87 protein-coding genes, 1 pseudogene and 1 riboswitch (1 of these 89 running past the window's edge) are annotated in these 100,522 nt (G+C 69.5%); of the genes and pseudogenes, 49 read left to right on the top strand and 39 right to left on the bottom strand.

Annotated features, from left to right (window positions below; genetic code table 11):
* The first annotated feature begins 196 nt into the window (after positions 1-196).
* The 8 genes from rpmH (at position 197) to ACAV_RS23720 (ending at position 7,954) form a co-directional block, all read left to right on the top strand.
* Positions 197-331, top strand: coding sequence for a 50S ribosomal protein L34 (gene rpmH / locus ACAV_RS23755; protein ID WP_005798102.1), 135 nt, complete (start codon positions 197-199; stop codon positions 329-331).
* Positions 332-439: 108 nt separating this feature from the next.
* A complete protein-coding gene (locus tag ACAV_RS23750) occupies positions 440-958 on the top strand; it encodes a ribonuclease P protein component (protein WP_013597125.1) in 519 nt (172 codons plus the stop codon).
* The gene (gene yidD, locus ACAV_RS23745; protein ID WP_013597124.1) at positions 955-1,272 is read left to right on the top strand and encodes a membrane protein insertion efficiency factor YidD; all 318 of its coding nucleotides are present in this window, start codon (positions 955-957) and stop codon (positions 1,270-1,272) included. Before ACAV_RS23750 ends, yidD begins: the two co-directional genes overlap by 4 nt.
* The gene (yidC, locus tag ACAV_RS23740; protein WP_013597123.1) at positions 1,269-2,969 is read left to right on the top strand and encodes a membrane protein insertase YidC; all 1,701 of its coding nucleotides are present in this window, start codon (positions 1,269-1,271) and stop codon (positions 2,967-2,969) included. Before yidD ends, yidC begins: the two co-directional genes overlap by 4 nt.
* Positions 2,970-3,129: 160 nt before the next feature.
* Positions 3,130-4,716: an ABC transporter substrate-binding protein gene (locus ACAV_RS23735; RefSeq protein ID WP_013597122.1), complete on the top strand. Its 1,587-nt coding sequence runs from the start codon at positions 3,130-3,132 to the stop codon at positions 4,714-4,716.
* A gap of 136 nt (positions 4,717-4,852) precedes the next feature.
* A complete protein-coding gene (mnmE, locus tag ACAV_RS23730; protein ID WP_013597121.1) occupies positions 4,853-6,283 on the top strand; it encodes a tRNA uridine-5-carboxymethylaminomethyl(34) synthesis GTPase MnmE in 1,431 nt (476 codons plus the stop codon).
* A gap of 98 nt (positions 6,284-6,381) precedes the next feature.
* Positions 6,382-6,894 (top strand): Crp/Fnr family transcriptional regulator, encoded by a 513-nt coding sequence (locus ACAV_RS23725; RefSeq protein ID WP_013597120.1) that lies wholly within the window; start codon positions 6,382-6,384, stop codon positions 6,892-6,894.
* Between the two features lie 118 nt (positions 6,895-7,012).
* The gene (locus ACAV_RS23720) at positions 7,013-7,954 is read left to right on the top strand and encodes a hypothetical protein (protein WP_013597119.1); all 942 of its coding nucleotides are present in this window, start codon (positions 7,013-7,015) and stop codon (positions 7,952-7,954) included.
* Between the two features lie 36 nt (positions 7,955-7,990).
* Here ACAV_RS23720 and ACAV_RS23715 read toward each other — a convergent pair whose 3' ends face one another.
* The 3 genes from ACAV_RS23715 to ACAV_RS23705 form a co-directional block, all read right to left on the bottom strand.
* Positions 7,991-10,711 (bottom strand): PepSY domain-containing protein, encoded by a 2,721-nt coding sequence (locus tag ACAV_RS23715; RefSeq protein ID WP_013597118.1) that lies wholly within the window; start codon positions 10,709-10,711, stop codon positions 7,991-7,993.
* A 126-nt stretch (positions 10,712-10,837) separates the two neighbouring features.
* Positions 10,838-11,392, bottom strand: coding sequence for an adenine phosphoribosyltransferase (locus ACAV_RS23710; protein ID WP_013597117.1), 555 nt, complete (start codon positions 11,390-11,392; stop codon positions 10,838-10,840).
* Between the two features lie 112 nt (positions 11,393-11,504).
* Entirely contained in the window at positions 11,505-13,490 is a 1,986-nt protein-coding gene (locus ACAV_RS23705; protein WP_013597116.1) for a monovalent cation:proton antiporter family protein, read from the bottom strand.
* Positions 13,491-13,627: 137 nt separating this feature from the next.
* On the opposite strand from ACAV_RS23705, the gene ACAV_RS23700 reads away from it, so the two are divergent.
* From ACAV_RS23700 to ACAV_RS23685, 4 genes are read left to right on the top strand one after another with little or no spacing between them, the layout of a single operon-like run.
* Positions 13,628-14,647, top strand: a complete 1,020-nt coding sequence (locus ACAV_RS23700) for a KpsF/GutQ family sugar-phosphate isomerase (RefSeq protein ID WP_013597115.1) — start codon at positions 13,628-13,630, stop codon at positions 14,645-14,647.
* Positions 14,647-15,261: a KdsC family phosphatase gene (locus tag ACAV_RS23695; protein WP_013597114.1), complete on the top strand. Its 615-nt coding sequence runs from the start codon at positions 14,647-14,649 to the stop codon at positions 15,259-15,261. Before ACAV_RS23700 ends, ACAV_RS23695 begins: the two co-directional genes overlap by 1 nt.
* On the top strand, positions 15,258-15,875 hold the full coding sequence (lptC, locus tag ACAV_RS23690) for an LPS export ABC transporter periplasmic protein LptC (protein WP_013597113.1): 618 nt from the start codon (positions 15,258-15,260) through the stop codon (positions 15,873-15,875). The genes ACAV_RS23695 and lptC overlap by 4 nt, the downstream gene beginning before the upstream one ends.
* A 33-nt stretch (positions 15,876-15,908) precedes the next feature.
* Positions 15,909-16,703: an SDR family oxidoreductase gene (locus ACAV_RS23685; RefSeq protein WP_013597112.1), complete on the top strand. Its 795-nt coding sequence runs from the start codon at positions 15,909-15,911 to the stop codon at positions 16,701-16,703.
* A 106-nt stretch (positions 16,704-16,809) separates the two neighbouring features.
* On the opposite strand, the gene rbp (ACAV_RS23680) is transcribed toward ACAV_RS23685, so the two are convergent.
* A complete protein-coding gene (rbp, locus tag ACAV_RS23680) occupies positions 16,810-17,328 on the bottom strand; it encodes an RNA-binding regulator (protein WP_013597111.1) in 519 nt (172 codons plus the stop codon).
* A 262-nt stretch (positions 17,329-17,590) separates the two neighbouring features.
* Positions 17,591-17,965, bottom strand: coding sequence for an RNA-binding regulator (rbp, locus tag ACAV_RS23675; RefSeq protein ID WP_013597110.1), 375 nt, complete (start codon positions 17,963-17,965; stop codon positions 17,591-17,593).
* Between the two features lie 260 nt (positions 17,966-18,225).
* Positions 18,226-18,410, top strand: a riboswitch (yybP-ykoY riboswitch).
* Positions 18,411-18,431: 21 nt separating this feature from the next.
* On the opposite strand from rbp (ACAV_RS23675), the gene ACAV_RS23670 reads away from it, so the two are divergent.
* From ACAV_RS23670 to ACAV_RS23655, 4 genes are all read left to right on the top strand, one after another.
* Positions 18,432-19,010: a TMEM165/GDT1 family protein gene (locus ACAV_RS23670; RefSeq protein WP_013597109.1), complete on the top strand. Its 579-nt coding sequence runs from the start codon at positions 18,432-18,434 to the stop codon at positions 19,008-19,010.
* Between the two features lie 122 nt (positions 19,011-19,132).
* Complete coding sequence (gene metX, locus ACAV_RS23665) at positions 19,133-20,263, top strand: homoserine O-succinyltransferase MetX (RefSeq protein ID WP_013597108.1); 1,131 nt, start codon at positions 19,133-19,135, stop codon at positions 20,261-20,263.
* On the top strand, positions 20,260-20,844 hold the full coding sequence (gene metW, locus ACAV_RS23660; protein ID WP_013597107.1) for a methionine biosynthesis protein MetW: 585 nt from the start codon (positions 20,260-20,262) through the stop codon (positions 20,842-20,844). The genes metX and metW overlap by 4 nt, the downstream gene beginning before the upstream one ends.
* Positions 20,845-20,964: 120 nt before the next feature.
* On the top strand, positions 20,965-22,173 hold the full coding sequence (locus ACAV_RS23655; protein WP_013597106.1) for a GGDEF domain-containing protein: 1,209 nt from the start codon (positions 20,965-20,967) through the stop codon (positions 22,171-22,173).
* Here ACAV_RS23655 and eutC read toward each other — a convergent pair.
* Genes eutC through eat form a run of 3 tightly spaced genes read right to left on the bottom strand, consistent with a single transcriptional unit; the run spans position 22,150 to position 25,874 of the window.
* Positions 22,150-23,019, bottom strand: coding sequence for an ethanolamine ammonia-lyase subunit EutC (gene eutC, locus ACAV_RS23650; RefSeq protein ID WP_013597105.1), 870 nt, complete (start codon positions 23,017-23,019; stop codon positions 22,150-22,152). The two genes, ACAV_RS23655 and eutC, sit on opposite strands and share 24 nt — an antisense overlap.
* Positions 23,020-23,060: 41 nt before the next feature.
* On the bottom strand, positions 23,061-24,449 hold the full coding sequence (locus ACAV_RS23645; protein WP_013597104.1) for an ethanolamine ammonia-lyase subunit EutB: 1,389 nt from the start codon (positions 24,447-24,449) through the stop codon (positions 23,061-23,063).
* A 15-nt stretch (positions 24,450-24,464) separates the two neighbouring features.
* Complete coding sequence (gene eat, locus ACAV_RS23640; protein WP_013597103.1) at positions 24,465-25,874, bottom strand: ethanolamine permease; 1,410 nt, start codon at positions 25,872-25,874, stop codon at positions 24,465-24,467.
* Between the two features lie 274 nt (positions 25,875-26,148).
* Between eat and ACAV_RS23635 the strand changes: the two genes are divergently transcribed.
* Positions 26,149-27,021, top strand: coding sequence for a helix-turn-helix domain-containing protein (locus ACAV_RS23635; RefSeq protein WP_244875507.1), 873 nt, complete (start codon positions 26,149-26,151; stop codon positions 27,019-27,021).
* Between the two features lie 48 nt (positions 27,022-27,069).
* The gene (locus tag ACAV_RS23630) at positions 27,070-28,548 is read left to right on the top strand and encodes a M20 family metallopeptidase (RefSeq protein ID WP_013597102.1); all 1,479 of its coding nucleotides are present in this window, start codon (positions 27,070-27,072) and stop codon (positions 28,546-28,548) included.
* On the opposite strand, the gene ACAV_RS23625 is transcribed toward ACAV_RS23630, so the two are convergent.
* The 9 genes from ACAV_RS23625 to ACAV_RS23585 all read right to left on the bottom strand — a co-directional run bounded on the left by ACAV_RS23625 (position 28,517) and on the right by ACAV_RS23585 (position 39,782).
* Complete coding sequence (locus tag ACAV_RS23625; protein WP_013597101.1) at positions 28,517-29,092, bottom strand: hypothetical protein; 576 nt, start codon at positions 29,090-29,092, stop codon at positions 28,517-28,519. The genes ACAV_RS23630 and ACAV_RS23625 overlap by 32 nt on opposite strands.
* Positions 29,089-30,276, bottom strand: a complete 1,188-nt coding sequence (locus ACAV_RS23620) for an MFS transporter (protein WP_013597100.1) — start codon at positions 30,274-30,276, stop codon at positions 29,089-29,091. Before ACAV_RS23620 ends, ACAV_RS23625 begins: the two co-directional genes overlap by 4 nt.
* Complete coding sequence (locus ACAV_RS23615; protein ID WP_013597099.1) at positions 30,273-31,496, bottom strand: GGDEF domain-containing protein; 1,224 nt, start codon at positions 31,494-31,496, stop codon at positions 30,273-30,275. Before ACAV_RS23615 ends, ACAV_RS23620 begins: the two co-directional genes overlap by 4 nt.
* Positions 31,497-31,618: 122 nt before the next feature.
* On the bottom strand, positions 31,619-32,788 hold the full coding sequence (locus ACAV_RS23610; RefSeq protein WP_013597098.1) for a hypothetical protein: 1,170 nt from the start codon (positions 32,786-32,788) through the stop codon (positions 31,619-31,621).
* A 31-nt stretch (positions 32,789-32,819) separates the two neighbouring features.
* Entirely contained in the window at positions 32,820-35,654 is a 2,835-nt protein-coding gene (locus tag ACAV_RS23605) for an ATP-binding protein (protein WP_013597097.1), read from the bottom strand.
* A gap of 20 nt (positions 35,655-35,674) precedes the next feature.
* Positions 35,675-36,373 carry a hypothetical protein gene (locus tag ACAV_RS23600; protein WP_013597096.1) on the bottom strand — a complete coding sequence of 233 codons (699 nt, stop codon included), beginning with the start codon at positions 36,371-36,373 and terminating at the stop codon, positions 35,675-35,677.
* Positions 36,374-36,454: 81 nt separating this feature from the next.
* Positions 36,455-37,882 (bottom strand): hypothetical protein, encoded by a 1,428-nt coding sequence (locus ACAV_RS23595; protein WP_013597095.1) that lies wholly within the window; start codon positions 37,880-37,882, stop codon positions 36,455-36,457.
* Positions 37,879-38,595 carry a 16S rRNA (uracil(1498)-N(3))-methyltransferase gene (locus ACAV_RS23590; protein WP_041829468.1) on the bottom strand — a complete coding sequence of 239 codons (717 nt, stop codon included), beginning with the start codon at positions 38,593-38,595 and terminating at the stop codon, positions 37,879-37,881. Before ACAV_RS23590 ends, ACAV_RS23595 begins: the two co-directional genes overlap by 4 nt.
* Before the next feature lie 68 nt (positions 38,596-38,663).
* Entirely contained in the window at positions 38,664-39,782 is a 1,119-nt protein-coding gene (locus ACAV_RS23585) for an aminoglycoside phosphotransferase family protein (RefSeq protein ID WP_013597093.1), read from the bottom strand.
* A 90-nt stretch (positions 39,783-39,872) separates the two neighbouring features.
* Between ACAV_RS23585 and ACAV_RS23580 the strand changes: the two genes are divergently transcribed.
* Genes ACAV_RS23580 through rsmA form a run of 3 tightly spaced genes read left to right on the top strand, consistent with a single transcriptional unit; the run spans position 39,873 to position 44,573 of the window.
* Entirely contained in the window at positions 39,873-42,335 is a 2,463-nt protein-coding gene (locus ACAV_RS23580; RefSeq protein WP_013597092.1) for an LPS-assembly protein LptD, read from the top strand.
* A 49-nt stretch (positions 42,336-42,384) separates the two neighbouring features.
* Complete coding sequence (locus tag ACAV_RS23575) at positions 42,385-43,815, top strand: peptidylprolyl isomerase (RefSeq protein WP_013597091.1); 1,431 nt, start codon at positions 42,385-42,387, stop codon at positions 43,813-43,815.
* Complete coding sequence (rsmA, locus tag ACAV_RS23570) at positions 43,812-44,573, top strand: 16S rRNA (adenine(1518)-N(6)/adenine(1519)-N(6))-dimethyltransferase RsmA (RefSeq protein ID WP_013597090.1); 762 nt, start codon at positions 43,812-43,814, stop codon at positions 44,571-44,573. The genes ACAV_RS23575 and rsmA overlap by 4 nt, the downstream gene beginning before the upstream one ends.
* Before the next feature lie 369 nt (positions 44,574-44,942).
* Here rsmA and ACAV_RS23565 read toward each other — a convergent pair whose 3' ends face one another.
* The 3 genes from ACAV_RS23565 to ACAV_RS23560 all read right to left on the bottom strand — a co-directional run bounded on the left by ACAV_RS23565 (position 44,943) and on the right by ACAV_RS23560 (position 48,383).
* Complete coding sequence (locus ACAV_RS23565) at positions 44,943-45,368, bottom strand: barstar family protein (RefSeq protein WP_019703941.1); 426 nt, start codon at positions 45,366-45,368, stop codon at positions 44,943-44,945.
* Positions 45,369-45,510: 142 nt separating this feature from the next.
* On the bottom strand, positions 45,511-45,915 hold the full coding sequence (locus tag ACAV_RS24310; protein ID WP_013597088.1) for a guanyl-specific ribonuclease: 405 nt from the start codon (positions 45,913-45,915) through the stop codon (positions 45,511-45,513).
* 155 nt (positions 45,916-46,070) lie between these two features.
* Positions 46,071-48,383 carry an NADP-dependent malic enzyme gene (locus ACAV_RS23560; RefSeq protein ID WP_013597087.1) on the bottom strand — a complete coding sequence of 771 codons (2,313 nt, stop codon included), beginning with the start codon at positions 48,381-48,383 and terminating at the stop codon, positions 46,071-46,073.
* Positions 48,384-48,766: 383 nt separating this feature from the next.
* On the opposite strand from ACAV_RS23560, the gene ACAV_RS23555 reads away from it, so the two are divergent.
* Positions 48,767-49,336, top strand: a complete 570-nt coding sequence (locus ACAV_RS23555) for a hypothetical protein (protein WP_013597086.1) — start codon at positions 48,767-48,769, stop codon at positions 49,334-49,336.
* On the top strand, positions 49,327-49,815 hold the full coding sequence (locus ACAV_RS23550) for a hypothetical protein (protein ID WP_013597085.1): 489 nt from the start codon (positions 49,327-49,329) through the stop codon (positions 49,813-49,815). The genes ACAV_RS23555 and ACAV_RS23550 overlap by 10 nt, the downstream gene beginning before the upstream one ends.
* A 66-nt stretch (positions 49,816-49,881) precedes the next feature.
* Here the strand turns inward: ACAV_RS23550 and ACAV_RS23545 are convergent, their stop codons facing one another.
* From ACAV_RS23545 to ACAV_RS23515, 7 genes are all read right to left on the bottom strand, one after another.
* Positions 49,882-51,351 (bottom strand): M81 family metallopeptidase, encoded by a 1,470-nt coding sequence (locus ACAV_RS23545; protein ID WP_041828865.1) that lies wholly within the window; start codon positions 51,349-51,351, stop codon positions 49,882-49,884.
* A gap of 2 nt (positions 51,352-51,353) precedes the next feature.
* Positions 51,354-52,607: a Zn-dependent hydrolase gene (locus ACAV_RS23540; RefSeq protein ID WP_013597083.1), complete on the bottom strand. Its 1,254-nt coding sequence runs from the start codon at positions 52,605-52,607 to the stop codon at positions 51,354-51,356.
* Between the two features lie 35 nt (positions 52,608-52,642).
* Positions 52,643-53,347: an ABC transporter ATP-binding protein gene (locus tag ACAV_RS23535; RefSeq protein WP_013597082.1), complete on the bottom strand. Its 705-nt coding sequence runs from the start codon at positions 53,345-53,347 to the stop codon at positions 52,643-52,645.
* Positions 53,344-54,117, bottom strand: a complete 774-nt coding sequence (locus ACAV_RS23530) for an ABC transporter ATP-binding protein (RefSeq protein WP_013597081.1) — start codon at positions 54,115-54,117, stop codon at positions 53,344-53,346. Before ACAV_RS23530 ends, ACAV_RS23535 begins: the two co-directional genes overlap by 4 nt.
* Positions 54,114-55,109 (bottom strand): branched-chain amino acid ABC transporter permease, encoded by a 996-nt coding sequence (locus tag ACAV_RS23525; RefSeq protein ID WP_013597080.1) that lies wholly within the window; start codon positions 55,107-55,109, stop codon positions 54,114-54,116. The genes ACAV_RS23530 and ACAV_RS23525 overlap by 4 nt, the downstream gene beginning before the upstream one ends.
* A gap of 8 nt (positions 55,110-55,117) precedes the next feature.
* The gene (locus ACAV_RS23520) at positions 55,118-55,978 is read right to left on the bottom strand and encodes a branched-chain amino acid ABC transporter permease (RefSeq protein WP_013597079.1); all 861 of its coding nucleotides are present in this window, start codon (positions 55,976-55,978) and stop codon (positions 55,118-55,120) included.
* A gap of 76 nt (positions 55,979-56,054) precedes the next feature.
* Entirely contained in the window at positions 56,055-57,260 is a 1,206-nt protein-coding gene (locus tag ACAV_RS23515; RefSeq protein WP_013597078.1) for an ABC transporter substrate-binding protein, read from the bottom strand.
* A gap of 243 nt (positions 57,261-57,503) precedes the next feature.
* Here ACAV_RS23515 and ACAV_RS23510 point away from each other — a divergent pair, with 243 nt between their 5' ends.
* Positions 57,504-58,316, top strand: coding sequence for a FadR/GntR family transcriptional regulator (locus ACAV_RS23510; RefSeq protein ID WP_013597077.1), 813 nt, complete (start codon positions 57,504-57,506; stop codon positions 58,314-58,316).
* A 5-nt stretch (positions 58,317-58,321) separates the two neighbouring features.
* Here the strand turns inward: ACAV_RS23510 and ACAV_RS23505 are convergent, their stop codons facing one another.
* Entirely contained in the window at positions 58,322-59,458 is a 1,137-nt protein-coding gene (locus ACAV_RS23505; RefSeq protein WP_049791205.1) for a sensor domain-containing diguanylate cyclase, read from the bottom strand.
* 289 nt (positions 59,459-59,747) lie between these two features.
* Between ACAV_RS23505 and ACAV_RS23500 the strand changes: the two genes are divergently transcribed.
* On the top strand, positions 59,748-60,212 hold the full coding sequence (locus tag ACAV_RS23500) for an OmpA family protein (protein ID WP_244875506.1): 465 nt from the start codon (positions 59,748-59,750) through the stop codon (positions 60,210-60,212).
* Positions 60,213-60,270: 58 nt separating this feature from the next.
* Here the strand turns inward: ACAV_RS23500 and ACAV_RS23495 are convergent, their stop codons facing one another.
* Genes ACAV_RS23495 through aptA form a run of 3 tightly spaced genes read right to left on the bottom strand, consistent with a single transcriptional unit; the run spans position 60,271 to position 63,819 of the window.
* Positions 60,271-61,788 carry a CoA-acylating methylmalonate-semialdehyde dehydrogenase gene (locus ACAV_RS23495; protein ID WP_013597074.1) on the bottom strand — a complete coding sequence of 506 codons (1,518 nt, stop codon included), beginning with the start codon at positions 61,786-61,788 and terminating at the stop codon, positions 60,271-60,273.
* A 28-nt stretch (positions 61,789-61,816) separates the two neighbouring features.
* Entirely contained in the window at positions 61,817-62,446 is a 630-nt protein-coding gene (locus tag ACAV_RS23490; protein ID WP_013597073.1) for a DJ-1/PfpI family protein, read from the bottom strand.
* Between the two features lie 5 nt (positions 62,447-62,451).
* Positions 62,452-63,819 carry an omega-aminotransferase AptA gene (aptA, locus tag ACAV_RS23485; RefSeq protein ID WP_013597072.1) on the bottom strand — a complete coding sequence of 456 codons (1,368 nt, stop codon included), beginning with the start codon at positions 63,817-63,819 and terminating at the stop codon, positions 62,452-62,454.
* Positions 63,820-63,994: 175 nt separating this feature from the next.
* Between aptA and ACAV_RS23480 the strand changes: the two genes are divergently transcribed.
* The 3 genes from ACAV_RS23480 to ACAV_RS23470 all read left to right on the top strand — a co-directional run bounded on the left by ACAV_RS23480 (position 63,995) and on the right by ACAV_RS23470 (position 66,449).
* Positions 63,995-64,978, top strand: a complete 984-nt coding sequence (locus ACAV_RS23480; protein WP_013597071.1) for a LysR family transcriptional regulator — start codon at positions 63,995-63,997, stop codon at positions 64,976-64,978.
* Positions 64,979-65,157: 179 nt separating this feature from the next.
* Positions 65,158-66,039 carry a DUF6402 family protein gene (locus ACAV_RS23475; protein WP_013597070.1) on the top strand — a complete coding sequence of 294 codons (882 nt, stop codon included), beginning with the start codon at positions 65,158-65,160 and terminating at the stop codon, positions 66,037-66,039.
* Positions 66,039-66,449, top strand: a complete 411-nt coding sequence (locus ACAV_RS23470) for a hypothetical protein (protein ID WP_013597069.1) — start codon at positions 66,039-66,041, stop codon at positions 66,447-66,449. The genes ACAV_RS23475 and ACAV_RS23470 overlap by 1 nt, the downstream gene beginning before the upstream one ends.
* A gap of 164 nt (positions 66,450-66,613) precedes the next feature.
* Here the strand turns inward: ACAV_RS23470 and ACAV_RS24855 are convergent, their stop codons facing one another.
* The gene (locus ACAV_RS24855) at positions 66,614-66,979 is read right to left on the bottom strand and encodes a hypothetical protein (protein ID WP_013597068.1); all 366 of its coding nucleotides are present in this window, start codon (positions 66,977-66,979) and stop codon (positions 66,614-66,616) included.
* A gap of 169 nt (positions 66,980-67,148) precedes the next feature.
* Between ACAV_RS24855 and ACAV_RS23465 the strand changes: the two genes are divergently transcribed.
* On the top strand, positions 67,149-67,451 hold the full coding sequence (locus tag ACAV_RS23465; protein ID WP_013597067.1) for a flagellar basal body protein: 303 nt from the start codon (positions 67,149-67,151) through the stop codon (positions 67,449-67,451).
* Between the two features lie 162 nt (positions 67,452-67,613).
* Here ACAV_RS23465 and ACAV_RS23460 read toward each other — a convergent pair whose 3' ends face one another.
* Positions 67,614-67,871, bottom strand: coding sequence for a DUF2061 domain-containing protein (locus ACAV_RS23460; RefSeq protein WP_013597065.1), 258 nt, complete (start codon positions 67,869-67,871; stop codon positions 67,614-67,616).
* Between the two features lie 196 nt (positions 67,872-68,067).
* Here ACAV_RS23460 and ACAV_RS23455 point away from each other — a divergent pair, with 196 nt between their 5' ends.
* The 3 genes from ACAV_RS23455 (at position 68,068) to ACAV_RS23445 (ending at position 71,050) form a co-directional block, all read left to right on the top strand.
* A complete protein-coding gene (locus ACAV_RS23455; RefSeq protein WP_013597064.1) occupies positions 68,068-69,117 on the top strand; it encodes an SPFH domain-containing protein in 1,050 nt (349 codons plus the stop codon).
* Positions 69,118-69,233: 116 nt separating this feature from the next.
* Positions 69,234-70,766, top strand: coding sequence for a DUF4178 domain-containing protein (locus ACAV_RS23450; RefSeq protein ID WP_013597063.1), 1,533 nt, complete (start codon positions 69,234-69,236; stop codon positions 70,764-70,766).
* 59 nt (positions 70,767-70,825) lie between these two features.
* A complete protein-coding gene (locus ACAV_RS23445; RefSeq protein WP_013597062.1) occupies positions 70,826-71,050 on the top strand; it encodes a DUF350 domain-containing protein in 225 nt (74 codons plus the stop codon).
* A 49-nt stretch (positions 71,051-71,099) separates the two neighbouring features.
* Here ACAV_RS23445 and ACAV_RS23900 read toward each other — a convergent pair whose 3' ends face one another.
* Positions 71,100-71,870, bottom strand: coding sequence for an energy transducer TonB (locus tag ACAV_RS23900; RefSeq protein ID WP_013597061.1), 771 nt, complete (start codon positions 71,868-71,870; stop codon positions 71,100-71,102).
* 11 nt (positions 71,871-71,881) lie between these two features.
* Positions 71,882-72,499 (bottom strand): CC0125/CC1285 family lipoprotein, encoded by a 618-nt coding sequence (locus ACAV_RS23895; RefSeq protein ID WP_013597060.1) that lies wholly within the window; start codon positions 72,497-72,499, stop codon positions 71,882-71,884.
* A 267-nt stretch (positions 72,500-72,766) separates the two neighbouring features.
* On the opposite strand from ACAV_RS23895, the gene ACAV_RS23430 reads away from it, so the two are divergent.
* Entirely contained in the window at positions 72,767-74,899 is a 2,133-nt protein-coding gene (locus tag ACAV_RS23430; protein WP_041829464.1) for a TonB-dependent receptor, read from the top strand.
* A 13-nt stretch (positions 74,900-74,912) separates the two neighbouring features.
* Here ACAV_RS23430 and ACAV_RS23425 read toward each other — a convergent pair.
* Positions 74,913-75,901: pseudogene (locus ACAV_RS23425) on the bottom strand (2-dehydropantoate 2-reductase).
* Positions 75,902-76,012: 111 nt separating this feature from the next.
* Here ACAV_RS23425 and ACAV_RS23420 point away from each other — a divergent pair.
* The 8 genes from ACAV_RS23420 (at position 76,013) to ACAV_RS23385 (ending at position 86,250) form a co-directional block, all read left to right on the top strand.
* Entirely contained in the window at positions 76,013-77,668 is a 1,656-nt protein-coding gene (locus tag ACAV_RS23420; protein WP_041828863.1) for a polyamine aminopropyltransferase, read from the top strand.
* Positions 77,669-77,711: 43 nt separating this feature from the next.
* Positions 77,712-79,424, top strand: coding sequence for an FAD-dependent oxidoreductase (locus ACAV_RS23415; protein ID WP_013597057.1), 1,713 nt, complete (start codon positions 77,712-77,714; stop codon positions 79,422-79,424).
* Between the two features lie 129 nt (positions 79,425-79,553).
* Complete coding sequence (locus ACAV_RS23410) at positions 79,554-80,069, top strand: PadR family transcriptional regulator (protein ID WP_013597056.1); 516 nt, start codon at positions 79,554-79,556, stop codon at positions 80,067-80,069.
* Between the two features lie 14 nt (positions 80,070-80,083).
* Positions 80,084-80,938, top strand: a complete 855-nt coding sequence (locus ACAV_RS23405; protein WP_013597055.1) for a siderophore-interacting protein — start codon at positions 80,084-80,086, stop codon at positions 80,936-80,938.
* A 126-nt stretch (positions 80,939-81,064) separates the two neighbouring features.
* A complete protein-coding gene (locus ACAV_RS23400) occupies positions 81,065-81,616 on the top strand; it encodes a DUF2127 domain-containing protein (protein WP_225981627.1) in 552 nt (183 codons plus the stop codon).
* A 52-nt stretch (positions 81,617-81,668) separates the two neighbouring features.
* Positions 81,669-83,033 carry an esterase-like activity of phytase family protein gene (locus ACAV_RS23395; RefSeq protein WP_013597053.1) on the top strand — a complete coding sequence of 455 codons (1,365 nt, stop codon included), beginning with the start codon at positions 81,669-81,671 and terminating at the stop codon, positions 83,031-83,033.
* Between the two features lie 160 nt (positions 83,034-83,193).
* The gene (locus ACAV_RS23390; protein WP_013597052.1) at positions 83,194-85,440 is read left to right on the top strand and encodes a response regulator; all 2,247 of its coding nucleotides are present in this window, start codon (positions 83,194-83,196) and stop codon (positions 85,438-85,440) included.
* A gap of 102 nt (positions 85,441-85,542) precedes the next feature.
* Entirely contained in the window at positions 85,543-86,250 is a 708-nt protein-coding gene (locus ACAV_RS23385; protein WP_013597051.1) for a riboflavin synthase, read from the top strand.
* 26 nt (positions 86,251-86,276) lie between these two features.
* Here the strand turns inward: ACAV_RS23385 and ACAV_RS23380 are convergent, their stop codons facing one another.
* Positions 86,277-88,016, bottom strand: a complete 1,740-nt coding sequence (locus ACAV_RS23380) for a GGDEF domain-containing protein (RefSeq protein ID WP_013597050.1) — start codon at positions 88,014-88,016, stop codon at positions 86,277-86,279.
* Positions 88,017-88,160: 144 nt separating this feature from the next.
* On the opposite strand from ACAV_RS23380, the gene ACAV_RS23375 reads away from it, so the two are divergent.
* Positions 88,161-88,712 carry a GNAT family N-acetyltransferase gene (locus tag ACAV_RS23375; RefSeq protein WP_013597049.1) on the top strand — a complete coding sequence of 184 codons (552 nt, stop codon included), beginning with the start codon at positions 88,161-88,163 and terminating at the stop codon, positions 88,710-88,712.
* A 21-nt stretch (positions 88,713-88,733) separates the two neighbouring features.
* Here ACAV_RS23375 and ACAV_RS23370 read toward each other — a convergent pair whose 3' ends face one another.
* Together ACAV_RS23370 and ACAV_RS23365 are read right to left on the bottom strand one after the other, a co-directional pair.
* Complete coding sequence (locus tag ACAV_RS23370; RefSeq protein WP_041828861.1) at positions 88,734-90,635, bottom strand: hypothetical protein; 1,902 nt, start codon at positions 90,633-90,635, stop codon at positions 88,734-88,736.
* Between the two features lie 133 nt (positions 90,636-90,768).
* Positions 90,769-91,647 (bottom strand): LysR substrate-binding domain-containing protein, encoded by an 879-nt coding sequence (locus ACAV_RS23365; protein WP_013597047.1) that lies wholly within the window; start codon positions 91,645-91,647, stop codon positions 90,769-90,771.
* A 137-nt stretch (positions 91,648-91,784) separates the two neighbouring features.
* Between ACAV_RS23365 and ACAV_RS23360 the strand changes: the two genes are divergently transcribed.
* The 7 genes from ACAV_RS23360 to ACAV_RS23335 all read left to right on the top strand — a co-directional run.
* Positions 91,785-92,687, top strand: coding sequence for a DMT family transporter (locus ACAV_RS23360; protein ID WP_013597046.1), 903 nt, complete (start codon positions 91,785-91,787; stop codon positions 92,685-92,687).
* 43 nt (positions 92,688-92,730) lie between these two features.
* Complete coding sequence (locus ACAV_RS23355; protein WP_041829460.1) at positions 92,731-93,213, top strand: NUDIX hydrolase; 483 nt, start codon at positions 92,731-92,733, stop codon at positions 93,211-93,213.
* 91 nt (positions 93,214-93,304) lie between these two features.
* Entirely contained in the window at positions 93,305-94,516 is a 1,212-nt protein-coding gene (mnmA, locus tag ACAV_RS23350) for a tRNA 2-thiouridine(34) synthase MnmA (RefSeq protein WP_013597044.1), read from the top strand.
* A gap of 147 nt (positions 94,517-94,663) precedes the next feature.
* Positions 94,664-95,137, top strand: coding sequence for a hypothetical protein (locus ACAV_RS25005; protein ID WP_013597043.1), 474 nt, complete (start codon positions 94,664-94,666; stop codon positions 95,135-95,137).
* 45 nt (positions 95,138-95,182) lie between these two features.
* A complete protein-coding gene (locus tag ACAV_RS23340) occupies positions 95,183-95,830 on the top strand; it encodes a hypothetical protein (protein ID WP_041829459.1) in 648 nt (215 codons plus the stop codon).
* A gap of 97 nt (positions 95,831-95,927) precedes the next feature.
* Positions 95,928-96,899, top strand: a complete 972-nt coding sequence (locus ACAV_RS24850) for a hypothetical protein (RefSeq protein WP_013597041.1) — start codon at positions 95,928-95,930, stop codon at positions 96,897-96,899.
* 269 nt (positions 96,900-97,168) lie between these two features.
* Positions 97,169-100,522, top strand: partial view of a putative Ig domain-containing protein gene (locus tag ACAV_RS23335; RefSeq protein ID WP_013597040.1) — the start only. 5,709 nt of this gene lie beyond the right edge of the window; 3,354 of the gene's 9,063 nt are visible here — the first part of the coding sequence; the start codon lies at positions 97,169-97,171; its stop codon lies beyond the right edge, outside the window.

Raw genomic sequence — 100,522 nt, 5'->3', positions numbered from 1 at the left:
TCGCCGGTTTCCCTGAATGCGTTCAGGGCGATGAAGCCCGGGCGGCTTCCTGCCTTGCTGCTTTGCTTTGCGATGCAGCGGTTTCGAGGCGGGCGGCGCGTGCGGCTCGCGCGGCACTTTTGATGGGTGGTCCGCGCAACGGGTCCGGCCGATCGAAGCCGGGCCTGCAAACCCAAGAACCTTCGAGGAATCGATCATGAAACGTACCTACCAGCCTTCCAAGACGCGCCGCGCGCGCACCCACGGTTTCCTCGTGCGCATGAAGACGCGCGGCGGCCGTGCCGTCATCAACGCACGCCGCGCCAAGGGCCGCAAGCGCCTGGCCGTCTGATACGGCTTCGCGCTCAGGGAGGCCGCGTTGCTCCGTTCGCTTCCCTGATTGCCGATCCGTATGAGGCCGCCACGGCGTCCCGCCCGTGATGCGGGCGAGGATGGTTCCATGCACCGGCTCAAGACCCGTCCGCAGTTCCAGGCCGCCATGGCCGGGGGAACCATTTCCCGGACGGCGCACTTCGCCCTGCACCGCCTGCGTCTCGACGCGGGCCCTGCCACCCTTTCCGATTCCCATCCAGGGCCCGGAGCCCCGCCGCAACGGCAGGCTCCGCAGGCCCTGTTTGCCGTGGACGACTCCGCAGGACCGTGGCTGGGCGCTATGGTGCCCAAGCGCTGGGCGCGGCGCGCGGTGACACGCAACACCATCAAGCGGCAGATCTACGCCGTGGCGCCGGACTTCGCGCCGCAGCTGGGCCATGCCGCGCACGTGGTGCGCCTGCGCGCCGGGTTCGACCGCAAGCAGTTTCCGAGCGCGACCTCCGACGCGCTGCGGCGTGCCGTGCGCGAGGAGCTGCTGCAGCTCTTCGGGCAGGCCGTCCGCCCGCAGCGCGGCGGCAAGCCCGCTCCGTCGGCACGGCCACCGGCACCGGCTGCCGTGCCCGTGCCAGAGGCTGCGCGGCCATGATGCGCTCGCTGCTCATGGCGCTGGTGCGCGGCTACCGCTTCTTCCTGAGCCCGTGGCTCGGGTCGGCGTGCCGGTTCGAGCCCACCTGCTCCGCCTATGCGCTGCAGGCGCTGGAGCGGCACGGCGCGGGCGCAGGCTCCTACCTCACCCTGCGGCGCCTCGCGCGCTGCCATCCGTGGTGCGATGGCGGCCATGATCCGGTGCCAGCCGAAGCGCCGCGCGCGACACGCCTGTTTTCCCGGCTGGCCGGGCGGCCGGCAACGGCCGCCGCGGCCGCGACCCCCACCCCTTCCTCTCCAAAGAAGTCTTCATGAACGACATTCGCCGTACCATCCTGTGGGTGATATTTGGCTTTTCCATGGTTCTGCTGTGGGACAAGTGGCAAGTACACAACGGCCACAAGGCCACGTTCTTCCCGGAGCCGGTGCCGGCCCAGGTGGCGTCCGCGCCGGCCGGCGGCGGTGCCAGCGCCCCGGGCAGCGTGCCCACGCCGAGCGCCGCGCCCGCTGCGGGCGCGCAGCAGGTGCCGCCGGGCGGCACCGCGGCCGCGGCTCCTGCCGCGCCGCGCGAGCGCGTCACCGTCACCACGGACGTGCTGCGCCTGACCTTCGACAGCGAAGGCGGCACCCTCACGCACGGCGAACTGCTGGGCTATCCCGACATGGCGGACAAGTCCCGCCCGTTCACGCTGCTGGACGACAGCGCCCAGCGCGTCTACGTGGCGCAGACCGGCCTGATCGGGGGGGCCGGCTATCCCACGCACAAGACGCCCATGGCCGTGGTGCCGGGCAACCGCACCCTGCAGGACGGGCAGAACGACATCAGCATCCGCTTCGAGTCGCCGGACCTGGGCGGCGTGAAGCTGGTCAAGACCTGGACGCTCAAGCGCGGTGCGTATGACATCGCCGTGAAGCACGAGGTGGTGAACACGGGCACGACGCCGGTGTCTCCGCAGCTGTACATGCAGCTGGTGCGCGACGGCAACAAGCCGCCGGGAGAGTCGTCGTTCTACTCCACCTTCACCGGCCCGGCCGTCTATACCGAGGCCAAGAAGTACCACAAGGTCGAGTTCAAGGACATCGAGAGCGGCAAGGCCGAGATCGACAAGTCGTCCACCAACGGCTACGTGGCCATGGTGCAGCACTATTTCGCCACCGCCTGGCTGCTGGCCGACGGCATCCAGCGCGACCTGTTCGTGCGCAAGGTGGACACCAACCTCTATTCGGTGGGCATGATCACCTCGGTGGGCGAGATCGCCCCGGGCCAGTCGAAGACGCTGGACGCGCGCCTGTTCGCCGGCCCGCAGATCGAGACGATGCTGGAGAAGCTGTCGCCCGGCCTGGAACTGGTGAAGGACTACGGCTGGCTCACGATCCTGGCCAAGCCGCTCTACTGGCTGCTGGAACAGCTGCACAAGATCCTGAACAACTGGGGCTGGTCCATCGTGGGCCTGGTGCTGCTGCTCAAGATCGCGTTCTACTGGCTCAACGCCAAGGCGTACGCCTCCATGGCCAAGATGAAGGCCATCAACCCGAAGATCATGGAGATGCGCGAGCGCCTGAAGGACAAGCCGCAGCAGATGCAGCAGGAGATGATGCGCATCTACCGCGAGGAGAAGGTCAACCCGATGGGCGGCTGCTTCCCCATCGTGATCCAGATCCCGGTGTTCATCGCGCTGTACTGGGTGCTGCTGTCGAGCGTGGAAATGCGCAATGCGCCCTGGATCGGCTGGATCCACGACCTGTCCTCGCCCGACCCGTACTTCATCCTGCCCCTGCTGATGACGGCCAGCTCGCTGCTGCAGACCGCGCTCAACCCCGCGCCGCCGGACCCGATGCAGGCCAAGATGATGTGGTTCATGCCGCTGATCTTCAGCGTGATGTTCTTCTTCTTCCCGGCCGGCCTGGTGATGTACTGGCTGACGAACAACATCCTGTCGATCGCCCAGCAGTGGATCATCAACAAGCGCATGGGCGTGCCGCCGCAGTTCAACCTGCCGAAGTTCCGCTGACGTGAACTGATCCGCTTCGCTGCGTGACCCGGACGCCGTTTTTCGGCGCGCCATCCGGGCAATCCCCAACGGCCACCTGCGTGTGGCCGTTGTCTTTTGGGTACGAGGATTGCTAGGCTAGTGGTCTTTCCATCGACCCCCTTTGACTGGAGGCTTGCAGATGAAGCAGCGTTTGAATTTATCCCTCGGAACGATCGCCCTCGCCGTGCTCCTCGGCGCCGGGGCCGCGCATGCGGCCACCCTGCGCTGGGCCGGCGCGAACGACATCCTGACCGTGGACCCGCACGCGCAGAACCACCAGACCACGCATGCCTTCCTGCAGCAGGTGTACGAGAGCCTCGTGCGCTATGACAAGAACTACCAGGTCGAGCCCGCGCTGGCCACGAAATGGACGCAGGTCTCGCCCACGCAGGTGCGCTTCGAACTGCGCAAGGGGGTCAAGTTCCACGACGGCGCCCCGTTCACGGCGGACGACGTGGTGTTCTCGCTCACGCGGGCGATGACGCCGCCGTCCAACATGCAGTCGTCGGTGCAGAGCGTGAAGGAAGTGAAGAAGGTGGACGACTTCACCGTGGACCTGATCCTCAAGGGTCCCAGCCCGGTGCTGCTGCGCGAGCTGACCGAGGCGCGCATCATGAACAAGGCCTGGGCCGAGAAGAACAACTCGGTGAAGGCTCAGGACTACGCGGGCAAGGAAGAGAACTACGCATCGCGCAACGCCAACGGGACCGGTCCCTTCATCATGGTGGGCTGGCAGCCCGACGTGAAGGTCACGCTCAAGAAGAACCCGAACTGGTGGGACAAGCCCACGGGCAACATCGACGAGGTGGTATTCACGCCGATCAAGTCGGCCGCCACGCGCTCGGCCGCGCTCATCTCGGGCCAGGTGGACTTCGTGCCCGATCCGCCGCCGCAGGATCTGGCGCGCATGAAGTCCAGCCCCGACATCAAGCTGATCGAGGGTGCCGAGAACCGCACCATCTACCTGGGCCTGGACCAGTTCCGCGATGAGCTGCCCGGCGCGGGCACCCCGGGCAAGAACCCGCTCAAGGACAAGCGCGTGCGCCAGGCGCTCTACCAGGCGATCGATTCCGCGACCATCCACAGCCGCACCATGCGCAACCTCTCGGTGCCCACCGGCACCATGGTGGCGCCCATGGTGCATGGCTGGAGCAAGAGCCTGGAGGAGCGCGCCTCCAAGTACGACGTCGAGGCCGCGAAGAAGCTGCTGGCCGATGCCGGCTACCCCAGCGGCTTCGCGATCAAGCTCGACTGCCCGAACGACCGCTACGTGAACGACGAGGCGATCTGCCAGGCCGTGACGGCCATGTGGACGCGCATCGGCGTGAAGACCACGCTGCAGACGGCGCCGATGTCGCAGTTCGTCACCCGCGTGATGAACAACGACGTGAATGCCTACCTGTTCGGCTGGGGCGTGGCCACGTTCGACGCGCTCTATTCGCTGGATTCGCTGATGTCCACGAAGGACGGCAAGACCGCGGCGGGCGTGTACAACGGCGGCCGGTTCAGCGATGCCAAGCTCGACGGCATGATCGGCCAGATCAAGGTGGAGATGGACCCGGCCAAGCGCGATGCGCTCATCGCCGATGCCCTGAAGCTGGTCAAGGACGAGTACTACTACCTCCCGCTGCACCACCAGATCCGGCCCTGGGCGATGCGCAAGGGCATGGACACGCCGCACCGCGCGGACGACCGCCCGATGCCGGCCTGGACCACCATCAAGTAAGCCCGTCTGGCGGACCCGGCTCCAGTCCCCGTGCCCTGGCCCGGGGGGGAGGGCGGCAGGCAACCGGGGCAGGGGGCGGGCTTATCATGCGCGCCTTCCCCTCATCGCCTGCCGCCGCCCCGCGGCCGTTCCGCCCATGCTGCCCCGCCACACCGATCCCATCGCCGCCATCGCCACCGCACCGGGGCGGGGCGCCGTGGGCATCGTGCGCGTGTCGGGCCGCGGGGTCGGCCCGCTGGTGGAAGCGCTGTGCGGGCGTACGCTGCGCCCGCGCGAGGCCACCTACCTGCCGTTCCGTGATGCCGCGGGGCAGTCCATCGACCAGGGGCTGGCGCTGTACTTTCCCGCGCCCCACAGCTACACCGGCGAGGATGTGCTCGAACTGCAGGCCCACGGCGGCCCCGTGGTGCTGCAGCTGCTGCTGGCCCGCTGCCTGCAGGCTGCCAGCGAGCCGGACCGTGCCACGGGCCGGCCGCGTTTGCCGGGCCTGCGGCTGGCGCGTCCCGGCGAGTTCACCGAGCGCGCGTTCCTGAACGACAAGATCGACCTCGCGCAGGCCGAGGCGATCGCCGACCTGATCGACGCCAGCACCGAGGCTGCCGCGCGCAGCGCGAGCCGGTCGCTGGCGGGCGCATTCTCCGATGAGATCCACCGGCTGCGTGACGCGCTGGTGCACCTGCGCATGCTGGTGGAGGCCACGCTCGACTTTCCCGAGGAGGAGATCGACTTCCTGCGCAAGGCGGATGCCCATGGCCAGCTGGCGGCGCTGCAGCGCACGCTGGCGGAGGTGATGGGCCGCACGCGCCAGGGCGCGCTGCTGCGCGAGGGCATCAAGGTGGTGATCGCGGGCCAGCCCAATGCGGGCAAGAGTTCGCTGCTGAACGCGCTCGCGGGCGCCGAACTGGCCATCGTGACGCCGATCGCCGGCACCACGCGCGACAAGGTGCAGCAGACCATCCAGATCGAGGGCGTGCCGCTGCACGTGATCGACACGGCGGGCCTGCGCGAGAGCGACGACGAGGTGGAGCGGATCGGCATCGAGCGTGCCTGGCAGGAGATCGCGGCGGCCGACGCGGTGCTGTTCCTGCACGACCTCACGCGCGCGGGCCAGCCGGATTACGAAGCCGCGGATGCGGAGATCGCGGCTCGCCTCGCCGGCATGGCGCCGGCCCAGGTGCCCGTGGTCGATGTGTGGAACAAGAGCGATCGCGCAGAAGGCTCCTCAGGGGCCGCGCCGGATGCCCCCGGCCGCGCCGCCGCCGTGCGCCTGTCCGCGCGCACGGGCGAGGGCCTGGACGGGCTGCGGCGCGTGCTGCTGGACATCGCCGGCTGGCAGTCCGCCCCGGAGGGCATCTACACCGCCCGTGCCCGACACCTGGAAGCACTGCAGGCAGTGGATGCGCACCTGATGGAAGCGGCGGCGCAACTGGAATCCGACGGCCCCGCGCTCGACCTGCTGGCCGAGGAACTGCGGCTGGCCCAGCAGGCGCTCAACGCGATCACCGGGGAGTTCACGTCCGACGATCTGCTGGGGGTGATCTTCTCGAGCTTCTGCATCGGGAAGTAGCGCGCGCGGAGGCCGGTTTCCGCGGGGTGGATCGCGTGTGTAAAAAGACGTAATCCTGCCTTGTGTGCCGGGGCGCGGGGGGATACCGTCCCGCCACCATGAATGCCGTGCTGTCTTCCACCCCTCCCGCCTCCCCGACCGTGCTGCAGGCCGACCTCGGTGGCCTCGTGCAGGCCGTTTCCCAGTCCACGGCGGAGGACGGGCTGCACAACCCATTCACGCCGGAGCAGTGGGACCTGCTGGCCGGCTATCTGCTGCCCATGCAGGTGGAGGCGGGCCACACGCTGTTCACCCAGGGGGTGCAGGACCGGACGCTGTATTTCATCGAGAGTGGCAACTGCAGCGTGCATTACGAGGACGAGAAGGGCCGCCTGCGGCTGGCCATCGTGGGCGCGGGGTCCGTGGTGGGCGAGGGGGCTTTCTTCTCGCACCGGCCGCGCAGCGCCACGGTGCAGGCGGGTTCGCCCAGCAAGCTGTGGACGCTCACGGCGCTGCGGTTTTCCGAACTGTCGAACCGGCAGCCGGCCGTGGCCCTGGCGCTCGCGATGGCGGCGGGCTCGGTGCTGGCGCGGCGCCTGGGCAACCGGCGCCGCCGTGTTGCGGCAACCTGACACCCGGGCGCCGGGAGCATGATGGCGCCGACAGGTTCCCGCACGGAGGCCTGGCGGGCCGGAGAGCCGCAGCTACACTCGCGCCATTCGCCCGCATCCTGACAAGAAGGCCCTCCGCATGTCGCTGTTCAGCTGGTTTTCCCGCAAAAAGCCCTCGTCCCGGCCACGCCCTGCGGTGGAGCCGGCCGGGCTGCTGAACGCGGATGCCACGGTGCCGCTCATGCCCGGACGCAGCGGCCGGCCGGCCGTGCCGCCGGCTCCGGCCGATCACGCCGCCAACCGCAAGAACGAGCGCATGGAGCGGCGCGAGCTGCTCTACACGGTGGTGCGCGACGCCATGGTGCGCGCCAGCGTGCTGTCGGCGGGCTACAAGTTCAAGGTGCTGTCGCTCGACCAGCGGGGCCGGCAGTTCCTGGTGATGATCGACCTGGGACGTGAATACGGCGGAGAGACCGCGCGCCTGAGCGAGATCGAGGCCCTGATCGCGCAGACCGCGAAGTCGCGCTTCGACATCCTCGTCACGGCCGTCTATTGGCGCATCAACGACCATGTGGCGGTAGGGGTGCCGGGGCATGGCACGCCGCATCCCTCGCTCGCGCCGGCGCACGCCGGCCCCGTTCCGGGACACGCGCATCCGAAGCAGGGCCCGGCTTCTGCCCCGGCGCCCCTGCTGCCGCCCCGTCCCGCGTCCGTTCCCGCCCCTGCTCCCGTGCCTGCGCCTGCGATCGCCGAACCGGTGTCGCTGCTGGCTCCGCGCGAAATACCTCCTTCCCTGGCGCCGTCCGTGCCGGCGGAAGGCGCCCGGCCGGGTGCAGCGCCGGGCAAGGGCTACGAACCGATCGATGCGGACGAAGTCGCGGCCTTTCGCCGTGCGCTGGGCAGTGCCGCCGCCACGGGCCGCGCCCAGCCTGCGGCGGCCAGCATGCCGGGCACCACGGTGCGATCCGGGCCGCTGCTGCCGCCCGCACCTTCGGCACCTGGTTTCGAGGACACGGAGATGCCTGGCCATGACCGGGCGGCCCCGGACCTGAGCAACACCCAGTACGGCGAGCTGCGCTGAAAAGGCGGCTGCGGGGAGGAACCGCGCCGCCGTCCGTCAATAGACGTCGCGCCGGTAGCGGCCCGCGTCGATGAGCGCGTCCATGCCTTCGGCGCCCAGCGCGTCGGAGAGCACATGGTCCACGCCGGCGCCCATGCCCTCGGCGCTGCCGCACACGAACACCACGGCCCCCTCGTCCAGCCACCGCCGCAGTTCCGGCATGGCCGCCCGCAGGGCATCCTGCACATAGCGGTGCGGGACATCGGCATCCCGGGAGAACACCCGGTCCAGGCGCGGCAGGCAGCCCCGGTCCTGCCAGTGCGCGATTTCCTCGGCGCACAGGGTATCGGCCGCGCGCTGCCGCTCGCCGAAGAGCAGCCAGTTGCGCTGCTGCCCGGCACGCACGCGGGCGCGCAGCAGCGATCGCAGGCCCGCCAGCCCGGAGCCGTTGCCGATGAAGAGGCAGGGGCGCCCTTCGGTGCCCTCGAGGCCGAAGCACGGGTTTTCGACGAAGCGCAGCGTCTGGATGCTGCCCAGCGGGGCATGCGCGGTCAGCCAGCCGGACGCGATGCCCAGGCCCTGCGCATGCCGCTCCTGGCGCACCAGCAGCTGCAGTGCTCCGTCTTCGGGCAGGGACGCGATGGAATAGGTGCGCGGCGCGAGGGGAATGAGCGCATCCGCGCAGGCCTGTGGATGAAGGCGCACCGGTAGCGGCAGGGCGGGCAGCACGCTGCGCGCCAGCACATCGGCCAACGGCTCGGGCGCTCCGCCGGCCTGCACGGGGACCTGGCCGTCGAGGCCTGCCTCGTGCAGCCAGCGCTCGACCGCATCCGCGGGCTGGCGGGGCAGCAGGTCCACGAGGGCTCCGGCCGGCCAGTGGAGCGCGGTGCCGGCCACCGCGGGCTTGAACGTGATCTCCACCAGAGGGTTGCCCAGGCTGCCGGGGTTGAGCGTCTCACGGCTTTCGAGCCGCCAGGACTGCAGGTCCGCCGAAGGGGGCAGGGCCTGCAGGGCGGGGGCGTCGGCCGCCCAGGCCCGCGCTCCGTCCAGCGCCGTGAGCGCTTCGCGCCAGCGGGCCAGCGCGCCGGCATCGCCGCCGTCCACCTCGATCAGCGGGAACAGGGGCTGCGCTCCCCAACGGCGCAGCTCCCCGTCCAGTGCATGGCCGAAGCCACAGAAGTGCGCATAGTGCCGGTCGCCGAGCGCCAGCAGCGCGTAACGCACGGATGCGAGCGGACGGGCGCCCTGCACCGGTCCGCGCTGCAGGAGGCGCATGAAGCGCCGCGCCGCGTCCGGCGGCTCGCCTTCGCCGAAGCTGCTGGCCACGATCAGGATGCGCGCATGGTCCGCGAGGTCTTCCGGCGCGAGATGCTGCAGCGCGCCGACCTGCGAAGGCAGGCCGGACTGGTGCAGGGCCGCTGCCGTCTGCTGGGCGATGCGCTCGGCCGTGCCGGACTGGCTGGCGTAGGCCACCAGGACGGTGTCCGCTGCGTTCGCGGAGTTGCTGGCGGTGAGCGGGCCGGCCGGTGCCGCCACGGCCTGCCGGGCGGCTTCGGCCTCCCTGCGCTGGCGGCGCCGGCCGAGGTAGAGCATCCAGCCCGTCACGGCGAAAAGCGGCAGGGCCAGGGCCGCGGCGGTGACCGCGATACGGCCGGGCAGGCCGAAGTACGTGCCCATGTGCAGCGGGTAGAAGGTGGAAAGCGCGCGCGCCGCGACGCTGCGCTGGCTGTATCGGTCGTCCGTGGCGACCACGCCGGTCGCCGTGTCGATCACCATGCGGTGGCGGGCCCGGTCGTGCGGCGCGTTGCGGTCCAGCCAGAGGATCTGCAGAGGCTGGTCCGCGCGCTGGGGCATCCGCAGCACGGCCGTCTGCCAGTCCGGGGCCCGCTGCGAGAACGCTCGCCAGGCAGCGGTGAGATCCATGGTGCGGGCCGGAGCGGACTGGGCCGGAGCCTTGTCGGTGCGCGGTGACGCGGCCATGGCCTGGCGGGGCGGGCGCGGCTGTCCGGCCCATGCGTCCACGGTGTCGCGGACGGTGTCGAAGGCCCAGTACAGCCCGGTGGCGGTGAGCCCCACATAGACGGCCAGGACCCAGGTGCCGGCGACCGCGTGCAGGCTCCAGAGGAAGGGGCGGCCCTTGCGGTGCGTGTCGAGTGCGAACCAGGTGCGCCAGCGCAGCGGGTGGCGGGGCCAGCGCAAATACAGCCCGGACAGCGACAGGCCCAGCAGGCACAGGGCCAGCACGCCGGAGGCCACGCGGCCCGGCTCGCGCGGCAGCAGCAGCCAGCGGTGCAGTGCTTCGACCCATTCGAAGAAGTCGTCCCCGCGCAGTGCGGGCTGCGCGGCGCCGGTGTAGGGATGCAGGTATTCCGTCTCGCCGCGGCGCTCGCCGGGCAGGGCGGCGAAACCCACCCGCGCAGCCACGCCCGACGTGGATTGCACGGTGAGCACATTCACGCGGCGCCCGGCGGCGCCGTCGCGGGCCAGGGCTTCCAGCAGCTGGGGCGGCGTCAGTGCCGGGCCGGCCTGGGGCGCGACATGCCGCACGCCCGGATTGAACAGGTCGAGGATTTCTTCGCGGAACGCCAGCAGCGCGCCCGACAGGCCGATGACCACGAGCAGGGTGCCGGCCGTGATGCCGACGAACCAGTGCAGCTGGACGATGGCGGCCCGCAGTCCGGGCCATGCGAAAGCCCTGCGTCGATGGCCCGGCGCGGCCGGGGCGGGAGAGGGCACGCGGATGGGCGCTGCCTGGGGATGCGCGGGATCGAGGGCCATGGGGTGGAGGGCGGAAAGCACGGGCGGCCCGGCGGAGGACTCCGCCAGGCCGCTGCCGTGAGAATGATTGTCATTCTATCGCCGGGCGTGCAGGGGCTCCCTGGCCCGCACCGGCGCAAGCCGCCTTCAGTGGCCCGCGAAGTCCACCAGGGTGTAGAGCGACAGCCCGGATTCGCGCAGCCGCGAGGAGCCGCCCAGTTCGGGCAGATCGACGATGGCCGCACCTTCGGTCACCGTGGCGCCCAGCCGCTCCAGCAGCCTGCGCCCGGCCATCATGGTGCCGCCCGTGGCGATGAGGTCGTCGATCAGCAGCACCCGGTCGCCGGGCTTGACCGCGTCGGCATGCAACTCGACCGTGGCGCTGCCGTATTCCAGTTCGTAGGTTTCCTCGACCGTGGTGAAAGGCAGCTTGCCCTTCTTGCGAATGGGTACGAAGCCCACGTTGAGCTCGTAGGCCACGACGGCGCCGAGGATGAAGCCGCGCGCATCCAGGCCCGCGACCACGTCGGGGCGCAGGGCCCGGTCCATGTAGCGGTGCACGAAGGCATCGATGAGCACGCGGAACACCTTCGGGTCCTGCAGCAGCGGGGTGATGTCGCGGAACTGCACGCCCGCCGCGGGCCAGTCGGGCACGGTGCGGATGTACTGGCGGAGGTATTCGTTGACGCTGAGGTCTTGCATGGCGGGGGCGGGAAAAGGGATGGGCCGCGGCGCGGGCGCGGCGGGAAAAAGGGCGGCAGTTTAGAGCCTGCAACTGCGCCGGGCGTTCCCGGGCGCGCCGGCGCAGGTGGCTTCAGCCGCGCAGCAGCGCGTCTTCCGCCAGCGCCAGGGCCGTGGGGTGACCGGAGATCACCAGCGTATCGCCTTCGGAGAGCACGCTGTCGTCGGTAGGGGTGGAGCTGCGCCCGTCCTTGTGGCGCAGGTTGACCGCCCGCACGCCCATGGCGTGCAGCGGCAGCTCGGACAGCGGCCGGCCTACGGTGCCGGCGCCGGGCGGCAGGGTGACCGTGGCGAGGCGCTCCTGGTCGCGCTCCGAGGCCGTGTCGTCGTCGGCGCCGTGGAAGTAGCCGCGCAGCAGGTTGTAGCGGGCTTCGCGCTGGTCCTGCACCAGCCGCAGCACCCTGCGCATGGGCACGCCCACCAGGGCCAGCGCATGGCCCGCGAGCATGAGCGAGCCTTCGATGGCCTCGGGCACGACTTCGGTGGCGCCGGCCGCCTGCAGCTTGTCGAGATGCAGGTCGTCCTGCGTGCGGACCACGACAGGCACCTGGGGCGCGTGCGAGCGGGTGTTGGCCAGCACCTTGAGGGTGGCGGGAATGTCGAGGTAAGTCACCGCCACGGCGCTGGCACGCACCAGGCCGGCGGCCATCAGCGCCTGCAGCCGCGTGGCGTCCCCATAGACCACGGAGTCGCCCGCGGCGGCGGCCTGCCGGACGCGGTCGGGATCGAGGTCCAGCGCCATGTAGGGAATGTGCTCGCGTTCCAGCATGCGGGCCAGGTTCTGGCCGCAGCGGCCGTAGCCGCAGATGAGCACGTGGCCGCTGGTGTTGATCGCCTTGCGCGCGATGGAGGTCATCTGCAGCGACTGCTGCAGCCAGTCGCTGGCGACCAGCTTCATCACGATCGGGTTGCTGTACTGGATCAGGAAAGGCGTGGCCAGCATGGACAGCACCATCGCGGCCAGCACGGGGTTCATGAGCGCCGGCTCGACCAGGCCGTGCTCCTGCGTGAGCGACAGCAGCACGAAGCCGAACTCGCCGGCCTGCGCGAGGTAGAGGCCGGTGCGCAGCGATACGCCGGTGGTGGCGCCCATGCCGCGCGCCAGCAGCAGGATGACGCCGGCCTTGAGCAGCAGCGGCACGGTCAGCAGCACGAAGACCAGCGCCCAGCGCTCCAGCAGGATGTGCCAGTCGAGCATCATGCCCACGGTGATGAAGAAGAGCCCCAGCAGCACGTCGTGGAATGGGCGGATGTCCGTGCCCACCTGGTGCCGGTATTCCGTCTCGGACACCAGCACGCCCGCGATGAAGGCGCCCAGCGCGAGGGACAACCCGGCCGCTTCGGTCAGCCAGGCGAGGCCCAGCGTGATGAGCAGCAGGTTCAGCATGAACAGCTCGTCGCTCTTGCGCCGCGCCACCAGGGTGAGCCACCAGCGCATCACGCGCTGGCCGCCCACCAGCAGGACGCCCACGAGCACGGTGGCCTTCAGCAGGGCGAGCCCGAGCGCCACCAGCAGCCGCTCGGGAGAGGAGCCCAGGGCGGGGATGAGCACCAGCAGGGGCACCACCGCCAGATCCTGGAACAGCAGCACGCCCAGCACGCGGCGGCCGTGCTCGCTCTCCAGTTCGGCGCGCTCGCTCATCAGCTTGACCACGATGGCCGTGCTGCTCATGACCAGGGTGCCGCCGAGCGCCAGCGCGGTCTGCCAACCCATGCGCCACAGCCCGCCCACGAAGTGCGACAGCAGCAGCATGCCCACCATGCCGGCGGTGAGGGTGAGCGCCACCTGCAGCAACCCCAGCCCGAACACGAACTGCCGCATGGCGCGGAGCTTGGACAGGCTGAACTCCAGGCCGATGGAGAACATGAGGAACACTACCCCGAATTCCCCCAGGTGGCGCACCCCCTCGGAATTCTGGGTGAGCGCGAGCGCATGGGGGCCGATCAGGATGCCGGCGGCCAGGTAGCCGAGCATCGGCGGCAGCTTGAGGCTGCGGCAGGCGACCACGCCCAGCACGGCGGCCAGCAGGTACAGCAGCGTCAGGGCGAGGGAAGACATGCCCGATGCTAGCCGAGCCCGTAGGGGTTTTCGCGTGTTTTCCTGCATCGCGCCCCGGCGGCACCGTGATGCGGGCCACGTGGGGCTTTCGGTCCGGCGGGCTCACGGGCGGCGGGGCCGCCGCATAGAATCCGCGGATGCTTTCCGCCCCCCCCGCGCAGGGGCCGGCCCTGCCGCCCGCGCCTTTCTCCGCCGAACGGGCCGTGCGCCTGGCCCGCGAAACCTTCGATACCGAAGCTGCCGCCCTCTCGGCGCTCGCCGCCCGCGTGGGCGGTGCCTTTGCGGACGTGGTGCACCGCGTGCTGGCCACCTCCGGCCGCGTGGTGGTCATGGGCATGGGCAAGAGCGGCCACGTGGGCCGCAAGATCGCGGCGACGCTGGCTTCCACCGGCACGCCGGCCTTCTTCGTGCATCCGGCCGAGGCCAGCCATGGCGACCTCGGCATGGTGACGCCCGGCGACCTGGTGCTGGCCATCTCCAACAGCGGCGAGAGCGGCGAGCTGACCGTGCTGCTGCCGGTGCTCCGGCGCCTGGGCGTGCCGCTGGTGGCGATGACGGGCGGACTGGAGTCCACCCTGGCCCGCCATGCCGACCTGGTGCTCGATTGCGGCGTGGAGCGCGAAGCCTGCCCGCTCAACCTGGCGCCCACGACCAGCACCACGGCCCAGCTGGCCATGGGCGACGCCCTGGCGGTGGCGCTGCTGGATGCCCGGGGCTTTCGCTCCGAGGATTTCGCGCGCTCCCATCCTGGCGGCGCTCTGGGCCGCAAGCTGCTCACGCACGTGAGCGACGTGATGCGCTCGGGCACCGACGTGCCGCGCGTGCTGCCGGAGGCCTCGTTCAGCGAACTGATGCGCGAGATGAGCGCCAAGCGCCTCGGCGCGTCGGCCATCGCGGACGCGCAGGGCCGCATCCTGGGCATCTTCACCGATGGCGACCTGCGCCGCCGCATCGAGGCCGGCGCGGACCTGCGCAGCGTCACGGCCGGCGAGGTGATGCATGCCGCGCCGCGGACCATCGCCCCCGACGCGCTCGCGGCGGATGCGGCCGAGATGATGGAGCGCCATGCCATCACCAGCGTGCTCGTCGCCTCGGAAGGCGGCGTGCTGGCGGGCGTGGTCCATATCGGCGACCTCATGCGGGCGAAGGTCATCTGATGGACGGCCGGATCGCTTCCACGCCCGCGGCGGGCAGCCCCGTGCCGGACACGGCCGCGCTGCCGGCCCTGCGGCCCGTGCTGCAGTTCGACCCCGCACTTTTGCTACGCGCGCAAGATGTGCGCGTCGCGTTTTTCGACGTCGATGGCGTGCTGACCGACGGCGGGCTCTACATCTCCGAAGCGGGCGAGACCCTCAAGCGCTTCCATACCCTGGACGGGCACGGCCTCAAGCTGCTGCAGAAGGCCGGCATCGTGCCGGCCGTGGTGACCGGGCGGGACTCGCCCGCGCTGCGCCTGCGGCTGCAGGCGCTGGGCGTGGTGCATGCCCGCTTCGGCACCGAGGACAAGCGTCCCGCTGCCGAGGCCATCCTGGCCGAGCTGGGGCTGGGCTGGCACCAGGCCGCGGCCATCGGCGACGACTGGCCCGACCTGCCCGTGATGCGGCGCTGCGCGCTGGCCTGCGCGCCGTTCCACGCCCATGCCGAAGCGCGTGCCGTGGCCCACCATGTCACCGCGGCCCCCGGCGGTGGCGGCGCTGCGCGCGAGTTCTGCGACCTGCTGCTGGTGGCCACCGGCCGCTATGCGGCGTTGCTGGAGGCGCACGCCGCATGATGGGCCGCCTGCGCCAGGCATGGGAGCGCATGTCCCTCTACCTGCCCGTGGTGCTCATGGGCGTGATGGCTTTGGGCACCTGGTGGCTGGTGCGCAATGCCCCCAAGCCGGTGCGCCCCGCGCAGACGGTGGCGCCCACGCACGAGCCCGACTATTTCATGCGCGGCTTCTCGGTCAAGAACTTCGATGCGAACGGCCGGCTGCAGAGCGAGATCCGCGGCGACGTCGCTCGGCACTACCCGGACACCGACACGCTGGAAATCGACAACGCCCACATGCGCTCCGTGGCCCTGGACGGGCGCGTGACGGTGGCCACAGCGAAGCGGGCGCTCACCAACGCCGATGCCTCCGAAGTGCAGTTGTTCGGCAACGCGGTCGTCACCCGCGAACCGCTCAACCGGCCGGGCCGCGAACCCCTGCCGCGGCTGCAGTTCCGCGGGGAGTTCCTGCACGCCTGGCTCAACAGCGAGCGCGTCCGCTCGAACCAGCCGGTCACGCTGGTCCGCGGTTCCGACCAGTTCACCGCGGACAACATGGATTACGACAACCTGGACCAGATCATGCAGCTGCGCGGCCGCGTGCGCGGGATGCTCATTCCCCCGCAGGCACGCTGAGACCAGGCAAGCCATCCACCCCAAGAGGCCTCCATGCACCCACGTCCCCTGGCCTTCATCACCGGCGCTTCCAGCGGCATCGGGCAAGCCCTGGCCCTGCGCTACCGGCAGGCCGGGTTCCGCCTGGCGCTGGTCGCGCGGCGCACCGCGGACATCCAGGCCTGGGCGGCCGCCAGCGGGCTCGGGCCGGACGACTTTCGCGTGTATGGCGCCGATGTGGCGCAGGCCGACAGCATCATCGCGGCTGGCAAGGCCTGCATTGCGGAACTGGGGCTGCCCGACGTGGTGATCGCGAATGCCGGCATCAGCGTGGGCATGGACACCGCGGAGCGCGAGGACCTCGATGTCATGGCGCAGACCTTCGCGACCAACAACCTCGGAATGGCGGCCACCTTCCATCCGTTCGTGGCCGGCATGGTCGAGCGCGGCAGCGGCGCGCTGGTGGGCATCGGCAGCGTGGCGGGCATCCGCGGACTGCCCGGGCACGGCGCCTACTGCTCCAGCAAGGCCGCCGTGATCAGCTATTGCGAGAGCCTGCGGGGCGAGTTGCGGGCCAGCGGCGTGCGGGTGGTCACTCTGTGCCCTGGATACATCGACACGCCGCTCACCCGCCAGAACCGCTACGCCATGCCGTTCCTCATGCAGCCCGGGGACTTCGCGGACAAGGCCTATGCGGCCATCGCGGCGGGCGCGCGCTACCGCGTGATTCCCTGGCAGATGGGCGTGGTGGCCAAGCTGCTGCGCATGCTGCCGGACAGCCTGTTCGACCGGTTGCTGGCCGGGCGGCCACGCAAGCACCGGCGCGGCGCGACCGGCCCCGCCTCCTGATCGCCTGCCACCGGGGAAAGAAAAAGGCCCCTGTGACAGGGGCCTGGAAAACCTTGGAGTGGCTGGCCGGCAAGGACCCCGTGGGAGGTCCAGGCCGGCAGGGGGCTCAATAGCCGCCGTTGTTGCCGCCGCCGTAGCCGCCGCGGCCACCACCGCCGCCGCCATTGCGAGCGCCCGAGCCGTACGGACTGCGGAAGCCGCCGTCGCCGCGGCCACCGTAGCCGCCGCCGCTGTCGCCGCCACGGCCACCGCCGTAACCGCCGCCGCCGTCACCACGGCCACCGCCATAGCCGCCGCCACCGCCGCTGCGGCCACCACCGTAGCCGCCGCCACCACCACCACCGCCGAACCCGCCACCGCTACGGGGCGGGCGCGGCTCCATGGGGCGCGCCTCGTTCACGACGATGCTGCGGCCGCCCAGGGCCTGGCCGTTCATGCCATTGATGGCGGCCTGCGCTTCGGCGTCGCTGCCCATCTCCACGAAGCCGAAGCCCTTGGAGCGGCCGGTGTCGCGTTCCATCATGACCTTGGCGCTGGTCACGGCGCCGAACTGGCCGAACGCCTGCTCGAGATCGTTGTCGCGAACGGAGTACGGCAGGTTGCCGACGTACAGTTTGTTGCCCATCACGGGACTCCTCAAAAACACATGGAAAAAGCGATGGAGTCCCGAAAACGCAGCCGGTCGGTCACAAAGAGCCCCTACGCGCGAAACTGACGGATCCCCGCAATGCAACGCGAAAAAACATTTTTCGCCGAAGCATTATGGGCCATAAAGCCCCGAAAAGATCAAGCCTTACCACACTCTTGCCACAGCTGCGCATCAATAAAAAAAGGGCCCGGAGAGGCCCTTTTTTGTATCCGTTTGCAACCCGGAGGTTGCTGGTGGATCAGTAGCCGCGGCCGCCGCCGTAGCCACCGCCATTGCCGCCACCGTAGCCACCGCCGCCGCTGCGGCCACCGCCGAAGCCGCCGCCATTGCCGCCACCGAAGCCACCGCTGCGGGGGGGACGGGGTTCCATCGGACGGGCTTCGTTGACCACGAGGTCGCGGCCGCCGAAGTTCTGGCCGTGCGCGCCCTGGATGGCGGCTTGCGCCTCGGCATCGCTGCCCATCTCGACGAAGCCGAAGCCCTTGGAGCGGCCGGTGTCGCGTTCCATCATGACCTTGGCGCTGTTGACATTGCCGTACTGGCTGAACGTCTGTTGCAGGTCTTCATCGCGGAAGGAATAGGGCAGGTTGCCCACGTAGAGTTTGTTGCCCATGAAGGACTCCTTAAAGAAACATGAAAACGCGATGGAGCCCGACGCAACCAGCAAACCTGTGACGAATTTCAGAGACGCGAAACCGACCAATCACCGCAATTTGCTTCCTGCAAGCAGAAAGACCGGACCATTATCAACCAATTGTTCTGATCCGGCCCGTGGAAATTGGCGCGCCTGCAACGTTCATCATGGGTATTTACCCGAACTTTGCGCCAGCTGACGGGCTGAACGCCCTGCGGAGCGGCTGCCCTGGTTGCACTACAATCGCGGCAGTCTCTGGGGAGTAGCCCGCCCGGCGCCATGCGCGCACGGGGGCATGCGTCAACAAACTTGGGCCCTCGCGGCCCATGGCGCACGCGGTTCAGCCGGACTGGGCGAGACCATTGACTGTGCACCGATCCCAAGGCCGGAGTCGGGGCGCAGTCAATGCTGTCTGTCCACCTATCCGGCCGGATAACCCCACCCCATGGAAGCTTTCCTCGTATCCACGTCCATCGTCGCGCTCGCGGAGATGGGCGACAAGACCCAACTCCTCTCCCTCGTCCTGGCGGCCCGGTTCCGCAAGCCCTGGCCCATCGTGCTGGGCATCCTGGTGGCCACCACCGCCAACCACGCGCTCGCCGGCGCCGTGGGCGCCTGGGTGACCACGGTCATCGGGCCGCAGGTGCTGCGCTGGATCCTCGGCCTGTCCTTCATCGCCATGGCGGTGTGGATGCTCATTCCCGACAAGCTGGACGACGACGAGACGGGCGGCACCCCTCGCTTCGGCGTGTTCGGCACCACGGTGGTGGCGTTCTTCCTCGCCGAGATGGGCGACAAGACGCAGGTGGCCACCGTCATGCTGGCCGCCCAGTACAGCGCCTATTTCTGGGTCGTGGCGGGCACGACGCTGGGCATGATGCTCGCCAACGCGCCGGTGGTGTGGCTGGGCGAGCGCATCACCCGGCGCGTGCCGATCCGCGCGGTGCACGTGGTGTCGGCCGTCATCTTCGTGGTGCTGGGGCTCGTCGCGCTGTTCGCACCGGCGCCCGGTCCTTTGGCATAATTGCCGGACACGCGCCGATTTGCCACCGCTTGCGGGCGCTCTATAAATCCAGCTAAAGACCCGACCGTTGGTGCAGTGCGACGACCCGGCCTCGTTTTTAGCGATGCCGGGTTTTTTCATCCATGTCGTTCATCGCCACACCGCAATCCATGCACTTCGCGGAGCCGCTGCCCCTGCAGGGGGGCGCATCGATCCGCGACTACACGCTGGCCTACGAAACCTACGGCACCCTGAACGCCGACCGCTCCAACGCGGTGCTGGTGTGCCATGCCCTCAATGCCTCGCACCACGTGGCCGGCGTGTACGAAGGGCAGCCCCGCAGCGAGGGCTGGTGGGACAACATGATCGGCCCGGGCAAGCCGGTGGACACGGACCGCTTCTTCGTGGTCGGCATCAACAACCTGGGCTCGTGCTTCGGCTCCACGGGGCCGATGCACACGCACCCGGATACCGGCGAGGTGTACGGCGCCGACTTTCCCGTGGTGACGGTGGAGGACTGGGTGGATGCCCAGGCGCGGCTGCTGGACCGCCTGGGTGTGCAGCAACTCGCCGCCGTGCTGGGCGGCAGCCTGGGCGGCATGCAGGCGCTGTCGTGGGCGCTGCAGTACCCCGAGCGCATGCGCCATGCGGTGGTGGTGGCGAGCGCGCCCAACCTCACCGCGGAGAACATCGCTTTCAACGAGGTGGCGCGCCGCGCGATCGTCACCGACCCGGACTTCCACGGCGGGCACTTCTACCGCCACGGCACCATCCCGAAGCGGGGGCTGCGCATCGCGCGCATGATCGGCCACATCACGTACCTGTCGGACGACGTCATGAACGAGAAGTTCGGGCGGCAACTGCGCGAAGGACTGGCACCCCGCTACAGCACGCAGGACATCGAGTTCCAGATCGAGAGCTATTTGCGCTACCAGGGCGACAAGTTCAGCGATTACTTCGACGCCAACACCTACCTGCTCATCACGCGGGCGCTGGACTACTTCGATCCGGCGCTCGCCTTCGGCGGCAACCTCACGCTGGCGCTCGCCCGCGCCCAGGCGAGGTTCCTGCTGGTGAGCTTCACCACCGACTGGCGCTTCTCGCCCGCGCGCAGCCGGGAGATCGTCAAGGCCCTGCTGGAGAACCGGCGCGACGTGAGCTACGCCGAGATCGATGCCCCCCACGGCCACGATGCCTTCCTGCTCGACGATGCGCGCTACATGGGCGTGATGCGTTCCTACTTCGACGGCATTGCCAGGGAGACCGCCGCATGAGCGATCCATCCACCATGCACGCGATTGCGCGCCTCGTGCCCCATGGCGCGCGCGTGCTCGACCTGGGCTGTGGCGACGGCGCGCTGCTCGACATGCTGCGGCGCGAGCGCGGCTGCACGGGCTACGGCGTCGAGATCGACGACGCGAACGTGCTGGCGTGCGTGCGCCGCGGGGTGAACGTGGTGCAGCTCAACCTGGACGAGGGCCTCGCGATGTTCGGCGACAACGCGTTCGACATGGTCCTGCAGATCGACACGCTGCAGCACCTGCGCAACGCGGAGGTGATGCTGCGCGAGACGGCGCGGGTGGGGCGGGCCGGCATCGTCGCGTTCCCGAATTTCGCGCACTGGCCCAACCGGCTGTCTGTCCTGCGCGGGCGCATGCCCGTGACGCGGCGGCTGCCCTACCAGTGGTACGACACGCCCAACATCCGTGTCGGCACGTTCAAGGATTTCGAGGTGCTCGCGCACAAGAACCGCCTGCGCGTGCTCGACGCGTTCGGCCTGCAGAACGGGCGTGAGGTGCGCTGGATGCCCAACGCGATGGCCGGCACGGCCGTGTTCCATTTCGAACACGATTGAGGTGCTCCGGCGCACTGCACGCCGGAATTCCTGCAGCCGGCGGCCATGGCGGTAGCATGCAGCGGCGCGTTCGCGTATTCTCCTGCGCCCGCACGACCGTTCTTTTTTCGTTCCACGCCCATGTCCGAGTCCTTGCTGCACCTGCCGACCATGCTGGTGATGACCGTCGTGGGCTCGCTGGTGATGGCGGCCGGGCTGCTGCTGGTGGCAGCCCGCCGCCGCCGCGAGGGGCTGGGCCTGTGGGCGGCGGCCCTGCTGATGCAGTCGCTGGCCTACGTGCTGCTTGCGCTGCGCGGCCGCATTCCTGATGTGCTGTCGGTCGTGGTGGCCAACGGCCTGCTCGCCGGAGTGTTCGCGAGCCTGCTGGCGGCCGTGTACCAGTTCCTGCGGCGGCCGGTGCCGTGGTTGCACACCGTGCCGCCGGTCCTGCTGACGATCGTCCTGTTCGTGGCCTTCCTGGGGGACTACACGGCCCGGCTGGTGCTGGCGGGCCTCATCTATCCGGCCCAGCTGGGGCTGGTGCTGTGGACGCTCGGCCGGCACCCCTCCGAAGGTTATGGCGCGCGCATGGTGGCGGCGGGCATCTGGCTGCAGGCCGCCGTGCTGGTGGTGAGGGCGCTGGCGGCGATCACGGGGCACATGCCGGCTTCCGGCCTGCTGGCGGCGAATTTCTGGCAGCACGCGACTTTCCTCGCCACCTTCGTCACGGTCCAGGCCTCGTCCTTCGGTTTCATTTTCATGGCCCGTGACCGCGCCGATGCCGCCAACGAGCGCATGGCCGCGCGGGATCCGCTCACGGACGTGCCCAACCGCCGGGCGACCATCGCGGCGCTGGACCGCTGCGTGGCGCAGGCCGTGCGCTCGGGCGAGCCGCTGTCGGTGATGATGCTGGACATCGACCATTTCAAGCGCATCAATGACGGCCTGGGCCACCTGGCGGGGGACCAGGTGCTGTGCGGCGTCGTCGATGTGCTGGGCGAGCGGCTGCGATCGCAGGACCTCATCGGCCGTTATGGCGGCGAGGAGTTCCTGGTGCTGCTGCCGCGCACTCCGCTGGCTGGCGCGCTGGTGCTGGCGGGCGAGTTGCGCGCCGCGGTGGAGCAGGCGCATTTCGAATTCGTGGGCCGCACCGTGCCCGTCACCCTCAGCATTGGCGTGGCCGGCGGCGTGCTCGAGCCCGGCGATCGCTGGGACGGGCTGGTCGCGGCTGCGGACGAGGCCATGTACCGCGCCAAGCGCGCGGGACGCAACCAGGTGGCCGCGGCCGAGGCACCGCGGCCTGCGGCAGGCGGCCCGGGGGCGGATTCAGCCACCGCCCAGCCGCGCTGACGCCCGCTGTGCCTGCAGGGCCCACTCGGCGTCGCTGTCGTCCTTGAGCGCCACGCCCGTGGCGCCCAGCCGCCGGGCCTGGCGCATCAGCCAGTCGAGCTTGAAGGCGGCGGCGGCATGGCCCAGGCCCTCGGCCCGCACGTTGGAGATGCAGTTGCGCTCCGCGTCGCTGCGCCCGCGCCGGGGGGCGTGCGTGAGGTAGATGCCCAGGCTGTCGGGCGAACTCAGGCCCGGCCGCTCGCCGATCAGCATGGCGCTCATGTCCGCGCCCAGCAACTCGCCCACCTCGTCGGCCACCGCCACGCGGGCCTGGCGCACGACCACGACGGGCGCGATGGTGGCCTCCGGCGGCAGCAGCGGCACCAGCGCCTGCAGCAGCGGCACGGCGTGGCGCTGCACGGCGAGCGACGAAAGGCCGTCGCCCACCACCACGCACAGCGTGGGCTTCGGCGCCCCGGCCTGCGCGGCATGCGCCTGCAGGGCCATGGCGTCTTCCGGATGCAGCTGGCGGCCCAGGTCGGGGCGGCGCAGGTAGGTGGCGCGGTCTTCGGCGCGGCTGCGGGCCTGCAGCACCTCATGCCCGGCGTCGCGCAGTGCTGCGGCCAGGGCCTCGGTGTCCAGTGGCGCATGGATGGCGTCGCGGGCCATGGCGTGCGCCCAGCCGAAGCGCAGCGCCTCGTCGGTGGGGACCGCCACGCCGGCGCGGCCCAGGGCGATGCGCGCGGGCGTGGCCTGGCGCCAGTGGTGCCAGGGCATGGCAGTCACGCCGGGCTGCGAATCCGTGGCCGCCGGCAGGGGCGCTGGCATGGCGTCGGCGGCTTGATCGTCGCGGGAAGAGTCGTCCATGTCGATCCGTGCGGAAGGGGCATTGGGGGCAGTGGGGCTCTTCAGTGGGCCTGCGTGTCCAGCACTTGCGCCAGCGCCAGCGGTGCGGCGCCGTCGCGCAGCCGGCCCTGGGCCGTGGTCAGGCCCTGGCGCTGCAGCCAGGCCTCGAATTCAGGGGCGCGCTGCAGGCCCAGCGTGTCGCGCAGGAAGAGCGCGTCGTGGAAGGAGGTGCTCTGGTAGTTGAGCATGATGTCGTCCGCCCCCGGCACGCCGATGAGGAAGTTGAGCCCGGCCGTGGCCAGGAGCACCAGCAGCGTGTCCATGTCGTCCTGGTCGGCCTCGGCATGGTTGGTGTAGCAGATGTCGCAGCCCATGGGCAGGCCCATCAGCTTGCCGCAGAAGTGGTCCTCCAGCCCGGCGCGGATGATCTGCTTGCCGTCGTAGAGGTATTCGGGGCCGATGAAGCCCACCACCGTGTTCACCAGCAGCGGGTGGTAGCGGCGCGCCAGCGCATAGGCGCGCACCTCGCAGGTCTGCTGGTCCACGCCGTGGTGGCCTCCGGCCGACAGGGCGCTGCCCTGGCCGGTTTCGAAGTACATGACGTTGTCGCCCACGGTGCCGCGCCGCAGCTGCAGGGCGGCGTCGTAGGCCTCGTCGAGCACGGAGATGCTCACGCCGAAGCCGCTGTTGGTCTTCTCGGTTCCGCCGATGGACTGGAACACCAGGTCCACCGGCACGCCCGCGTTCATCAACTGCAGCGTGTTGGTGACGTGGGTCAGCACGCAGGCCTGGGTGGGAATCTCCAGGCCCTGGATCAGCGTGTCGAACATGCGGCACAGGCCCTCCAGCGTGGCCATGCTGTCGGACACCGGGTTGATGCCGATCACCGCGTCGCCCGCGCCCAGCATCAGCCCGTCCAGCACCGAGGCGGCCACGCCGCGCAGGTCGTCGGTGGGGTGGTTGGGCTGCAGCCGCACGGCGGTGCGGCCAGCCAGGCCCAGCGTGTTGCGGAAACGCGTGACCACGCGGCACTTGCGGGCCACGGCGATCAGGTCCTGGTTGCGCATGATCTTGCTCACGGCCGACACCATCTCGGGCGTGAGCCCGGGCGCGAGGGCGGCCAGTGCCTCTGGCGTGGCCTCGTCGCCCAGCAGCCAGTTGCGCCAGTCGCCCACCGTCATATGGCGGATGGGCGCGAAGGCGGCGGCATCGTGGCCGTCGATGACGAGGCGGGTGATGGCATCGTCCTCGTAGGGCACCAAGGCCTCGTTCAGGAAGGTGGCGAGCGGCAGGTCGGCCAGCACGTGGCGCGCGGCCATGCGCTGCTGCGCGGTGGCCGCGCCCACGCCGGCCAGGTAGTCGCCCGAGCGCGCCGGGCTGGCGTGGGCCATCACCTGGCGGAGGTCGTCGAAGGCATGGCCCTGGCCGCCCAGGGTCGCGTGGTAGCGCATGGCGGAATCCCTTCGTTACCGTGAGGAGGCATCCAGCAGGGCGTCGGGCGTGGCCTGCGCGCGGCGGCTGGCAGTGCCAGCGTAATACAACCACGACAGGGCCATGAGTGCAAGAAACACCCCTGCCAGCACGGTGTTGAACCACACCATGGCGATCAGGCACACCACGCCCAGGGCCAGCGCCAGCATGGGAAAGAAGGGGTAGAGCGGCGCCCGGTAGGGGCGGTGCATGCCGGGCTCGGTGCGGCGCAGGCGCAGCAGCGCGGCCATGGAGACGATGTACATCACGATGGCGCCGAAGACCGCCATGGTCACGATGTTGGCCGTGAGCGTCTGGCCGCCGAACTGGATCCATTCGTCGCTGAAGATCGCGGCCACCCCCACGGCGCCGCCCGCCAGCAGGGCGCGGTGCGGCGTGTTGAAGCGCGGGCTGAGCCGGGCGAAGGCGCGGGGCAGGTAGCCGGCGCGGGCCAGCGCGAAGATCTGGCGCGAATAGCCCATGATGATCCCGTGGAACGAGGCCACCAGCCCGAAGAGGCCGATCCACACCATCATGTGCAGCCAGCCGCTGTTGGCGCCCAGCAGCGCCTTCATGGCCTGGGGTAGCGGGTCGTTGATGTTGGCCAACGTGCGCCAGTCGGTCACGCCGCCGGCCATGACCATCACGCCGAAGGCCAGCGCCACCAGCGTGAGGATGCCGGCGATGTAGGCGCGCGGAATGGTGCGCTGCGGGTCGCGTGCCTCTTCGGCCGCCATGGCCGCGCCTTCGATCGCCAGGAAGAACCAGATCGCGAACGGGATGGATGCGAAGATGCCCGCCACGGTGGCGCTGCTGAAGGTGTCGCTGCCGGCCCAGCCCAGGTGGGCGAAGTTCGCCCACGACCAGCCGGGGCTGACCACGCCCATGAACACCAGCAACTCGAAGATGGCCAGCAGCGTGACGATCAGCTCGAACGTGGCCGCGATGCCCACGCCCAACCAGTTCAGGCCGATGAAGACCGCATAGGCGCCCAGCGCGATGGTCTTGGGGTTGATGGCCGGGAACTGCACGTTCAGGTAGGCGCCGATGGCCAGCGCGATGGCTGGCGGCGCGAAGACGAATTCCACCAGCGTGGCGTAGCCCGCCACGAAGCCGCCCGCCGGCCCGAAGGCACGGCGCGCATAGGCGAAGGGGCCGCCCGCGTGCGGGATGGCCGTGGTCAGCTCGGTGAAGCTGAAGATGAAGCTGGTGTACATGGTGGCCACCAGCACGGTGGCGGCCAGGAAGCCCAGCGTGCCGGCGCTGGCCCAGCCGTAGCTCCAGCCGAAGTATTCGCCGGAGATCACCAGCCCGACGGCGATGCCCCAGAGCTGGAAGGTGCCCAGCACCTTCTTCAGGTGCGGTGCGTGGGCCGGATCGGAAGGGGTGGGGGCGGAGGTGTGCATGGAGTGCCTTGCTGCGTTCGAAAGCCGATGGGCGACGTGCCGCCATTGCACCCATTCCGGGCCGCCGGCGTCTATCCGGATTCGGAAAAACCGGGCCGTGCCGGTTTTTTTTTCCGATCCGGGATAGCGGTGTCGGGGTTTTCTCGCAGGGGCTGGCGCTTTTCTTGCATCACATTCCCTACTCCAACGCCCGAACGCTCCACGACATGGCTGCCGCGCTTTCCTCCCGCACTGCCCTGGTGCCTTCCACGGGGGCGGCCGCTTCGCCGGCCGGGTGCGTGAGCTGTGGATGGGCGGCCCGCGGCTGCAGGTCTTCCACGAGTACACCTCCCCGCCCACCAGCCAGCAGTGCGCGCCCTGGCAGGGCTCGGTGTGGTTCGGAGTGCCCAACGCCCGGTGCGCGCGGCCCCTGCACTTCTGCGGCGGCGAGCGGCGCACCGATGCACAGCGCTTCGTGCTGCGCGCCCGCGCCAGCGACGGCTTCACGCTGCGCACGCCGGAAGACTTCGGCATCTACGGCGTGGTCATGGACCAGGAATGGCTGCGTGCCGAGGCCGATGCCATGGGCCTGCACGGCGCGGCCATCCTGTTGTCCGGCCCGGCGCACGCGGTGCCCGTGGACGCTGCAGCGCATGCCGCGCTGTGCGCCACCATCGAATCGCTGCTGCGCATCGGCGAGGCGGCCCGGGAGCCTGCGGGCACCGGCCGGCAGCAGGCGCTGGCGCGGCGGCTGCTGCGCCAGTTGTGCGGCGATCCCGCCGCAGCAGCGCCCGCCGCGGCGCCTTCGCAAGGCGCCGCCCAGCGCCGCTTCGCGCTGGTGATGGCGGCGCGTGCGTGGGCCGGCCAGCCGTGCTGCGGCGACGCCCGGGACGTGGACGCCCTGTGCCGGCACCTGCACGTGACCCGGCGCACGCTGCAGAACCACTTCCATGCCGTGCTGGGCCAGTCGCCCGCCGAGTTCCTGAAGGCGGTGCGCCTGAATGCCTGCCGCCGCGCGCTGCGCACGGCCGCGCCGGGCGAGACGGTGCAGGAGATCGCCGAGCGCTGGGGGTTCTTCCACATGGGCCATTTCTCCCAGGACTACAAGACCCTCTTCGGGGAGGCGCCTTCGCAGACCCTGCGCCGGCCGGCCCTGCAGGCCCTGTAGCACAATCATCGGCTCGTCGCGGCACGTTCCGCGCAGCAGGAGAGCCCCATGAACGCCCGTGTACCCGCCACCGCCTTCCAGCCCGACCAGGCCCTGTCCCAGCTCAGCGAGCGCTGGGACGGCGATATCCTGAAGCAGCTGACCGAATACATCGCCATTCCCGCCAAATCGCCCGGCTTCGCGCCCGACTGGGAGCAGCAGGGCCTGCTCGACCGCGTGCTGCGCAATGCTGCCGATTGGGTGGAGGCCCAGAAAGTCCCGGGGCTGCGCCTGGAGATCCTGCGCATGCCGGGCCGCACGCCGGTGCTGTTCTTCGAGGTGGAGGCGACGCGGCCGGCTTCGCAGCAGACGGTGCTGATGTACGGCCACCTCGACAAGCAGCCCGAGTTCGATGGCTGGCGCAAGGACCTGGGACCATGGTCCCCGAAGTACGAGGACGGAAAGCTCTACGGCCGTGGCGGCGCGGACGACGGCTATGCCGTCTATGCCAGCATCGCCGCCGTGCAGGAAATCCAGCGCCAGGGCGTTCCGCACCCGTGCATCGTGGGGCTGATCGAGACCTGCGAGGAAAGCGGCTCGCGCGACCTGCTGCCCTACATCGACCTGCTGCGCCCGCGCCTGGGCGACGTCACGCTCGTGATCTGCCTGGACTCCGGCGCAGGCAACTACGACCAGCTCTGGCTCACCACCAGCCTGCGCGGCATGGTGAGCGGCACGCTCAAGGTGCAGATCCTGACCGAGGGCGTGCATTCAGGCGATGCGTCGGGCCTGGTGCCCTCGTCGTTCCGCATCATGCGGCAGGTGCTCGACCGGCTGGAGGACAGTGCCACCGGCCGCCTGCTGCCCGCCAGCTTCCATTGCGAGGTGCCGCCCGACCGCCTCGCGCAGGCGCGCGCCACGGCCGCGATCCTGGGCGACGAGGTGACGAAGCGTTTCCCCTGGGCGCACTACGACTGCGGCGGCTCGACCACGTTCGCGCTGCCGACCACCACCGACCCGGTGCAGGCGCTCATCAACCGCACCTGGACGCCCACGCTCAGCGTCACCGGCGCGGAAGGGCTGCCTGCGCTGCAGGACGCGGGCAACGTGCTGCGCCCCTACACCGCCTTCAAGCTCAGCCTGCGCCTGCCGCCCGTGGTGGATGCCGCCGAAAGCGTGCAGAAGCTCAAGGCCCTGCTGGAGGACAACGCGCCCTACCAGGCCCGCGTGACCTTCGAGCCCGGCAGCGCGGCCAGTGGATGGAACGCGCCGGCCATCACGCCGTGGTTCGAGAAGGCGCTGAACGCCGCGAGCCAGGCGCATTTCGGCGCGCCCTGCGGCTACATCGGCCAGGGCGGGACCATTCCGCTCATGAACATGCTGAGCCAGGGCTTTCCCACGGCGCAGATGATGGTCTGCGGGGTGCTCGGGCCCAAGAGCAATGCGCACGGCCCGAACGAGTTCCTCCACGTGCCCTACGCCAAGAAGCTCACGGCCGCCGTGGCGCAGGTGGTGGTCAGCCTGCCGGAGCCGGGCGCGGAAGGCTGAGGGCCGGCCGCCGGTCCGGCACGATCCATACCTGCACGCCGGTGCGCCGGCACTGCCGGGTGATGCGGTTCGCCCAGGTGCGGGTGACCAGGAAGCTGCTGCCGAACAGCTCGGCATCGGTGTCCACGACGCCGTCCTTGAGATCCGCGGAGCGCATCCAGGCCAGGGCCTGCCCCGCGAAGAGGGGGTTCTCGTCCCGGTCTCCGATGCGGGACGGCCACGGCAGGGTGTAGAGGCGCGATCCCGTGGTCCACACCATGCGCAGCAGCTGTTGCCGCTCCGGCGTGGCCGGGTCGGCGGGCAGGCGCTCGACCACGAAGCAGAAGCGCTGCGTGCCCTGTGGCCGCCCCAGGGTGGCGAGGAAGGACTGCAGCACGGCGACTCCCGGGAGCTGCCGCCGGTCCGGGGTGGAGAACGCGGGGTCCGCGCCTGCGGATGGCATTGCCGTGGGCGGGCGTGCCAGGGCGGGAAGGGCCCCGCCGGCCACGCAGACCGCCAGTGCCATGACCGCGCGGCGTTTGGTCTTTCCTGCGGCCGCCTTCATGCGGCCTGCCGGGGCCGGTGCCGCAGCGCCAGCCATGCGAGCCCCGCGCCGGTGAGCCCGATGGGCAGAAGGGAGCCGTAGTTCAGCAGTGTCCAGCCCTGGGTGGTGACCAGTGCGCCGGATGCGAAGGATGTGAGCGCCATGGTGGCGAAGACGCCGAAATTGATCGCGGCCTGGGCCCGGTCCTTCTCTTCGGGCCGGTAGGCGCGCATCGCCAGGGCGGTGCTGCCCGTGAAGAGGAAGTTCCAACCCACGCCCAGCAGGAAGAGCGCGGCCAAGAAATGCCCGAGCTCCACGCCGGAGAGCGCGATCGCCACGCAGGCGGCGTTGAGCGCCACGCCGGCCGCCATGACGTGCAGCACGCCGAAGCGCCGGATCAGGTGGCCCGTGAAGAAGCCCGGCGCGAACATGCCGATCACATGCCATTCGAGCACGAAGGCCGCGTCGCCGAAGGCGTGCCCGCACACCTGCATGGCCAGCGGCGTGGCCGCCATCAGCAGGTTCATCACCCCGTAGCCCAGCGCTGCCCCCAGCAGCGCGACCGCGAATACCGGATCGCGCAGCAGTTGCGCCACCGGGCGGCCCGTGGCGGCGCCGGCCGCTGGCGCCGGTGGAACGGCCGGAAAGCGGATGCATGCCATGCAGGCCATGGATACCAGGGCCACCACGAACAGTGCCAGGTAGGCCCCGGTGAAGGGAACGGAGAACAGGTCGCGCGTGTGGTTGGCCAGGTTGGGGCCGGCCACCGCGCCCAGCAGGCCGCCGGCCATCACCAGCGACATGGCCGTGTCCCGCTGCGGCGCGGGCGCGATCTCGGCCGCGGCGAAGCGGTAGAGCTGGCCGTTGGCACTGTAGTAGCCCGCTGCCAGCGTGGCGGCGCACAGCAGCCAGAACGCGTGCATCCACACGGCCAGCGCGCAGAGCAAGGCCGACGCCGCCGCCACTGCCAGCCCGATCTGGAAGGAGGCCTGCCGCCCCCAGCGCCTCTGGGCCCGGGCCACGGGACCGGTGGACAGCGCTCCGCCCACCACGTAGCCCATCACCGGCAGGGTGGCCATCCAGCCGCGCGGCGCGAGCTGCAGGCCCACCAGCCCGTTGATGGCGATGAAGACGACGTTGTTGGTGAGGAACAGCCCCTGGCAGAGGGCGAGCAGGCCCAGCGGGCGGCGGTGGGAGGAGGTCATGGCCGGATCTTGCAGGCTTCCATGGTGTCAGGGTCAAGCGCTTCTTCCACGGTCCGGTTGCGGCCGCCCAGCTTGGCAGCATAGAGCGCCCGGTCGGCGCGCTCCAGCGTTTCCTCGATGGGGTGCCGGGGGCGGTGCAGCGCGAACCCGATGGACACGGTGATGCGCAGATGTCCGGCGCTGGCTCCGGCTCCGTCGCCGCGGTCCGCCGGCACCGAGAGTGCCGCCACGGCCTCCCGCACCCGCTCCAGCAGCGCGCGGGCGGCCTCGGGCGGCGTGTTGCAGAGCATGAGCACGAATTCCTCGCCGCCCCACCGGGAAATCACATCCCCGTCGCGTACGCAGCGGCGAACTGCCTGGGCGAATGCCTGCAGCACGCGGTCGCCCGCGGCGTGGCCATGGGTGTCGTTGACCGCCTTGAAATGGTCCACGTCCAGCAGCGCGATCACCAGCGGGAAGTCCGACCGGGACACGCGCCGCTGCTCCAGCCGCATCAGCTCCAGCATGTGGCGGCGGTTGAGCAGCCCGGTGAGTTCGTCGTGCGTGGCCAGTTCACGGATGTGCTCCAGCGCGCGTGCCAGGTCGTGCTTCTGGCGGCGCAGGTCCTCGCGCGTGGCCTGCAGGCGCGTGGTGAGGAAGGTGCTGCCCAGCAGCACCACGGCCGTCATGATGCCGTAGGCCACCGACAGGCCGGAGGAGTGTCCCGGTTCGTCGCGCAGCTCCACCGACACCGTAGCCAGGCCGAACGCGGCCATGGCGTAGAGCATCACGCCGAACATCTGGCGCGTGGACAGCCCGAACATGCCGAACATCAGGATCACCGCCAGGATCGGCAGGGCGATGCCGCGGGCCTGGCCGCCGATGGCGTAGGCCGCGGCATTGCAGGCGATGGCATAGACGATCTGCGGCAGCGTCAAGGACGGGTCCGACCAGCGCTGCGAGATGCCGCTGCGGATCAGGGCATACACCACCAGCAGTCCGCCGGCCGACAGGGCCGTCCAGATCCGGACCGGCCCCGGCTGCGCCAGCCCCGCGCCCACCGCGATGTGCATCGCCGTGATGCAGCAGGCCATCAGCAGCGCGGCCAGCCCGGCCATGGCAAGCCGGATGCGCTGGCGCGGCTCGGTGGTGAGCAGGGCGTCCAGCAGGCGCGAGCCCAGGGGAGCACCGCCGGGGTACGGCGGCCTGGCTGGCACCTGGGACAGGGGCGGCTCTGACACCGGGGTTCTCCTTGAGGGCGTGGACGACGCCGCCGATGGTTTTTACCCCAGGCACCCTGGGGGGACAATGTCTGGACCGCTGGCCGAGGGGAAACCCTAGAGGGGGGCGTGGCAGCCGCTGTTCAAAGCCAGGCCTCCTGTTCGGCCTTGCGGCCCAGCCGCTCCAGCGCCCCGCGCAGCGAGGCCACTGGCGCGGGCAAATCGTTCCGCGCGGCCAGGCGTGCCAGCAAGGCGCGGTCGAAATCGTTCAGCGGCTGGGTCGTGCCGTCCTGCCATAGCGCAGGCTCCATCCGGTATGGAGCCCATTCCAGCCCGCGTGCCGTCCACACGGCGCCTGCGGTCAACGCGATATCAAGGCCGGCGGGGTCCGGATCGCAGCTGATGCGCGCGGGCGCGGGGGCCCTGTCCAGCAGCCAGCCCAGCGCGCCGAGCCAGTCATCCGGGGGCCTGCCCGGAAGCCAGACCACGCAGGTTCCGGGCTCTGCCCGGATCACCTGTCGCTCGAAACTCGTGCGGTTCTCGATAAGCCAGTAGCGAACGGGAGCGTCCACAACGCGCGTATCTCCCGCCAACGTGCTCATGGGGAGGCCGCAAAAGCCCGCGGCGCCGACATCGATGTGCCCCTTCCCGGTGGCCAGTGCGAGGCTGCCGCCGAGCCAGAGGATGAACGCGAGCTTCTCGATGCCGAGGGACTCGAGCGCGAAATGTGCTTCCAGCCATTTCCATTCGGACGGGGTGATGTCCTTGGTACCCTGCCGTGCGTGCAGGGCGAAGTCCCGGCGTTTGCCGAAGCGCTGTTCGGCATGCCATGACGCAAGTGCGTGCAGCAGTTCGGCACGGGCTTTCAGCAGATCGGCGCCTTTCGCGGTGTCCAGGCAGCTGGCGATGGCGGGCTGAAGCCATGGGAGGCCGTCCGCCAGGGCTGCCAGCTGCTGCCGGGTGTCGTCCCGCAGTGCCCGGCGTTCGTCCGATGTGCGGATGCCGCGGCTGGCCTGGAGCGCCGGAAGATCGCGCCACTCCATCCGCTCGATCTGCCAGGTGCCTCGCACGAGGCGCTCGCGGGCCACCGCCGCGCCGGATTCCACGAGGCACTCCAGCAGCGCCTCCGTGGAGTCCAGCAGATCCTGTCCCGCTGCATCAAGCAGCGTTTGCCAGCGCCGCTCTGCGGCATGGGAGGCAAGCCAGCGGCGCAGCAGTGCCTCCTGGCGGGGCGACAGCGGAGGGAGCCCGGCAAATGGTGCATCGCTCTCCCGCGTGCGGGTGCGGCCCCTGGCGGTGGTGACGATGGCCATGCGCTATTCCCGTGCAACGACCGCCCGGCGGCTATCCCGCCATCGGCTCCAGCTGCGGCACGCCGCGCCGCTTGGCCACGGCGATGGGCGGGGCCCAGCGCGAGCCCTGGGGCTTCTTGCTGGTCACGAGCGTGATCTCCGCGGGCTCGAAGACCTCGAGGTTGTGGGTGATGGGCGTGGTCAGCACGTACTGCGCCTGGGTGGAACGCAGGAAGTGGCCCACCAGCTGGATGTTGCGCACGTCCAGGTGGGCGAAGGGCTCGTCGATGAAGACGAAGCCGCCGGAGCCGCTTTCCTCGTCCTTGAGCAGGCCCACCAGCAGGATCAGTGACTTGATGACCTGCTGCCCGCCCGATGCCTCGCCGTCGTTCATGCCGATGCTGCCCTTGCCGTCGAACGCGAAATGCACCTTGAGCCCGGCCTGGGCGAGCACGGTGTCGTCGTTCTCCAGCAGCGGCAGGTCGGCCGCCACCTCCACACCCGCCAGGGCGCCGAGTTCCTGGATGTTCTTGCGGTAGCGCCGCACGGTGCTGCGCAGCACCTCGATATAGCTTTCGCGCGCATTCATCACGGCCGTGCCGGCCTGGGCGTTCTTGACCTGGTGGTCCGACAGGCTTGAGGCCTGCTCGCGCACGGTGGCTTCCATGCGGCGGTAGCGCTCCTCCACCGTGGCATCCTGCTCCCAGGTGCCCTGTTCCAGCTCCTGCTCGACGGCGGAGAGGCGCAGCTTCGCCTGGGTGTCGTTCACGTATTCGTCCACCAGTGCGCCCAGCGTCTCCGCGGCCGTCCAGCGCGCGGGAAACTGGCGCCGCTGCGTCTGGCTGCGCGCTGCGGCCTCCACATGCCCGCGGCGGCGCGCGGTCCATTCCTGCGCGGCGCGTTCGGTATCGCCGCGCGAGCGCCGCAACTGCTGCTCCAGCCGCTGGTGCTCCTCCGTGAAGGCCCGATGGCGGTCATGCACGCGCGCAGCCTCGGTGTCCAGGCGCTGCCAGCGCTGGGCCGCGGCGATGCGCGCCTGTTTGGCCGCCGGCAATTCCTCGCGTGCCTGGGAGAACTCCTCGCTGCGGCGCGCCAGCTCTTCCGCGGCGCTGTGGCCTTCGAGCGCGCGGCGGGTATCGGTGATCTGCCGCTTCAGGGCCATGAGCCGGTCGAGCACGGGCGCGAGCTGGCCGTCGATCTGCGCAAGGTCGCGCTCGGCGGCGGCGCGGCGCGCCTGCACGGCGGCGGCGCCGAACTGGTGGTCGCGCGGCTCCACCCACATGGACCGCGCTCCGCGACCGTCGTGCATGTAGGCCTGGGGCGTGATCCAGGTGCCGCCCAGGCGCTTGCCTTCGCGCGGGTCGGCCACGCAGCGCAGTTGCTGCAATTGCTGCACCAGCCAGCGCGGCACCGGCGCGGTGAAGCGCACGTGCGCGAGCAGGGTGCCGGGCTCGCCGCGCAGGGGCTTCTCGCCGGGGCCGACCAGGTAATGGCGGTAGCGTTCACGCTCGCCGATGTCGTAGGCCTCGGCCAGGTCGCTTTCCTTGTCGAGCAGCACCACCCAGCGATGGCCGCGCAGCACGCCTTCGATGGCGGCGCGCCAGGCCTCGTCCGCCACCTCGATCACTTCGGCCACGAACTGGTGGCCGATTCCCTGGGCCGTGAGGCGCCTGCGGAACTGCTGCACCTCGGGCGGCAGGGGCGGCAGCGACTGGCCTTCGAGCGCCTTGAGGGCGTCCTGCGCGATCCGGCGGCGCTGCTGCAGCGCGGAGCGCTCGTCCTGCGCGCCGGATTCCTGCTCCTGCAGCTGGCGCAGGTGGGCCTGCAGTTCGTCGGCGTTGCTGCCCTTGTCCACGAGCGCGAGCAGTTCGGCCTCCCGCTTTGCCAGCTGCTCGAGCGGTGCCTCGTGGCGCGTGGCGTCGTCCAGGGCCGAGCGCGCTTCGTCGCGCTCGGCGCGCAGGCGCTCGGCATCGGCCTGGGCGCGCGTGCCTTCGTCCAGCAGCGTGAGCAGGCGCTTGTTCTGCGCCGCCTGCTCGGCGAGCGCCGCGCGGTGCTGCGTCTTCTGGCGGCGCAGTTCGCGCGCCTGCTTCGCCAGGCCTTCACGCTCGCCATGCCAGCTGAGCACGGGCAGGACCTCGGTGGCGAGCCGCTCGCGCTCGGCCAGCTTGAGCTGCCAGGTCTTGTAGCTGGTCACCCGGTTGCTCAGTTCGGTGAGCTGGGCGCGGCTGTGGTCGAGCTCGCGCTCGGCCTGCGCCATTTCGCGCGAGAGCTGCTGCTGGTGCTCGCGCGCCTGGTCGTAGGCATCCAGCACCTGCTGGTCGCCGAACACGTCGAACACGAGCCGCAGCAGTTCGCGCGGGCTGAATTCGCACAGCCGGTCGGTCTGTCCCTGTTCGAGCGACAGCACGCGTGCGATGGCAGGGGACAGGCCGGCCGCGCCGAGCACGCGGCCCCAGGCTTCCACGCCCATGAAGCCGAGATCCTTCTCGGGCGTGTCGCGCAGCTGCTCGATGGAGACATCGCCATCGAGCAGGCAGTAGCGCCGCTGCCAATCGCCGCCGTTCTTGTCGATGCGGCAGGCGAGCGTGACCTGGTCGGCGTACAGCAGCCGGCGCGCGAAGGGCCGGCTGGAGGTCTGGCGGCCCTGCGGGCGGTTGTCCACCACCGCGCGCAGCCACGCAGTCTGCGCGCCGGCATGGCGGGCATAGGTGCGGTAGTCGCGCGGGGCCGAGCAGCGCAGGCCCAGCAGCGTGCGCATGGCGTCCAGCAGCGTGGTCTTGCCCGAGCCGTTGGGGCCGGCGATGGTGATGATGGAGGCGTCCAGCGGCAGCGCGACGCGCTGGCAGTAGTCCCAGTGGACGAGTTCGAGGGTTTGCAGGTGGAACATGGGCGGGTGGAGAGGCCCGGTCAGGCCGTGGGGGTCTCGGACCCGGAAGAAGTGGGGGCAGCAACCGCTGCGTCCGTCGCCGGCGGCGCCGCGGCGCGTTCGCGCGCCAGCACGTCGGCCAGCGCGCCGTCGAGGATGCGGGGTGCGAGCACGTCGTAGTCGAGCAGCACGTCCAGCAGCGGGCCCTCGCCGATCTCGTCCTGGCGCCGCGTGATGAAGCCGTGGCGTTCCAGCAGCTTCAGGTTGGCATCCAGCCGCAGCTTCTTGCCGAGCTGGTTGCCGTAGTCCTCCAGCAGCGTCTTGTACGACAGCACGGGGCTCACGAGCCGGGCGGAGGGCAGGGGCTTGGCACCGGGGAAGAAGTCGTTCTGGCCGTCGCCCTCGGCTTCGGTGCGGCTGGTCTGGCGCTCGCGCTTCGGTAAAACGATGAGGGCCCAGAGCACCACCAGCAGGGCCTGCGCGTCGCGCGGCAGGTCCAGGTTGTTGTTGGCGTTGAGCGCGCCTTCGCCCAGCACGGCGTTCTGCGCGGGCTGCAGCAGGGCGAGGCTGACGTGGTCGGCGTAGATGCTGTCCACGAAGCGCAGCCCGGACTGCGCCAGGCGCTGTTCGACCTGCGCGAAGAGCTCGGCATCGACCAGCGCGCGCTTGACCCGCGGGTGGCTGCGCGGCAGCCAGCGGCGCGTGAGGAGTTCTGCGATCAGCAGGGCGGCGTCGTCCATGGGCAGCGGTCCATCCGGAAACGAAAAGGGCGGTCAGGAAAAAACGAAACGAAAACAGGGAGCAGGCAACGGGCCGAAGCTTCAGCCGTCGGTATCCGGCGGAGTGTCCGCGGGCACCAGCCGGCCCCGGCTCACCAGTTCCAACTGCGGGTGGTCCAGGGCCTGGATGGCGGCTTCCCATTCCACGCGCCAGGGCTGGCGCGCGAGCGCGCCGGTGGCGCCGGGCAGCACGCCGGCCTGCGGATCGCCCAGCAGCGGCAGCAGCTGTGCCTTGTAGGCAACCTGGGCATAGCGGGCCGATTCCGGCTCGGCGCCGAGCAGTGCGGCGGCCACGTCGCGCGGCGCCCCGGCCGCTTCTCCGGCGGGCGCTTCCAGCGTCCAGGCCGCCAGCAGATCGGACAGATCGCCCAGTTCGCGCGGCAGGGCCACGGCGGCCAGCGTTCCGGCCGGGGCTTCCTGGGCGCCGGGCAGGTCTTCCGCGGGTCCCTGGGTGGGGCGGTCGCGCTCGAACTCGGCCTCGGTCACGTCCAGCAGTTCGTGCGGTGCCAGGGCGCACAGGCCCACAGGCACGGCCAGCGCGGTGTCGAGCAGCGCGGCGGGATGGCGCAGCGTCTGCAGCCAGCGCTTCACGTCGGTGCTGGTGATGCCGGTGGTGCCGAGCGTCACGCGCTGGCGGTCCACCTGCTGCAGCGCGCGGTTGAACTGGCTGGCCATCGCCAGCAGGCGCGATTGCGCCTGGCCCAGCGCGCGGGCTGCGCGTTCCATGGCGATGTGGCCGTGGGCATGGCCGATGATGGCGGTGATGGCGTCGGATGCCCGGTCGATCAGCAGGGCCGCGCGATCGTAGCGCTGGCGCGCAGCGCGCAGCCGGAATTCGGAGCCGCTCGCGATCGCGTCGGCGAACTCGCCGTGCAGCCGGGTGAGTTGCGCCTGCAGCATCTGCAACTGCCCGGCATCGAGCGCCCCGAGCTGGTTCGCGCCCACGACCTGCCCGAGCAGCGCGGCGAGTTCGCCGCCTTCGGCGTCCTGCCCGGCCGCGTCGCCGCTGGCCAGCGGGGCCAGCAGGCCGGCCACCCGCTGCGCCAGGGGGGGCAGCGCATAGGCGCGCAGGCTGTCGTCCCAGGCCAGCAGGCCCACGTCGCGGAAGCGCTTGAGCACGGTGTCCAGGGCCTCGGGCCGCAGCGCGTGGAAGAGTTCGTCGATGCGCTCGCGCGACAGCTGGGACTCGCCCTGGCGGGCAAGCTGCAGGAACGCCCACAGGCGCAGCTGCACCAGCGCGGCGGGGCCGTGGAACAGCCCGCTCAGCGCCTGCGACAGCTCCTGCTCGCGCGCGATGCGCCAGAGCAGGGGGTCGTCCGTGGCGGCGTCCGTGTCGCGGAAGAAGTCGAACAGGGCGCCCGATGCTTCGTCCGGCCCGCCGGGCAGCAGGGCATCGGCGTCCGCCAGGTCCGCCCAGGGGGCGTCGGCGCCGGGAGCCGGGGAAGAAGATTCCATGCGCACCGCCATCATGCGCACGCCAGCAGCGAAAGCGCCGCCACCGAGGCCGTCTCGGCGCGCAGCACGCGGGGCCCGAGGCTCGCGGGCAGGAAGCCGCGCTCCAGGGCAAGGTCTTCCTCGTGCGGGGCCAGGCCACCCTCGGGGCCGTGCAGCACCTGCACGCAGGCGGCGCTCGCCGCAGCGTCGTGCAGCGGCCGGCTGCCTTCGCGCAGCGACAGCACCAGCCGCGCGGCATCGGGCGCGGGAGGCAGCCGCAGCCAGTCCGCCAGCGGCACGGGGGCTTCCACCTGCGGCACCCGGTTGCGCCCGCACTGTTCGCAGGCCGCCGCGGCGATCGCCTGCCAGTGCGCCTGTCGCTTGAGCGCCCGCTCCCCGGAGAGCTTGAGCACGCTGCGGGCTGCCGCCACGGGCTGGATGCGCGCCACGCCCAGTTCGGTGGCCTTCTCCACGAGCCAGTCCATGCGCTCGTTGGCCGGCATGCCCACGACGAGGTGGACGCTGCGGCCGGCCTCGCGCTCCACCGGGTCGTGCGCGCCCACCAGGACTTCGACATCCGACCGGCCCATGCGCGCCACCGTGGCCGCGTATTCGCCGCCACGTCCGTCGAACAGCGTGATCGCGTCGCCCGGCTGCAGGCGCAGGACCTGCACGTGGCGCGCGGCAGCGGGCGGCAGGGCCAGCGCGGCTCCGCTGGACAGCGGCTCGGGGCAATGGAAGCGGGGGATGTTCACGCTGGCGTCGTCGGTGGTTGCTGCTGATGGAGTGGGGAATGCGGTGGGGACGGCCGTCCCCTTCAGACCCGGCCGAAGGCGTATCCGGCCACGGCTTCGGTGCCCTCGATGGCGTCGACGAGCCGCAGCAGCGGCACGAGTTCGCGGTAGCGGCCCGCCGTGGAGCGGATGTAGCCGATGAAGCGGGGCGTGTCGGCCAGGTACCGGGGCTTGCCGTCGCGCAGCGTGAGCCGCGCGAAGATGCCGGCCACCTTCAGGTGGCGCTGCAGTCCCATCCATTCGACCGCGCGATAGAACTCTCCGAAGTCGTCGCCCCAGCCGGAAGCGCTGCCGCTGCCGAGAATGCCCGCACGCCGGGCCTTTTCCCAGTAACGTACGGTAATGTCGATGACGAAATCCTCGTCCCAGCTGATGAAGGCATCGCGCACCAGGCTGGCGATGTCGTAGGTGGCGGGGCCCCACACGGCGTCCTGGAAATCGAGCACGCCCAGGGGGGCACCGGTCTCGGCGGGCACCATCAGGTTGCGCATCATGAAGTCGCGGTGCACATAGACCGAGGGCGCGGCGAGGTTGGCCGCCACGATGGCGTCGAACGCGCGCGCCAGCGTCGCCTGCTGCCCGTCGTCCAGCGCCACGCCCCGGTGGCGCGCCAGGTACCAGTCGGGAAACAGCGCCAGTTCGCGCCGCAGCAGCGCGGCGTCATAGGGCGGCAGCGTGTCCGGCTTCGACGCCTGCTGCCACTGCAGCAGCACATCGGTGGCCTGCAGGTACCAGGCATGGGCGTCGGCCGGGCGCGCCGGGTCGAGGCGCTCGATCACCGTTTCCCGGCCCAGGTCGGACAGCAGCATGAAACCATGGGCTTCGTCCCAGGCCAGGACCTGCGGCACGTTCAGGCCCGCCTCGGCCATCAGCCGCTGCACGTGCGCGAAGGGGCGGCAGTCTTCCTTGTCCGGTGGGGCGTCCATGACGATGCGGCTTGCGCCATCCGCGCCGTCGATGCGCAGGTAGCGGCGGAAGCTCGCGTCGGCGGAGGCGGGGCGCAGGCTGGACGGCACCAGGCCGTGCGCAGCCACCAGCGGAGCCAGCCATGCATCGAAGGTGTCGCGGCGGGAAGGATCGGGCCACGCGACGGCGTGGGCTCCGGCATCGGCGGCCGGGGAGGGGGGACGGGGGTGGCTCATGGATAATCCGATTTTACAAACCCGGTCTCTCCCGTCCGGGTGGCCTGCGGTGCCCGCCCCGAGCGGGCGCGCCGCCGACCGGTTGAATCCATGGACCTTTCTTCCTTGCCCGATCCCCTCCGACCGACGCATTCCCGCCTGCCTGCCCGCCGCCGGAACCGTGCCGCCCCCCCGCGGTTCGAGCAGCGGGCGCTGGCTCGCCTTGCCGCCTGGATGGTCTGCGGGCTGCCGCTGGCAGCGCTCGCGCAGACCGACCCCGGCCCTGGAGCCGCGGCCGAGCCCGCTCCCGCCCTGCGGTCCAGCCCGCTGCTGCAGGAGAAGATTCCCGAGGACGTGCGGCCGAAGCTGCCGATCTTCGTGCGGGGCGACCATGTCTCCGGCCAGCCCGACATCAACGCGACCGTCGAGGGCAATGCCGAGCTGCGGCGCGGCGACACCATCATCCACGCGGACCGGCTCGACTACGCGGTGCCCGACGACCTCGCCAAGGCGCGCGGCAACGTGCGCATCAACCGCGCCGGCAACGTGTACGAAGGTTCGCTGCTCGAGCTGCAGGTGGACGCGTTCTCCGGGTTCTTCGACGACGCCAGCTACCGCTTCCTCGCGAATGGCGCCTATGGCGACGCACGCCGCGTGGACTTCATCGACCGCGACCGCGCCGTGGTCCACGAAGCCACCTACACCACCTGCCAGAAGAACGACGAGTCCACCTGGAAGCCGGCCTGGATCGTGCGCGCCCGCAGCATCAAGATCGACAACGCAGAGCAGGTGGGCACGGCCGAAGGGGGCGTGCTTGAGTTCCAGGGCGTGCCCGTCCTGCCGATACCCGGCAGCTTCACGTTCCCGCTGTCGGACAAGCGCAAGACCGGCCTGCTGCCACCCACCGTGGGCATCGACAGCGTGAGCGGCGTCGTGTATTCGCAGCCCTACTACTGGAACATCGCGCCCAACCGGGATGCCACCATCACGCCCACGGTCATGTCCAAGCGGGGCGTCAGCACCAGCGGTGAATTCCGCTACCTGGAACCGACCTACAACGGCGAGATCCGGGGCGACTACATGCCTTCGGACCGGCTGCGCAACCGCGACCGCTGGGCGCTGGGCCTGAAGCACCGCGGCACCTTCGATACCGGCATCGGCGGCATCGGCCTGAACGTGGATGCGACGCGCGTAAGCGACGACAACTACTGGCGCGACTTCAGCACCCGGACCAACGGCGGCATCAGCCAGCTCACGCAGCGCCTGCTGCCGGCGGATGCGTCCCTGTCCTGGGGCGCCTACGACATGTCGCTGAGCATGCGCACCCTCAAGTGGCAGGTCCTGCAGGACGTGAACGCGCCCATCGTGCCGCCCTACGATCGCATGCCCCAGATCCATTGGGGCTACACGCCGTCGTCGCTGCCCGGCGGCTTCGACGCCAGCGTCGAGGCCGACTACACCGACTTCCGCGCGGACCGTGCGCTCACCGGCCAGCCCAATGCCCGCCGCAGCTATGCCATGGCGCAGTTCAGCCGGCCGTTCCTGGCACCGGGCGGTTTCATCACGCCGCGCGTGCAGTTCCACGCCACGCAGTACGACTTCGACAGCGCCCTGACGGCGACCGGGCAGCGCACGGCATCGCGCGCGCTGCCCACCTTCAGTCTGGACAGCGGCCTCGTGTTCGAGCGCGACGCGCGCTACTTCGGCCGCAACTTCGTGCAGACGCTGGAACCACGGGCCTTCTATACCTACACGCCGTACCGCGACCAGAGCATGATCCCGGTGTACGACACGGCGGCGAACGACTTCAACTTCGCCACCATCTACACCGAGAACGGCTACAGCGGCAACGACCGCATCGCCGACAACAACCTGCTCACGCTGGGCGTCACCACCCGCCTGCTGGACCCCGACGACGGCGGCGAGGCGGCGCGCTTCGGCATCGCCCAGCGCCTGCGCTTCAGCGACCAGAACGTGGTCATGCCGGGCGAGACGCCGGTGAGCGAACGCCTCTCGGACGTGCTGCTGGGTGCCGGCATCAACTGGACGCGCCAGTGGGGCTTCGACTCCACCGTGCAGTACAACCCCAAGACCGGCCGATCCATCCGCTCCACCGTCGGCGCGCGCTACAACCCCAGCGACTACCGCGTCATCAACGCGGCCTACCGCTTCCAGCGGGGCACCAGCGAGCAGATCGACGTGGGCTGGCAGTGGCCCATCAACGACCTCTGGGGCGACAAGGGCCAGAACCTCGGCCCGGGCCGCGGGCAGGGCGGGGGGCGCTGGTACTCCGTCGGCCGCCTGAACTACAGCCTGCAGGACCGCAAGCTCGTGGACACGGTCATCGGCTTCGAGTACGACAGCTGCTGCTGGATCGGGCGCGTGGTGCTCGAGCGCCTGCAGAGCAGCGTGACCACGGCCACCACCCGGCTGCTCTTCCAGATCGAGTTCGTGGGCTTCTCCCGGCTCTCCCTGGGTTCCGACCCGATCCAGACACTCAAGCAGAACATCCCGCGCTACCAGTACCTGCGCGAGCCGGTGCCTGCGCCGAGCCGGTTCACGAACTACGACTGACGGCCGCAGTCCAAGACCCATCGCCCCGATCCGCATCCGACGCTTTTCCATGAACCACCGAGCATTCATCCTGGGCCTCGCGGGCTTCGCCTCCGCCATCGTTTCCGTCGCGCCTGCGGGCGCGCAGGGGCTGCGCATGCCCGGCGGCCCGGGGCTGTCGGCACCGTCGGCTTCGCCATCGCTGCGCGCCGCGCCCCAGATCACGCTGCCGGATCCCGGCCCCTCGGCGCGGGGTGACCAGGCGGCCCGGCAGGCCGACTTCATCGTCGCCGTGGTGAACACCGAGCCGATCACCAACAACGAAGTGCAGGCCCGCCTTGCGCGCGTGGAGCACCAGCTGGCCGCCCAGGGCGGAGAGCGGCCGCCGCGGCAGGTGCTCGCCCGCGAAGTGCTCGAGCGCCTGATCAACGAGAAGATCCAGGTGCAGATGGCCATCGAAAGCGGCATCAAGGTGGACGACTACGCCATCTCGCAGGCCGAGCAGTCCGTGGCCCGCCAGAACAGCGTGAGCATTCCGGAAATGCACCGCCGCCTCGCGGCCGACGGCATCAGCCCGGAGCGCTTCCGCAGCGAACTGCGCAACCAGATGCTGATCCAGCGGCTGCGCGAGCGCGACGTCGAGTCGCGCGTGCGCGTGACCGACCTGGACGTGGACCAGTACATGCGCGACCAGCAGCAGTCCGCGATATCGGATCCGTCCAAGATCGAACTGAACCTCGCCAACATCCTCGTTGCCGTGCCGGAGAACGCCACGCCGGAGGTGGTGGAACAGCGCCGCCAGCGCGCGCAGCAGGCCGCCGACCGCGTGCGGGCCGGCGAGGATTTCGCCAAGGTGGCACGTGAACTCTCCGATGCGCCGGACGCACCCATCGGCGGCGAACTGGGCCTGCGCCCGGCCGACCGCTACCCGGACCTGTTCGTGCGGACCGTCCAGCAGGTGCCCGTGGGTGGCATCGCCGGCCCGGTGCGCTCGCCCGCCGGGTTCCACGTGCTGCGGGTGCTGGAGCGTTCGCGCGCAGGCATTCCTTCCTCGGCCGTGCAAACCCATGTGCGCCACATCCTGCTGCGCACCGGGCCGCAACTGACCGAGGCCGCGGCCGCGGAGCGGCTGGCCGAGTACCGCCGCCGCATCCTGTCGGGCCAGGCCGATTTCGCCACCCTCGCGCGCGAGCATTCCCAGGACGGCAGCGCCAAGCAGGGCGGCGACCTGGGCTGGGCCGGACCGGGCCGCTACGTGCCGGAATTCGAGGAGGCGGTGGAGGCGCTCAAGCCGGACGAGATCAGCCAGCCCATCGTGTCGCGCTTCGGCGTGCACCTGATCCAGCTGCTGGAGCGGCGCGAGGCCAAGCTCACGCAGCGCGAGCAGCGCGACATGGTGCGCGATGCCGTGCGCGAGAAAAAGCTCGAGGAAGCGTTCACCAACTGGGCCCAGGAAGCCCGTGCCCGCGCCTACGTGGAATACCGCGACGCGCCGCAATGAAGCACATCCCGCGCAAGCGCTTCGGCCAGCACTTCCTGGCTGACCAGGCCATCATCGACGCCATCGTCCGCGCCATCGCGCCGGCGCCCGGCCAGCCGATGGTGGAGATTGGCCCGGGCCTCGCCGCGCTCACGCAGCCGCTGGTCGAGCGGCTCGGGCGCCTGACGGTGGTGGAACTGGACCGCGACCTCGCCCAGCGCCTGCGCGGCCATGGCCAGCTCGACGTGATCGAGTCCGACGTGCTCAAGGTGGATTTCACCGCGGTGGCCGCCAACCTGGGAACGCCCCGCATCCGGATCGTGGGCAACCTGCCCTACAACATCTCCACCCCGATCCTTTTCCATCTGCTCGAGCACGTGGATGTCGTCGAGGACCAGCACTTCATGCTGCAGAAGGAGGTCATCGACCGGATGGTGGCGCAACCCGCCACCAGCGACTACGGCCGCCTGTCGGTGATGCTGCAGTGGCGCTACGCCATGGAAGACGTGCTCTTCGTGCCGCCCGAGAGCTTCGACCCGCCCCCGCGCGTGGACAGCGCCGTCGTGCGCATGGTGCCCCATGCCACCCCCGCACCGGTCGCGCCCCGGCTGCTCGAGGAACTCGTGCAGGTGGCCTTCAGCCAGCGCCGCAAGCTGCTGCGCCACACCCTCGGCCGCTGGCTCGAGGCACGCCAGTTCACCGGCACCTTCGACACCCAGCGCCGCGCCGAGGAAGTCCCCGTGGCCGACTACGTGGCCCTGGCGCAAGCCTGCGCTTGAAGTCCTGTTCTAGTTACCCCGCAGCAAGGTGTTGTCACTGCGCTTGGAAACCGGCGCGGCCCAGGCCAGAGACACCACGCAAGGGCCGCCCCGCCGCGCTGGTGTCGTCCCCCTTCCCGTAGCGCGAAGCGCGTAGAGAGAAGGGGGAAGGCGCGTCAGCGCCTCAGGGGGATGTACCGAATCAGGCCGCCGCGAGCCAGTAACCCGCATTGAACGGGCTGCTCATGCGCAGTGCCAGAGGAGAGACGTCCACGAGCTTGTCGGTAGGCATCTTCTCGGCGCCTGAGGCCAGAGCGATCTGGATGGGCTCCGCGGCAGCTTCTTTAGCCTCGTTCGCCCGTTCTGCCTGGCTGTTGGATGCAGAACGGGCTACAGAAAAGAATAGAAGCACCGGAAAGCGATCTTGCGGTCGCCCCAGTAGTCCGCCGCTTCGCGGAAGATGTCCAGCAGCTGCTCGCGCGCTTCCTTGTCGAACTTCACGGTCGTGGGGATCTGCTCCAGCACCACGATGAAGCCGGGCTGCGGGCCCGATTTATGCAAGGGATCCGTCATGCAGTCGTACAGCGCATCGAAATTCTTGCCGAAGTGCGCCGGGAACATGAACTGGCTGGCGATGAGTTCCAGGACGTCCTGCTTGGTCTGCGCATGTGCGAGGTTCGCATAGAGGAAGTGCTGGCCCAGCGCCTGGGCGGAGGCCTGCAGATCCTGCACGCGGAAGGCCCGGATCGACTGCACGATGTTGGGGCGCACGCCGCGCAGTGGGTTGTCCTGGTCGGTACGAAGTGGCATTTCCATCTCCGCTGCTCTTTCTTTATGTAGTCACCAATGAGGAATATCGCCGGAAACCGCCTGGATGGCACGGTTTCTCAGGAAAAGAGTCGGCAGGCCTGCGATCGTTCTGTGCATCGGCTCCTGCCCGCTGGGCTCGGGGGCCAAGTCATTCCACGATCTTCCGAAAGCTCGCGTAGTGGTCGCTGGTGTAGTAGCAGGCGTCCGGCGTGCGGGGAGGGCCGCCGCATACGATCCGCCGTGCACCACGGTTGCTCGCTCCCGGTGTCCTGACGGTGTATTCCCGGTAGTAGCCCCGCTTGTGCGGGGGCAACAGGCGTTCCCGGTTGCCAAAGACGCTACCGTCCTTGTCGTGTGGGAAGGGGCCGCCTTCGCGGATGAGACTGAAGGTGGCGCGTCCTTGCGGGGGAAGTTCGGCCAATGCGATGGTGTCGGTTCCGCCCGGGGACGGAGCATTCCGGGCTTCCCCCGAGAGAGGGGCCAGAACGAACGCGGCACCCAGAGCGTATGCAATACCTGCCGTGTACGCCCGGATGGCGATGGCCTTCAGCATCAACTACACCTTTCAGAAACTACGGGTTTACCCGAAATTTCGAGCCAGTAGTGTGACGTAAAGACCCCCAAAAAGCAAGCGCCTGCCCAAAAAATGGGCAGGCGCTGGAGGGTTTCACGGCGCTCTAAAGTTAGCGCTCGCTATGGCCGGGCAGTTCAGCGCGCGGCGTTGGCGTCGGCCACCGTCAGGGCTGTCATGTTGACGATGCGGCGCACGGTCGCGCTGGCCGTGAGGACATGCACCGGCTCGGCCGCGCCCAGCAGCACGGGGCCGATGGCGATGCCGCCACCGGCGGCGGTCTTGAGCAGGTTGTAGGAAATGTTGGCGGCATCGATGTTGGGCAACACCAGCAGGTTGGCGCTGCCGGCCAGCGTGCTGTGCGGCATCACCTGGGTGCGCAGGGCGGCATCCAGGGCCACGTCGCCGTGCATCTCGCCGTCCACTTCCAGCCAGGGGGCCTGCACACGCAGCAGTTCCAGCGTCTGGCGCATCTTCACGGCGCTGGGCTGGTTGCTGGAGCCGAAGTTGGAGTGCGACAGCAGCGCCGCCTTGGGCTTGATGCCGAAGCGCATCATTTCCTCGGCCGCCATCACGGTGATCTCGGCGAGCTGTTCGGCCGTCGGGTCGTAGTTGACGTGCGTGTCCACCAGGAAGACCTGGCGGTCGGGCAGCAGCAGGCCGTTCATGCAGGCGTAGGTGTTCACGCCGGCGCGCTTGCCGATCACCTGGTCGATGTAGTTCAGGTGGTGCGCCGTGTGGCCCCAGGTGCCGCAGATCATGCCGTCCACTTCGCCCTTGTGCAGCAGCATGGATGCGATCAGCGCGAGGCGGCGGCGCATCTCGATCTTGGCGATGGGCACGGTGATGCCCTTGCGCTCCGTCATGCGGTGGTAGGTCTGCCAGAAGTCGCGGTAGCGGTGGTCGTTCTCGACGTTCACCACGTCGTAGTCCACACCTTCCCTCAGCCGCAGGCCGAACTTCTCGACGCGCTGGGCGATGATGGCCGGGCGGCCGATCAGGGTGGGGCGGGCGATCTTCTCGTCCACCACGATCTGCGCAGCGCGCAGCACGCGCTCTTCCTCGCCCTCGGCATAGGCCACGCGCTTCTTGGCGGCCACCTTCGCGGCATTGACGATCGGCTTCATCATCGTGCCGGAGGCATAGACGAAGGTCTGCAGGTGGTCGCGGTAGGCGTCCATGTCGGCGATGGGCCGCTGGGCCACGCCGCTGTCCGCCGCGGCCTGGGCGACGGCCGGCGCGATCTTGATCATCAGGCGCGGATCGAACGGCTTGGGGATCAGGTATTCGGGGCCGAAGGCCAGGGGCTCGCCCACGTAGGCCGCAGCCACCACCTCGCTCTGCTCGGCCTGGGCCAGCTCGGCGATGGCGTGCACCGCGGCGATTTCCATTTCCAGGGTGATCGTGGTCGCGCCGCAGTCGAGCGCGCCGCGGAAGATATACGGGAAGCACAGGACGTTGTTGACCTGGTTCGGGTAGTCCGTGCGGCCCGTGGCCATGACCACGTCGCCGCGCACCGCATGGGCGTCCTCGGGCGTGATTTCCGGGTTGGGGTTGGCCAGCGCGAAGATGACCGGGCGCGCCGCCATCCTGGCCACCATCGCGGGCTTGAGCACGCCGCCGGCCGACAGGCCCAGGAACACGTCGGCGCCTTCGATGACTTCGGCCAGGGTGCGGGCGTCGGTCTTCTGGGCGAACTGGATCTTGTCCTCGTCCATCAGCTCGGTGCGGCCTTCATAGACCACGCCGGCCAGGTCGGTGACGAACACGTTCTCGCGCTTGAGGCCCACCTTCAGCAGCAGGTTCAGGCAGGCGAGCGCCGCGGCGCCCGCGCCCGAGGTGACCAGGCGCACTTCGCCGATGTCCTTGCCCACCACCTTCAGGGCGTTGAGCATGGCCGCGGCCACCGTGATGGCGGTGCCGTGCTGGTCGTCGTGGAAGACGGGGATGTTCAGGCGCTTGCGCAGCTCGCGCTCCACGTAGAAGCAATCGGGGGCCTTGATGTCCTCGAGGTTGATGGCGCCGAAGGTGGGCTCCAGGGCGGCGATGACCTCGACGAGCTTTGCCGGGTCTTTCTCGTTGATCTCGATGTCGAACACATCGACGCCGGCGAACTTCTTGAAGAGTACGCCCTTGCCTTCCATCACCGGCTTGGAGGCCAGCGCGCCGATGTCGCCCAGGCCGAGGACGGCCGTGCCGTTGGAGATCACGCCCACCAGGTTGCCGCGCGCGGTGTAGCGGAAGGCGGCGGCGGGGTCCTTGACGATCTCCTCGCAAGGCGCGGCCACGCCCGGCGAGTAGGCCAGCGCCAGGTCGTGCTGGTTGACCATCTGCTTGGTGGCGGCGATGGCGATCTTTCCCGGCTTCGGAAACTCGTGGTATTCGAGGGCCGCTTGGCGCAGCAGGGCGCGTTTGTCAGGCGTGGCGTTGACCGGGGGGGTATCGGACATCAAGGGGTCTCCAGCTCTGTGAAGGGCTGCCGGACCTCGCCAAAGGAGCGGACGCTCCAGGACGGGCCGGCGTTTTAGGGTGTGAGATTGTAGTCAGCCTGCCGTAGAAACCCTGGTAAGGAATTCTGCTTAACCAGGGCGAAGCACCCATGACCTGGCAGCGCAGCACCGGGCCGGCCGGGCATGCACGCGCCGCAACGGTTCTGCCGTTCTGCCGACCTTTTTTGTGCTGCCATTGTTATTTTTGAATCAATTGGTTTCCAACTGATGGGTTTTGCAGCGATTTGCCGCAATCCGCGGCGAAACTCGCGCCCGCAGTCACCTGCGTGCCGGAGGCTCCAGGCCTCTGCAAACCCCCAAAACATTACCTTTTTTATGCACCCATGAACGCAGTTCTTTCATGGTCCGGCTGGCTGGTTGGCGTTGCGCTGTCCACCGCGGTCCAGGCCGGGACCAAGGCGCCCCCGGCCATCGACCCCGCCCACTGCCAGCCGCCTGGCGCCGACCTGGTGCTGCCGGTGGAGTGGGCGCCCTACCGCGATGCGACGCGCGTGTGTGCCCTGGCCGAACGCCCGGCGGGCAAGGCACCGGCCCGGGCGCCGGCCGAGGTCCGCCTGGTGGCGGTGTTCACCGATGCCTATTACCGCAACCTGCCGGCCAACGCCCCGTGGGAGCGCTTTCCCCTGCCGGTGCTGGTGGACGAGGCGGGCCGCTGCCTGGCCCGGTTGCCGCATCTCTTTCCAGTGGACCCGCCCGAAGACCTCGAGGTGCGCCCGGGCCGCTGGCGCGACGGTATTCCCCAGGAAATCCAGTTGCAGGTGCGCTCGCCTGCGCAGGGCGGCGACTACCGCCTGCCCACCCTGAGGTGGGACAGTGAAGCCCGCCTTTACCGTGCCTCCCCCGCGAAGACCGCGGAGGCTTCATCGACACAGGACCACACCCCATGCCCGTAGACGCTGCAGCGGTCGCCAAACTCCAGCAGGCCTGCGACAAGGCCGCCGCCCTCTATCCCAATTCCTGCAGCCATTCGGTCTGGTACGTGATCCAGCAGTACCTGCCCGACCAGCCGTGGATGAATGCCAACGCGCTCATGGACCACGTGCAGGGCCAGCGCCACTGGCGCTCCGTTCCTGCGTCGCAGGTGGGCGAGCTGGCGCGCGGCGGGGCGCTCATCGTCGGCGGCAAGAAGGAACCGGGACATGGGCACGTCATCGTGGTCTATCCTGGTCCCGACAAGGCTGCCGGAGGGTATTCGTACACCCGGGGCGGCAAGACGGAAACGTTGCGGACCCGCGGCAGCTATCCGCCGGCGATGTCCACGTCTCTGGGCGGCTGGGCCGGAGCCCGCAGCAAGGGCGACAAGACCATCTGGGACCCCTGGGCCAGCGATGCCAAGTTCGCGCACGTGACCTTCTGGCAGCTCGTGCAGTAGCCTGTGGGCCCCGCCGTGGGCCCCTGCGGACCAGAGGAGCGCTTGCCTGCGCTCCGTATGCCGATCTCAGGCCGGATCGAGCGGGAATACCGGCCTGCGTACGTTCCTGAACGGGAAAAGCGCGTAGTTGGAACTGGTCACCCCGGTGGGGCTGTCGCATTCGACCAGCGCGTGCGAGAGCGGCACGAACACCGGCCGGCAGTACATGCGCGACTTGAGCAGCACGAAGCGGTGGGCCGTGGGGTCCATGCCCACGCAGGAGAACACGCCCAGGTCCCACGGCTCGTGGGTGCGCTCGGTGACCACGATGCGCGCCTTGCCCGTGTCGAACAGCACGGTGCGGCCCATGGCGCAGCGCTGGCCGGTGTAGATGGGGCCGGTGACGGTGTATTCGCCGTCGCTGATGGCCACCACGGTGCCTTCGACGGCCACCGGCTCCTTGGCCACGCCGAGCTGGGTGAGCGGCACCTTGTTGCCCAGGCGCACGGTGGTGCGGGCGCCCACGCCGGCCACGATCAGCTCGGCGACGGCCTCGGGGTCGCACAGCGGGCCCACGGCGATGTCTTCCAGGCCCTCGGCGAGGGCGGCCTGCAGCACGTCCATGGAGTCGCAGGTGCCGCCGGACATGCAGTTGTCGCTGTGGTCCAGCAGCAGCACCGGGCGTTGAGCGCCCTCGGCCAGGGCCTGGGCGCGCTGCAGCGACGCGCCCAGCGGTTCGCTGTCGTAGACGAATTCCGCGCGCTCCTCCCAGATCGCGGCGGCGATGCGGTCCGCAGCGGCTTGGGCCGGCGCGGGGTCGTCGGCATCGGCGGTGACGACCACGCTCATGCAGGGCGCCTCGATGTCGGCGAGCGAGAAGCCCGCGAACACCGTGGCGGCGGGAATGCCTTCGGCCTCGGCCGCGCGCGCCGCGTCCACCGCGCGCAGCATCGCCCCCTGCAGTGTGGTGCTGCGCAGCGTGTGGCCCATCATGGGCAGCGGGTGCCAGCGCACGGTGTAGCGCGCCCGGCCCTGCAGCATGTCCAGCAGCAGGCGGCCGGCGTGCTCGCCGGTTTCGTACATGTCGATGTGCGGATAGGTCTTGAAGCCCACCATCACGTCGGCGTGGGCGACCATCTTGGGCGTGATGTTGCCGTGCAGGTCCAGCGCCACGGCCACGGGCACGCCCGGCGCGGCGGCGCGCACGCGCTCCAGCAGGTCGCCTTCGCCGTCGGGGCTGTTCTCGGCCACCATGGCGCCGTGCAGGTCCAGCAGGATGGCGTCGCAGCCGGGCGCGGCTTCCACGATGCGGCGGGTGAGCTCGTCGTAGGCGGCGGCATGCACCGGGCCGCTGGGGTTGGCCATGGCCGACACGGGCGTCACCATCTCGGCGCCCAGGCTGCGGGCCAGGTCGATGAAGGCAGCCATGGCGGTACGCATGCCGAGGTTGTCCTGCAGCGCCTCCTGCCCGTAGCGGGGCGCGAAGGCTTCCAGCGGCGTGGGCACCGGCGAGAAGGTGTTGGTCTCGTGGTTGAGCCGCGCGATCAGGAACTTCATCGTCATGCCGCCACCCCCGCGCTGCGCAGCATGGCGTGCAGCAGCACGTTGCAGCCGGCCTCCAGGTGTTCGGGCTCTGCGTCTTCGATCTCGTTGTGGCTGATGCCGTCCGCGCACGGCACGAAGACCATGGCCGTGGGCGCCAGGCGTGCGAGGTACACGGCATCGTGCCCGGCGCCGCTCACCACGTCCATGGCGCTGTAGCCCAGCGCGGCCGCGTCGGCGCGCAAGCCTTCCACCAGTTCGGGGGTGAAGGGCTGCGGCGGGAAGTACACCACCTGCTCCACTGCCATCTGCGTGCGGCGGGCGGCACCGATGCGTTCGCACGCCGCGCGCAGGGCGGCGTCCATCTGCAGCAACACCGCGTCGTCGGCGGCGCGCAGGTCCACCGTCATGCGCACGCTGCCCGGGATCACGTTGCGCGAGCTGGGGAACACCTCCAGCACGCCCACCGTGCCGCGCGCGTGCGGCGCATGCGCCAGGGCGATGCGGTTCACTTCTTCCACCAGGCTGCTCGCCGCCAGCAGCGCGTCGCGGCGCAGGTCCATGGGCGTCGGGCCCGCATGGGCTTCCATGCCCTGCACGGTCACGTCGTACCAGCGCTGGCCGAGGGCGCCCTGCACCACGCCGATCACGCAACCGTTAGCTTCCAATACCGGCCCCTGCTCGATGTGCGCCTCGAAATACGCGCCCACCGCGGGCGTGGGGGCAGCCTCGCCGGCATAGCCGATGGCGGCGAGCGCCTCGGCCACGCTGGTGCCCTGGCCATCGCGCTGCTCCAGCGCATGCTCCAGCGTGAAGGCGCCGGCGAACACGCCCGAGCCCATCATCACGGGCACGAAGCGCGAGCCTTCCTCATTGGTCCACACGGCGATCTCGATCGGCGCCTCGGTCTCGATGCCGGCGTCGTTCAAGCTGCGCACCACCTCCAGGCCGGCCAGCACGCCGTAGTTGCCGTCGAACTTGCCGCCGGTGGGCTGGGTGTCGATGTGGCTGCCGGTCATCACGGGCGGCAGGGCGTCGTTGCGCCCGGCGCGGCGCGCGAAGATGTTGCCGATGGCGTCGATGCGCACGCTGCAGCCGGTCTCGCGCGCCCAGCGCACGAACAGGTCGCGGCCCTCGCCGTCCAGCGCGGTGAGCGCCAGCCGGCACACGCCGCCCTTCGGCGTGGCGCCGATCTGCGCCAGGTCCATCAGCGATTGCCAGAGGCGCGCGCCGTTCACGCGCGCCTGCAGCGCAGGGGGGGAAGTCTTCATGTCCACGGTGGGTGATCCTGAATGGGGTTCGGGGGTCAGGCCAGGCCGACGCCTAGGTAGCGGTCCTTGGTCGCTTCGTCGGCCAGGAAGTCGGCGTTGCGGGCTTCGTGCACGACCGCGCCTTGCTCGATGATGTAGTGGCGGTCGGCCAGCTGGGTGCAGACTTCGAGGTTCTGTTCCACGAGCAGGATGGCCACGCCCGCGGCCTTGATGGCCTGCAGCTGGGACACGATCTCCTCGACGATCACGGGTGCGAGGCCTTCCACGGGCTCGTCCAGCATGAGCAGGCGCGGGGCGTTCATCAGCGCGCGGCCAATGGCCAGCATCTGCTGCTCGCCGCCCGAGAGCTGCCCGCCGCCGTTGCTGCGGCGCTCCTTCAGGCGCGGGAAGATGCGGTAGATGTCGGCCAGTTGCCAGGGCGATTGCTTGCGCTGGCCCAGCAGCAGGTTCTCTTCCACCGTGAGCAGCCGGAAGATGCCGCGGTGCTCGGGCACCAGGCACACGCCGCGCTGCGCGATGCGGTGCGCGGGCAGGCCCTGTACGTCGTCACCCATGAAGCGCACGCGCCCCGCGCTGGGCTGCACCACGCCGCAGATGCTCTTGAGCGTGGTGGTCTTGCCCGCGCCGTTGCGCCCGAGCAGCGTGACCAGTTCGCCGTCGTCCACGCGCAGGTCGATGCCCTGCAGCACGTGGCTCTTGCCGTAGTGGGCGTGCAGCCCCTCGATCTGCAGGATGCTCATGCCTTGCCTCCGGTGATCATGTTGCCCAGGTAGGCGCTGCGAACGCGCTCGTCGCTGCGTATCGCGTGCGGATGGCCCTCGGCCAGCACGCGGCCCTGCTGCATGACGGTGACGGTGTCGGAGATGTCCATCACGATGTTCATGTTGTGCTCGATGAGCACCACGGTGTGCTCGTCCTTCAGGCCCTGGATCAGCCGCTTCATGTCGTCCAGATCGTCGATGCCCATGCCCGAGGTGGGCTCGTCCAGGAAGATCGCCTTCGGGCCCGCGGCCAGCGCCATGCCCACCTCGAGCCGGCGCTGCTGGCCGTGCGAGAGGTTGCCCACGGGCGTGTCGGCATGGCGCTCCAGGCCCAGCCGCGCCAGCACGCGGGCCACCACGTCGGCGCGGGAGCGGGCGCCCATGGGCGCGCTCCAGCAGTTGAGCGCCTGCGCGGGCGCCGTGCCCTGCGCGGCCAGCCGCAGGTTCTCGCGCACCGGCAGCGTGAGGAACAGGCTGGTCACCTGGAACGAGCGCGCCATGCCGCGCTGCACGCGGCGGTGGTCCGGCTCGCGGGTCACGTCGTGGCCGTCGAACACGATGCGCCCGCCGCTCACCGCCTTGGTGCCGGTGAGCATGTGGAACAGCGTGGTCTTGCCTGCGCCGTTGGGGCCGATCACCGAATGCACGGTGTTCGCGCGCACTTTCAGGTCGACGCCCGAGAGCGCGGCGAACTTGTCATAGCGCTTCTCGACGCCGATGGCTTCCAGCAGGATGGGGGCCGTGCTCATGCTTTGTCTCCCGTGCCGGCAGGGGTGGCGTCGCCAGGGGCCTTCGCGCCGCGCAGGCGGTCCCAGGCCGATTCGAACAGGCCCCAGAGACCGCGCTGCATGCCGAGGCTGATCACCATCAGCACCACGCCCAGCAGCAGCAGCCAGCGCGGCCAGAGGGTGGAGAGCCAGTCGCCCACGATCAGGTAGAAGGCCGAGCCCAGCAGCGAGGCCAGGAGGTTGCCGGTGCCGCCGATCACGGTCATCACGAGGATCATCTCGCTCGTGTGGTACTCGGCGTTCGCCAGCGGGGCAATGCCGGTCATCATGGCGTGGAGCGCGCCGGCCAGGCCCGTGACGGCACCGGAGATCACGAAGGCCTGCAGCTTCAGCAGCTTCAGGTCGTAGCCGATGGCGCCCGCGCGCTCCTCGTTGTCGCGCACGGCCAGCAGGGTGCGGCCGAACACCGAGGCCGACACCTTCTGCAGCAGCCAGAAGGCCACCAGGAACACCACGGCGACAAAGCCGTAATACTGCCAGGGCGAGGCGAGCGGCCACAGCGTGAAGCCGCCCACGGCGAGGGACGGGCGCGGGATGTCCATCAGGCCGTTGTCGCCGCCCGTGAGGCCGGGCATGGAGTAGGCGAGGAAGTAGAACATCTGCGCGAAGGCGAGCGTCAGCATCACGAAATAGGTGCCGCGCTGGCGGATGGCGACCCAGCCCACCAGCGCCGCGCCCACCGCACCCGCCACCACGGCGAGCGCCAGGGCCAGCGGCATGGGCAAGGGCCAGCGCGTGAGCGTGAGGGCGATGGTGTAGCTGCCGAGGCCAAAGAAGATGCCCTGCCCGAAGGACAGCAGCCCCGTGTGCCCCAGCAGCAGGTTGCAGCCCATGGCCGCGAGGCCGTAGATCAGCACCTCGCTGGCCAGAGACCCGGACTGCATGGTGAGCGGCATCGCCAGCACGAAGGCCAGGGCCAGCAGCAGGTGGAAGTGTTTGCGCAAGATCGTCATGGCGGTGTTCATCCTTTGCGGCCCAGCAGGCCATGCGGGCGCAGCAGCAGCACGGCGGCCATGGCGACGTAGATCATCAGGCGCGCGCCCTCGGGCCACACGGTGCTCATCACGCTCTGCACGATGCCGATCAGGAGGCCCCCGACCAGCGCGCCGCCGAAGCTGCCCATGCCGCCCACCACCACGACCACGAAGGCCACGCCCAGCGCCTCGATGCCCATGAAGGGCTCGGCGCCGCGGATGGGCGCCGCCAGCACGCCCGCGATGGCGGCAGTGGCCGCGCCCAGCGCGAACACCAGGCTGAAGATGCGGAACACGTTGATGCCCAGCAGCGACACCATCTCGGTCGATTCGCTGCCCGCGCGCACCGCGCTGCCCAGGCGCGTGCCTTCGAGCACCCACCACAGGCCCACGGCCAGCACGGCGGTGAAGCCGATCACGAAGAGCCGGTACTTGGGATAGACGAAGCTGCCCCACATCACCACGCCCTGCAGCAGATCGGGCACGGCCACGCTGTCGCCCAGCGGCCCCCACTGCAGGATCACCAGCTCCTGCACCGCGAGCGCCAGGCCCACGGTGACGAGGATGTGGAACTCGTGCGGCTTGGCGTACACGTGGCGCAGCACCAGCTTTTCGGTGAGCCAGCCCAGGGCGCCCACCACCAGCGGCACCACCGCCAGGGCGAGCCAGAAGCTCAGGCCCCAGCGCGTCATCTGGTAGCAGAAGTACGCGCCAAGCAGATAGAACGCGCCGTGCGCGAAGTTCACGAAGCGCAGCAGGCCGAACACGATGGACAGGCCGACCGCCAGCAGGAAATACAGCATGCCGATGCCGATCCCGTTGATGACCTGTAGCAGGTAGATGCTCATGGAGTGGGGCAGGACGCAGGAAGGGAAAGCCCCGGCACGGAGTGCGGGGCGGGAAGGTGCGAACGGAAGCGGCGGGTCAGCCGAGCTTGCAGCCGGTCTGGTCCAACGGCAGGAACGACTTGCCGGAGCTCACCACGTCCACGTAGTCGTCCTTGTTGGCCATCTTCGCCTTGGGCTTGCCCTTGAGCAGGTAGTAGTTCTTGAGCACCTGGTGGTCACCCTTGCGGACTTCTTCCTCGCCCGTGAGGCCCGCGTACTTCATGCCTTCCAGCGCGGCGACCACGGCCTTCGGCTCCACCGTGCCGGCCTTGATGATCCCGTCGATCAGCAGCTTGGTGCAGATGTACGAGCCTGCGAGGCTGTAGTTGGGGTTGGACTTGAACTTCTCCTGGCTGCGCTTGACCAGCTCCAGGTTCAGCGGAGCATCCACCGTGTGCCAGTACTGCGCGCCGAAGTAGATCCCGTCGCACAGGTCCGCGCCCAGCGACTCGAACTGCTCCAGCCCCGAGGCCCAGGCGATCAGGATGGTCATGTTCTTGTGCATGCCGAAGCTCACCGCCTGGCGCAGCGCGTCCGACGACTGCGAGCCGAAATTCAGCAGCAAGAGCACGTCGGGCTTGGCGGCCATCGCGTTGGTGAGGTAGCCGCTAAACTCCTTCTCGGTGAGCGAGTGGTAGCTGTTGCCCACGTGCTCCAGGCCTTTTTCCTTGAAGACGTTCTTGGCCGCCGAGAGCAGGCCGTCGCCGAACACGTACTGCGGCGTGATGGTGTACCAGCGCTTGGCCTTGGGCAGCGCGTCGGCCAGCGGGCGCACGGTCTGCTCGATCGCTCCGAAGGTGGGCACCGACCAGCGGAACGTGGCGCTGTTGCAGTCCTTGCCGGTGATCTCGTCGGCGCCCGCGGTGGTGATGAAGATGCCGCCGGCCTTCTCGGCCTCCTTGCCCATGGCCAGCGATTCGGAGGACAGGATGCCACCCGCGAAGAAGCGCGTACCCTGCTGCTGCGATGCCTCCTGCACCTTGCGCACCGCAGTGGCGGGCTTGCCCTCGGTATCGAGCACGGTGTAGGCCAGGGGGCGTCCCAGGGCCTTGCCGTACTGCTCGATGGCCAGCTTCATGCCCAGGTCGGCGAACTTGCCGTTCGCGGCGAAGGCGCCCGACATGGGCACGGGGCAACCGAACTGGATCGCGCCCGTGGACTGCGCCCAGGCTTCGCGCGCGAGGCCCAGCGATGCGGGCAGCGCGCCCAGTGCGGAGAGTTGCAAGAGGTGACGACGTTGCATGGGGAAGAGCTCCTGTGGGTGGATCCGGCCGGCCTGCGGGCCTGGGGCACGGCTTTTTTTGCAAAGCACGTGGCGTGCCATGTGTTTTTCCTATTTATAGTGATAAATAGAACAAATGCCGTGCACGTAAACCCTGCCTGCCGCGCCGCTGCACGCGCGTGGTGCATACACTGCACCACGGAGCGGACGGCCGGATGCCCTGCCGCCCACTGCGCTCCACCCGTCTTCAATCCGCAACGCACCATGGCCACGAAACCGCCCGCCGGCAAGCCGATCAAGCCCCTCAAGCGCTCCGACCTCGTCGCGCAGGAGATCAAGCGGCTCATCACCGAGAAGAACCTGAGCCCCGGCGACCGCCTGCCGCGCGAGGGCGAATTGCAGGCGCAGTTCGAGGTGAGCAAGGGCACCATTCGCGAGGCGCTCAAGTCGCTGGAGGTGCAGGGCCTGGTGACCATCTCCACCGGTCCCTCGGGCGGGGGCACCATCGCCGAGGTGTCGCTGGACCGCACGCTGCAGTTCCTGCAGAACTACCTGTTCTTCCAGGACGTGACGATCGACAACATCTACGCCGTGCGCCAGTTCCTGGAGCCCGAACTGGCCGCCGGCGCCGTGCCTCACCTGACGGAGGCCGACTTCGATGCGCTTGAGCACAGCATCGCCTGCTGCGATCCCCATTCCAGCAGCGAGGACCTGCTCGCCCAGCGCCGGGAGGACGTGAACTTCCACGACATCCTGGCCGCGGCCAACCCGAACCCCTTCCTGCGCTTCACCTGCGAGCTGATCAACGAGATGCTGCGCCAGCTCATCGTGTACGGCAACCGCACCCCGAAGTCGGAGCACCGCCGCTTCGGCGAGACCAACGCCCGGTTCCACCGCGAGATCGTGCAGGCGGCACGGGCGCGCGATGCCGTCCTGGTGCGCGAATTGATGGCGCGGCACATGCTCGACGCCGCCAGCAGCGTCCAGCGCATGAAGGGCCGCATCCAGGGCCGCCTGATCCTGGACGCCGAGACGCTGCGCGGCCCCCGGTCGGTCCACCTGCGCAAGAAGGAATAGCGCGCTCAGCCGGGCTCCGGGCTGCCGCCCGTCGTGCCGTGCACGGCCACACGGTTGCGTCCCTGCACCTTGGCGGAATACAACGCTTCGTCCGCGCGGGCCAGGAGTGCATGGGGCTCGTCCGCGTGCTGCGGGAAGGCCGAGACACCGCACGACAGGGTGGTGGACAGCGCATCGGGGCCGTGGCGCACCTGCAGCGCTTCGAAGGCCTGGCGCAGCGCCTCGGCCCGCTCCCGGGCGATGGTCAGCGGTGTCTCCGGCAGCAGCAGCACGAATTCCTCGCCACCGTGCCGGCAGGCCAGGTCCTGCACGCGCACGTGGCGCTGCAGCAGCTGCGCCAGGGCCTGCAGCATGGCGTCGCCGGCGGCGTGGCCGTGGGTGTCGTTGACGCGCTTGAAGTGGTCGATGTCGATCATCAGCAGCGACAGCGGCAGGCCCCTGGCGCCGCACTGCGCGATCCGGGCCGCGAGGGTGGCGTCCAGGTGGCGCCGGTTGTACAGGCCGGTGAGCGGGTCGCGCATGGCCTGCTCCTGCAACTGGTCCTGCAGCGCCCGGATTTCCTCGAACTGGGTGCGCAGCCGGGCGTTGCTCTGCTGCTGCTCCACCGCCCGCCGGTAGCTGGTGTGGGCGAACACGGTCAGGAACAGCGTGAGCGCCAGGATGCACAGCAGCGACGTGGCCATGTCGATGTCCGGGTGCAGGGGCTGGTCCCCGTACAGGGCGAGCCCGCCCAGGAGCCCGACGCCCATGGCGGCCAGGAGCCGCAGCAGGCCGGGATAGCCGTGGAACGCGACGACGTTGATGCAGTTGCCGATGAACAGCGTGAAGGTGATCCAGACCGGAAGGCCCAGCAGGCCCGCCCAGAGCCCGCCGAAGACGTTGTCCACCAGCATGTTGTGCAACTCGGCCTTCGCCTGGTGCGGCGAGCGGCGGGCCGTCCAGTAGGCGAGTTGCGGGTAGGCGAGGAACTGCACGGCCAGCACGGCCCAGGCGGCCCGGCCTGCACCGATGTGCAGGAAATGCGACCCCAGCGCCAGGAACAGCAGCGCGTAGAAGAAGGTGCGGTTGCGGTGGTTCATCCGCACCAGCCAGTGGACGGTGCGTGCGGGCGAGGGCGCTGGCGGGTTCGGAGAAGAAGGCATCGGCGGCGGTACGGCTTCCCGGCAGGCCCGCGGTGGAGGACGCGTGGAAGGGTGGCTCGACAGTGGATCCTTCCCTTATCGGCAGTTTTCCGGAAAGCTGCAGTGTTGTCTTCCCGCAGCCTTCCTGGTCTTTCCGGGCGGGCCGGTGGCCCCATTGCCTCGCAATGGAGTGACAATCCGCCTGCCACGGCATCCCGTGGCGCCGGGCGCTCCGGGAGGGAGTACCTGGCGCCGGTGTGCCGTGCCCCTTTCCCATCCAGCCATGAAAACAGGTGAAACGATGCGTTCCATGCGTTCCTACAGTGCCCTCTTGAGCCTTCTTTGCTGCGCCGCCGTGCTCGGCGGATGCGCCGCCGGTGCCTCCGGCCAGGCGCCCGGCACCCCCGCCGAGGCCCCGCCGCCGGCCGCCGCTCCCGCACCCGAGCCGGCTCCCGCCCCGGCCCCCGCCCCCGCCCCGGTGCGCATTCCCGACGACGGCACGGTCGCCGAGTTCTCCGGCCTGGAAACCGAGCTGCCCGCCAGTACCGCGGAGCTGCTGGACGCCCTGACCGCGGACAAGGCAGCCGCTAGCCAGCGCTGGGAGATCAAGGGCTACGCCGACCGGAAGGTCACCAAGAACGCGCGCCAGATCGCCCTGGCCCGCGCGCTCGCCGTGCGCAAGGAACTGGTGGCGCGCGGCGTGCCGGCGCAGAACCTGCGCGTGATGTTCAGCACCGACCAGGCCCGCAATGCGGTGACCGTGCTCCCGCGCTGATTCGCATCCCGTTCATGGCGGCCCGTGGCGACATCGCGCACCACGGGCCGCTGTGCTGTCAACGGCTGCTGGGGAAGCTGAACACCGCGCCTTCGCGCACGCCGGCCGAGGGCCAGCGCTGGGTGATGGTCTTGCGCTTGGTGTAGAAGCGCACGGCATCCGGGCCGTAGGCGTGCAGGTCGCCGAACAGGCTGCGCTTCCAGCCGCCGAACGAGTGGTAGGCCACCGGCACGGGCAGGGGCACGTTCACGCCCACCATGCCCACCTGGATGTGGTCGGTGAAGTAGCGGGCCGCCTCGCCGTCGCGCGTGAAGATGCAGGTGCCGTTGCCGTACTCGTGGTCGTCGATGAGCTGCATCGCTTCCTGCAGGTTCTTCACGCGCACCACGCCGAGCACGGGGCCGAAGATCTCTTCCTGGTAGATCTTCATGCCGGGCTTCACGTGGTCGAACAGGCAGGCGCCCAGGAAGTAGCCTTCCTCGTGGCCGGCCACCTTCACCGTGCGGCCGTCCACCACCAGCGTCGCGCCTTCGGCGACGCCGCTGTCCACATAGGCCTTCACCTTTTCGAAGTGCTGCTTCGTCACCAGCGGGCCCATGTCGTTGCCGTTGTCCGTACCGGGGCCGACCTTCATCTTCGCGATCTCGGCCTGCAGTCCGGCGATCACGGCATCCGCCGTGTCATCGCCCACGGCCACCACCAGCGGGATCGCCATGCAGCGCTCCCCGCAGCTGCCGTAAGCCGCACCCATCAGCGCGCTCACGGCGTTGCCGATGTCGGCGTCGGGCATGACGATGGCGTGGTTCTTGGCGCCGCCCAGGGCCTGCACGCGCTTGCCGTGTCTGCAGCCTTCCGCATAGATGTATTCTGCGATCGGCGTGGAGCCGACGAAGCTCACGGCCTTCACGCGCGGATCGCGCAGCAGCGTGTCCACGGCCGCCTTGTCGCCGTTCACCACGTTCAGCACGCCGGGCGGCAGGCCCGCTTCCAGCGCCAGTTGGGCGATGAGCAGGGCACTGCTCGGATCGCGTTCGGAGGGCTTGAGCACGAAGGTGTTGCCGCAGGCCACGGCCATGGGCCACATCCACAGCGGCACCATGGCCGGGAAGTTGAACGGCGTGATGCCTGCGGTAACGCCCAGCGCCTGGAACTCGGACCACGAATCGATGTTCGGGCCCACGTTGCGGCTGTGCTCGCCCTTGAGCAGTTCGGGCGCGTAGCTGGCGTATTCCACGTTCTCGATGCCGCGCTGCAGTTCGCCATGTGCGTCGGAGAGCACCTTGCCGTGTTCGGCGGTGATGAGGGCGGCGATCCTGTCGGCGTTCTCCTCGAGCAGCACCTTCAATTTGGACATCACGCGCGCGCGCTTGAGCGGCGGCGTGTTGCGCCAGGCGGGGAAGGCCTTTTCGGCCGAGGCGATGGCCGCCTCGACGGTGGCCTGGTCGGCCAGCGCCACGCTGGTGGTCGATTGGCCGGTGGCCGGGTTGAACACCGGCTGGGTGCGGGCGGTGTCGGCGACGATCTGGCCGTCGATCAGGTGGCCGACGGTGGAGGTCACGGATTTGTCGTGTTGCATGGCGTTCTTGTCGAAGGAAAAAACGGGGTCAGGCCATGGCGGCCTGGGGTTCCAGATGGGGAGTCACGTGGCCCAGGGCGCGCTCCACGTATTCTTCTTTTTCGCCCACGGGGGCGAAGTAGTGCAGCACTTCGCGCGCAGCCTCCATGCCCTTCAGGCGGCACAGCAGCCAGGCCACCAGGTATTGCGAGGCGAGGCAGCCGCCCGCCGTGGCGACATTGCCGCGCGCCACGAACGGCCGCTGCACCACCTGCACGCCCGAGGCTTCCACCCAGGGCCGGCTGGTGAGGTCGGTGCAGGCCGGCACGCCGCCGAGCAGCCCCAGGCGGCCCAGCAGGAAGGTGCCTGAGCACTGCGCGGCCAGCAATTGGCGGGCAGGGTCCAGCACGCGCAGCTGCTCCATGATGGCCGGGTTGGCGGCGATGTCGCGCGTCTTCATGCCGCTGCCCACCAGCACCGCGTCGGCCCCCGCCAGCGTGTCCAGGCCTTCGTGCGCATCGATCGTCAGCCCGTTCATGGAGGTTACCTGGCGCGACGGGCTGGCGATGCGCACCTGCCAATCGGCCTCCCCCCGCAGCGCGACGCGGTTGAGCATGCCGAACGCGACCAGCGAATCCAGGTCGTTGAAGGCATCGAAGGTCAGGATGGCGATGTGCATGGGCGTCAGGCCACTTCGTGCAGGGCGTCGCCCAGGGCGCTGACCAGGCGGTCGATTTCCGCCTCGGTACTGATGAAGGGCGGCGCGAGCTGGATGGTGTCGCCGCCATAGCGCACGTAGAAGCCCTTGTCCCAGCACTTCATGGCGATCTCGTAGGGGCGCTTCGCGGGCTCGCCCGGCAGGGCCGCGATGGTGATGCCCGCAGCCAGGCCGTAGTTGCGGATGTCGGCCACGTGCTTCGCGCCCTTGAGGCCATGCACCGCGTTCTCGAAATACGGCGCCAGCGCCTTTACGCGGGCCGGCATGTCTTCCTTCTGCAGGATGTCGAGCACCGCATTGCCCGCTGCGCACGCGACCGGGTGGGCCGAGTAGGTGTAGCCGTGCGGGAACTCGAGCATGTACTCGGGCCCGCCCTGCGAGATGAAGGTGTCGTAGATCTCCTTGGTAGCCATCACGCCGCCCAGCGGCTGCGCGCCGTTGGTCACCTGCTTGGCGAAGTTCAGGATGTCGGGCGTCACGCCGAAGGCCTCGGCCCCCGTCCATGCGCCGCAGCGGCCGAAGCCCGTGATGACCTCGTCGAAGATCAGCAGGATGTTGTTCTGCGTGCAGATCTCGCGAATGCGCTCCAAATAGCCCTTCGGAGGGATGACCACGCCGGCCGAACCCGAGAACGGCTCCACGATCACCGCGGCGATGTTGGAGGCGTCGTGCAGGGCGATCACGTCCAGCAGCCTGTCGGCCAGTGCGCGGCCGCCGTCCTCGGCCATGCCGCGCTGGAAGGTGCCCGCGGGCGGCTGGGTGTGGGGGATGTGGTCGGCTTCCACGGCCTGGCCGAAGGTCTTGCGGTTGCCGACGATGCCGCCCACCGAGATGCCGCCGAAGTTCACGCCGTGGTAGCCCTTCTCGCGGCCGATCAGGCGCGTCTTGCTCGCCTGGCCCTTGGCGCGCCAGTAGGCGCGCGCCATCTTGAGCGAGGTATCGGCGGATTCGGAGCCCGAGCCGGTGAAGAACACGTAGTCCAGCCCTGCGGGCGTCAATTCCTTGAGCTTGTTGGCCAGCGCGAACGAGGCGGGGTGGCCGAACTGGAAGGCCGGCGAATAGTCCAGCGTGGCGGCGGCGCGGCCGATGGCCTCGGCCACCTCGGTGCGGCCATGTCCCAGGCCCGAGCACCACAGTCCCGAGAGGCCGTCGAAGATCTTGCGGCCTTCGGCATCCGTGTAATAGGCCCCCTGGGCGCCCACGATCATGCGCGGGCGGGCCTTGAAGTTGCGGTTGCCCGTGAAGGGCATCCAGTGCGCTTCGAGCCAGGCGGCATCCATGCGGGGGGCGGCGGCGTCCGCGCCGGGCGCGGGTTCGATGACGGAAAAGCCCATGGTCGGTCCTTTGGAGAGGGATGGCGGAAGAAACACGCAGGCAGGCCACGGCGGCAGCGTTCTCGTACCCTGTGGCCCCTGCATTCGTAGGCGGATTCTTCCGGGGATGGATAATTTCTTGAATGAGCAAATATCCATGTTCACTTGCCGGTTCGTGCAAGTTTCCGGGCGAACCATGACGACACCTGCACAACCCCCCCGGGCGGCTCTGCCGTCCCCGCTGCCGGGCCCCGTGCCCGCCACCCGCGAGCGCGCCGTGCTCGGCCAGCTCAGCGACATGGACCTGCGCCTGCTGCAGGTGTTCAAGAGCGTGGTGGAATGCGGTGGCATGGCCGCGGCCGAGCTGGAGCTCAACATCGGCACCAGTACCGTGAGCCGCCACATGAAGGACCTGGAGACGCGCCTGGGCCTCACCCTCTGCCGCCGCGGCCGGGCGGGCTTCGCGCTCACGCCCGAGGGCCAGCGCGTCTATGAGGAAACGCTGCGCCTGCTGGCCTCGGTGCGCAGCTTCCGCGACGGCATCGACGACATCCATGCGCGCATGGGCGGCCAGCTGGCCGTGGCGGTGTTCGACAAGACCGCCACCAACCCGGCGGCGCGCATCGGCGAGGCCATCGCTGCTTTCGGCCGGCAGGCGCCCGAGGTGGAACTGCAGCTGCACGTGGGCCCGATCAATGCCATCGAACGCGGCGTGATCGACGGCAGCTACCAGGTCGGCATCATCCCCGCACACCGCAGCTCACAGAGCCTCGTCTACACCGACCTGTTCGGGGAGACCATGCTGCTGTACTGCGGCGCGGGCCACCCGCTCTTCGGCGCCGACCACACGGGCCTGGACTGGGATGCCGTGCGGGACTATCCCTTCGCCGGCCTGGGCTACCACTCGCCCAACATGGAACTGAGCCACCGCGCCCGCTTCGCCCGCGCGGCCACGGGCTTCGACCAGGAATCGATCGCCACGCTCATCCTGTCGGGGCGGTACCTGGGGTTCTTGCCCGACCACTATGCCGAGGCCTTCGAGCGGCGCGGGCGGATGCAGGCCGTGCGGCCGGAGCTGCTGCGCTATGAATGCCGGTTCGTGGGGCTGGTGCGCAGGTCGCCGGCGCCGTCGAGGGCGGCGCAGGCGTTCGGGGAGTGCCTGGTGCGGGCGCATGGGTGAGGTGCGCCTGCGGTAACAGGCCACGGCTCCAGCGACAGTCTCCTGCCCACCACGACCTGTTCAGAGGCGTTCAGCCCGACAGTTGCGCTTCGTAACCATGCGGTAGCTCAATGGGGGAGCAATGGAGATCTTTGCCTCCAGAATCCGGCCCGAAGAAAAAGCACCAAAGAGAGGGCCAGATGAACGATATCGTCCGTGTCGATGCGGAGCGACTGCGCGCACATTTGGAAGACAAGCTGCCGCCAAAGGTCCGGCGGTTTCGGCTCGATGACATTCCGGACGTGATGCGATCGCGTCTGGGGTGGCCGGTGGCGGCGGCGTTGATGGAGCGGTGGTTCAGGGGGGCGGGGTTTGAGATCACTCGCTCGATAAAGCGCAGCCTTCCACCCGGGCTGCTACACCAGTTACCCGCATCGCAACTGGATGAAGATACCGTCACCATGCAATGGGCACTGGGTTTTTCCCGTGTGCAGGCTGCGGTGTCGAGGTTGCAGTCGGAGTGGAGCAGCCCTGCTGGAATAGTGGAGCTACAAAGGAAGGTCATACGACAAACATTAGGACGGACCCCGCCCTGGCGTTTTGGCAACCTGAGCCAGCCGGCAAAGATATTGGATGACACGTGCCAAGTGAATGTCCTGCAAGTAGGCCGGCTCAGCGACCCGGTGGACGACTTCTACGGTGCCATGGGCGAGGCCACGCTCAAGGTCGCGGTGTCGGGCTTGGTGACGCCCAGGGGGCACGGCAAGGTGGTCATCGCTATCGATGCGCTGGCCTTCTACCTGCGCGATTCCTACGATTTCAACGATGACTCCTTGCTGTCGCAGCCGCTGGGCTTCTGGGGGCCGCATGGCGTGAAGCGTTTTCCCCGGTCTGCCCTGGACATTCCCCTCGCCGAGCAATGGATGTATGCCGATGCCGACGAGGCCAGCCGCCAAAGTTATTTGGTGCAGAACCGGCACTTCAGGCAATGGCGCGCCCTGCATGGACGGGGCGGCGATTTCATGATCGTCTCCGACACGCATCGCGTGCGCCTTCCGTTTCCCATCCAGCTGGAGTGGTGATGAAGCTTTCCGCTCTCAAGAATGTGCCCTGCATCGTCTGGTGCCTGGCGCTGACCGCCTGCGTGGTACTGGGCTGGTATGTGACCAGGCCGACATTGTTCATGACCTTTGACAGTCCCCACCGTGTCTATCGGCTGGAGATCTACGACGCATCGGTGTGGCAACGCATCGTGCATTACGGCCAGAGGGATCCAGCCATTTTCCGCCTGTATCGGGTGGACCCCAAGAAGCTTCTGGGCGAAAGCGAGGTAGTTGATCTTGCGCCTGGAGTCGGCGCGATCGATTGGCAACTCGACCCACCCGTGCAAACCAACAAGGTTTATGTGGGCCTCGGGGTCGTCTTTGAAAACATACCATCGGAATGCGGGGAAGCAGCCCGGATACCGGGCTGCACCAGCACCGGGCCCTGAAGCGCGTCTGCGGTATGTACCATCGCTCGCGATCTGCCGATGCAGTGGTGAACAAGCCCGATGTGACTGCCTTGAATGGTGTACAGGAAGTCGAGAGCAGGGCGGTGAGTCTTGCGCCCCGCTGGCCACGCCCCGCGTAGACAGGCCGGGCCGGAGCCGCCTGCTCAACAACCGTCCACGTGCACGCCGGAGCCGGTGTTGATGGCCGTGCAAGCCTTCACCTTGTTCTTGCTGTCCCTGGGGTCGACGTAGATGGTAACGTGCCGGTCGTTGGCTTGGTGACAGCCTTTTTGCACCTGTACCACCCCGCATGCCGCCAGAAGCTGGCCTCCCAATTGGGTGCTGTGCTTGTCTTTCTTGGAATCGAGGAAGGCTTTTATCTGGCTTTCCGTGTATGGACGGTCAGTGCCAGGATAGTTCTGGTCATTGTTGCCGCTGGCATTCCAGTCCACTTTGAACTGGTAATCCGGCCTTGCTGCCGCGACGGCGCTTGCCAGAGCCAATGCCGTGAATACTGCAAGTTTTCTCATGATCGTTCCCTCTCTGCATGTGTATGTTGGATGCCTTCGACCATGCTTGCCTCGATGGACGCACGGCAACGGGCATTTTCGGGAGAGGCACCCCATGGCGAAATTACATGGCATTTCCCGCCGCTGGGGCTGATAATCCGTTCACCGCCTTCCGTGCAGGAGCCCCGCCATGTCCTCCATTTCCTCCATCGCCTCCTCCGGCCTGCGCGCTGCGCAGCTGCAACTGGACACCTCGGCGCACAACGTGGCCAACATGAACACGGAGGGTTTCCGCCGCCAGACGGTGGAGCAGTCTGCGGTGCCGGACCAGGGCGGGGTGGAGGCGCGCGTCGGCCGGGCCGCGCAGGAAGGCGCCTCGCCGGAGGCGGACGCGGTGGACCAGATGTCCGCGACCTATGCCTTCTCGGCCAACCTGCAGACACTCAAGACCGAGGACCGCATGCTCGGTTCGCTGTTGGATACCCGCGCCTGACCTTGCGGCGTCGGCGGGGTCAGCGCCCGTTGGCGAGGCCGGCCAGGCGCTCGACCAGCCAGTGGGCGAACGGCAGGGCCCGGGGCTGCATGGCAACCGCGCGGTGCGCACCGGAGGTATGTGCGGCAGCATGTTCCATGGCGGTTCTCCAGCCCGTGGCGTTCAGGCGCCTGCAGCGGCGGGTTGCGATGCGGCTGCGGCGGCGCGTCGCCGGCCCGCGCGTTCCCAGGCCTTCTCATGGAAGAAGAATGCCACGGCCTGCACGGTGGGCTCCAGCAGGCTCAGCGTGAGCGAGGCGATCAGGTTGCCGGTGACCGCATAGGCCACCAGGGCCGCGACGCAGATGTGGATGAGGTAGTAGCTGCCCGTCTTCATGAGCGTGGGCAGGTTCTGGCGGGTGGCGTGGCGGATGCGGTCCATGGCGGCTCTCCTTCTTTCTTTCCGTATCGGTGTTCGCGGGGGATGTGTGAATGCTATGCATTCTCATTGGCGTGCGCCAATTGATCCTCTCGAAGCCGGCGATAGCGCCGCGGCCCGGCGCCGCTATGATCGGCCACCGCACGGACGGGTTCGCAGTCCGTTTTCCTTCCTTCCCTCTTCACAGCCGGAGCACCGCATGGCCCTCATGGACTTCATCAAGAAGCAGTTCATCGACATCATCCAGTGGACGGAAGACGACGACGGAACGCTGGCGTGGCGCTTTCCCATGCGCGATCTGGAAATCCAGAACGGCGGCACGCTGGTGGTGCGCGAGTCGCAGATGGCAGTGTTCGTCAACGAGGGCAAGGTGGCCGACGTGTTCGGCCCCGGCACCTACAAGCTGACCACGCAGACCCTGCCGGTGCTCACCTACCTGAAGAACTGGGACAAGCTGTTCGAGTCCCCGTTCAAGAGCGACGTGTACTTCTTCAGCACGCGCCAGCAGGTGGACCAGAAGTGGGGCACGCCGCAGCCCATCACCATCCGCGACAAGGATTTCGGTGCGGTGCGCTTGCGCGCCTTCGGCAACTACGCATACCGCGTGGCCGATCCGAAGCTGTTCCATACCGAGATCTCCGGCACGCGCGCAGCCTACACGGTGGGCGAGCTCGACGGCCAGCTGCGCGGCCTCGTGCTGCAGAACATCAGCAACGCGATCGCCTCCAGCGGCCTGCCGTTCCTCGACCTCGCGGCCAACCAGATCATGTTCGCCGATGCGCTCGCGAAGGAGCTGCAGCCCGCTTTCGCGAAGATCGGCCTGCAGCTGGAGGCGATGACGGTGCAGAACCTGTCGCTGCCCGAAGAGCTGCAGAAGATCCTCGACCAGAAGATCGGCATGGGCATGGTCGGCAACGACATGGGCAAGTTCATGCAGTACCAGACGGCGCAGTCCATTCCGAAGTTCGCGGAAGGCGCGGGCAACGGGGGCGGCGTTGCGGGCGACGCGATGGGCCTGGGCGCGGGCGTGGCGCTCGGGCAGGTGCTGGCGCAGAACCTGCAGCAGGGCCTGCAGGGGGGCGCAGGGGCTCCGGCTGCCGCCGCCGGGGGCGCCGTGCCCGTGGCGGGCGTGCGTCCCGAGGACGTGATGGCCACCCTGGAAAAACTGGGCGACCTCAAGGCCAAGGGCATCCTCACGCAGGAAGAGTTCGACGCCAAGAAGGCAGAGTTGCTCAAGAAGCTGGTCTGAGCGGGTGTGACCCGAAGCGCCGCAGGCGGTGGATGGCAAGGCCTCCGACCGCTGCGGAGTAAATCGTGCCCTGCCGGCGAGGATGCCGGCAGGGGGCCGACAACACCGATCACCACATGGCCGATCCCCAACTCCAGCGCCACTACCGGGCGCCCTGCCCGGGCTGCGGCGCGCCGGTCGAATTCCGCAGCGCGCAGTCCACGCACGCGGTCTGTCCCTACTGCCAGAGCACCGTCGTGCGCAGCGGGGAGGTGCTGTCGCGCGTGGGCAAGATGGCCGAGGTGTTCGACGACCACAGCCCGCTGCAGCTCATGGCGAGCGGCCGCGCCGTGCTGGATGGGCGCGAGCAGCCGTTCACGCTGATCGGGCGGCTGCAGTACAAGGCCGACACGGGCACGTGGACCGAGTGGAACGCGATCCTGGAGGATGGCACCACCGCCACGCTGGGCGAGGACAACGGGGGCTACGTGTTCACGCGGCCCATCGAGCCGGGGCGCGAGTTGCCAGCCCCGGAGCGCTTCCGCGTGGGCGCCACCACGGCGATCAACGGCGTGCCCTACAGCGTGGCGGCGAACGTGCAGGCGCATCTCGTGTCGGCGCAGGGCGAACTGCCCAAGCTGCCGCCGCTGGGCCAGCCTTTCTCGGTGGTGGAACTGCGCAGCGAGCAGGGCGAGGTGCTGTCCATCGACTATTCGCAGGCACCCCCGCGGGTGGAGCGCGGCCGCGCCGTGCGGCTGGAAGACCTGCACATGCAGGGCCTGCGCGAGGAGTCGGCGAAGGACGAGAAGGCGCGCCAGTTCAGTTGCCCGCATTGCGGCGCGCCGGTGCCGGTGGCGTTCGACACCACCAAGAGCCTGACCTGCCCGTCGTGCGCGAGCCTGATCGACATCTCGGGCGGCATCGGGGGCGAGCTGCGGCATGCGGTGCAGGACGAGCCCGTGCAGCCGCTGATCCCGCTGGGCACGACCGGCCTGCTCGAGGGCGTGGTCTGGCAGGTGGTGGGCTTCCAGCACCGCATGGGCCGCGAGCCGGACGACGACGAGAGCTTCGGCTGGGACGAGTACCTGCTCTACAACCGCCAGCGCGGGTTCGCTTTCCTCGTGGATGCCTCGGACGGCTGGAGCCTGGTGCGGCCCGCGACGGGCGCGCCCAAGCTGTCCGCCGACGGACAGACCGCCACCTACCTGCAGAATCCCTACCGGCTGGATTACCAGTACCGCGCCGAGACCACGTACGTGCTGGGCGAGTTCTACTGGCCGGTGGAGCGGGGGCAGGCTACCCAGAACCGCGACTACAGCAGCAAGGGCGGCCGGGGCCGGCTGTCGATGGAGCAGACCCCGCGCGAGATCACGTGGTCGGTGGGCAGCTTGGTGGACAGCGCCCTGGTGGCCCAGGCGTTCAAGCTCGAGGGGCGCAAGGACCTGTTCAAGCGCGACGACGCGGCGCCCCTGGCGAGCGCCGGCAGCCTCGGGGGAGTGGGCTGCGTCACGGTGATCATCGTGGCGGTCGTGCTGGTCCTTCTGCTGCTGCTGTTCTCGCGGGGCTGCAGCTCCTCCTGCGATCCTGCGCGGGAGAACTGCACCTCGTCGAGCTACCGCTCCTCGGGCGGCTCCTTCGGGGGCTGGTCCAGCGGCGGCGGGCACAAGTAGCGGCTGTGCTAGCCGAGCCCGTTTTTTTCCGGTTCGTTGTTTGAATGAAGGAGTTCACCATGCCATTCGACTGGCTGCACCCCGCCGCCTTCTTCGGCTCCATCCTGTTCGCGCTGATCGGCGTGCTGGTGTTCTGGATCAGCTTCATCGTCATCGACAAGATTACGCCCTACGACCTGTGGGCCGAGATCGTCGAGAAGCAGAACAAGGCCCTGGCCATGGTCGTGGCTGCGATGTGCCTGGGCATCAGCATCATCGTGGCGGCGGCGATCCACGGGGGGTGAGGCCGCCGTGGTGCTGGCTCGAGGTGCCGGCTGCGGGGGGCGGGCGCTGTCAGGTCGGATCGGGTTCCGACGCTGCGAGGGGCACGGCATGGAAGAAGGCCGGGGCATCCAGCGGGAATGCCATGAGGACGACATATCGCATCGTCCGGCCGCACTGGGCCAGCGTCCACAGCTCGACCGAGCGGCGCCCCGCAGCAGCCGTGGCGCTGATGTCGCGCACGATGCGCGAGGCCGCTGTCTCGATGCTCGGGCAAGCCGCCATTTCCGTGGCCCTGGCCTTCACCATGGCCAGCACTTTCGCACGCTGCGCGGGTGATGCGACGCTGCTGCCAGCGAAGGCCACGGCCGCAACGTCGCCGGTGGCGGGAAAGCCCGCGCCGCCGAGGGCCTTCAGTTCCACCCACGGGTCGGGCGGTGCGTCTTCCAGGCGCCAGTCGTAGTGCATGCTGTAGGACGACTGCATGGGCGAGCCAGTGGAGTCGTGTGCCGGCTGGAACCGGCAGGTGGACATGGCGTCCTGGGCCGCCAGGTCCAGCCGCGCGGATCCGCTGGAGTAGCTCACCGACGTTCTCCGCACGTTGCCGTCCGGACCCACGGTCAGGGTGAGGGCTGTCCGGCCCTGTTCCTTCTGCCGGATGGAGTTCAGTGGATAGACCGGGCGCACGCACGTTCCGGGAATGAGCGTGGGCTGCCACTGGACATCGCGGCGCGGGGCCTGCCGGGTGTCCGGAAACAGGTTGTACCCCTGGGCGGCAACGTTCGCCGGCAGTGCGGTGGCGATCAGCGCCCCGCAGAGGGCCAGGAGGGGAGAAAGGGGCATGGCTCGGCGGCTCACAGTTCACCCCCGAACCCGTAGCCCCGCTCCGACCGGACCATGGAGGCCGCCTTGCGCAGCAGTTCGTCGCGGGCCGGTGCGGCGTCTCTTCCGTCGGACTGGACATAGGGGGCGAGTTGCTCCAGCACGACGCGGGCCTCGAGCACCATCACCGCCTCGGGCAGGGGATCCCGGTACAGGGCAATGACGGCATCGTTGTGCCACGTGGTGACCGTGACGGTGGTGCCAGGGGTATAGATGAATATGGGCGCGCCGCCTCCCTTGGTCTTGAGCATGCGGGGCTGTTCACCGTCCGTGCCCGCATATCCGGCAGGCTGTATCGCAGGGATGGAGCGTTGCGGCGCCGGGCCGCCGGCCAGGGGCTCGTTCGGCTTGCGCACCGTGAAGTGGGTGTATCCCTTTTCCCTGGTGAGCTCGGCGCAGCGGTAGACCCAGAAATTCCAGACGCGGTCGGCGGACGTGTTGCCGTTGCCGTCGAACTTCACGCGGTAGTGCGTTTCATCGATCTTCTCGTCGGTGTATCCGCCTGCCATGCCCTTGCGGGCGTAGGGCGTGGTGCAGGCTGCGAGAGCCAGCGACGCAGCGATGGCGGCTGCCAGTAGAAGGGGGCGCAAATCGGATCTCCCAGCCGCAGCAGCTCGGACAGGCGGCGGTCGTGTTGGTATGGTGTTCGACAGAGAGCTGATACAAAATTTTACGTTAACTCGGCAGCAAAGCTTCAACCACGGAATCCATCAATGAATTATTAAGAATCGTTATCACTCTCATTACAATTTGTCGCTTTCGTAACGCGGCCGCAGCCAAGACGGCACGGCCGGATTTTTGAGAGCGATATGGCGACACCCATCTTTTCTGGAGCGCGGCGCATGCGGGGCCGCGGCATGCCCCCTGACGGATCCGCACCGCTGCGCGCGGCGATGCTGTGGGCCGGGCTGGCAGGAGCGGCCTGGGCCCAAGGCGAGGCACCTGCTGAGGAAGCCTCCGCGCGTGCGGCGTTGCCCACGGTCCATGTCTCCGGCGCGCAGTTCGACCCCGACGACGTGCGCCCCGAGGGCGTGACGACAGCCACCAAGACCTACACCGCCCCGCGCGACATTCCGCAGACCATCGACACGGTCGAGGTCAACAAGTACAAGAGCTACGGCATCAACGACCTCGCCACCATGCTCGACGGCCAGCCGGGGGTGAGCGCGAGCTATGACATGCGCGGCGAGGGGCTGACGATCCGCGGCTTCGACGTGAGCTCGGGCGACATCTACCGCGACGGAGTGCGCGAGGGCGGCCAGGTGCGCCGCAGCACCGCGAACGTGGAGCGCATCGAGATCCTCAAGGGCCCGGCGTCGGTGCTCTACGGCCGCGGGGCGGGCGGCGGAGTGGTCAACCTGGTGAGCAAGCAGGCGCGCTTCGACGCCAGGAGCAGTGCCACGCTGCGCGGCGGATCATGGGACAACGTGGGCGGCACGCTGGACATCAACCGCGTGCTGAGCCCGAACGTGGCCGTGCGCCTCACGGCCGACCGCGAGCAGGCGCACAGCTTCCGCAGCGGCATCCGCAACAGGAACGAGATGGTGTCGCCCAGCATCCTCGTGGACACGCGCACGGGCCTGCGCTGGACGGGCCAGTACACCTATGACAACGTCTGGCGCGTGCCGGACCGGGGGCCGGCCTACGAGCAGCTGCCTTCGGGCGTCTCGCCGCGCCAGGGCTTCGCGCAGCCCGGCGACTACGTGGAAGACCGCCTGCGCGTGCTGCGCTCGGACCTGAGCTACGACTTCAATCCGCGGTGGAGCGTGCGCTGGGTGGCCAGCCGGCGCGAGGCGCGGCAGGATTTCGACCACTACTTCCTGGGTACCTACTGCAATGCGCGCGGCCGCACGCCCACGGGCGCTGCCTGCACGAACCCGGGCCTGCTGCGCCAGAGCTATGCCTGGCAGCAGACGAACAACAAGACCACCATCCATACCGTGGACCTGACGGGCCGCGTCGAGCTGGCCGGCATGGCGCACGAGCTGCTGGTGGGCGTGGAGCACAGCGACGAGGAGCGCCAGCCGCGGCTTTTCTCCACCGCGGCGAGCAACGGCTTCGTCGATCCGTTCAACCCGGTGTTCAACGCCGTGCGGCCCGCGCAGGGCGCGCCGACGCAGCACAACCTGCACCTGGCCCGCGCCCGGGCGCTCTACGCGCAGGACCTCATCAGCCTCGCGCCGCAGTGGAAGCTGCTGGTGGGTGCGCGCTACGACGACTACGACTTCGACAGCCTGAACCGCCTCACCGATGCCTGGCGCCATTCGAGCGGCAGCTCCGTGAGCCCGCGCGCGGGCCTGGTGTGGCAGCCCGGCCGCGAGCACAGCGTGTATGCCTCCTACAGCAAGAGCTTCTCGCCGTTCGGTGGGCGCGGCATGCTGGGCATCAGCGGCGCGCAGGACGACGAGCCGCAGTATTCGCGCCAGTTCGAGGCAGGCATCAAGAGCGACTGGCTGCAGGGCGCGCTTTCCACGCAGTTCTCGGCCTACCAGATCGACCATTACAACATCCGCTACCAGCCCGATGCGACCAACCAGCCCGATGTCTGGGCGGTGCGCGGGCAGGAGCGCTCGCGCGGGCTGGAGTTCACCGCGTCGGGCCGCGTGGCGGCCGGCTGGTACGTGCGCGGGGGCGCGGGCATCACCCGTGCCGAAGTGGTGGAGAACAAGGCCAACCCCGCGCTGGAGGGCAAGGACCTGCGCGACGTGGCGCGCCGCACGGGCAACCTGTTCGTGCGCTATGCGCCTTCAGGGCCGTGGTACGGCGAAATCGGCGTGACCCATTCCGGCCCACGCTGGGCGAACGATGCCAACACGTCGCGCATGGCGGGCTACAGCCGCTGGGATGCGCTCATCGGCTGGCGCTCCGCGCCGTGGACGGTGACGGCGGCCGTCTCCAACCTGTTCGACAAGGAGTACTGGCGTCCCGGCACCAGCGCGCTTCCGGGCACGCCGCGATCGCTGCTGGTGAGCGCGAGCTACCAGTTCTGAGGCGCTTCCAGGTTCAGAGGCCCAGGGCCTGGCGCATCTGCGCGCCCGTGAGCCGCTGGCGCGGACCGGCGAGCAGGGCGCACATGCGTTCGTTGCAGGGCGCACGCAGGCCATGCGCTGCGGCCAGGCGCACGACGGCGCCGCAGAGGTCGTCGATCTCGGTGGGCCGGCCGGCTTCCAGGTCGTCCCACATCGATGAGCGCGCGGCCGGGTCGATGCGCAGCATGCGGCGTGCGAGCCGCGTGAACAGCGCGTCGGGCAACCGCAGCACGTGCGGCAGCAGTGCCGGTGGCACGGGCGCGACCTTCGCGGGGCGGATGCCGGCGTGCGCCATGGCGCGCAGCGCTTCGGCCTGCAGCGCCGCGAACACCTTGCGGCAGTCACGGTCCTGCAGTTCCTCGCGCAGCGGCAGGTCCGAGAGCGCATTCACGGGGTTGTTGAGGTTCAGCAGCAGCTTGCCCCACTGCACAGGGCGAATGTCCTCGACGACCGTGGTGCCCAGTCCTGCCGCCCTGAAGGCGTCAGCCGCCGCGGCGGTGGCCGGATCGCGCTGCAGGTGGATGTCTCCGGTGGTCGCACGGTGCACGTGCGTGCCGCGCAGCACCACGTTGTAGGGCACCATGGCCCCGATGGCAATGCCGGCGCGTGGTCGGCGATGCGCGCCACGTTGTCCACGCCGTTCTGCAGCGACACCACGGGCGTGCCGGGCGGGCAGGCGGTGACGAGCGCGCGCGCCGCCTGCGCCGTGGCGCCGCCCTTCACGCACAGCAGGACGATGGCGTCGCCGGGGCATTCCATGCCGTCCGGCGACGGGGCCCGCTGCAGCGCATGCGGTGGCACGCGCGCATCGGCCCCTTCCAGGTCGCTCACCCGCAGGCCGTCCTGCGCGATCGCGTCCAGGATGCGCGGGCGGCCCACCAGGGTCACCGTTTCCCCGGCCGCGGCCAGGCGCCCGCCCACGTAAAGGCCGATGGCGCCCGCGCCCATGACGATGAAATGCATGCGAAGCCTCCCGGAGGGCCGTGCAGGGGCCCTGCGCCCGAGACGGTGTGGGTGGATTGTGCGACCGGAGGCGGCAAGGCGCGGTGGCCCGCATCCCGCAAAATAGCGGGCTTGACCGCCGCCGCTCCCCTCCCATCCCCCCCGCAGCCCGCCCCCCGTCCGCTGGACATCGCGCTGCTCGCCAGCGTGTTCGTGGTGGCCGCCTGCGGCCTGCTCTACGAACTCGTCGCGGGCGCGCTCGCCTCGTACGTGCTGGGCGATTCGGTGCTGCAGTTCTCCACCATCATCGGCACCTACCTGTTCGCGATGGGCGTGGGCTCGTGGCTGTCGCGGTATTTCGACCGCCAGCTGCCCGCGCATTTCCTGCGGATCGAACTGCTGGTGGCGGTGGTCGGCGGGGCGCTGCCCGCGCTGCTGTTCCTGGCCAATGCCTATGTCCCGGGTGCGTTCCGGCTGCTGCTCTATGGCATGGTGCTGCTGGTCGGCATGCTGGTGGGCCTGGAGATACCGCTGGTGATGCGCATCCTCAAGCGCAACGTGGCGCTCAAGGACCTGGTCTCGCAGGTGCTCACCTTCGACTACCTCGGCGCGCTCGCGGTGTCGCTCGCATTCCCGCTGCTGCTGGTGCCGCACCTGGGGCTGGTGCGCACGGGGCTGCTGTTCGGCATCTTCAACGCGGTGGTGGCGGTCTGGGCGCTGTGGCTCTTCCGGCACGAACTGCGGCGTTTCCGGGCGCATGCGCTGGCGTGCGCGGCCGTGCTCGGGGCGCTGCTGGCCGGCTTCGCGGGGGCCGAGCACATCACCCGCCTGGCGGAAGACCATTTCTACCAGGACCGCATCGTCATCGCCAGCGCATCGCCCTACCAGCGCATCGTGGTGACCCACGGCCGCTCGGGCTACCGGCTGTTCCTGAACGGCAACCTGCAGTTTGCCGAGCGCGACGAATACCGCTACCACGAGGCGCTGGTGCACCCGGCGATGTCCGCCCACGGGGCACCGAAGCGCGTGGCGGTGCTCGGCGGCGGCGACGGCATGGCCGTGCGCGAGATCCTCAAGTACCCATCGGTCGAATCGGTCACGCTGGTGGAACTCGATCCGGCCATGACGCGGCTCTTCCGCACCGATCCGGCGCTGGTACGGCTCAACGCAGGAGCGCTCAACGATCCGCGGGTGCACATCGTCAACACCGACGCGTTCCAGTGGCTGCAGGAGGGGAGCGGAGGGGATGCCTCCACCTCGAGCGCTGCCGGGCCGCCCCAAGGCGCGAGGGCCCCCTCGGGGGGCAGCGAACCACGCGCAGCGGGGAGCGTGGGGGCACACGATACGTTCGACGTGATCGTGGTGGACTTTCCCGACCCGACCAACTTCGCGATCGGCAAGCTCTACACGAACAGCTTCTATGCCCTGCTCGGGCAACGCCTGTCGGCGAGCGGCTATGCGGTGGTGCAGACCACCTCGCCGCTGGTGGCGCGCCAGAGTTTCTGGACCGTGGTGCAGACCATCGAATCGGTGGGCCTCGCCACGGCGCCCTACCACGTGCACGTGCCGAGTTTCGGGGAGTGGGGCTTCGTCATCGCCAGCCGGCGGCCATGGCGCCTGCCGGAGCACCTGCCCGGGGGGCTGCGGTTCCTGTCGGTGCCCACGCTGCCGCTGCTGTTCGACTTCCCCCTGGACATGGCGCGGGTGCCGGCGGAGGTGAACCGCCTGTCGAACCAGGTGCTGGTGCACACCTACGAGCAGGAGTGGGGCAAGGTGGCAGCGCATTGATGCCGGGCCCGGCCTGACACGCCCGTGGCGTAGAGTACGCCGCATGCCTCTTTCCCACCTCGATCTCCCCGCGCTGCAGCGCCGTACCCTGCTGCGGGGCGCCACGGCCACGGCCGCCGCCTGTGCGCTGGCCGGGTGCGGGCCGGCGCCGCGCGACCTGCCCGGGGGCTTCACGGGCATCGACATGGCCCGGGGCCATGCGCTGCGCGACCGGCTGCAGAAGGGCGGGACGATCGAGCCCGATATCGTGCGCCGCACCCAGGTGGTGGTGGCGGGCGGCGGAGTGGCGGGCCTGGCCGCGGCACGCGCCCTGCGCCTGGCCGGAATCGATGACTTCATGCTGGTGGAGATGGAGGATTCCGCGGGCGGCAACAGCCGCGCCGGCCAGGTGGACGGCATGGCCTGCCCCCTGGGTGCCCACTACCTGCCGGTGCCGGGCGACGGCGCGCGCGAGGTGCAGGACCTGCTGGAGGAACTCGGCCTGCGGCGGCGTGTTGCGGGGCGCTGGCAGATCGACGAGCGCAGCCTGTGCCACAGTCCGCAGGAACGGCTGTTCTTCCGGGGGGCCTGGCAGGAGGGCCTCCTGCCCGTGAACGGTGTCGGCGCGGACACCCTGGAGCAGTACCGGCGCTTCTCCGCGCGCGTGGCGGAACTGGGGCGCACGGCGCGTTTCGCCATGCCCACGTTCAAGCTGTGGCGGCCGGACCAGCCGGTTTCCGCCGCACTGCGCTCTCTGGATGCCGTCACGTTCGATGCCTGGCTGTCGCAGGAGGGCTTCTCGGATGCACACCTGCGCTGGTACCTGGACTACTGCTGCCGCGACGACTACGGCGCCGGCACGGCGCGGGTGTCGGCCTGGGCGGGCATCCACTATTTCGCCAGCCGCCACGGCTTCCATGCGCCCGGCGATGCGGCCAGCGAGGAGCGCGATGGCGTGCTCACCTGGCCCGAGGGCAACGGCTGGCTGGCCCAGCGGCTGGCCGCGCCGGTGAGCGACGCCGGGGCGCTGCGCACCGGCAGCACCGTGCTGCGCATCGAGGAGAACCGGCGCGGGGTGGAGGTGGACGTGCTGCACCACGCGAGCGACAGCATCGAGCGCTGGCAGGCGCGCCGCTGCGTGGTGGCGCTGCCCGTCTTCGTGGCGGCGCGCGTGGTGCGCAACCCGCCCGCGTTCCTCTCCCAGGCCGCGCAGCGGCTGCAGTGGGCGCCCTGGCTGGTGGCGAACCTGCGCATCGACGCGCCGCTGTCGGACCGCGAGGGCGCGGCACCCGCCTGGGACAACGTGCTGTACGACGATCCGGCGCCGGGCGGCCTGGGCTATGTGGATGCGGGCCACCAGCGCCTGGATCCGCGCCCCGGCCCCACGGTGCTCACTTATTACCGGGCCCTGGGCGACGTGCCCGACGGCCGCCGCCAGCTTGCCGAACAGCCCTGGACGCACTGGCGCGACGCCATCCTCGCGAGCCTGTCCGGCCCGCATCCGGACCTGCGCGCCCGCGTGACGCGCGTGGAGATCACCCGCTACGGGCACGCCATGTCCATCCCCGTGCCGGGGACGCTGGCCTTCCTGAGCCAGGCCGGCCGCATGCCCGCGCCCCGGCAGCGCTATGTGCTGGCGAACGGCGAGCGCATCGCCGCGCCTTCCGTGCCCGGCACGGCCCGCCTGGCCTTCGCGCATGCCGACTGGTCCGGCTACTCGGTGTTCGAGGAGGCGTTCACGCGCGGGCATGCGGCGGGCATGGCGGCCGCCGCCTGATCCCCGGGCGCCTTCGCCGCGCCAGGCTCCGCCCAAGTCCCTGGTTTGAACAGGGGATTTCGGCATGGAGATGTGTTTCGATATGAATTCGATATATCGTAGATAAATCGTTCTATCGGAGTACATCCCATGAAAGACCTCGACCTGCTCGAATCCCGCGGCGCGCCGCCCGGCCCGCGGCGCGGCGGCGGCCGCTTTTTCGGCCACGGCGGCCTGCGCCTCGTTCTGCTGCAGCTCATCGCGGACAAGCCGCGCCACGGTTACGAGCTCATCAAGGCCATCGAGGAGCGCCTGGGCGGCAGCTACAGCCCGAGCCCGGGCGTGGTCTATCCCACGCTCACCCTGCTGGAGGAACTGGGCCACGTCACCGTGAGCGCCGAAGGCGGCGGCCGCAAGCTGCACACCGCCACGCCCGAGGGCCTCGCCCACCTGGAGAGCCACCGCGACGAGGTGAATGCCCTGCTCGCGCGCATGGCCGACGGCATGGCGCATCGCGGCCACCGGCCCGCGCCCGTGGAGCGGGCGGTGCACAACCTGCGCCAGGCCCTGCACATGCGCCTGGCGGGCGCTCCGCTCGACACGGAGCAGATCCACGCCATCGCCGACCTGCTGGACGACGCCGCACGGCGGATCGAACGGCTCTGACCCAAGGATTCACCATGAGCCAGACACCTCTTTCCACGCCCCCCCAGCCGTCCCCTGCCCAGGTGGAGGCCCGCGCGCTGCAGCGTGTGCGGCACGAACTGCGGCTGCGCACCCTCACCGTGCAGCGCGCCAAACGCATCACGCCCCACTGCGTGCGCGTGACGCTCGGGGGCCAGGAGCTCGCCGGCTTCCACAGCCCGGGCTTCGATGACCACGTGAAGCTGTTCCTGCCCGATCCGTCCACCGGCGAGCCCGTGCTGCCGGCCTTCGACGCCCAGGGCACCGCGGTACCCGGAGCTCCGCGCCCGGCCATGCGCGACTACACGCCGCGCCTGCACGATGCCCGGGCCGGCACGCTCGCCATCGATTTCGCACTGCACGATGCGGGCCCCGCCACCGCCTGGGCGCTGCAGGCCGCGCCCGGCCAGCGCATCGCCATCGGCGGGCCACGCGGGTCGCTGCTCGTGCCGCTCGCGTTCGATGGATACGTGCTCGCTGGTGACGATACGGCGCTGCCCGCCATCGCCCGCCGCCTGGCCGAACTGCCTGCAGGCACGCCTGCCCTCGCGCTCATCGAAGTGGACGGGCCGGCCGACGAGCAGCCTCTGCCCACGCAGGCCGCGGCGCGCATCCGGTGGGTCCATCGCTCGGGGGCGGCCCCGGGAGAGGGCTCGCGGCTGCTGGAGGCCCTGCGCGCTTTGCCCCTGCCGGCGGGCGACGTGCACGCGTGGGTGGCCTGCGAAACCGCTGCCGCCAAGGCGCTGCGCGCGCATCTGGTGGACGAGCGCGGCGTGCACCCGAAATGGATCAAGGCGTCGGGCTACTGGCGCCGGGGCAGCGCGGCCACGCACGAAACGCTCGGCGACTGAAAGGCCGCCAGCCGCCTGCGCGGGCTGCTCCGGGCATGGGCACGGTCGAGCGCGCGTCCTATAGGGCGGGCACGCACTGGCAGGCGATACTGCCGGGCCGCCATGTCCTTCATCCGCGAGCATTCCATGTCCCAGCCCAACGACGTGACCGTATCCGCTCCCGACCTGCCTGCCGGCGCGGGCGCACAGGCCCGCCACGGCAGCGGCGATACCGCCGGGCAGCGGGCCCTGCGGACCATCGCCACCCTGGAAGCCGTCAAGGGCGTGGTCGCGCTGATGGCCGGCCTGGGCCTGCTCGGCCTGCTGCACCACGACCTGCACCACGCCGCGGTGTCCCTGATCGGGCATGTGGGCCTGAACCCGGGCGAGCGCTACCCAGAGATGCTTCTGTCCCGGCTCGACCTGCTCGCGCACGAGGATTTCCGGTGGCTGCTGCTGGCCGTCATCGCCTATGCGGCCCTGCGCTTCACGGAGGCGTACGGCCTGTGGAAGGACCGGGCCTGGGGCGAGGCGCTGGGGGCGCTGTCGGGCGGCCTGTACATCCCGTTCGAACTCTGGCACTGGCTGCACCGGCCTTCATGGGCCGCCACCCTGGTGATCGCGTTCAACGCGGGGGTGGTGGGCTACCTGGCCTGGCGGCTCCGGACGCGGCCCGGGCAGGCCGCGTCACCGGCCTGACACCGAAAGGCGGCATCGTGGCGGCCTCATCCGCCATCGCCACGACATCCCGATGCCTGCCGCCTTCCGCTCCGCCACGCTCGCCGCCGCCCTCGCATTCGCCGCACTGCCGTGCGCCCATGCCGAGCCGGCCGCCTATCCCGCCACGCTCGCCGGCCACGCCGTGCTGCCGGCGCCGTCCTTCATCCCCGCGCCGCCGGATGCACCGGCGGACCTGCGCACCAGCGGCAAGTTCACCACGCCGCGGCGCGTGGATGCCGTGGGCACCGTCGAAGGCACGTCCGCCGGGCGGCCCACGGGCGTCTCGCTGCCGTTCCAGGGCCAGCCGCTGCAGGGCCACTCGGGCATCAAGCGCATGGCGGACGGCACCTTCTGGATCCTGACGGACAACGGCGCCGGGGCCAAGGCCAATTCGCCGGACTTCATGCTCTACCTGAACCACTATGCGGTGGACTTCAAGACCGGGCAGTTCCAGCGCCTGAAGACCGTGTTCCTGCACGATCCCGACGGAAAGGTGCCGTTCCGCATCGCCGAGGAGGGCACGAAGGAGCGCTACCTGACCGGCGCCGACTTCGACCCCGAGAGCTTCCAGTTCGCCGGCGGCGCGCTCTGGATCGGCGAGGAGTTCGGCCCCTTCCTCATCAAGGCCGACCTGGACGGCAAGGTGCTGGCGGTGTTCGACACCCAGGTGGACGGCCGCGTGGTGCGCTCGCCCGACCATCCCGCCGTCACCACCGCCGCCGCGCCCGATGCGAAGGCCCCGGCCTTCGACATCAAGCGCTCCAAAGGTTTCGAGGGCATGGCTTCCAGCCCCGACGGCAGCAGGCTGTACGCGCTGCTCGAAGGCCCGGTGTGGGACGAGTCAGCGAAAGCGTATGAATCCGTGGAGGGCGGCCGGCAGTACCTGCGCGTGCTGGAATTCGACGTGCGGCAGGAGAAATGGACGGGCCGCCACTGGAAGTACGTGCTGGAGGCGAACCAGAACGCCATCGGCGACTTCAACATGATCAGCCCCACCATGGGCCTGGTCATCGAGCGCGACAACGGCGAGGGCACGCCCGACAAGGCCTGCCCCGAGGGGCAGAAGCGTGCGGACTGCTTCCACGACGTGGCGAAGTTCAAGCGCGTGTACAAGGTGGAACTGACCGACGCCAACGCGGGCGGCCCGCTGCGCAAGGTGGGCTACATCGACCTGCTGAACATCCAGGACCCGAAGCGCCTCGCCCGCAAGCCCCTGACGGGCGGCGTGCTCGCCTTCCCGTTCTTCACCATCGAAAACGTGGACATCGTGGACGCCACGCACATCGTGGTGGGCAACGACAACAACCTGCCTTTCAGTTCCAGCCGCGAGCCCAACCGCGCCGACGACAATGAACTGGTGCTAATCGAGGCAGGCGACCTGTTGCGCGCCCGCTGAGGGCCCGGCCCGGGCGGATGTGAGCGGATGGGGGCGGGCCCGGCGCGCCCTGCAACGAGGCCGGCCCGCAGTTGCGTCACAATCTCCACCGTTTTCGCCATCGTGGTGCCGGTAGTCCGACGCGGCCGCCCCGGTGGCCCGTTTGGGGAGCTTCCGTCCTTTGACCCTGTCGCCCGTTCCTCCGCAGCCGCCCACGCCCGGGGGGGATGACGATCCCGCGCCCGGCGGGTTGGCCCCGGTGCCGCTTGCCGTGGCGGGGCAGCGCGTGCGTGCGCTCGAGGAGCGGGAGGCGCACCTGCGCTTCGCCGCGATCGCGGGACGCATCGGCCTGTGGGAGCTGGACCTGGAGACGTTCGCGCTCACCAGCTCCGAAGTCTGCCGCGAGCATTTCGGCCTGCCTGCCGAGCAGCCGCTGAGCTGGCGGGCGGTGGTGGCGTCTGTGCATCCCGACGATGCCGGGCGCGTGCGGGCCGCTTTCGAGCACAGCATCGCGCAGCGCCAGGAGTACGCGCTCGACCACCGCATCCGGCGCGCGGACGGCCGGGTGCGCTGGCTCAAGGTGCTGGCCCAGGTGCAGGGCGGCGTGGCCGGCCGCAGCCTGCGCATTGCAGGAACGGCCCAGGATGTCACCGAACAGACGCTCGCCGAGCGCCGCACGCAGGCGCTGCTGCAGCTCGACGACAGCTTCCGCTCGCTCGAGGACCCCGCCGACATGGCCTACGCCGCCGCGCGCGTGCTGGGTGAAACGCTCGGCGTGGGACGCGCGGGCTACGGGGACATCGACGAGACGAACACCGTCACCATCGTGCGTGACTGGACGTCCCTGGGCATGTCCACGGCCGTGGGCCGGCACCATCTTCCCCACTATGGCCGGTTCTACGAAGACCTGCTGCGCGGCCATATCGTCACCGTGAACGATGTGTCCACCGACGAGCGCACCGCCAGCCACGTGCCCGCCCTGCGGGCGGTGCAGGCAGGGGCGCTGGTGAACCTGCCGCTGATCGAGGGCGGGCGGCTCGTGGCGATGCTGTTCCTGAACCACCCGGTGCCGCGGGAGTGGTCCGAGGACGAACTGGCGCTGATCCGCAGCGTGGCCCACCGCACGCGCATGGCCGTGCAGCGGCGCACCGCGGAGCAGCAGCTGCGCGTGCTGGCCGACACGCTGGAAACCAAGGTCGAAGAGCGCACCCGCGAGCTGATGGCCGCGGAAGAGGCATTGCGCCAGGCCCAGAAGATGGAGGCCGTGGGGCAGCTCACCGGGGGCATCGCGCACGACTTCAACAACCTGCTGGCCGGCATCATGGCGAGCCTGGACCTGCTGCGGCTGCGCGTGTCCCAGGGACGCGTGGCCGACATGGAGCGCTGCATCGACACGGCGCACCGATCCGCCAAGCGTGCGGCCTCGCTCACGCACCGCCTGCTCGCGTTTTCCCGCCGCCAGACCCTGGCACCCATCGTGGTGGACTTGAACCAGCTCGTCGCGGACCTGCTGGAGCTGGTGCAGCGCACCGTGGGGCCCGCCATCGCGGTGCGGTTCGAGCCTGCCGCAGGGCTCTGGATGGTGCGGGCCGACGCCGGGCAGATCGAGAATTCGCTGCTGAACTTGTGCATCAACGCGCGCGATGCGATGCCCCGCGGCGGCACCCTGCGCATTGCCACCGCCAACCATGCCGCCGGGCAGCCCGGCGACGGGCCGCACCCGCGCCATGCCACCGACCTGCCGCCGGGTGAATATGCCGCGCTGTCGGTGGCCGATACCGGCGAGGGCATGGCACCCGACGTGGCGGCACGGGCCTTCGAGCCCTTCTTCACCACCAAGCCCCTGGGGCAGGGTACCGGCCTGGGGCTGTCCATGGTCTATGGCTTCGCCCAGCAGTCGGGCGGCTCTGCCCGCATCGCTTCGGTGGCGGGGCAGGGAACGACGATCACCCTCTGGCTGCCCCGCCATGCCGGCGCGGAGGCGGAACTGCCGGCCGGCCCGGGCGCCACGGCGTCGCCTGCCGGCCAGGCCCGGGCGCCTGTGTCCGGGCCGGGGCGCGACATGCCCGCGGTCCTGCTGGTGGACGACGAGCCTGCCGTGCGCTCGACGGTGGCGGAGTCGCTGCGCGAGCAGGGCTACCGCGTGCTCGAGGCAGAGGACGGGCCCTCCGCGCTGGAGATGCTGCGCGGGGCCGGGCGGCTCGATCTCCTGCTCACCGACGTGGGCCTGCCCGGCGGCATGAACGGCCGCCAGGTGGCGGATGCCGGCCGCGCGCTGCGCCCGGGCCTGCCCGTGCTGTTCATCACCGGCTATGCGGAGCAGGCCGTGATCGGCGATCGTGACCTGGATCCGGGCATGGGCGTGCTCACCAAGCCCTTCGACCTGGACGTGCTCGCGGCGCGCGTGGCCGCGGCCCTGGGCGCGTAACGCGGTCCGCCTTCCCGGGGCGCCCCTGCCGGAGCGGGGAGAGGGCCCCGGTGGCACAATGCCCGGCGCCTCCCGCTTCCTTCATCCACAGAGATCCGCGCCATGTTCACAGGTATCGTCCAGGCCACCGCCACCCTCGCCGAGCTGCAGGACCGCGAAGGGCTGCGCACCTTCGTGATCGAGTTTCCCCCCGGCTTCTGCGAAGGGCTCGCCATCGGCGCCAGCGTCGCGGTGGATGGCGTGTGCCTCACGGTGACGCGCCTGGTCTCGCCCACGTCGGCGGCTTTCGACGTGATGCTGCAGAGCCTGAACGTGACCACGCTGGGCGGCTATGCGGCCGGGCGGCGCGTGAACGTGGAGCGGGCGGCCCGCGACGGCGCGGAGATCGGCGGCCATCCGCTGTCGGGCCACATCGATTTCGCGGCCACCCTGCAGAGCGTGCGCGATTCCGAGAACAACCGCGTGTGGCGCGTGGCGGTGCCGGCCCCGTTCCGCCGCTATGTCTTCGCCAAGGGCTACATCGCCCTGCACGGCGCCAGCCTGACCGTGGCCGAGGTGAACCGTGCCGAGGGGTGGTTCGAGGTCTGGCTGATTCCCGAGACGCGCCGCGCCACCGTGTTCGAGGACCTGCGCGCGGGCGACGCGCTCAACGTGGAAATCGAACGCAGCACCCAGGTCGTGGTGGACACGGTGCGCGAGGCGGTGGAGGAAAGCCTCGGCGAACTGCGCCCGGTGCTGGAAGCGCTGCTGCGGGAGAAGGGCCTGTCGCTGGACGATTTCGTGCGCCCTCCGGCCGCCCTGCAGCGCTGAAGCGCGGCGCGCCGCCGGCCTGGCATTCAGGCGGCTTCCTCTACGCGGTTGCGGCCCCGGTCCTTGGCCCGGTAGAGGGCGGTGTCCGCTTCCGAGAGCAGGTGGTCCAGCACCAGGCCGTGGCGCTGGGAAACCGCCACGCCCACGCTGGCCGTGAGCCGGAAGCGCTCCCCCGAGGGCAGGATGACCGGTGCCGTCTCGATGGCGTGGCGCAGGCGCTCGGCGCATGCCGCACCCTCGGGGCCCGCGCAGGGGCCGAGCAGCACCACGAATTCCTCGCCCCCATACCGCGCCACGAGGTCGCCCGGGCGCAGGGTGTTGCGCACCGCACGTGCCACGGCCCGCAGCGCCTCGTCGCCGGCGGCATGCCCCGCGCGATCGTTGAAGCTCTTGAACAGGTCCACGTCCAGCAGCATCAGGGCGACGTCGAAGCGCTGCTGCCGCGCCTGTGCGACGCGTTCGCGCGCCGCCGCGAAAAACGCGCGCCGGTTGGGCAGCCCCGTGAGGAAATCGGTGAGCGACTGCTCGCGCAGCTGCGCGATGAGGCCGTCGCGCTCGCGCTCGAGCACCTGCCGGGCCTGCGTGTGCTCCTGCAGCGCGCGCACGGCGCCGATCACCGCGGCGATCTCGTCGTCGGCCGCGGGCCGGGGCAGCGGTGCGTCCAGGCGGTTGCGGGCCAGGTCCTGCAGGGCCCGTGTCGTCTGGGCCAGGGGGCGCAGCACGCGGGCGTGCAGCATGGCCAGCGTGCCCGCGAGGATGGCCCAGAGCAGGGCCGAGGCGCCCGCCACCTCCACGAGGCTGTGCAGGGCGCGCTCCCGGGCGGCGAGGGCGTCGGCCTGCAGCCGCGCCATCAGCCGGTCTCGCAGGGCCACCACCTTGCCCAGTTCGGGCACGTAGCGCTCCGCGAACTGGGCGGCGGTGATGCCGTAGCGTCCGTCCCGTTCGCCGGCCGCCAGCACGGGGGCGACGATGTCCCGCGCCGCATGGCCGAAGTAGCCGCTGTCCACGGCCTCCCAGGCCTGGGCGATGTCGGGCGGGGCATCCTGGCGGGCCAGGCGCTGCTCCAGCAGGAACTGCAGCGCCATGATGCGCCCGCGCGTCTGCTCGATCGCATGCCGTTCTTCGGGCGTGAACGGCCGCTGCTTCGCCAGCGCGGCGGTGAAGTGCGACCCGAGCAGGCCCGCATGCTCGCGCAGCTCCGCGGTGATCCGCAGCATCTGCGTGTCGCCGTCCATGGACGGCTGGGCCGTCCGCACGGCCTGGATCAGGGCGCTGTTGACCGGCGCGAACCGCGGCACGATGGCTGCGAGGCCATAGACGCTCGCGCGCACGGCCTCGGGCGTGCGCTGGGCGTGGGGAAGGGAGATGACCGCGTCGGCCGCCGCCCGTGCGCGGGCGAGTGCCTGCGCGGTATCGTCCGCTCCGGCCAGCAGGGCGTCCATGTGCGGCAGCTGCGTGCGGGCGGCCAGCATGGCGCGCAGCTGCGCCATGGCCTGGCCGGTGCTTTCCCGCGCCCGCGCCAGGGCGGCGACGGCCTGCGGGTCGGGCGCTCCATCGAGCGCGCCGAGGCGTGCGTTCGTCGGGCCGCGCTCGCGCGATACCCGCTCGGTCGCCACCAGGCCCAGGCCGAGGTCCGCCAGCGCGCGCGATCCGGCGTCCGCCGCGCGCCACGAACGCCATTGCCCCCAGCTGGCATGCGCGGCCAGCAGGGCCGTCACGGTGGCCAGCACGATGCCGATGAGGCGCAGGAAATGGTTGAGGGACATGAAGGCACGTGGCCGCCACCGGTCCGGGTCGGCCAGCCCGCCGGAGCACTGTTCGCGTTGTGATGTACTGTCGGCACTCTATTACATACAGTGACGTCCCACGGCCGGGTTGCCCTTCGAACCCGACCGGAACACACGGGTTCCATGCACTCTCCTGCCGATCCGGCCTCCACGTCCGTCCCTTCCCCCGCTCCCGTGCCACCCATACGCCGGCTGGGCGGGGAAGACCTGCCCGGCCTGCTGGCAGTGCAGCGGGCCTGCTATGGCGAGGGGTTTCTCGAAAGCGCCGACGTTTTCGCGCGGCGGCTGGCCAGTCCCGTGAACTGTTCGCTGGTCGCCGGGGCGCCCGGCGCCGTGCAGGCCTACTTGGCCGCCTATCGCTCCGTTCGCGGCAAGGTGACGCCGCTGCACGGCGATTTCGAGGTGCCCGCCGGGGTGCCCGACATGCTCTACCTGCACGACATGGCCGTGCACCCCGCCTGCGCGGGCCAGGGGCTGGCCAGCGCGTTGCTGCAGGCAGCGTGGAACGAAGCCCGCGCCGCCGGGCTGCAGCACACCGCCCTCGTCTCGGTGCAGGGCTCGCGCGCCTACTGGGAGCGCCAGGGCTATGCGGTGCGCGAGCCTGCATCGGCCGAGGCGCGCGAACGCCTGGCGGGCTATGGCGCGCAGGCGGTGTACATGGAGCGCCTGCTGTAGGCAGGGCACGCCCCGGCCTGCTCAGGGAGCTGCGGGCGCGTGGCGCGGAGCCTCCGGCTCCTGGATCTCGTGGATCTCGACGCTCGACGGCACCGATACCGGTGCCGCACCCGTGAACTGCCCCCGCAGCCACTCCATCGCGTTGTGCCCCATGCCGCGCAGCGCCTGCGAGAGTTCCGCGGGCCGCATCGACTGCAGCCCCGCATACATCTTTTCCAGGCCCGCGCCGGCCAGGTGGCCCACCGGTCCGGGAATGGACACGTTGAGCAGGGCCATGGCCGCCGCCCCCAACAGCATGCCGGTGGTGTTCTTCTCGATGAAATCGTCCGCGGCATGGTTGGCCGTCAGCACCGCGATCATCACGAGGCTGAGGCCCGCGAACGACTTGAACTCGTCGAGCGCATCGCGGCGCGTGACGTTGGGGTTGCGGGCGTTGGCGACCATCAGGGCCACGGTGAACGCCGCGTCGGACGCCAGGTCCACCATCCCGATCTGGTCGGGATACATCAGGCCGGTCGTGGTCGCGCAGACGGCACCGGTGAAGGCCGCCAGGGCGTATTTCGCGATGCGTTCGGCCTTCTCGGCTTCCTGTTCTGCTCCGTTGGCGGCCGAGGCGGCCTGCTCGGGCAGGCCCGCGGGGTGCAGCACGCGCTCCAGGTCGGTGGCGATGGACAGGAACGCATCCGCGACCAGCGTCAACTGCTTGCTGGTGACCGGACTGAGCTCCTTGCCGTCGCCCTGGGCCAGGAAGCTGGCCTTGGCGTTGGTGACGGCCTTCTGGTCTGCGCGGGCCAGGTCGAGCGCCTGCGAGAGGGCCGTGCGCGCCTGGACGGCGGCTTCGCGTGCGGCCTGCACGGCCTCGCCCGCGTCGTCTGCGGCCGGTTCCGCAGGCCCTGCGGGGAAGCCGGCCGCCTGCTGCAGGCGGGTACCGGCCGCGGCAAGCTCCGGGTCCGGCACGCCGTGGCGCATGCGGTTGGTGAGCTCCCGCGTCTCCTTGCCCAGGAAGCCGAGGAACAGCGCCGCGGTGGACACCATGCCAGCGCCCACGTTGAAGGCCGGATGCCCGTTGAGCTTATGCAGTTGCGGCACGAACGTGGGCAGCGCGAAGATCGCTGCCTGCACCACGTTGATGTAGTGGCGCGACATGAAATGGTCCATGGCGCTGTGCCGGTTCGCCCCCGTGGGCGAGCGTGCCGAGCCGATCGCCATCAAGGCGGTCTTGGCGTAGAGGCCGGCCAGTTCGGCCTCGAACTGGTTCTGGTGGCCGCGGAACGCGATGGCGACGGGCAGGACGGGCAACAGCGCATTCATGCCGAGATAGACCGCGGCACGGCGTGCCAGCGGCTGCTCGGTCTCCAGCGCCTCCAGCGTCGAATCCAGGTGAGCGAGCCGGCCCTCGAATCGCGTCTGGAGCTCGGCGGGAACGTCCTGCGCCAGCAACTGCGTGCGCAGCGTCTGCGCGGCGTTCCGCAGTTCCGGCAGCGTGCTGCCTGCGGGAAGCACCCCGCGCTCCGGGTCTGCCCGGCCCTTGAACTCCTGCATGAATTCCGCGTCGTCGCCGCGCATCACGGCCGTGCGGGCATCGACCATGTTCCCCATGGTCTTGAGGAACTGCCCCAGGCGCGCCCCCGCTCCGGCAGGGCCTGGCGCGTCCGGCGCGGCTTCCGCGAGCCGGGCCGGGCTCGCGGCCGCAGAGGTGGCCGAGGTCACGGATGGCGAGGCAGGCCGTGGCAGGGGGGAGCGCGGCGGCGTGGCGCTGCCTTCGCTGCGGCCGGACCGCTGGGCCGGGGAGGGCATTCCCTCCGGCAACGCGACGCGCGTGGATTCACGCTGCGGACTGTCCGCAGCCGCGGCTGCGGCCGGCGGGGAAGCAGGCCGCTGTGCGGCTGCAGGGGAGATGGAAGAACTGTTGATCGCAGACATTTGGAGTTATCGGGAAAAATAATCCGGAGTCTCGGAGGGCTGCCCATCTTCTGCAGGCATGCGCGCGAATAGGTGCCCGCAGGCGCGAAGCCGGCGGCGGACGGGTCGCGGGCCGGCGTCTGGTGTGCCGGGTTCAGGAGGCGGCGGCCTGTGCGGTGATCCAGTCGCGGAAGCTGCGCAGGGCAGGGTCCACCAGTACTTCCGGCCGGTACACCAGCCGGTAGGCCAGCGGCGTCGCCAGTGCGGCCGACCGCACGGCCACGAGCGTGCGCGCCGCGATCTCCCCGGCCACGAAGCCCTGCCGCGCCAGGGCGAAGCCCCGGCCTGCCAGGGCTGCCTCGATCGTGCCGTTGGAATGCGTGAACACCACGCCCTGGCTGCAGTCCACGCCCAGGGCCCCGTTCGCCTCGCACCAGAGCCGCCAGTCGCCGCGGTGTCCGTCGTGCAGCAGCCGGGCGCCGGTGATGTCGGTGATGCGGGGCACGCGCCGGGGTGCGATCAGGCGCGGGCTGCAGACCGGCACCAGGTCGTCGGCCACCAGCACCTCGGCCTGCAGCCCTGGTGCCACGCCCAGGCCATGGCGTACCGCGAAATGGATGTCCTCGGACGCCAGATCGACCACCCGGTCGGTGGTGCTCACGTGCACATCGACATCCGGTGCCACGCGCGAGAAATCCTCCAGCCGCGGCACCAGCCACTGCACCGCGAAGCCGGCGGTGCAGCTGAGCCGCACCACGCGCCGCTGTCCCAGCGCCTGCAGGCGCGCGGTGGCGTGGCCGACGAGCGCCAGTGCCTCGGCGCAGGCCGCAAGGTAGTCGCGCCCCGCGGGCGTGAGCGCGAGCCCGCGCGGCAACCGCTCGAACAGCGCGCAACCCAGGAAGTCCTCCAGCCTGCGCACCTGCTGCGATACCGCGCCCGGGGTCACATGCAGTTCCGCGGCCGCGGCGCGCACGCTCAGGTGGCGGGCGGCCGCCTCAAAGAAGCGTACGGAAGCAAGCGGGGGAAGGCGCATGGCTGTTAAGCAGAACTAAACGATCTCGCAGCATAAATCGTTTGCTGCCGCTGCAGCCCTCTGCCGAGAATGTCCCTGCGGCCGCACGCCGGCCTGGTCTTCTGTTCTTCCGTTCACCTGCCTGGACACCACCTGCCATGTCTTCCGCCAGCCTCCTGCGTCTCGTGCTGCTCGCCGCCCTGTGGGGCGGGAGCTTTCTCTTCACCCGCTACACCGTCCCGGCGCTGGGTGCCGTGCCCACGGCCTTCGGGCGCGTGCTGCTGGCCGCGCTGGGGTTGATGGTGCTGGTGGCGTTGACGCGGCAGCGCCCCGCCTTCCGGGGACGGCTGGGCGCCGTGCTCGTGCTCGGGGTGGTGAACTCGGGCATTCCGTTCTGCATGTTCGCGCTGGCCGCGCGGGTGCTGCCCGCCGGCTACAGCGCCATGCTGAACGCCACCACGCCGCTCATGGGCGTGCTCATCGGCGCGGCGGCCTTCGGCGAGCGCATCACCGGCGCGGGCGCCGCGGGCGTGCTGCTCGGCATGGCCGGCGTGGCCGTGCTGGCGCAGGCCGGGCCGGTCGTCCTCACCGCGCAGGTCGCGGCGGGCATCGCGGCGTGCCTGGCGGCCACGGCCTGCTACGGCCTCGCGGGCTTCCTCACGCGCCGCTGGATCACCGCACGCGGCGGGCTGGACAGCCGCCTGGTCGCGCTGGGCAGCCAGTGGGGCGCCGTGCTGGCGCTGGCGCCCTGGGCGGCATGGCAGGCCTGGAGCCAGCCGGCCCTCGCAGGCCAGTGGGCCGCGGCGCCTGCGCAGGTGTGGGCGGCGCTGCTGGCCATGGGGCTGCTCTGCACCGCGTGGGCCTACGTGCTGTATTTCCGGCTGATCGCGGATGTGGGGCCGCTCAAGGCCCTTTCCGTCACCTTCCTCGTGCCCGTGTTCGGCGTGGCCTGGGGCTGGCTGCTGCTGGACGAAACCGTGACCGTTGCACATGCCGCGGGCGGCGCCCTGATCGCGCTGGCGCTCTGGCTGGTGCTGCGGCCGGCACCCCCGCGGCCGTGAAGGGACTGGCCGGCGGTGCGGCGGCATGGTCATAATGCGCGCCATGCCCAACCGCTGGAAACCCAACGTCACCGTGGCCGCCGTCATCGAGCAGGGAGGCCGCTTCCTCCTCGTGGAAGAGGACACGGCCGACGGGCTGCGGCTCAACAATCCCGCCGGGCATCTCGACCCTGGGGAGTCGCCCGAACAGGCCTGCGTGCGCGAAGTGCTTGAGGAAACGGCCTACGACTTCACCGCCACCGCGCTGGTCGGGATCTACCTCAACCGTTTCACGCGCACCCGCACGGGCGACGACATCACCTACCTGCGATTCGCCTTCACCGGCACGCTGGGCGCGCACCATGCCTGGCGCACGCTCGACGACGGCATCGTGCGCACCGTGTGGATGACGCCCGATGAGCTGCGCTCCTGCGCCGACCGCCACCGCAGCCCGCTGGTGATGCGCTGCATCGAGGACTACCTCGCCGGGCAGCGGCACCCGGTGGACATGATCCATACCGACGCGAGCGTGCTGCGCGGAAGCTGACGCGGCTGCGGTCACGTTGGCGGCCTGCCGCCGGCAGGCCTTTGGCGCGCGCCGCGAGCAGGTCTCCCGCCCGAAAAATACAATCCCGGGCATGACAGCCTCCCCCAAGCAGCGCATCGTCGTCGGCCTCTCCGGCGGCGTGGATTCCGCGGTGACCGCCCATCTCCTGAAGCAGCAGGGCCACGAAGTCGTGGGCATCTTCATGAAGAACTGGGAGGACGACGACGACAGCGAGTACTGTTCCTCCAACGTCGATTTCGTCGATGCCGCGGCCGTGGCCGACGTGATCGGCATCGAGATCGAGCACGTCAACTTCGCCGCCGAGTACAAGGATCGCGTGTTCGCCGAGTTCCTGCGCGAGTACGAGGCCGGCCGCACGCCCAATCCGGACGTGCTCTGCAACGCCGAGATCAAGTTCAAGGCCTTCCTGGACCACGCCATGCGCGTGGGCGCCGAGAAAATCGCCACCGGCCATTACGCCCGTGTCCGCCGCGTTGCGGCAGATCCGGGCGCCATGTCCGGGAGGCATGACAGGATGGAATCGCACGCGACCGCGTGCGATAGCGCGCAGGATCCTCATTGGCGGTACGAGTTGCTAAAGGGGCTGGACCCGGCCAAGGACCAGAGCTATTTCCTGCACCGCCTGAACCAGGCGCAGCTCTCGCGCACGCTGTTTCCCGTGGGCGAGCTGCGCAAGACCGAGGTGCGCCGCATCGCGGAAGAGATCGGCCTGCCCAACGCGAAGAAGAAGGACTCCACCGGCATCTGCTTCATCGGGGAGCGGCCGTTCCGCGAGTTCCTGAACCGCTACATCCAGCACGCGCCGGGCCCGATCCTCGATGACCGGGGGCGCAAGCTGGGGCAGCACGTGGGCCTCTCGTTCTACACGCTGGGCCAGCGCCAGGGCCTGGGCATCGGCGGCGTGAAGGAAAAAGGCGCGCAGCGCGGCGGCGGCGAGCACGCGCCGTGGTTCGTGGCGCGCAAGGAGGTCGAACGCAACGTGCTGCGCGTGGTGCAGGGGCACGACCATCCCTGGCTGCTGTCGCACACGCTGCAGGCCACCGATGCGAGCTGGGTGGCGGGCCGGCCGCCAGCCGCCGGCGCCTGCGCGGCCAAGACGCGCTACCGGCAGCAGGATGCGGCCTGCACGGTCACGCCGGCGGAGGGGGGGGATTTCGCGCTCGCGTTTCCGGAGGCCCAGTGGGCGGTGACGCCCGGGCAGAGCGCGGTGCTCTACGACGGCGAGGTGTGCCTGGGGGGCGGGGTAATCACCGCCGCTGGAGGCTCCGCCGATCTTTCGTGAAGAGTGCCTAACAAAAGGATACAGAATTCTCGTACGTAACTGAGACGTACGCCATCTTCCGCCGCGCCTTTCGCTTACGATCCCCGCCCATTAACACAACAATATCTGCCCTCCAGGGAGCGAGGGCGAAAAAATGGGGGAATCCGCATGGCGGAAGGGAGAGATGCACTCCAGGCCAACGGCGGGCCGGGAGCGCAGGCGCCGCAATCGATGCGCCTTATTGCGAATTTGCACCAGTTCGCGACTGATGTGGCGCCGCCGGCGCATCACCTAGAGCGCTCACCGCGCCCACCATCCAGCGCCGCGGCCTTGGCGAGCGCCGCACAAAGCCTCGGGTCCCGGGCCCGCCTTCATGAAGCCCTCGCCGCGCTCGCGCAAGCGCGGCAGGCGCGCACGTCCTATTTCGCAGAAACCTACCGCACCTTGAGCGAGCAGCGGGCCCAGGCCGAGCTCAATCGCAAACAGAACGCGCAGGAGCTCTCCAAGGCCGAGCGACGAGCTCCCCTTGAGCACAAAGACATCCGCCTCGCGCCTGGCATGAACCTCACGGCCGAGATCAAGACCGGACAGCGCCCGGGCCCCATCCAGAAGGCCGGCAGCGAAAGCCTGCGCGAGCGCTGAAGAGAACCAGATCGAGTTTCAAACACCAAGGAAGGGATGAAGACCATGAAGGACAGCAACACCGCACAAACCAACCTCGCTTCCGCGCTGCGCGCGGCCGGGGTGCGCGCAGCCACCGGCAGCGACGATGACACCGCAGCGCCGGCTGCCGGCAGCCCGGAGGGACCGCACGGTTCCCTGCACGATGCACTCGCCGCGGCGCGCGCGGCATTGCCACAGGCCTACGCCCTGTCGTCGCTGGATGGTGTGGAAACGGGAAGCCTCAAGCCCATCGCTCTGGCCGATGTCGGCGATGCGGGCGATGGATGGGGCAGCACGCGCCCCACGTTGTTCCAGCCGGAAGCGGGGGAAGGGCCGACCTTCGTGGCCGAGACCAAGCCCTGGAAGGTGGAGCCGGGCAGCGATGTCCTGGGCCCCGCCTCCGGCGCACTGGTGGCGGGCACCGATCTCGCGGCGGTGCTGAAGGGCGGGGCCATGGCATCGGCCGTTGGGGGGAATGGCGGCTCTGACCTCACCGATGCCCTGCAGGAAGCGACCCGGATGGTGGGTGGCACGGATGCGCTCGAAGGGGGCATGCAGCAGCTGGTCCAGGCGATGGCGGGGTTCGCGCCGCAGGCGGCAGGGGGGGCGCTGACGGTGTCGAGTGCGTTCCGGGATGCGCTGGGTGCTGTGGTTGCGAATCCGCTGGCCTAAGCCAGGGGCACGAGTGGATGGCTTCGCGCGGATGCGTTGAAGCCGAGGTACGCACATACGCCGGCGCGGTTGCCGGTTACGCAAAGCAGGGATTGCTATGAAAAACGACGCAGTACGAAAACTCAACGACGCGACGGCGACGCCGTCACGGTTTCAGTGGGTTTTGGCGAGGGAGACGGGCCTTGGTCAGTCGCGAGGATCGCGTATCAGCAAGCTTCTTCTGGCCGGCATGGCTCTCTGGCTCTGTGGCTGCGGGACGCTTCCGAACTCCGACGCCGTTGCAGCGGATGTCCCCGCATCAAAACAGCCTCAATCACTGAAGGAGCGCCAGCGCATCGCGGGTGAAATGTTCCGGGAGCGATGCAAGAAGGCGGGGGTGTTTATCCACAGGACTGTAGAGGACGTGGAAGGAGTTTTCTTGATGAAGCTTCGGCCCGATAAGATTAACTTTGGAAACCAGTATTTGATGGATGACCCCTATGGTCGTGATGTAACTGGCGATGGATATATTGAAGTATTTCTGAAGGATTTCTATGAATCCTGGAAAAAAACTACTTCGAGACCCCAGTCGCCTGGCGATATCAGAGGCTATGACTATGTCGAAGCAGTCGATCCAAAGGATGGAGTGAGGTATCGCTATAAAGGTACGGTAAAGGCAACTAGGAAGATGCAGGCTGATGCGCCAAATGTTCAGCTTGAATTGAGAAGAAATCCAAATTTCGATCTCAATATCTATGAATATATACTCGAAAGAAAGCCCTCGCCAGCTCCTCTCCCTCGCTATGGCGTTACCTATGACGACATATCAACCCGAGAGGAGCGCGATTATTGGATTGCCGGGAGCTCTTTGAGAGTGATCGACTTGCAAACCAATGAAGTCATCGCCGAGCGCATTGGTTACATGGTGGACTGGGCGCAGGGCATTTCTGTTGGAGGGCGCTCACCATGGTTGCTTGCCGCAGATAACGCATGCCCTGAGTTTGCACCGCAACGCGGCGCCACAGTTCAAGCGACTCAGACCGTTCGTTTTGTCAACAAGTCCCTTAAGCCCACGGGAGCGAAGCAATGACAGCACCAACTACTAAAGAATATCTGTCGTACGCTAATCTGCAGATGGCGGCTGAAGCCTTTATTCGAGATGAAGCAACGAAGCAGTTGAAGAACTCAGGCAGTTTGTACACTGATGCCTTGACCGCAGGCAACCTCCACGCTAGCCGCTTCGTAGCCAGTCAAGCCGAAAAATTCGCGGCAGAATGGGAAGTCCTGGATCAGTGCGCGAACACAACAACCGGATTCAGTGGCACGTTGTTCCGTAATCGAACGACCGGCGAGGTGGTCATGAGCTTCCGTTCAACGGAGTTTATCGACGACGCCGCCCGCGACAACAAGGCGACGAACGTGCTGGAGATCAAGGAGACCGGTTTCGCCTGGGGCCAGATCGCGGATATGCAGGCCTGGTACGCGAAGCTGAAGAGTGATCCGGCCCTGCTGGGCGGTGGCCAGGCATTCAGCGTCACTGGCTACAGCCTGGGCGGGCATCTGGCGACGGTCTTCAACCTGCTGAACCAGGATGCGGCGCAGCGCGTGGTGACCTTCAACGGCGCGGGCGTGGGTCGCGTCAACGATGGCACCCTGCAAAGTGCGGTCAACGAGTTCAACGACCTGCGCGGCAGCACCGATGCGCTGGCAGCGAAGTTCACCGAGCCGGGATTGGCGGACATCTACCGCGACTTCCAGGCGAAGCTGGCGGCGGGAACGATGACGGCCGCCCAGGCGCAGGCGGCCCTGAAGGCGCATTACTCCTCCTCCGAGACGGGCAATTCGGGCTTGACGGCCCAGGCCAGCATGCTCATGCGGGCGCTGAAGGAGATCCAGGCGATCGAGGACGAGGCCGTGCGCGTGACCACCCTGGTGCAGGGCGGGACGGGCGAGGGCGCGAATTCGAGGCCCAAGCAGGTGTTGCCCTCGGAGATCGCGGGCGTGGACCTGAACTACCGGCTGGCGATGCAGTACGCTGCCAGGCATACCCTGTCCGCGTCCGTCGTGTCAGGGGCCACGCGCGGCTTCGGCGACAAGCAGTACGACGGCCGCCTCGCCAACCAGTACGACGTGGTGGGAGACACGACGCCTTCCGTCGTGGCCAACAGCCAGTGGCATTACGGGCAGGATGTGCGCATCGGCATCGAAGACCAGCCGCTCGTCCGCGGCGGGCTCGGCGGGGACATCCTCATGGATGCGATCGCGCTCAAGGACCCGGACCTGCTGGTGGACGGGTATGCGCTAAAGGACTTCGGCGACACGCACAGCCTGGTGCTGCTGGTCGATTCGCTGTCGGTGCAAAGCACCCTGCTTTCCCTGTTGCCGGAAGGCGAGCGCAGTGCGGACAATGTCCGCGCCTTGATGAAAACCGTCTACAAGGCCGCAACCTACCAAAAGCGCGTGGACGGTGACCTGATCTCTGGAAGTTCGCAGGGCAAGGCCGAAGGCGATCTGCTGGAAAACCTGGTGAATTCGCTGGCGGACATGCTGCTCGGCCCTGGAGCCCAGGCCGATCTCAAGGGCAACGCCGAAGGGGGCACCTGGGCGAGAACGGACGACCAGGACGGCTACATGGGGCGCAACCGCTTTTTCGCGGTGATCGAGGCGATCCAGAAGGGCATCGATGACATGCACCTTGCCGGCCAGTTCGGTCTCGCCACCACGGTGGACCGGCCGCTGGAGGCCAGCGCCCGCAGCGATTTCGGCGCCTACCTTGCCCTGCGCACCCTCAGCCCGTTCACGTTCAAGACCGCGCAGGCGTTGCAGGACGCCCAGGACGCCATCGGCAAGAAATGGGGTGCCGTCTATGACACCTGGAAGGCCGACCGCGCCGCGCTGGCGCAGACGGGCAGGACCGATGGGCTCCAGATCTCGGATGAGTGGTTGGCGGATCGCTCGGCCATGCTGGCCCGCAAGAACTGGTTCGGCACGAGCAACACCGATCCCTTGAATCTCTCCTACCGCCCTCCCAACGATGCGAGGACGGGCTCCGCGTACCAGATGGAGGACACGTTCTACGAGGATATGGAGAGCGGCTACAAGATCCGGCAGGGCGCGGTCACCAATGCCACGCGTTACATCACCTTCGGTGACGCGGCCGGCAATACGTTGACGGGCCGCAGAATGGCGGATCGCCTCTACGGTGGCGCCGGAGACGACATCCTGGACGGTGGAGAGGGTTCGGATTACCTGGAGGGCGGCAGCGGCCGGGACGTGTACCGCTTCAACGGGAAGTTCGGCCACGACGTGGTGCGGGACGAGGGCGGTGCGGGCGTGCTGGAGTTCGATGGCGCGGCCATGCCGCTGGAGGTGCGCAAGCGCTACGGTTCGGACGACAACTGGGAGTCCCTGGATGGGAAGTTCCTGTTCACGCGCGTGCCCGCCGACAGTGGCGGTGGGCGAACGGACTTGCACATCACCAAATACACCTCTGCCACCGACAAGACGGTGCAAGGCACCGTGACCATTCGCGGCTACAGCACAGGCGACTTCGGCCTGACGCTCGGAAGCACCGAGGAAGCAGTCTCCGACCTGGCCGGGCCCAAGTCGTCGCTCGTGGTGCTGGCGGCGGACCCGAGCGATCCGTCACTGCCCGCGGGGGAGGGAGTGGCGCGGCTTTTCGATTCCAAGGCGTCGCTGCGCTATACGGGCAAGGACGACGCAGCCAAGTGGGTGTTCGCATCGGAATCGGACGGAGGCCAGATCATCGAGACCGGCGCCGGAGATGACCGCATTTTCCTGGGCCGAACCTATGAGTCGCCCGAATACCAGGGCGCGGAGAACTGGGGACCGAAGGCCGGCGAGGACGAGGACCACGTGATCGCGGGCGCCGGCAACGATCTGGTGCTCACGGGGTATGGCAGCGACGTGATCGAGGGCGGCGACGGCGATGACCGGCTGTATTCCGCCATGATCGGCTACTACTCCCAGGTCAATGCCGACGGGAGCGCGGTGTCCAGGCATGGCGCCGTCGTGCAGAACCACGATCCCGATGACGCCGGCAGCTCTGACTGGGTGGACGGCGGGGCCGGCAATGACGAGATCCGCGGTGGAATGGGTGGCGACGTGCTGCTCGGTGGCACCGGCGACGACGGCATCGCGGGCATGGAAGGCGACGACCTGATCATCGGCGGCGAGGGCAACGACGGACTGTACGGAGACGGCGTCTATGACCCGCAGGCAACCGAGTTCATCGACGGAAAGATCGGCGCATACAACCACCGCGGCAACGACACGATTTACGGCGGTGCCGGCAAGGACTACATCGTGGGCGGTGTGGGCTCGGACCAGCTCTTCGGCGGCGAGGGCGATGACCAGATCTATGGCGACAACGATGGCCCTTTTGTGGCGACGGGCAACAACATCACCTGGATTCCAGGGCAGTACCACGGGGACGACACCATCGACGGCGGTGACGGCAACGACGGCATTCTCGGCGGGGGCGGCTCCGACGTGCTGCTGGGCGGTGCCGGCAATGACCTGATCCATGGCGACCAGTCCGACGTGATCCTGCTCGACGCCCAGTACCACGGCGATGACCGCATCGACGGTGGGGAGGGCAACGACATCCTGTACGGCGACGGCGGTGCCGACACGGTGATCGGCGGCGCGGGCGACGACTACCTGAACGGCGGGGAGGGCAACGACATCCTG

It is taken from the genome of Paracidovorax avenae ATCC 19860 (assembly GCF_000176855.2).
Classification (GTDB): domain Bacteria; phylum Pseudomonadota; class Gammaproteobacteria; order Burkholderiales; family Burkholderiaceae_C; genus Paracidovorax; species Paracidovorax avenae.
The sequence above is the reverse complement of the archived record's forward strand: the minus strand, read 5'-3'. Positions and strand labels throughout refer to the sequence as shown.

What these genes read in the sequence shown, in the direction of transcription:
- ACAV_RS23465 (WP_013597067.1), top strand. Translation starts at nt 67,149, where the DNA reads ATGTCCTCCATTTCCTCCATCGCCTCCTCCGGCCTGCGCGCTGCGCAG.
- ACAV_RS23445 (WP_013597062.1), top strand. Translation starts at nt 70,826, where the DNA reads ATGCCATTCGACTGGCTGCACCCCGCCGCCTTCTTCGGCTCCATCCTG.
- ACAV_RS23530 (WP_013597081.1), bottom strand. Translation starts at nt 54,117, where the DNA reads ATGAGCACGGCCCCCATCCTGCTGGAAGCCATCGGCGTCGAGAAGCGC.
- ACAV_RS23455 (WP_013597064.1), top strand. Translation starts at nt 68,068, where the DNA reads ATGGCCCTCATGGACTTCATCAAGAAGCAGTTCATCGACATCATCCAG.
- ACAV_RS24850 (WP_013597041.1), top strand. Translation starts at nt 95,928, where the DNA reads ATGAAAAACGACGCAGTACGAAAACTCAACGACGCGACGGCGACGCCG.
- ACAV_RS23655 (WP_013597106.1), top strand. Translation starts at nt 20,965, where the DNA reads ATGTCCGAGTCCTTGCTGCACCTGCCGACCATGCTGGTGATGACCGTC.
- ACAV_RS23430 (WP_041829464.1), top strand. Translation starts at nt 72,767, where the DNA reads ATGCCCCCTGACGGATCCGCACCGCTGCGCGCGGCGATGCTGTGGGCC.
- ACAV_RS23365 (WP_013597047.1), bottom strand. Translation starts at nt 91,647, where the DNA reads ATGCGCCTTCCCCCGCTTGCTTCCGTACGCTTCTTTGAGGCGGCCGCC.
- rpmH (WP_005798102.1), top strand. Translation starts at nt 197, where the DNA reads ATGAAACGTACCTACCAGCCTTCCAAGACGCGCCGCGCGCGCACCCAC.
- ACAV_RS23475 (WP_013597070.1), top strand. Translation starts at nt 65,158, where the DNA reads ATGAACGATATCGTCCGTGTCGATGCGGAGCGACTGCGCGCACATTTG.
- ACAV_RS23695 (WP_013597114.1), top strand. Translation starts at nt 14,647, where the DNA reads ATGGACGGCCGGATCGCTTCCACGCCCGCGGCGGGCAGCCCCGTGCCG.
- ACAV_RS23535 (WP_013597082.1), bottom strand. Translation starts at nt 53,347, where the DNA reads ATGAGCATCCTGCAGATCGAGGGGCTGCACGCCCACTACGGCAAGAGC.
- ACAV_RS23495 (WP_013597074.1), bottom strand. Translation starts at nt 61,788, where the DNA reads ATGCAACACGACAAATCCGTGACCTCCACCGTCGGCCACCTGATCGAC.
- ACAV_RS23735 (WP_013597122.1), top strand. Translation starts at nt 3,130, where the DNA reads ATGAAGCAGCGTTTGAATTTATCCCTCGGAACGATCGCCCTCGCCGTG.
- ACAV_RS23585 (WP_013597093.1), bottom strand. Translation starts at nt 39,782, where the DNA reads ATGAGCCACCCCCGTCCCCCCTCCCCGGCCGCCGATGCCGGAGCCCAC.
- ACAV_RS23550 (WP_013597085.1), top strand. Translation starts at nt 49,327, where the DNA reads ATGCCCGTAGACGCTGCAGCGGTCGCCAAACTCCAGCAGGCCTGCGAC.
- ACAV_RS23510 (WP_013597077.1), top strand. Translation starts at nt 57,504, where the DNA reads ATGGCCACGAAACCGCCCGCCGGCAAGCCGATCAAGCCCCTCAAGCGC.
- ACAV_RS23515 (WP_013597078.1), bottom strand. Translation starts at nt 57,260, where the DNA reads ATGCAACGTCGTCACCTCTTGCAACTCTCCGCACTGGGCGCGCTGCCC.
- ACAV_RS23340 (WP_041829459.1), top strand. Translation starts at nt 95,183, where the DNA reads ATGAAGGACAGCAACACCGCACAAACCAACCTCGCTTCCGCGCTGCGC.
- ACAV_RS23645 (WP_013597104.1), bottom strand. Translation starts at nt 24,449, where the DNA reads ATGCGCTACCACGCGACCCTGGGCGGCCAGGGCCATGCCTTCGACGAC.
- metX (WP_013597108.1), top strand. Translation starts at nt 19,133, where the DNA reads ATGTCGTTCATCGCCACACCGCAATCCATGCACTTCGCGGAGCCGCTG.
- ACAV_RS23405 (WP_013597055.1), top strand. Translation starts at nt 80,084, where the DNA reads ATGAGCCAGACACCTCTTTCCACGCCCCCCCAGCCGTCCCCTGCCCAG.
- ACAV_RS23375 (WP_013597049.1), top strand. Translation starts at nt 88,161, where the DNA reads ATGCACTCTCCTGCCGATCCGGCCTCCACGTCCGTCCCTTCCCCCGCT.
- ACAV_RS23575 (WP_013597091.1), top strand. Translation starts at nt 42,385, where the DNA reads ATGAACCACCGAGCATTCATCCTGGGCCTCGCGGGCTTCGCCTCCGCC.
- ACAV_RS23610 (WP_013597098.1), bottom strand. Translation starts at nt 32,788, where the DNA reads ATGGCCATCGTCACCACCGCCAGGGGCCGCACCCGCACGCGGGAGAGC.
- mnmE (WP_013597121.1), top strand. Translation starts at nt 4,853, where the DNA reads ATGCTGCCCCGCCACACCGATCCCATCGCCGCCATCGCCACCGCACCG.
- ACAV_RS23415 (WP_013597057.1), top strand. Translation starts at nt 77,712, where the DNA reads ATGCCTCTTTCCCACCTCGATCTCCCCGCGCTGCAGCGCCGTACCCTG.
- ACAV_RS23720 (WP_013597119.1), top strand. Translation starts at nt 7,013, where the DNA reads ATGTCGCTGTTCAGCTGGTTTTCCCGCAAAAAGCCCTCGTCCCGGCCA.
- ACAV_RS23500 (WP_244875506.1), top strand. Translation starts at nt 59,748, where the DNA reads ATGCGTTCCTACAGTGCCCTCTTGAGCCTTCTTTGCTGCGCCGCCGTG.
- eat (WP_013597103.1), bottom strand. Translation starts at nt 25,874, where the DNA reads ATGCACACCTCCGCCCCCACCCCTTCCGATCCGGCCCACGCACCGCAC.
- ACAV_RS23545 (WP_041828865.1), bottom strand. Translation starts at nt 51,351, where the DNA reads ATGAAGTTCCTGATCGCGCGGCTCAACCACGAGACCAACACCTTCTCG.
- ACAV_RS25005 (WP_013597043.1), top strand. Translation starts at nt 94,664, where the DNA reads ATGGCGGAAGGGAGAGATGCACTCCAGGCCAACGGCGGGCCGGGAGCG.
- rsmA (WP_013597090.1), top strand. Translation starts at nt 43,812, where the DNA reads ATGAAGCACATCCCGCGCAAGCGCTTCGGCCAGCACTTCCTGGCTGAC.
- ACAV_RS23520 (WP_013597079.1), bottom strand. Translation starts at nt 55,978, where the DNA reads ATGAGCATCTACCTGCTACAGGTCATCAACGGGATCGGCATCGGCATG.
- ACAV_RS23360 (WP_013597046.1), top strand. Translation starts at nt 91,785, where the DNA reads ATGTCTTCCGCCAGCCTCCTGCGTCTCGTGCTGCTCGCCGCCCTGTGG.
- ACAV_RS23370 (WP_041828861.1), bottom strand. Translation starts at nt 90,635, where the DNA reads ATGTCTGCGATCAACAGTTCTTCCATCTCCCCTGCAGCCGCACAGCGG.
- ACAV_RS23385 (WP_013597051.1), top strand. Translation starts at nt 85,543, where the DNA reads ATGTTCACAGGTATCGTCCAGGCCACCGCCACCCTCGCCGAGCTGCAG.
- lptC (WP_013597113.1), top strand. Translation starts at nt 15,258, where the DNA reads ATGATGGGCCGCCTGCGCCAGGCATGGGAGCGCATGTCCCTCTACCTG.
- ACAV_RS23715 (WP_013597118.1), bottom strand. Translation starts at nt 10,711, where the DNA reads ATGGCCCTCGATCCCGCGCATCCCCAGGCAGCGCCCATCCGCGTGCCC.
- ACAV_RS24310 (WP_013597088.1), bottom strand. Translation starts at nt 45,915, where the DNA reads ATGCTGAAGGCCATCGCCATCCGGGCGTACACGGCAGGTATTGCATAC.
- ACAV_RS23625 (WP_013597101.1), bottom strand. Translation starts at nt 29,092, where the DNA reads ATGAAGGCGGCCGCAGGAAAGACCAAACGCCGCGCGGTCATGGCACTG.
- ACAV_RS23600 (WP_013597096.1), bottom strand. Translation starts at nt 36,373, where the DNA reads ATGGACGACGCCGCCCTGCTGATCGCAGAACTCCTCACGCGCCGCTGG.
- ACAV_RS23725 (WP_013597120.1), top strand. Translation starts at nt 6,382, where the DNA reads ATGAATGCCGTGCTGTCTTCCACCCCTCCCGCCTCCCCGACCGTGCTG.
- metW (WP_013597107.1), top strand. Translation starts at nt 20,260, where the DNA reads ATGAGCGATCCATCCACCATGCACGCGATTGCGCGCCTCGTGCCCCAT.
- ACAV_RS23750 (WP_013597125.1), top strand. Translation starts at nt 440, where the DNA reads ATGCACCGGCTCAAGACCCGTCCGCAGTTCCAGGCCGCCATGGCCGGG.
- yidC (WP_013597123.1), top strand. Translation starts at nt 1,269, where the DNA reads ATGAACGACATTCGCCGTACCATCCTGTGGGTGATATTTGGCTTTTCC.
- mnmA (WP_013597044.1), top strand. Translation starts at nt 93,305, where the DNA reads ATGACAGCCTCCCCCAAGCAGCGCATCGTCGTCGGCCTCTCCGGCGGC.
- ACAV_RS23480 (WP_013597071.1), top strand. Translation starts at nt 63,995, where the DNA reads ATGACGACACCTGCACAACCCCCCCGGGCGGCTCTGCCGTCCCCGCTG.
- ACAV_RS23505 (WP_049791205.1), bottom strand. Translation starts at nt 59,458, where the DNA reads ATGCCTTCTTCTCCGAACCCGCCAGCGCCCTCGCCCGCACGCACCGTC.
- ACAV_RS23450 (WP_013597063.1), top strand. Translation starts at nt 69,234, where the DNA reads ATGGCCGATCCCCAACTCCAGCGCCACTACCGGGCGCCCTGCCCGGGC.
- ACAV_RS23580 (WP_013597092.1), top strand. Translation starts at nt 39,873, where the DNA reads ATGGACCTTTCTTCCTTGCCCGATCCCCTCCGACCGACGCATTCCCGC.
- ACAV_RS24855 (WP_013597068.1), bottom strand. Translation starts at nt 66,979, where the DNA reads ATGAGAAAACTTGCAGTATTCACGGCATTGGCTCTGGCAAGCGCCGTC.
- ACAV_RS23560 (WP_013597087.1), bottom strand. Translation starts at nt 48,383, where the DNA reads ATGTCCGATACCCCCCCGGTCAACGCCACGCCTGACAAACGCGCCCTG.
- ACAV_RS23595 (WP_013597095.1), bottom strand. Translation starts at nt 37,882, where the DNA reads ATGATGGCGGTGCGCATGGAATCTTCTTCCCCGGCTCCCGGCGCCGAC.
- ACAV_RS23710 (WP_013597117.1), bottom strand. Translation starts at nt 11,392, where the DNA reads ATGCAAGACCTCAGCGTCAACGAATACCTCCGCCAGTACATCCGCACC.
- rbp (WP_013597111.1), bottom strand. Translation starts at nt 17,328, where the DNA reads ATGGGCAACAAACTGTACGTCGGCAACCTGCCGTACTCCGTTCGCGAC.
- ACAV_RS23410 (WP_013597056.1), top strand. Translation starts at nt 79,554, where the DNA reads ATGAAAGACCTCGACCTGCTCGAATCCCGCGGCGCGCCGCCCGGCCCG.
- rbp (WP_013597110.1), bottom strand. Translation starts at nt 17,965, where the DNA reads ATGGGCAACAAACTCTACGTGGGCAACCTGCCCTATTCCTTCCGCGAT.
- ACAV_RS23355 (WP_041829460.1), top strand. Translation starts at nt 92,731, where the DNA reads ATGCCCAACCGCTGGAAACCCAACGTCACCGTGGCCGCCGTCATCGAG.
- ACAV_RS23525 (WP_013597080.1), bottom strand. Translation starts at nt 55,109, where the DNA reads ATGACGATCTTGCGCAAACACTTCCACCTGCTGCTGGCCCTGGCCTTC.
- ACAV_RS23685 (WP_013597112.1), top strand. Translation starts at nt 15,909, where the DNA reads ATGCACCCACGTCCCCTGGCCTTCATCACCGGCGCTTCCAGCGGCATC.
- ACAV_RS23605 (WP_013597097.1), bottom strand. Translation starts at nt 35,654, where the DNA reads ATGTTCCACCTGCAAACCCTCGAACTCGTCCACTGGGACTACTGCCAG.
- ACAV_RS23555 (WP_013597086.1), top strand. Translation starts at nt 48,767, where the DNA reads ATGAACGCAGTTCTTTCATGGTCCGGCTGGCTGGTTGGCGTTGCGCTG.
- ACAV_RS23700 (WP_013597115.1), top strand. Translation starts at nt 13,628, where the DNA reads ATGCTTTCCGCCCCCCCCGCGCAGGGGCCGGCCCTGCCGCCCGCGCCT.
- ACAV_RS23470 (WP_013597069.1), top strand. Translation starts at nt 66,039, where the DNA reads ATGAAGCTTTCCGCTCTCAAGAATGTGCCCTGCATCGTCTGGTGCCTG.
- yidD (WP_013597124.1), top strand. Translation starts at nt 955, where the DNA reads ATGATGCGCTCGCTGCTCATGGCGCTGGTGCGCGGCTACCGCTTCTTC.
- ACAV_RS23380 (WP_013597050.1), bottom strand. Translation starts at nt 88,016, where the DNA reads ATGTCCCTCAACCATTTCCTGCGCCTCATCGGCATCGTGCTGGCCACC.
- ACAV_RS23900 (WP_013597061.1), bottom strand. Translation starts at nt 71,870, where the DNA reads ATGCCCCTTTCTCCCCTCCTGGCCCTCTGCGGGGCGCTGATCGCCACC.
- ACAV_RS23630 (WP_013597102.1), top strand. Translation starts at nt 27,070, where the DNA reads ATGAACGCCCGTGTACCCGCCACCGCCTTCCAGCCCGACCAGGCCCTG.
- ACAV_RS23565 (WP_019703941.1), bottom strand. Translation starts at nt 45,368, where the DNA reads ATGGAAATGCCACTTCGTACCGACCAGGACAACCCACTGCGCGGCGTG.
- ACAV_RS23400 (WP_225981627.1), top strand. Translation starts at nt 81,065, where the DNA reads ATGTCCCAGCCCAACGACGTGACCGTATCCGCTCCCGACCTGCCTGCC.
- ACAV_RS23670 (WP_013597109.1), top strand. Translation starts at nt 18,432, where the DNA reads ATGGAAGCTTTCCTCGTATCCACGTCCATCGTCGCGCTCGCGGAGATG.
- ACAV_RS23705 (WP_013597116.1), bottom strand. Translation starts at nt 13,490, where the DNA reads ATGTCTTCCCTCGCCCTGACGCTGCTGTACCTGCTGGCCGCCGTGCTG.
- ACAV_RS23490 (WP_013597073.1), bottom strand. Translation starts at nt 62,446, where the DNA reads ATGCACATCGCCATCCTGACCTTCGATGCCTTCAACGACCTGGATTCG.
- ACAV_RS23395 (WP_013597053.1), top strand. Translation starts at nt 81,669, where the DNA reads ATGCCTGCCGCCTTCCGCTCCGCCACGCTCGCCGCCGCCCTCGCATTC.
- ACAV_RS23460 (WP_013597065.1), bottom strand. Translation starts at nt 67,871, where the DNA reads ATGGACCGCATCCGCCACGCCACCCGCCAGAACCTGCCCACGCTCATG.
- eutC (WP_013597105.1), bottom strand. Translation starts at nt 23,019, where the DNA reads ATGGACGACTCTTCCCGCGACGATCAAGCCGCCGACGCCATGCCAGCG.
- ACAV_RS23620 (WP_013597100.1), bottom strand. Translation starts at nt 30,276, where the DNA reads ATGACCTCCTCCCACCGCCGCCCGCTGGGCCTGCTCGCCCTCTGCCAG.
- aptA (WP_013597072.1), bottom strand. Translation starts at nt 63,819, where the DNA reads ATGGGCTTTTCCGTCATCGAACCCGCGCCCGGCGCGGACGCCGCCGCC.
- ACAV_RS23540 (WP_013597083.1), bottom strand. Translation starts at nt 52,607, where the DNA reads ATGAAGACTTCCCCCCCTGCGCTGCAGGCGCGCGTGAACGGCGCGCGC.